We start from the raw sequence: 112,161 nt of genomic DNA on the forward strand, positions 1-112,161 counted from the left end.
CGCTACGACAAACGAGCCCGCCACTACAACGCCCTCGTCACCCTCGCCTGCCTACAACTCTGGCTGCCGAAATGACATTGCGGACACGCCCTAGGTGCCGTCGTACCCGGCGGTGGGCATGGACAGGCGCCGGTGCACCTCGGCCTTCATGGCGGAGGTGTAGCGGGGCTCGTCCAGTCCGGCGGTCTCCAGGCGGACGCCGCGCCGCGCGCACTCGGCGGTGAACTCCTCCACCGAGCACAGGGCGCGGGCCAGGACCCGCCTGCTCGCGGCGACGAACAGATCGACCTGTCCGGCGTCCACGTCGCACCACAGTCCGCAGTGGTCGGCCCGCAGCCCGTAGAAGAGCAGGTGGCGGGTGACCACGTAGCCCCGGGCGGCGGCCCAGCGCGCGCACATGGCGTGCTGGCTGCGGGTGTCCACGGCGAAGGGGTCGGCGTCGAGTTCCTCGAGCGGGGCCAGGCTGGCGATCGCGGCCACGCGCAGCGCTTCCATGGCGCCCGACCCTACTCCGATCCGGGCTCCGGGAGGAGGGGGCGGCGGGGACCGGTTGTCGTCGGAGGCCTCGCGGGCGATCGGCGGGGAAAGGCCCGGGGTCCGTCGTCACCCGCGTGACGCGGGGCAGACGGGAGGGTGACGACAGGCCCTGGGGCGTGTCCGCGAAGGAGTGCCAGGCGGGAGGTTGCGCAGACGCCCTAGGCTCGGTGGGAGCGTGCGCGAGGGAGGGAGTACGGGGTGCCGGTGGAGATCACCTGGTGGGGCCATGCCACCTGTACGGTGCGGGATTCCGGGGTGCGCGTGCTGACGGACCCGCTGTTCGCCCGGCGGTTCGCGCACCTGCGGCGGCGGCGCGGGGCGCTGCCCCCGCCCGAGGCGGCGGAGGCGGACGTGGTGCTGGTGTCGCACCTGCACGCCGACCACCTGCACCTGCCGTCGCTGGCCCGGCTCGCGCCCGGCACCCGGCTCGTGGTGCCCCGGGGGGCGCGGCGGGCGGTGCCGGGGCTGGCCCGGCTGGCGCGGGTGCGGGGGCTGGCGGTGACGGAGCTGGCCGCGGGCGAGGAGGTCGGCGTACGGGAGGGCGTACGGGTACGGGCGGTCGCGGCCCGGCACGACGGGCGGCGGATGCCGTTCGGCCCGCAGCGGGCGCCCGCGCTCGGGTACGTGGTGCGGGGCTCGGAGCGGACGTACTTCGCCGGGGACACCGGCCTGTTCGACGCCATGGCCGAGGAGGTCGGCCCGGTGGACGTGGCGCTGCTGCCGGTCGGCGGCTGGGGCCCCTGCCTGGGGGCGGGCCACCTTGACCCGGAGCGGGCGGCGCGGGCGGCGGCGCTGCTGGGGCCCGCTGCGGCGGTGCCGGTGCACTACGGGACGTACTGGCCGGTGGGCATGGACGCGGTCCGGCCGCACGAGTTCCACGCGCCGGGCGAGGAGTTCGCCCGCTGGGCGCGCAGGCTCGCGCCGGAGGTGGCCGTACGGGTCCCCGCGCACGGGGAGCGGGTGCGGCTGCCGTGACGGGGTGGTGGGAGGCGGCGCAGACCGTGGGCCGGGTGACTCCGGAGACCACCCGGCAGGCGGTGGGGTACCCGGCGCTGTTCGTGCTGGTGGCGCTGGGGGCCCTGATACCGGTGATCCCGACGGGGGCGCTGGTGAGTTCGGCGGCGGTGGTGGCGTTCCATCAGCGGTCGCTGCCCTTCGGCGTGCTGCTGGTGTGCGCGGTGGCGGCCCTGGCGGCCTTCTGCGGGGACGTGGCCCTGTACTGGCTCGGGCGCAGGGGGGTGCACTCGAAGAACGGCTCCCGGTGGCTGGAGTCCCTGCGCGGGCGGGCGACGCCGGAGCGGCTGGAGCGGGCGCAGACGAAGCTGGACGAGCACGGGGTACTGGTGCTGGTGCTGTCGCGGCTGGTCCCGGCGGGGCGGATCCCGGTGATGCTGGCCTGCCTGCTGGGCGGGATGCCGCTGCGGCGGTTCGCGCGCGGGGACGCCCCGGCGTGCCTGGCCTGGGCGGTGACGTACGGGCTGATCGGGATCCTGGGCGGCTCGCTCTTCTCGGAGCCGTGGAAGGGCGTGGCCCTGGCGGTGGGCCTGACCCTCCTGATCAGCGCGGCCCCGGCGGTGTGGCGCCGCCTGCGCCCGGAGCCGCCGGCGCCCCCGGCGACATGAACGGAGCGGCGCCGGGGCGTCAGGCGGCGGGGCCGGGGCGGCGGGGGGCCCAGGGGCGGGCGGCCTCCAGCTGGGCGGCCACCCCGAGGATGGTGGCCTCGTCGTGCTCCCGGCCCACCAGCTGGACGGAGAGCGGCAGTCCGTCCGTACCGAAGCCGGCCGGGACGGAGGCCGCCGGGTTGCCGGTGACGTTCCACAGGGCGGTGTACGCGATCATCGGGCGCGAGCGGAGCATCGCCCCGGCCATGCCCCTGCCGTCGAGGGCCCCCACCCGCCGGGGCCGGCCGGCGAGCGTCGGGGTGAGCAGCAGGTCGACGCGGTCGAAGACCCGGTTGGCGCGCACGGCCATCCGCTCCCCCGCCCGGACGGCCCACTCCACGGCGGCCCCGGGCGCCAGCCGGGCGGCGCGCACGGTCTGCCGGGTCCGCCGCTCCAGCAGTTCCGGGTGCTCGACGCCCAGCGCCTCGTACCGCACGCCCCCGTAGAACTGCGGGAGGAACGCGGCGGTGGTGTCGGGGTGGCGGGGGTCGGTCTCCCGTACGTCGTGGCCCAGTTCGCCGAGGGCCCGGACGGTCTCACGCAGGGCCGCCAGGTGTTCGGGATGGAGGCGTACGCCGGGCACCGCGGGCTTGGCCGACCAGCCGATCCGCAGCCTCCCGGGCGCGGTGGACGCCGCCCGGACGAAGCTCGTCGCGGCGGGCCGGGCCGCCCAGCGGTCGCCGGGGGCCGGGCCGCTGAGGACGTCGTAGAGCAGGGCGCTGTCCAGCACGCCGCGGGTGAGCGGTCCGACGGTGCCGAGGGCGTACCAGAGGTGGGGGTGCGGGGCGGTGGAGACCCGGCCGCGCTGGGGTTTGAGGCCGAACAGGCCGCAGCAGGCGGCGGGGATGCGGATCGAGCCGCCGCCGTCGCCGCCGAGCGCGGCGCCGACGAGTCCGGCCGCGACCGCCGCGGCACTTCCGCCGCTGGAGCCGCCGGTGGTGCGGGAGGTGTCCCAGGGGTTGCGGGCGTATCCATGGGCGGCGGACTCCGTGAACGGCCACTGCCCGAACTCCGGCATCGTGGTCTTGCCGACGATCACCGCGCCGGCCGCCCGCAGCCGGCGCACCGCCTCGCAGTCACGGGCGGCCGGGGTGCGGTTGGCGGCGCCGCCGAAGGTGGTGACCTCCCCGGCCACGTCGAGCTCGTCCTTGACCGCCACGGGGACGCCGAGGAGCGGGAGGGCGGCCCCGGCCGCGCGGGCCGCGTCCCGGGCGTCGGCCTCCGCCAGCGCCCGGGCGCCGAGGACCACCCGGAAGGCGCCCAGCTCCCGGTCGAGCCGCTCGATCCGGCGCAGCGAGGCCTCGGTCAGGGCCCGCGCGGACACCTTCCCGTCGCGCACCAGCGCGGCCTGCCGGGCGGCTCCCAGGAACAGCAGCTCACTGTCGTCCACGTACGCGCCTTCCGCTGCGGGGTGTGTGCCGCACAGGTTATCGACCTCGCCCCCGCAAAGAGCCGGAGACCGCCCGCAGTTGGGTTCCCGGGCTCGGAGGCGTCTAGCCGGGGGGCGTGGCGGCGGCCAGGGTGCGGGAGCCGCCGATGGGGAGGTCCCAGAGGTCCTCGCGGGGCAGCCCGGCGCGGGCCCAGGCGGCGCGCACGCGGTGCAGGGGCTCGGTGACCGGTTCCGCGGAGAGGACGAAGGCGCCCCAGTGCATCGGGGCCATCCGGCGGGCACCGAGGTCGCGGCAGGCCCGGACGGCCTCCTCCGGGTCGGCGTGCACGTCGCGCAGCCACCAGCGCGGTGCGTAAGCCCCGATGGGCAGCAGCGCGAGGTCGATGCGGGGGTGGCGGCGGCCGATCTCCCGGAACCAGTGGCCGTAGCCGGTGTCGCCCGCGAAGTGGACGGTGCGCCCGCTCGCCGCGTCGGTCAGCATCCAGCCGCCCCACAGGGTGCGGCAGGTGTCCAGCAGCGAACGCCGGGACCAGTGGTGCGCCGGGACGAACTCGAAGCGTACGCCGCCCAGTTGCGCGGACTCCCACCAGTCGAGCTCGGTCACCCGGGTGAAGCCCCGGCGGCGGCACCAGCGGGCGAGACCGGCGGGGACGAAGAGGGCGGTGTGCCGGGGCAGCCGCTTGAGGGTGGGGGCGTCGAGGTGGTCGTAGTGGTTGTGGCTGATCACCACCGCGTCGACGGGCGGCAGTTCCTCCCAGCGCACGCCGACGGGCGTCATCCGGGCGGGGGTTCCGAGGATGCGCCGGGACCAGACCGGGTCGGTGAGCACCGTCAGCCCGCCGAGCCGCAGCACCCAGCTGGCGTGTCCGGCCCAGGTGACGCAGACGGCGCCCGGGGCGGCGGCGGGCAGCGGAGCGGGCTCGTACGGCAGGTCGGGGATCCCGCGCAGCCCGTCGGGGCCGGGCCGCAGCGCCCCCTCGCGGGCGAGCCGCGCGAAGGCGCGTACGCCGGGCAGCGGAGTGGTCAGCCGGTCCGCGAACGACCGGGGCCAGGCCCGGACCTCCCCGATCGGCCGCGGCCCGGCGGCCCCCGGGCCGGGCGCGCGGCGGTCCACGGGGCTGTGCGGGGCGGGGGCCGGGGCGGGTGCGGGCGGGGCGGCGGGCGGGGCGGCGGGGGCGTCCGTCTGGTCCCTCATCGGGGAGTCTCCGTTCAGCGGCGGCCGGTTCGGGCGGGGGCGGGGTCAGTCGGCCAGGCCGGCGAGCACCGACCCGAGCCGGTCCAGCGCGTCCCGAACGTGCGGCAGCGCCAGCGGGTCGCGGGAGCCGAGCGCCGCGAGGCGCTCCGCGGGGGTGGCCCCCAGCAGCGGGCCGGTCGACAACCGCACGCGCAGGGCGCCCAGTTCGTCCGCGAACCGCTGCCCGCCGGGCGTGGGCGCACCCAGCCGGGCGCCGAGCCAGTCCTCCAGCTCCATCGCGTCGCCGACGCCGTGCCGGGCCAGGCCGGCGCGCAGCGGGGTCAGGTCCGCGTACAGGTGGCGGCCGGCCTGCGGGGGCCGGGCGAGCGCCCCGACGGCCAGGAGTTCACGGTGTGCGGCCGCGGCGACCGCGCCGTGCAGGGCGGCGGCCGCGTAGGCGCGGCCGGCGACGGCGTCGGACTCGTCGAGGGCGTGCGCGGCGGCTCCCGCGACGGGACCGGCGACCAGGGCCCCGGTGGCGGTGAGGACGTCGAGCGTGCGGGCCCGCAGCCAGGTGCCGCGCGGGGTGCCGGGGAAGCGGACCACGGCGGCGGGCCAGCCGGCCGGCAGCAGCGCGCCGGAGAGGTCGACCAGGACGGCGGCCTGCTCGGGGAGCATCTCGGCGGGGCTGAGCACCAGGGTGTCGTGGGGCCGGTGCACGGTGTCGCGCCAGCTCTCGTCGCTGACCACGAACAGCCCGGCGGACTCCGCCGCCTCACAGGCCTCGCGCAGCATCTCCGGCGGCGGCACGGTCGCGGTGGGGTCATCGGCGACGGACAGCAGCAAGACGCGCGGGTCGCCGCCCTCGGCCCGTACCCGCCGGACGGTCTCCAGGAGGGCGTACGGGTCCGGGATGCCGCCGCACTCCGCCGGAGTGGGGACGTGGTACGCCCGCCGTCCCAGCAGCCGGACCTGCGGGGTCCACCAGGCGGGACAGGGCCGGGGCAGCATGACGTCGCCGCCGTAGGCGCCCAGCAGGGCCAGCAGCAGGGCGGGCGCGCCCGGGCCGGCGGCCACGTTCTCGGGGGCGGTGGCGAGCCCGCGCCGGCCCCAGTAGCGGCAGGCGGCCTCGTGCACGGCCGGGCCGCCGCCGGGCGGCTCGGGGGCTGCCCGGCCGGCCGCTTCGGCGAGGACGGCGGTCAGCTCGGGCAGGACGGGCAGGCCGGGCTCCGGGGCGGGGGGACCGTAGCGGACCGGGCCGCGCCCCTGGGCAGCGGCGCGCCACGCCCCGGCCGCCCCGGCGGAGCCGGACACTCCGGCCAGCCGCCCTTCCGCCATCCCCGACACGTGTCCGCCTCCCGTTGCCGCCGCCACTGCCACACCGACCGACCAGCCGTGACCTTTATACGATTATTTACCCCGCTATGCCCGTCAGCGGCGGCCACGCCCCGCGCCGGCCTCCTCAGCCCCGCCTGCCGACCAGCGCCAGCAGCCGGGTCTGCGCGTTCGCCCCGGCGGGGAAATCCAGCGGCGCGGCGAACATGCCGCTGGCCGCGAGGGTGTCGGCGTAGGGCATGACCTCCTTGAGCGCGAACTCCACGAGTCCGTCGGGCAGCCGCTCGTCCGCGCCGATCGCCCGCGCGAGGTCCCAGGTGTGCACGACGCAGTCGGTGGTCAGCTCCGAGCAGTACGCCGAACCGCGCGTGGGCCCGTACGACAGCGCGACGGTCCGCTCCAGCGCGCCCGGCTCGGCGAAGGCCTCCAGCGCGGCGGCCGCAGCCCGGTCCCAGGCGGCCACCGGGTCCGCGCCCAGCGGGTCGCCCGAGAGCGCGTCGCCGACGTCCGCCACCGTACGGCCCTCGGTGAGCAGCGGCGGGATCCAGAGCTGCTCGCCGGTCACGTGGCCGACCAGGTCCCGCACGGTCCACTCGGCGCAGGGGGTGGGCGCGTCCCAGCGGTCCTCCGCCACCTCCCGTACGCGCTCGCCGAACAGCCGCAGCGCCGCGGCGTGCTGTTCGAGCAGCGTCTCCGGCATGGGTCTCACCGTCCTCCACGCTCTGGCGTCCCCTGCGCCCCACTGTCCTCGCCCGCCTCACGCGTTGCCACCGAATCGGCTGCATGCCTTGGCTCGCAGGCATCGTGTCCACATATCAAAACGCCTATCTCGTATGACGGTCAGAGCCGCTACCGTGATCATCACGCTTCGACGACGAGGAGTCCGCCATGAACGACCCGCACCGGGCACAGGAGAGCGCCGTCTACACGCACGGCCACCACGAGTCGGTCCTGCGCTCGCACCGCTGGCGCACGGCCGCGAACTCGGCGGCCTACCTGGTCCCCGAACTGCGTCCGGGCATGCGGCTGCTGGACGTGGGCTGCGGCCCGGGCACCATCACGGCGGACCTGGCCGAGCTGGTCTCCCCGGGCGGGCGGGTCACGGCGGTCGACGCGGCGGCGGACGTCCTGGAGCAGGCCGCGGCCCACGTCGCGGAGCGCGGGATCGCCGGGGCCGTGGACTTCGCGGTGGCGGACGTCCACGCGCTGGACTTCCCCGACGGCTCCTTCGACGTCGTCCACGCCCACCAGGTGCTCCAGCACGTCGGCGACCCGGTACGGGCACTGCGCGAGATGCGCCGGGTGTGCCGGCCCGGCGGGATCGTGGCGGTGCGGGACGCCGACTACGCGGCGATGACCTGGTACCCGGCCTCGCCGGCCCTGGACGCGTGGCAGGACCTGTACCGGAAGGTCGCCCGCGCCAACGGCGGCGAACCGGACGCCGGACGGCGGCTGCGCGCCTGGGCGCGGGAGGCCGGCTTCACGGACGTGACCTGTTCGGCGACGGCCTGGTGCTACGCCACCCCCGAGGAGACGGCCTGGTGGTCGGCGCTGTGGGCGGACCGCACGACGGCCTCCGTCTACGCGGACATCGCCGTCCGCGGCGGGCACGCGACGGCCGACGGCCTGGCCGCCGTCGCCGGGGCCTGGCACGCCTGGGGCGGGCACCCCGACGCGTGGTTCTCGGTCCTGAACGGCGAGCTGCTCTGCCGGGCCTGACGCGGTGACGCCGTGACGACGCGACGACGTGACGACGTGACGACGCGATGACGCGATGACGCCGTGACGGGATGACCCTGTGGCGCGGCGCCCGCCCCGGCCGCCGGGAACCCGGTGGATCGAGGGCGGCGGCGCGTGGCACCCTGACCGCCATGACCACGAACCCCGTCGACCAGGCGCGACGTCTCACCCGTGACCGCTTCCCCGGCGCGCTGTCCGTCGTCCTCGCCGGCTCCGCGGCGTCCGGGCGGGCCACCGGGCTCAGCGACCTGGACATCCCCGTCCTGGTCGGGGACGGGGGCGAGACCTACCGCGAGACGGTCCGGTTCGAGGGACGGGTCGTGGAGCTGTTCGTCCACACCCCCACCGGGCTCGCGGACCTCTTCGCGGCGGACGTCCGGGCCCGGCGCGGGGTCCTGCAGAGCATGTACGCGACCGGCCTCGTGCTGGCCGACACGGACGGCGCGGCGGGACGGGCCCGCGCCCTCGCCGAGGCCGACCTGTGCGCGGGGCCGCCGCCGCTGGACCCCGCGACCGTCGAGACCAAGCGGTACGGGCTGACGGACGCCCTGGACGACCTCGTCGGCGCGGCCGATCGCGCCGAACGCCTCGCGGTGGCCGGCTCGGTGTTCAACGCCGCGGCCGACCTGCTCCTCGACCACCACCGTGCCTGGACCGGCACCGGGAAGTGGCTGCCGCGGCGCCTGCTCCAGGCGGACCCGCGACGGGGCGCGGCCCTGATCGACGGGCACCTGCGCGTCGGCGCGTCCGGGGAGCCGGCCGGGCTGGCCGAGGCGGCGGCCGAGGTCCTCTCCCTGACCGGCGGGCCCCTGCGCGAGGGGTACCGCCGCACCTGGCAGGGCACCATCGACTCGATCGCCGCCGCCGGCCGCTGACCGCCGACGCCCCCTGCGACGGCGCCGCTATCCGGGCGGCCGCATGCGGAAGTCGTACGCCGCCGGGAGGGGGGCGTCCGTGAGGGCGGCCCAGATCTCGGACAGGGTCTCCTCGCCCTCCCTCAGGTCGGGCAGTTCGAAACCGTCCTCGAACAGCCGGCGGGCCGCGCCCACGTGACCCTCCGCCGCCAGCAGCCGGGCGGCCAGCAGCCGGAAGCGGCCCTGCTCGCGCAGCGCGGGCCGGAGCCGGTCCCAGACCGCGCGGGCCGCCGCCGGCCGGCCGGCGTCGAGCAGCGCGGTCATCGCCTCCCGCCCCAGCGCGCACTCGGCCGCCGCCCACCGTTCGCCGCCCCGGCTCTCCTGCGCGAGGTCGTCGAAGGCCTCCGCGTAGCGGTCGGCGGCCCGTTCCCGGTCCCCGGCGAGCTCGTCGGCCACCGCCAGCGCCCGCAGCAGCGGCCAGCGCGAGGGCGTCAGCGCCAGCCCGCGCTCCCAGCTGCGTACCGCCTGGGCCGTGTCGCCCGCGTGCCACTGGGCCACGCCCAGGTGGTACTCGGTCAGCGGGTCGGCCGGGGCCGTCTCCAGCATGTCCCGCCAGTGCGGGGCGACCAGCGCCTCCCCCGGCGGCACCACCTTGCGCGGGGTGGGGAACACCCCGGTGCGCCACAGGTGCGCCCACGGCTCCTGGGCCTCCCCGAGGGTGGACTCCGGGAAGGGGGTGCCGGGCAGCTCGAAGCCCCCGCACAGCACTTCCAGCGCACCCCAGCCCGAGCCCTCGGCCAGCCGCTCCCCCGGTTCGGTGTCGGCGTGCGCGCGCCAGGCGGCGTGGGCCGCCTCCAGCGCGGCGGCGGGCAGTGCGGCGTCGAGGGCCGCGGAGGCGGCCCCGCGGGCCGCCGCCCAGTCCTCGCCGTGCACCGCCGAGGGATCCGCCGACAGCGGTCCGTACGCCTCCAGCCAGCTGAACTCCGCCCCGGCCTCCAGCCGTACGTGCTCCAGCTGGGTCCGGGCCAGCCCGGCCTGGATCTCGGCGTAACCGCCGGTGCCCGGCTCGGTGAGCCACTCCTGCCAGCGGCGGCCGCCCGCGCCGGCGCCCCACACGAAGAGCTTGCGGCCGCGCAGCAGGCGGGTGGAGGCCTGCACCAGCCCGTGCCCGTCGGCGTCGAGGGCGGCGATCCAGGGCCGGGTCTCGTCCTGGACCTCGTAGAAGAAGTCGGCGGGATGGGCGCTGCCCAGCGGGTACGTGCGGTCGGCGTCCTCCCAGCGCGGGACGGGGACGCGGCGCAGGGTGCGCTCGTACCCGAAGTGCCAGGCCTCTTCGGCGGGGGCCAGCACGCGGCTGCCCGCGGCCTCGGGGACGGCGGTGTTGGACCACCAGTAGACGGGGGCCGGCCGCTCGTGCGGGTTGCGGACGCGGACGCCGACGTAGAGGAAGTCCGAGTCGGCGGGCAGCCACAGGTCGACCTGGAAGGGCAGGTCGCGCAGCCGCTCCCACTCCCACAGCCGCACCATCGTCCCGCCGTCGGGGGCGGGGACGAGGGCCGCGTGCAGCGGGGCGCAGGACAGGGTGGTGTGGCCGGTGGCGCCGATGTTCCATTCGATGCCGCCGGAGAACCAGGCGCCGTTGAGCGCGAAGTTCGCGGGCTGGAACACCGGGTTGCGGTAGAGGAGTTCGCGTCCGCTCGGCAGGTGGACCAGGGAGTGGATGCGGCCGCCCAGTCCCGGCAGCACCGTGGCGCGCAGCCGGCCGTTGTCGATGACGACCGCCTCGAACTCCCGCTCCACGCGCTCGCGTCCGTAGCCGTCGCGCAGGCGCACCGGCAGCAACGAGCGCAGCGGCTCGTGGCCGACCTGGCGGGCCATGTCGCGCGGCAGCGCGTGCCGCGAGCGCTCGTCCAGCTCGTGCAGCGCGTCGGGTGCGCGCAGGGCGGGGAGGGGGTTGTCGGGACCCAACGGGGCGGCCGGGAGGGTCAGCAGGGCACGTCGGACGGTGGTGGCCATGAGGGAATGGAACACTCCGTCCCGGCCGGTGCACAGGGGTTCCGCGCATCACCACCGGTCAGGATTACGCAAAGCCCCCCGTGGCCGGTCCGGCGGGCCGGGCGTCCGCACACATGTCCGCCGTCACGGCCCAGCGTTCGTGGTCCCGCCAGGCTCCGTCCACGAGGAGGAAGTCGGGGGACAGGCCTTCCAGCCGGAATCCGCGTCCGCGGACCAGGCCGATCGAGGCCGCGTTCCCCGGCTGGATGTTGGCCTCCAGCCGGTGCAGTCCGAGGCCGCCGCGCTCGGGCGGGGCGAAGGCGTGGGCGAGGACCAGGTCGAGGGCCTCGCCCAGGAGCCCGCGTCCGGCGGCGTGCGCGAAGGCCCCGTAGCCGAGTGCCCCGCAGCGGAAGGCGCCGTGGACGATGTTGTTGACGTTGACGAATCCGGCGAGGCCGCCGCCGTCGAGCTCGCGCACGAGGAACCCGGCGCGTCCGCCGCCGTCGCCGCCGGCCAGCCGGGCGGCGTAGGGCTCGTACTCCTCGATCGTGGCGGGCGGGAACAGCCAGGGGGCGTGCAGGGCGCGGCCCTCGCGGACGCGAGCGGTGAACTCGGGCCCGTCGGCGCGGCGGTAGGCGGCCAGACCCACCCGCCGGCCCGTCACGATGTACGAGGAAAACTGCATCGCTCCAGGTTAGGGGGTGTGGCAGCATCCCCGGTGTGATCATCACCCCCCGGGATTCCGACGCCCCGGCCCTGCTGCTCGCGGCGGCCCGCAACAACGCGGAGTGGTGCGCGGCCGTCAGCCGCGGCGGCGCGTTCTCCGGCTCCGTGTGGAGCAGCCCGCGGCGGACCCCGCCGCTGTACCCCGACGCGGTCTCCCTCACACCGGAGGCCTCGGCGGCGCAGGTGCTGGGCGGCATCGACACCTCCTCCCCCGGCTGCTCGGTCAAGGACAGCTTCGCCGTGCTCGACCTGGCCCCGGCCGGCTTCGAGGTGCTGTTCGAGGCCCAGTGGATCCACCGCCCGGCGGGGCCCGCCTCGGCGGCGACGGCCGTCGGCCCGGAGTGGTCCGCGGTGCGGACCGCCGAGGAGCTGGACGCCTGGGAGGCCGCCTGGGACGGGGAGGAGAGCACGGGGCTGTTCCACGCGGACCTGCTCGACGGGGACCTCGTCTTCCTGGCGGGCCGTCGCGGGGACCGGCTCGTCGCCGGAGCCGTCGCGAGCGTCGGCGGCGGCGTGGTCGGCGTGTCCAACCTCTTCACCGTGGACGGAGCGGAAGGGGCGGACGGCGCGGAACGGGCGGAAGGAGCTGACGCCGCCGCGGCCTGGGCGGCCGTCCTGGACGCGGTCGCGGCCCGCTGGCCCGGTCTGCCTGTGGTCGGTTACGAGCACGGGGAGGACCTCGACGTCGCGCTCCGCGCCGGGTTCACCCCGATCGGCCCGCTCCGCGTCTGGCTGCACACCGGCTGAGCCGGCCGGCGCCGCCGGGCCGGGCCGGGGGCCGGGCGCGCACACCCCGCCCCGCGGGGCTCAGTCCGTGTGCAGCTCCAGGCGGGGGACGTCGTCGCGCTCGAAGCCGAAGACCTGGGCGTACAGCGACAGTTCGGCCTCCAGGGCGCGCACCATCGTCTCCGCCCGGCGGAAGCCGTGACCCTCGCCCTCGAAGGTGAGGTAGGCGTGCGGTACCGCGCGGCCGCGCAGGGCGGCCAGCAGGCGTTCGGCCTGGGCGGGCGGGCAGACCGGGTCGTCCAGGCCCTGGAGCAGGACGAAGGGGGCGGTGATCCGGTCGGCGAGGGCCACCGGGGAGCGTTCGCGGGAGCGCACGGCCAGCGTCGGCGGGGGTCCGGCCAGGTAGTCCACGTACCGCGATTCGAGGTCGTGGGTCTCGCCGGCGAAGCCCCGCAGGTCGAGGACGGGGTAGATGACCGCGGCGCAGGCGTACACGTCGGTGGCGGCCAGGGAGGCGGCCGCCGTCCAGCCGCCCGCGCTGCCGCCCCGGATGGCGAGCCGGGCCGGGTCGGCGGTGCCCTCGGCGGCCAGGGTGCGGGCGACGGCGGCGCAGTCCTCGACGTCGACCACGCCCCACTGTTCGCGCAGCCGCTCCCGGTAGGCGCGGCCGTAGCCGCTGGAGCCGCCGTAGTTGACCTCGACCACGCCGATGCCCCGTGAGGTGAAGTAGGCGATGTGCAGGTCGAGTACGGGCGGCACGTGGTCGGTGGGGCCGCCGTGCGCCCACACCACGTACGGGGGCAGTTCGTCGGCGGGCGCCCGCCGGGCGGGGTGGTGCGGCGGGTAGACGTGGGCGTGGACCTCCCGCCCGCCGGGGCCGGGGAAGGTCCGGGTCTGGGGCTCCGGGTAGTGGGCGGGGTCGACCGGGTCGGTGGCGGGGGCGCCGACGACCCGGGTGTGGCCGGTGACGGTGTCGAGCTCGACGACCTCGTAGGCGCTGCGGGGGCTGGCGGCGACCCCGTAGACGCGGGTGCCGCTGACGGCCAGCGCGGGCTGCCAGGCCGTCCACGGTCCGGCGGCGTCGACGAGGTCCCCGCTGTCGGGGTCGAGGACGCCGAGGGCGCTCGCGCCCTGGCCGTGCAGGACGGCGAGCAGCCGGTCGGGCAGCGGGGCGAGCCAGCTCAGCCCCGGTTTCCACAGCGGGCCGCCGAACTCCTCGTCCCGGGGGCACAGGTTGACGGCCCCGCCGCCGTCCGGGTCGACCCGGTACGGGTTCCACCAGCCGCTGCGGTCGCTCACCGCGAGCAGGCTCCCGTCGGCCGCCCACGCCACCTGGGCGACGGCCTCCTCGGGGCCGCCGAGCACCGTGCGGGGGGCGCCGAGGGCGCCGTCGGGGGCGATGTCGGCGAGCTGGAGCTCGGTGCCGTCCCAGGGCATCCGGGGGTGGTCCCACACCAGCCAGGCGGCGCGCCGCCCGTCGGGGGAGGGCTTGGGGCCGGTCCGGAAGCGGTGGCGGTCGTCGGTGAGCTCGCGGACGGCGGAGCGGTCCCGAGCGGCGGATCCGTCGAGCGGGACGGCGGCGGCGACGCGGCGCACGTCGGTGGGCGCGGAGCCCGTGAACTCCTCCAGTACGCACCAGACCTCGGAGCCGCGCAGCACCGGATCGGCCCAGCGCAGGCCGCCGCCGACCGCGGAGAGGGGGGTGAGGGGGCGCGGCGGCGGGCTGCCGGGGGCGTCGGGTTCGTACGCGTAGAGCCGCTGGTCGGCGTGGTGGACGAACACCACCAGCGGCCCTCCGGCGGGGCGTTCGGCGCCCGCCCAGGGCAGTCCCCCGTACTCGGTGAGGCGGCTGCGGACGTTCCACGGCGCGGGCAGTACGGAGCGCGCGGCGCGGCCGTCGGCGGGGCGGCGCACCAGGGTGCGGCGGCCGCCCTCCCGGGGGCGCGGCTCGGTCCACCAGACCTCGGCGCCGACGGTGCCCACGTACTCGGGGCGGCCGTCGTGGGAGGCGGCGAGGGCGGCGTCGATCGGCGAGGGCCAGCTGCCGTAGGGGCCGCCCGGGGCGGTGGGGGCCGTCAACGCGGGCCCATCACAGGGCCCGCAGGGCGCGGTCGAGGACGCGGACCCCGAAGTGCAGGGCGTCGACGGGGACGCGCTCGTCGACGCCGTGAAAGAGGGCCCAGTAGTCGAAGCCGGGGGGCAGCTTGAGCGGGGAGTAGCCGTAGCCGGTGATGCCGAGGCGGGAGAACTGCTTGGCGTCGGTGCCGCCGGCCATGCAGAAGGGGATGACGTGCCCGTCGGGGTCGAAGTGCTCGACGGCCTCGCGCAGGACCGCGTACGTCCGCCCGTCCACGGGGGCTTCGAGGGCCACTTCGCGGTGGTGGAACTCCCAGTGGACGTCGGGGCCGGTGAGTTCGTCCAGGGTGGCGGCGAACTCGGCCTCGGCGCCGGGCAGGGTGCGTCCGTCGACGTGGGCGGTGGCGCGTCCGGGGATGACGTTCAGCTTGTAACCCGCTTCCAGCATGGTGGGGTTGGCGCTGTTGCGGACGGTGGCCTCGACCAGGGCGGCGGCCGGACCGAGGGCGGCGAGCACCCGGTCGAGATCGAAGCCGGGGTCCGACGGATCGACCGACAGGCCCTGGAGGGCCGCGAGTTCGGTGATGCAGGCGGTGGTGGTCGCGGTGAGCCGGACCGGCCATTCGTGGGCGCCGATCCGGGCGACGGCGGCGGCGAGCCGGCTGACGGCATTGGCCTTGTTGGGCTTGGAGCCGTGTCCGGTGGTGCCGTGCGCGGTCAGCTTCAGCCAGGCGGTGCCGCGTTCGCCGGCGGCGATCGGGTAGAGGGCCCGGCCCGGTCCGGTGTGCACGGTAAAGGCTCCGGACTCGCCGAGGCCCTCGGTACAGCCCTCGAAGAGGTGGGGGTGGTGGTCGGCGAGGAAGCCGGACCCGTCGATCGCGCTGTCCTCCTCGTCGGCGGTGAAGGCGATCACGATGTCCCGGCGGGGCCGTACGCCGTGGCGCGCCCAGGCCCGTACGACGGCCAGCACCATCGCGTCCATGTTCTTCATGTCGACGGCGCCGCGGCCCCAGACCACCCCGTCCTGGACCTCGCCGGAGAAGGGGTGCACACTCCAGTCGGCGGCCTCGGCGGGGACCACGTCGAGGTGACCGTGGACGAGCAGGGCGGGGGCGTCGCGGTCGGTGCCCTCGATCCGGGCCACCACATTGGTCCGCCCCGGGGTGCGTTCCAGCAGGACGGGGTCCAGTCCGGCGCCGGCGAGGCGCTCGGCGACGTACTCGGCGGCGGGCCGCTCGCGGCAGTCGCCGCCGCCCCGGTTGGCGGTGTCGATGCGGATCAGCTCGGAGGTGAAGGTGACGACCTCCTCGAAGGCCGTCGCGTCGGGGCATCCGCCGGGCGCCACGGCGGGCCCGCCCGCGGGCGCCACGGCGACGGGGGCCGCACCGGCCGCGCCCGCGCCCACACCCGCGGAAGCCGGGCCGCCGTCGCCGTCGCCGTCCGTCCATCGCATGTCAGCCATACTGCTCCTCCACGGCCGCCGAGACGACCGTCGTGACGGCTTTGAAGGTCCGGATCCCCTCGAACATGGTGCCACTGGTGTACGCGATCCGGCGCTCGGCGCAGCGTTCGACGCCGGGAACCACGGTGGCCGCCATGGAGAGGTGTTCGGCGTCGAACTCCACCTCGACCGCGAACGGGCCGCCCCGCACCGGCTCGTACCGGACGGCGAGGGCCACGGCCTCGGCGGCGGCGGCGCGGATGTCGGCGGCGGTGCGGGCCGGGGTGCGGCAGACGGCGGCATAGCGCGAGACGTGGTCCTTGACGGCGACGGTGCGCGCCTGCGGGGCGTAGCCGGCGGCGTCGGCACAGGTCAGGTCGTCCCCGGTGACGAGGACGACGGGGACCCCGTACTCGGCGACGACGTGCGCGTTGAGCAGTCCCTCGCTGGCGCGCAGGCCGTTGAGCCAGACCCCGGTGATGGAGTTGGCGAGGTAGGTGTGGGCGAGGACGCCCTCGGCTCCGGCGCCGGTGTGGTAGCCGACGAAGGCGATCCCGTCGACGTCCCCGTGCTGGACGCCCTCGACCATGGAGAGGGTCTTGTGCCGGCCGGTGAGCATCTCGGCGCGGGCGTCGAGCTTCTCCAGCAGCAGGTTGCGCATGGTCCAGTGGGCCTCGTTGATGACGACCCGGTCGGCGCCGCCGTCGTAGAAGCCGAGGACGGCGGCGTTCACGTCGGAGGTGAACAGGGCCCGGCAGCGTTCCCACTCGGCGGTCCCGGGCAGCACGTCGGCGGGCCAGGTGACGCCGGTGGCGCCTTCCATGTCGGCGGAGACGAGGATCTTCATCGGGCCCCCGGTGGGTCGGGTCGCGGAGCCCCACCCTAGCCGCCCGGCCCCCTCCGGTCCCGGGGCCACGCCCGGGTCCGCCGGGGTGCGCGCGCCGGCTCACCGGGGCGGGGAAATCCACCCGATCCGGTGAGCCGGCCGCCGGGGCGCGGGGCCAACGGCCTTGGTCAGGACTCGACTTCCCGCGCCAGGTTCGCGAGGACGGTGTCGTAGATGCGGCCGAGGCCCTTGGGCGCGAAGGTGCGCTCGAAGAAGCCGCCGATGCCGCCCGCGCCGTTCCAGACGGTGCTGACCACGGCCTTGGACTTGCCCTCGCCCGCGGGGGTCACGGTCCAGGTGGTGACCATGGAGGAGTTGCGGTCCTTCTCCACGAGCTGGCCGTCCGTGGGCTCGGTGACCTCCAGCAGGCAGTCACGGACGCGCTTGCTGGTGGCCTGGAGCTTCCAGTGGACCAGGGTGCCCTCGCCGTCGCCGCCCTCGCGCACCTCGTACTCGCTGAAGTGCTCGGGGAGCAGCTTGGCCCGGCTGCCGCTGTAGTCGGCGAGCGTGTCGAACACGGTCTCCGCGTCGGCCCCGATGATGCGCTCCGTGGTGGCCTCGACCTGCGTCATACCTGTTCCTCCAGCAGTCGTTCTCGCTCGTCGGCGGCAAGCCAACCACCTCCGGGGCGGGCGCCCAAATCCGGGGTGCCGGGGAACTCTCCGCACGATCATGGGAACGTTTGTTCTATTCTCGGGCGGAGGGCTAGCGAAAGGCGGCGCCATGCGCTGGAACCATCTGACCGAGGACCCGAAGGCCGCCGACGGCGGGCGGTCCGGCGGCCCGTCCGCGCTCTTCGGCGCGGACTCCGTCGTCACCCGTACGTTCGACACTCCCGAGTTCCGCGGGATCACCTTCCACGAGGTCCGGGCGCGGTCGATCGTCAACCGGGTCCCCGGCGCCTCGCGGATGCCGTTCGAATGGACCGTCAACCCCTACCGGGGATGCAGCCACGCCTGCGTCTACTGCTTCGCCCGCAAAACGCACTCCTACCTGGACCTCGACACCGGGGCCGGCTTCGACTCCCAGATCGTGGTCAAGGTCAACGCCCCCGAACTGCTGCGCCGCGAGCTGGGCGCGGCCCGCTGGGGCGGCGCCCACATCGCGATGGGCACCAACGTCGACTGCTACCAGCGCGCCGAGGGCCGCTACCGGCTGATGCCCGGGATCATCGAGGCGCTGACCGAGCGCGCCAACCCCTTCTCCATCCTGACCAAGGGCACCCTGATCCTGCGCGACCTGCCCCTGCTGCGCCGGGCCGCCGCCGTCACCGACGTGGGCATATCCGTCTCGGCCGGGTTCACCGACACCGCCCTGTGGCGCACGGTCGAGCCCGGCACCCCCTCCCCCGCCGCCCGGCTGGCCGCCGTACGGACCCTGACCGACGCGGGCATCGAGTGCGGGGTGCTGATGGCTCCGGTGATCCCCTTCCTCGGGGACGCGCCCGAGCAGCTGCGCGAGACCGTCCGCGCCGTCGCCGCCTCCGGGGCCACCTCCGTGACACCCCTGGTACTCCATCTGCGGCCCGGGGCTCGGGAGTGGTTCACGGCCTGGCTGGAACGCCATCACCCCCACCTGGTCGAACGCTACGCACGCATGTACGCGGGCGGCTCGTACGCCCCGACCTGGTACCAGCGCCGGATCACCCGCCAAGTCCACGAACTCGCCGCCGAATTCGGCATCGGCCCGGCGGGGCCCCGGGCGGCGCGCGCGGTCGTGCTGCCGGAGCGGCCGCAGGGGCCGGCGCCCGCCGGGCCGACCCAGCTCACGCTGCTGTGATCACCCCCTCGGCCGGACACGCCGTCCGAGGGGTCATCACATCGGGCCAATGGGGAGCCCAATCCCGTCTTCCCGCCACGGTTTCCGGGACGATTCCGCCCAGAACCCTCGGCTGGGAGGCCCCATGCTGCACCCCGTACCGCACCCCCTGAAGAAGCGCGCCGCCGTCCTGCTGTCGCTGTCCACCGTGGCCGCCGCCCTCGCGAGCCCCGTCACGGCGGCCCCGGTGCCCGCCCCGGGCGCCCCGGCTGCCGCACCGGCCTCACCCGCCGCCCGGGCCGTCGCCTGGACCGGCTGTGCGACGCCCCGCTACCCGACGCTTCAGTGCGCCTCCCTGAAGGTCCCGCTCGACCACGACCACCCCGCCGGGCGGCAGATCTCGCTCGCCCTGACCCGGGTCCCGCACACCTCCGCCACCTTCCAGGGCCCGCTGCTCGTCAATCCCGGCGGCCCGGGCGGCAGCGGGCGCAGCCTGGCCGGGTTCGTCGCCGCCACCCTGCCCAAGGACGTGGCCGGCCAGTACGACGTGATCGGCTTCGACCCCCGGGGCGTGGGCAAGAGCGAGCCCGCCCTGGACTGCGGGGCCGGCCACTTCGCGCCGGTGCGGCCCGATTCCGTACCCCTCGACACGGCGACCGAGCAGGCGAACCTGGAGCGGGTGCGGTCCTTCGCCGAGTCCTGCCAGAGCAAGCACGCCGACGTCCTCCCGTACGTGGGGACCGTCTCCGCCGCCCGCGACCTGGAGGTGCTGCGCGCCTCGCTCGGCGCCGAACGCCTCAGCTACTTCGGCTACTCCTACGGGACCTACCTGGGCGCGGTGTACGCCCGGCTGTACCCGCGGCGGGTGCACCGCCTGGTGCTGGACTCCGTGGTCGACCCGGGCGGGGTCTGGTACGAGGACAACCTCTCCCAGGACCAGGCCTTCGACGCCCGCCACAAGGCCTTCCTGGCCTGGGTGGCCCGGTACGACTCCACCTACCACCTGGGCACCGACCCGGCCCGCGTCGAGGCGGGCTGGTACGCGATGCGCGAGGCGCTGCGCTCGGCCCCGGCGGGCGGCAAGGTGGGCCCGGCGGAGCTGGAGGACACCTACATGCCGGGCGGCTACTACGACGGCTACTGGCCGGCCCTCGCCGAGGCCTTCTCGGCGTACGCGGTGCGCCGGGATCCGAAGCCGCTGGTGGCCGCGTACGAGCGGTTCGGGGCGGTGGAACCCTCGGCGGGCAACAGCTACAGCGTGTACACGGCGGTGCAGTGCCGGGACTCGGCGTGGCCCCGGGACTGGAACCGGTGGCGGGCCGACATGTGGCGCACGCACGCCAAGGCGCCCTTCATGACCTGGAACAACGCCTGGTACAACGCCCCGTGCGCGTTCTGGAAGACGGAGCCGCTGGCGGCCCCGGACGTGACGAACACCGAACTGCCCCCGGCGCTGCTGTTCCAGGCGACCGAGGACGCGGCCACCCCGTACGAGGGCGCGGTGAGCATGCGGCGCAGGCTGGCCGGCTCGGCGCTGGTGCGGGAGGAGGGCGGCGGCAACCACGGCGTCGCCCTGAGCGGCAACAAGTGCCTGGACGAGAAGCTCGCCGCGTACCTGAGGACGGGTGTGGCGGCCGACGCCTCCTGCCCCGCCCAGCCCGCGCCGAAGCCGGCCACCGCGACGCGTGCGGTGCCGCCCTCGGCCGGGGGCGCCGCCCTGCACGGACTGCTGGGGTTCCGCGGCTGACCCACCCCGGGGCAAGATCATGTCCATGACCACTTTTGAGCAGCAGGACAATGGCCTCACCCGGATCGCGGCGCCCGAGGGCGTCGCGCCCGGCCGCGGCTACTCCCACGTCGCCTGGAGGTCGAGGCCTTCGTCGTCGTCCCCGCGACGGAGGGCTGAGCGGGACCGGTCGGGGCGGCCTACGCGTCCGGGTGCCCCGCCAGCAGCCGGCCCAGGGCGTCGGTCGCGGCCACCGCCAGCCGGGGGTGGGACTGCGCCCGGACCAGGACGTCGCGGGCGCTCGGGTCGGCCAGCGCCCCGAGCCCCTCGACGCAGGCGAGGGCCACCCGCCAGTACGGGTCGTGCGGCGCGAGCAGCCGGGACAGGGTGGCGATCAGGGCGGGGGCCGACTCGGGGGCCCGCAGCGCGGTCAGCAGCCGCACCGGGTGCAGGGCGTAGGCGGTGCGCAGGCCGTTCGTCGCCAGGGCCGCCGCCGCGCGGGCGGTGCGCGGGTCCCCGAGGACGGCCAGGGCCTGCGCGGCGGCCTCGCAGCGGCGCGGGTCCCGGTGGTTGAGCAGCAGCACCAGCGGCTCGAAGGCGCGCCGGTCCCCCGCCATCCCGAGCCGGTACGCGGCCAGTTCGCGGGCCCACAGGGGCCGGCCGGCCGAGGTCAGCGACGCGGCGAGGGCGTCGGGGCCCGCCACCAGCAGGTCCGGGTACAGGTCCGCGTACTCCGGCGTTCCGTCAGCCTCGGCCCGTAGCCGCTCCAGCACGTCGTTCACGGGCCCACCCTAGGCCGTGCGCGGGACGCGGGGGCGGCGTACGTCACATCTCCCCTGCTCTGGCCAAGCAGTTACCGAGGAGTTAGTCTGCCTTTACACGTACGGGACCGGCCTGGTGACGCAGCCGCCCCGTGCCGTTCGGTCCGGTACCCCAGGTACCGCGGCAGCTCGCGCTGCCTCTCCCACGGTGTGGCCCCGGGACAGGGTCCGCCGTTCTCCGCGCCTCTCCGGGCATGCCATGCGCTCGAACCGCATGCCGCTTCCGGCCGCGCCCCGTGCACCGCGCGCGCCGTGCCCCAGCCGTCACCCTCTTCCACTGGAGTCCCGCGATGGACCTTCCGTCCACGTCCGGTCAGTCCGCCCCGTCCAGCAGTCTCCGCACCATCGCCGTCGTCGGCCTCGGCACGATGGGCTCCGGCATCGCCGAGGTCCTCGCCCGGGCCGGCCGCGAGGTCATCGGCATCGACGTCAGCGAGGCCGCCGCCCGCCGGGCGACCGCGGCCCTGGCCACCGCCACGGCCCGCTCCGTCGCCCGGGGCCGGCTCACCGAGCAGGAGCGCGAGGCCGCCCTGTCCCGCTTCCGCACCTTCACCGAGCTCGGTGCCGCCGCCGACGCGGACCTCGTCATCGAGGTGGTCCCGGAGGACTACGACCTCAAGCACCGCCTCTTCGACGAGCTCGACGCGATCGTGCGCCCCGACACCGTCCTGGCCACCGGCACCAACGCCCTGTCCGTGACCCGCCTCGCCGCCGAATCGCTGCACCCCGAGCGGGTGCTGGGCCTGCACTTCTTCAACCCGGCCCCGGCGATGAAGCTCGTCGAGATCGTCTCCTGCGTGCTCACCGCCCCGCCGGCCGTCGAGGCGGTCACCGCGCTGGCCCACGAGCTGGGCAAGCAGCCCGTCGCGGTCGGCGACCGGCCGGGCTTCGTCGCCGACGGCCTGCTCTTCGGATACCTCAACCAGGCCGCCGCGATGTACGAGGCCAAGTACGCCTCCCGCGAGGACATCGACGCGGCGATGCGGCTGGGCTGCGGCCTGCCGATGGGCCCGCTCGCGCTGCTGGACCTGATCGGCGTGGACACCGCGCGCACGGTGCTGGAGGCCATGTACGCCTCCTCCGGCGACCGGCTGCACGCCCCCGCGCCGATCCTCGGCCACCTCGCGGAGGCCGGGCTGACCGGGCAGAAGTCGGGCCGCGGCTTCTACACGTACGAGGCGCCGGGCAGCTCCGTGGTCGTCCGCGACCTGCAGACCCCGCTGGACGGTTCCCTGCTGGGCTCGGGCCGCCCGGTCTCCTCGGTCGGCGTGGCCGGTTCGGGGACCATGGCGAGCGGTATCGCCCAGGTCTTCGCGCAGGCCGGCTACGCGGTGGTGCTGGCCGCCCGCAGCCAGGAGAAGGCCGAGGCCGCGAAGGCCGCGATCGGGAAGTCCTTGGGCCGTGCGGTGTCCAAGGGCCGCCTGACCGAGGAGGCCGCCGCGCTGACCCTCGGCCGGATCACCCCGGCCGGTTCGCTGGAGGCCTTCGCCGAGGTGGACCTGGCCGTGGAGGCCGTCGCCGAGGACCTGGCCGTCAAGCAGGAGCTGTTCGCGGGGCTGGACAAGGTCTGCAAGCCGGGCGCGGTGCTGGCCACCACCACCTCCTCGCTGCCGGTGATCGCCGTCGCGCGGGCCACGGCCCGTCCCGAGGACGTGATCGGCATGCACTTCTTCAACCCGGCGCCCGCCATGAAGCTGGTCGAGGTGGTCCGGACCGTCCTGACGGCGGACGACGTGCACGCCACCGTCCGCGAGGTCTGCGCGAAGGTCCGCAAGCACCCGGTGGACTGCGGGGACCGGGCCGGGTTCATCGTGAACGCGCTGCTGTTCCCGTACCTGAACAACGCCATCAAGATGGTGGAGCAGCACTACGCGACGCTCGACGACATCGACGCCGCGATGAAGCTGGGCGGCGGGTACCCGATGGGGCCCTTCGAGCTCCTGGACGTCGTCGGCCTGGACGTGTCCCTCGCCATCGAGAAGGTCCTCCACCGCGAGTTCCGCGATCCGGGCCTGGCTCCGTCCCCGCTGCTGGAGCACCTGGTGGCGGCGGGCTGCCTGGGCCGGAAGACCGGCCGCGGATTCCGTGAGTACGCCCGCCGGTAAGGGGACTCCCCCCGATCCCGCGGTCCACGAGCAGGATGCGTGGGGAGGGCTGCTCGGGTCCGCCGGACCCTCACGGCGGACGAACCCTCCCGGGCCCAGTGCGGGCCCTCCCCCGCATCCGACCCCCCGCGACCCCCCGCAGGCGCGCTCCCCTGCGCGAATGAAGTACTTTCGCTCTATGTCCCAGCCCGCCAAGACCTCGCCCCGCGCCTCGTCCGCCACCGATGCCCCGGAGAGCGCGGCCGGCACGCGGGCGGCCGCCCAGCGGCTCAAGATGCGCCGGGAGCTGGCCGCGGCGGCCATGGAGCTCTTCGCGACCAAGGGGTACGAGGCGACGACGGTCGACGAGATCGCGGCGACCGCCGGAGTGGCGCGCCGGACCTTCTTCCGTCACTTCCGCTCCAAGGAAGAGGCGATCTTCCCGGACCACGACGACACCCTGACCCGCGCCGAGGCGGTCCTGGACGTGGCACCGGCGCACGAGCACCCGCTGGACACGGTGTGCCGGGGGATCAAGGAAGTCATGAAGATGTACGCCGCCTCCCCGGCGGTGTCGGTGGAGCGCTACCGGCTGACCCGCGAGGTGCCGGCGCTGCGGGAGCGGGAGATCGCCTCGGTGGCCCGCTACGAGCGGCTGTTCACGCGCTATCTGCTGGCCCACTTCGACGAGCAGGACCACCACGACGGCAACGACGACCCGCTGCTGGCCGAGGTGGCCGCCTCCGCGGTGGTGACGGCCCACAACCACGTGCTGCGGCGCTGGCTGCGGGCGGGCGGCCAGGGGGACGTGGAGGCGCAGCTGGACCACGCCTTCTCGATCGTCCGCCAGACCTTCGGCTCCGGGATCGGGGCGGGGCGTACGCAGGGCGCCGGCGCCGCGGCGCCGGCGCAGCCGCCGCGGGCGGCCGTGCGGACCGAGGGCGAGGTGCTGGTCGCCGTGGCGCGGACCGACGCCCCGCTGGACGAGGTCATGCGCACCATCGAAGAGGCCCTGAAGAAGCACTGACGAAGCACTGACGAAGCACTGAGGATCGAGCAGTAGCGACGCCGCGCCCGCCGCGGCAGTCGCGCTCGTCACAGCGGCCGCTCCCGTTCCGGGGGCGGCCGTTTCGTTTGTCCGGGTTGCCCCTACTCGCCGGTAACTCTGATCGATCATCGCTCATCTGCGCAGGTCAATAGGCAAATGAGAGAAACTTTTGGCACGGGGTGCCTTGTCGAGTGACACGGGGTGCCATACGTTGAATCTCGTCCGGATGTCCCCGCGGCCCACGCCCACCCGGCACGGAACGCGCCCCGGATGCCTGCGTCACCAGGCCCCCGCACCCCACCACGGGTGCGCCGCAGCACCACAGCAGCACAGCGCCACAGCCCCGCCGGACCGACGGCACCGCAGCACCCCACATCAGCCCACGCACGCAGACGCGTATCCCTCAGCGCACCCTCACAGCGCATCGCCGGAGGCAATACCGTGAAGGACATCCTGGACGCGATCCAGTCGCAGGCGGCCACCGCCGACGACTTCGCCGCCCTGCCGCTCCCCGACTCGTACCGCGCGATCACCGTGCACAAGGACGAGACGGAGATGTTCGCCGGGCTCAGCACCCGCGAGAAGGACCCGCGCAAGTCCCTGCACCTCGACCAGGTCCCGGTCCCCGAACTCGGCCCGGGCGAGGCCCTGGTGGCCGTCATGGCCTCCTCGGTCAACTACAACTCGGTGTGGACGTCGATCTTCGAGCCGGTGTCGACTTTCAGCTTCCTGGAGCGCTACGGCAAGCTCAGCGACCTCACCAAGCGCCACGACCTCCCGTACCACGTCATCGGCTCCGACCTCGCGGGCGTCGTGCTGCGCACCGGCCCGGGCGTCAACGCCTGGAAGCCGGGCGACGAGGTCGTCGCGCACTGCCTCTCGGTCGAGCTGGAGTCCTCCGACGGCCACAACGACACGATGCTCGACCCCGAGCAGCGCATCTGGGGCTTCGAGACCAACTTCGGCGGACTGGCGGAGATCGCGCTCGTCAAGTCCAACCAGCTGATGCCGAAGCCGGACCACCTCAGCTGGGAGGAGGCCGCCTCCCCCGGCCTGGTCAACTCCACCGCCTACCGCCAGCTGGTCTCCCGCAACGGCGCCGGCATGAAGCAGGGCGACAACGTCCTGATCTGGGGCGCCAGCGGCGGCCTCGGCTCCTACGCCACCCAGTTCGCCCTGGCCGGCGGCGCCAACCCCATCTGCGTCGTCTCCAGCCCCGAGAAGGCCGACATCTGCCGGGCCATGGGCGCGACCGCGGTCATCGACCGCAACGCCGAGGGCTACAAGTTCTGGAAGGACGAGCACACCCAGGACCCCAAGGAGTGGAAGCGCTTCGGCAAGCGCATCCGCGAGCTGACCGGCGGCGAGGACATCGACATCGTCTTCGAGCACCCCGGCCGCGAGACCTTCGGCGCCTCGGTCTACGTCACCCGCAAGGGCGGCACCATCACCACCTGCGCCTCGACCTCGGGCTACATGCACGAGTACGACAACCGCTACCTGTGGATGTCGCTCAAGCGCATCATCGGCTCGCACTTCGCGAACTACCGCGAGGCGTGGGAGGCCAACCGCCTGATCTCGAAGGGCAAGATCCACCCCACCCTCTCGAAGGTCTACTCCCTGGAGGAGACCGGCCAGGCCGCCTACGACGTCCACCGCAACCTCCACCAGGGCAAGGTCGGCGTCCTCGCGCTCGCCCCCGAGGAGGGCCTGGGCGTCCGCGACCACGAGATGCGCGCGACGCACCTCGACGCCATCAACCGGTTCCGCAACATCTGAAGTCCGCAGAGGATCGCCTGAGATGACAGAGCGCCAGAAGGACAGGCCGTGGCTCATGCGGACGTACGCCGGCCACTCCACGGCCGAGGCGTCCAACGAGCTGTACCGCCGCAACCTCGCCAAGGGCCAGACCGGCCTGTCCGTCGCCTTCGACCTCCCGACGCAGACGGGCTACGACCCCGACCACATCCTCGCCCGCGGCGAGGTCGGCCGGGTCGGGGTGCCGGTCTCCCACCTGGGTGACATGCGGAGGCTGTTCCAGGACATCCCCCTGGAACAGATGAACACCTCGATGACGATCAACGCCACCGCCATGTGGCTGCTGGCGCTCTACCAGGTGGCCGCCGAGGAGCAGGGGGCGGACGTCTCCCAACTCCAGGGCACCACGCAGAACGACATCGTCAAGGAGTACCTCTCGCGCGGGACGCACGTCTTCCCGCCCGGGCCCTCGCTCCGCCTGACGACGGACATGATCGCGTACACGGTCAGCCACATGCCCAAGTGGAACCCGATCAACATCTGCTCGTACCACCTCCAGGAGGCCGGGGCCACCCCGGTCCAGGAGATCTCGTACGCGATGTCCACCGCGATCGCCGTCCTGGACTCGGTGCGCGACTCGGGCCAGGTGCCCGAGGAGCGCTTCGGCGAGGTCGTCGCCCGCATCTCCTTCTTCGTGAACGCGGGCGTCCGCTTCGTCGAGGAGATGTGCAAGATGCGCGCCTTCGGCCGCATCTGGGACCGGGTCACCCGCGAGCGCTACGGCATCGAGAACGACAAGCAGCGCCGCTTCCGCTACGGCGTCCAGGTCAACTCCCTGGGCCTGACCGAGGCGCAGCCGGAGAACAACGTCCAGCGGATCGTGCTGGAGATGCTGGCCGTCACCCTCTCCAAGGACGCCCGCGCCCGCGCGGTGCAGCTGCCCGCCTGGAACGAGGCCCTGGGCCTGCCCCGGCCGTGGGACCAGCAGTGGTCGCTGCGCATCCAGCAGGTCCTGGCGCACGAGAGCGACCTGCTGGAGTACGAGGACATCTTCGCGGGCTCGCACGTCATCGAGGCCAAGGTCGAGTCCCTGGTCCAGGAGTGCATGGCGGAGATCGGCCGGATCCAGGAGATGGGCGGCGCGATGGCCGCCGTCGAGTCCGGCTACCTGAAGTCCCAGCTGGTCTCCTCGCACGCCGAGCGGCGCGCCCGGATCGAGGCCGGCGAGGACAAGATCGTCGGGGTGAACTGCTTCCAGCAGACCGAGGAGAACCCGCTCACCGCCGACCTGGACGGCGCCATCATGACGGTCGACGCGGCCGTCGAGGCGCTGACCGTGGAGCGGATCGGGCGGTGGCGCGCCGAGCGTCAGGAGTCCTCGGACCGGCAGGGGGGCGGCGACCCGTTCGTCTTCCCGACCGTCGGGCAGGCCCTGGACCGGCTCAAGGACGCCGCCGCGGGCACCGAGAACCTGATGGAGGCCACCCTGGAGTGCGCCAGGGCCGGTGTCACCACCGGCGAGTGGTCGAACGCGCTGCGGGAGGTGTTCGGCGAGTTCCGCGCCCCGACCGGGGTCTCCTCGGCCCCCGTCGCGGTCACCGCCGAGGAGGGCACCCCCATGGCCCTCGTCCGCGCCAAGGTCTCCCGTACGGCCGACGAGCTCGGCTCGGGCCGGCTGCGCCTGCTGGTCGGCAAGCCGGGTCTGGACGGCCACTCCAACGGCGCCGAGCAGATAGCCGTCCGCGCCCGCGACGCCGGCTTCGAGGTGGTCTACCAGGGCATCCGGCTGACGCCCGAGGAGATCTCCTCGGCCGCGCTGGCCGAGGACGTGCACTGCGTGGGACTGTCCATCCTGTCCGGTTCGCACAGCGCACTCGTCCCGGACGTGCTGGAACGCCTGCGCACCGCGGGGGCGGGTGACATCCCGGTCATCGTCGGGGGCATCATTCCGAACGCCGACGCCGTGACGCTGAAGGCGGCCGGCGTGGCCGCCGTCTTCACCCCCAAGGACTTCGGCATCACGGAGATCATCGGACGTATCGTCGATGAGATCCGCAAGGCCAACAAGCTCGAACCACTCGCAATCCCGGAAAGCACGGAGGTCCCCGCATGACCACGCCCTCTTCCCCGGTCAACCGGCTGCGCCCGCGCCGCTCCTGCCTCGCGGTGCCGGGTTCCAACCCCCGGTTCCTGGAGAAGGCCCAGGGGCTGCCGGCCGACCAGGTCTTCCTCGACCTGGAGGACGCCTGCGCCCCGCTCGCCAAGGAAGGCGCCCGCCACACGATCGTGGACGCGCTGAACAACGGCGACTGGACGGGCAAGACCCGAGTGGTCCGCGTCAACGACTGGACGACCCACTGGACGTACCGCGACGTCATCACGGTCGTCGAGGGCGCGGGCCAGAACCTCGACTGCATCATGCTGCCGAAGGTCCAGGACGCCCAGCAGGTCGTGGCCCTGGACCTGCTGCTGACCCAGATCGAGAAGACCATGGGCTTCGAGGTCGGCAAGATCGGCATCGAGGCGCAGATCGAGAACGCCAAGGGCCTGGTGAACGTCGACGAGATCGCCGCCGCCTCGCCCCGGCTGGAGACCATCATCTTCGGGCCGGCCGACTTCATGGCCTCCATCAACATGAAGTCCCTGGTCGTGGGCATGCAGCCGCCCGGCTACGGCGCGGACGCGTACCACTACATCCTGATGCGCATCCTGATGGCCGCGCGCACGCACAACCTCCAGGCGATCGACGGCCCCTTCCTCCAGATCAAGAACGTCGACGGCTACCGCGAGGTCGCCGGCCGCGCCGCCGCCCTCGGCTTCGACGGCAAGTGGGTCCTGCACCCCGGCCAGGTCGACGCCGCGAACGAGGTCTTCTCCCCCTCGCAGGAGGACTACGACCACTCCGAGCTGATCCTCGACGCCTACGACTGGTGCACCTCCGAGGCGGGCGGCAAGAAGGGCTCGGCGATGCTCGGCGACGAGATGATCGACGAGGCCAGCCGCAAGATGGCCCTGGTCATCGCGGGCAAGGGCCGGGCCGCCGGCATGCAGCGCACCAGCAAGTTCGAGATCCCCGCCAACTAGAAGGGCCCCGAGCACCATGCAGTTCGGACGCACGTACGAAGAGTTCGAGGTCGGGGCCGTCTACAAGCACTGGCCCGGGAAGACGGTCACCGAGTACGACGACCACCTCTTCTGTCTGCTGACCATGAACCACCACCCGCTCCACATGGACAGCAACTACGCGGAGAACACCACCGACTTCGGCAAGAACGTCGTGGTGGGCAACTACATCTACTCGCTGCTCCTGGGCATGTCCGTCCCGGACGTCTCGGGGAAGGCCATCGCCAACCTGGAGATCGAGTCCCTGCGGCACGTGGCGCCGACCTTCCACGGCGACACCCTCTACGGCGAGACCACGGTCCTCGACAAGACCCCGTCGAAGTCGAAGGACGACCGCGGGATCGTCTACGTGGAGACCAAGGGCTACAAGCAGGACGGCACCCTCGTCTGCGTCTTCCGGCGCAAGGTGATGGTCCCGACGCAGACGTACATCAAGGAGCGCGGCGGCGAGCAGCCCGGCCGCCCGCAGCTGAAGGAACAGGGGAAGTAGCCATGGCCCGACTCGCCCAGACCGCCGGGCTCACGGACGTCCAGCGGGAGATCCTGAAGACCGTCCGCGAGTTCGTGGACAAGGAGATCATCCCGGTCGCGACCGAGCTGGAGCACCGCGACGAGTACCCGCAGCAGATCGTCGACGGCCTCAAGGAGCTCGGCCTCTTCGGCCTGATGATCCCCGAGGAGTACGGCGGCCTGGGTGAGTCGCTGCTCACCTACGCGCTGTGCGTCGAGGAGATAGCGCGGGGCTGGATGTCCGTCTCGGGCATCATCAACACGCACTTCATCGTGGCGTACATGCTCAAGCAGCACGGCACGCAGGAGCAGAAGGACCACTTCCTGCCGCGGATGGCGCTGGGCGAGGTCCGGGGCGCGTTCTCGATGTCCGAGCCGGGGCTGGGCTCGGACGTGTCGGCCATCACGTCCAAGGCGGTGAAGGACGGGGACGAGTACGTCCTGAACGGCCAGAAGATGTGGCTCACGAACGGCGGCACGTCCACCCTGGTGGCCGTGCTGGTCCGAAGTGACGAAGGACACCCCGAGGGCACGGCGCCCCACAAGTCGATGACCACCTTCCTCGTGGAGAAGGAACCCGGCTTCGGAGAGGTCCGTCCGGGCCTGACGATCCCGGGCAAGATCGACAAGATGGGCTACAAGGGCGTCGACACGACCGAGCTCATCATGGACGGACTGCGCATTCCGGCCAATCGCGTCCTCGGCGGCCAGACGGGCCGAGGGTTTTACCAAATGATGGACGGGGTCGAGGTCGGCCGGGTGAACGTGGCGGCGCGTGGCTGCGGCGTCGCTCAGCGTGCGTTCGAGCTGGGTGTCTCTTATGCCCAGCAACGTCACACTTTCGGCAAGGCCATCGCCGAACACCAGGCCATCCAGTTCAAGCTGGCCGAGATGGCTACCAAGGTCGAAGCCGCCCATGCGATGATGGTCAACGCAGCACGCAAAAAGGACTCCGGGGAACGAAACGACCTCGAAGCGGGGATGGCGAAGTACCTCGCATCCGAATACTGCAAGGAGGTCGTCGAGGACGCGTTCCGTATCCACGGTGGCTACGGCTTCTCGAAGGAGTACGAGATCGAGCGGCTCTACCGGGAGGCGCCGATGCTGCTGATCGGTGAAGGTACCGCCGAGATCCAGAAAATGATCATTGGGCGACGCCTGCTCGAGGAGTACCGGGTCCAGGGCTAAAAGTCCCTTTTGCGGCGAATCATCCAATGGTTTTCCGCCGCGGGGTCACTGCCAGTCACGGGTTACGGGCCATCGACTCGGCTTCTGGCTTGCCCAGTTGTTGCGCGCAACCGATAGCATTCCAGTAAAGCCGCCGTCCCGTCCCCCCGTTTACGGCGCGGCAATCACCCGCTACGAAGGTCATCCATGCCCCACAGCCAAACCTCTGCACCTCGCGTCGGCATCCTCGGTGGACGTCTCGCACGCGGAGCATCGCCGTGGCTCCTGCCGACCGTCGCCACCGCGGCGCTCAGCCTCACCCGGGCCCGCAAGTCCGGACGCTGGGCCGCCGCGGCCATGCCCGCCACCGCGCTCGCGGCGGGCATGCTGTGGTTCTTCCGCGACCCCGAGCGTGAGATCACCCAGGGCCGCGTCATCTCGCCCGCCGACGGTGTGGTGCAGAGCATCATGCCGTGGAAGGACGGACGTACCCGCGTCGCGATCTTCATGAGCCCGCTGAACGTCCACGTCAACCGCGCGCCCCTGGCGGGCACGGTGACGTCCGTGGAGCACATCCCCGGCGGGTTCGTCCCGGCGTTCAACAAGGAGAGCGAGAACAACGAGCGCGTCGTCTGGCACTTCGACACCGAGCTCGGCGACATCGAGATGGTGCAGATCGCCGGCGCCGTCGCGCGTCGCATCGTCCCGTACCTGCCGGCCGGCACCAAGGTGGAGCAGGGCGAACGCATCGGTCTGATCCGTTTCGGCTCGCGCGTCGACATCTACCTCCCCGAGGGCGTCGAGGTCGCGGTCGAGGTCGGTCAGGCCACCACCGCGGGGGTGACCCGAATTGACCGTGACTGACCCTGAGACCCCTGCCACCGGCTGGGTGCCCGAATCGGCCGGGGAGGAGTCCCCCGACGACGACATGCCGCTCTCGCTGCGGCTGTCGATAGCGGACACCCTCACCCTCGGCAACGCCACGTGCGGATTCATGGCGGTGTACTTCACCACCACCGGGATCCTCATCCCGCACCTCACCGGCAGCGGCGAGTCGGGCATGGCCCGGCACAGCGCGGCCACCGCGGTGATACTGATGCTGCTCGCGGCGGTCTTCGACCTCTTCGACGGCATCGTCGCCCGGAAGCTGCGCAGCTCGCCGATGGGCGCGGAGCTGGACAACCTGTCCGACCTGATCAGCTTCGGCCTGGCGCCGGCGTACTTCGTCCTCGTCTACGGCATGGTCGCCGACGACGCGCACCAGAAGATGTCGGCGCTGGCGGCGATCGTGGTGCTGCTGGCCGTGGTCCTGCGGCTGGCGAGATTCAGCTGCGTGACCATGAAGGACGGCATGTTCCAGGGCATGCCGAGCCCCTTCGGAGCCCTGACGGTCGTCTCCATCGTCCTGCTGGAGCTGCCGTTCATCCCGACCCTGCTGGCGATCGTCGGCGTGGCCTGGCTGATGGTGAGCCGGGTCGAGTACCCCAAGCCGCGGGGTGTCCTCGCGGCGGCGATGCTCAGCTGGATCGTCGGGGCGATGGGACTGCTGGCGGCCTGGGCGTTCGAAGCGCCGGGCGGGCAGCTGCTCCTCCAGACGGGCTGCGCGCTCCAGATCGCCCTCGCGGCGACCATCCCGCTGTTCGCGACGACCCGTCGCGCGAACACGTTCCGCCACAACCGGCGGGAGGCGCGGGCGGCGCAGCTGCCGTAACGCTGCCGCCCAGCCACCCGGGAAGGCCCCGGACGCCCTTGGCGTCCGGGGCCTTCGCGCATCGCGGGAGCGGCGCCGGACCGGCCCGGCGGTAGGCTTGATGTCGGAAAACCGCCAGCCCGGGGGTGGGTCGGGACGGGAAGCTGGACGCATGTACACCGACACCGATCGCTGCGTCAGGGCCGTGCAGTCGAAGGACGCCCGTTTCGACGGGTGGTTCTTCACCGCGGTCCGGACGACCGGGATCTACTGCCGCCCCAGCTGTCCGGCCGTGCCCCCCAAGGTCGAGAACATGAGCTTCCTGCCCAGTGCCGCCGCCTGCCAGCAGGCCGGGTACCGGGCCTGCAAGCGGTGCCGGCCGGACACCAGCCCCGGGTCCCCCGAGTGGAACGCGCGCGCCGACGCCGTCGCCCGCGCGATGCGGCTCATCCAGGACGGGGTCGTCGACCGCGAGGGCGTGCCGGGGCTGGCCGCCCGCCTCGGGTACTCGGCGCGGCAGGTCGAGCGGCAGCTCGGCGCGGAGCTGGGCGCCGGACCGCTGGCCCTGGCCCGGGCCCAGCGCGCGCAGACCGCCCGGCTGCTCATCGAGACCTCCGAGCTGCCGATGGGCGACGTCGCCTTCGCCGCCGGGTTCTCCTCCATCCGCAGCTTCAACGAGACCGTGCGCGAGGTCTTCGCGCTGACCCCCGGCGAGCTGCGCGTCCGGGCGGCGAGGGCCGGGCGGCGCGAGCCCCGGGTGCCCGGGGTGATCAGCCTGCGGCTGCCCTTCCGGGCCCCGCTCAACCCCGACAACCTCTTCGGCCACCTGGCCGCGACCGCCGTGCCCGGGGTCGAGGAGTGGCGGGACGGGGCCTACCGGCGGACGCTGCGGCTCCCGTACGGCACCGGCGTGGTCTCGCTCACGCCGGGCCCCGAGCACATCGGCTGCCGGCTGGCCCTGACCGACCTGCGGGACCTGACCATCGCCATCAGCCGCTGCCGGTGGATGCTCGACCTGGACGCCGACCCGGAGGCCGTGGACGACCAGCTGCGCACCGATCCGCTGCTGGCCCCGCTCGTGGCCAAGGCCCCCGGGCGCCGGGTGCCCCGTACCGTCGACGCGGCGGAGTTCGCCGTCCGGGCGGTGCTGGGGCAGCAGGTGTCCACCGCGGCCGCGCGCACGCACGCGGCCCGTCTGGTGACCGCGTACGGGGAGCCCGTGGAGGATCCCCACGGCGGTCTGACCCACCTCTTCCCGAGCCCCGCCGCCCTGGCCGCCCTCGACCCCGCGGCGCTGTCGATGCCGCGCAGCCGCCGCACGACGCTGACGACCCTGGTCTCGGCGCTGGCGGACGGTTCCCTGCCGCTGGGCATCGACAGCGACTGGGAGGAGGCCCGCGCCCGGCTCGACGCGCTGCCCGGCTTCGGGCCGTGGACCACCGGGATCATCGCGATGCGGGCGCTGGGCGACCCCGATGCCTTCCTGCCGTCCGACCTGGGGGTCCGGCGGGCCGCCCGGGGGCTGGGGCTGCCGTCCACGCCGGCCGCCCTGACCGCCCGCGCGGCCGGCTGGCGGCCCTGGCGGGCGTACGCCGTCCAGTACCTGTGGGCCACCGAGGACCACGCCATCAACCACCTCCCCGTCCGAGGAGCGAATCAATGAACAGCAAGACCCACACCGTCGTCGACAGCCCGCTGGGGCCGCTGACGCTCGTGGCCACCGACGGGGTGCTCAGCGCCCTGTACATGAGCGAGCACCGGCACAAGCCGGGTGAGGAGACCTTCGGGGAGCGCGTACCGGCGGGCGAGGAGCCCTTCGCCGAGGTCGTCCGGGAGCTGACCGCGTACTTCGGCGGCGAGCTGACGCACTTCACGGTCCCGGTCCGCCTGGAGGGCACGCCCTTCCAGCGCGGCGTCTGGGCGCAGCTCCAGCGCATCCCGTACGGCGAGACCTGGTCCTACGGGAGGCTCGCGGCGGAGCTGGGCAATCCGAACGCCTCGCGGGCGGTGGGTCTGGCCAACGGGAAGAACCCGGTCAGCATCATCGTGCCGTGCCACCGCGTCATCGGCGCCTCGGGCGCGATGACGGGCTACGGCGGCGGCCTCGACCGCAAGGTGCGGCTGCTGGAGCTGGAGCGCGAACAGGGTCGGGGCGGGTCCCCCGCCGGTCAGATCACGGCGAGGGGGACCAGGAGCGCGAAGCCGGCTCCGGCTTCCACCGCGTAGGCGTAGAGCGACGGGTGCTGGACGGGCGCGGCGAGCAGGACCACGCTCTGCTGGGCGGCTGCGGCGCTCACCCAGTCCCCGTCGGCGCCGAGACGGCCCTGGTACCAGCCTTCGCAGGCGCCGGGGCCGGTGACGGCGAGGAGGTCGTCCTCGCGGCGGTAGAAGGCCTGCCAGCCTTCGGCGGGGGCGGACCAGCCCTCGAAGTCCTCGAAGGGGGACCAGCCCCCCTCACGTATCGCGGTGTCGAACAGCCAGACCGGGGTGCCCTCTTCGGTGACCTCGCCCCCGGACTGCTGCTCGGTGGTGAAGTGGACCATGGGGAGGGCGTCGGGACCGTCGGCCGTGCTGGGCCAGGCGTACATCGTGATCATCTGCTGATTCTGTCCTGCTCGCAGTGGGCGACGTGCTGAACCCCCCGGCCCTGCCGGGGTCCTACGCGGAGTCGGGCCGGCGGCCGTTCTCCAGTTCCACGGTGCCCTCGCCCGATTCCAGGACGCGCCAGGCCTCCTGGGTGCGCAGGCCGAGCGAGCCGGGGAGGTACTCGGGGAGCCGCGCGGGCTCGACGAGCCGCCAGGAGAGGAGTTCCTCCTCCTGGAGCACGATCGAGTCGAGCTGGGCGGCGTCGAGGACGCCGCCGTCGTAGAGGTAGGCCACCAGCGGCGGGCGGCCGGCGCCCAGGCTCCAGTCGACGGCGAGGAGCCGGCCGAGGGGGAGGTCGAGGCCGATCTCCTCGGCGCTCTCGCGGCGGGCCGCGGTGCGCGGTGACTCGTCCCGGTCGGACTCGACGGTGCCGCCCGGCAGGGCCCAGCCCTCGCGGTAGTTGGGCTCGACCAGCAGGACACGGCCCCGCGCGTCGCGGAAGAGGGCGGCCGCGCCGGCCAGCACCCGAGGCAGGCTCGCGATGTAGTCGGCGTAGTCATCGGTGGTGGTCACGCGGCCACCCTAACCGGCCGCCCGGGCCGGGGCACCGGGCGGCCCCGCGATCACCCCTCCGGGGGGTGGCCGCCGTCCTCGCGGTCGCGTCCCCTGGACTCGGCGACGCGCCGCAGCCGGGGGTGGCGGTCCGTGCCGTGTTCGGTGATGGCGTCGCCGACCATGGCCTTCACGGCGTCGCGCATCCCGTGGAGCGCGTGGTGGCGGGCGGGTCCGGCGCCCGGGTCCTCGCGCAGTTCCGTCACCAGGGCCCAGCACAGCACGAGCATGACGATGACGAAGGGCAGCGCGACCAGGATGGTGGCGGTCTGGAGGGACTTCAGGCCGCCCGCGACGAGCAGGACCGCGGCCACGGCGGCCATCAGGACGCCCCAGGTGACGACGAGCCAGGTCGGCGGGTTCAGCGAGCCCCGGCTGGTGAGCGAGCCCATGACCAGGGAGGCGGAGTCGGCGCTGGTGACGAAGTACGTCATGACCAGGACCATCGCCACCCAGGAGGTGACGGTGCCGAGCGGGAGCGCGTCGAGCATCGCGAAGAGCGAGGCCTCGGTGCCTTCCTTGATCTTGACGGCGAGGTCGGCGGCGCCCGTGGACTCCAGGCGGATGGCGGTGCCGCCCATGACGCAGAACCAGACGACGGTGGCGCCGCTGGGCACCAGCAGGACGCCGATGAGGAACTCGCGGATGGTGCGGCCGCGGGAGATCCGGGCGATGAAGGTGCCGACGAAGGGGGCCCAGGAGAGCCACCACGCCCAGTAGAAGATGGTCCAGGCGCCGAGCCAGGCGCTGTCGGTGAACGCGCCGGTACGGCTGGCCAGGGGCAGCAGTTCGTGCAGGTAGCCGCCGACGCTGGAGGGGATCACGTCCAGGATGTAGACGGTGGGGCCGAGCACGAAGACGAAGAGCATCAGGACGGCGGCGAGGACGATGTTGATGGTGCTCAGCCATTTGACGCCCTTGTGCAGGCCGGAGAAGGCGGAGAGCACGAAGGCGGCGGACAGCGAGCCGATGATGATCAGCTCGACGGTGGTGGAGTCCTGGACGCCGGTGGTGATGTCGAGGCCCTTGGAGACCTGGAGGGCGCCGAGGCCGAGGCTGGTGGCGGTGCCGAAGACGGTGGCGAAGACGGCGAGCAGGTCGATGGCCTTGCCGGCCCAGCCGTCGGCCCGTTCCTGCCCCATCAGCGGGACGAAGGCGGAGCTGAGGCGGTTGCCGCGGCCCTTGCGGAAGGTCGCGTAGGCGAGGGCGAGCCCGGCGATGCCGTAGATGGCCCAGGGGGTGAGCGTCCAGTGGAAGAACGAGTACTCCATGGCCGCGAGGGCGGCCCCGCCGGTGCCCGGGGCGGTGCCCGAGGCGGGGGGCGGGTTCAGGAAGTGGGTCAGCGGTTCGCCCACGCCGTAGAACATCAGGCCGATGCCCATGCCCGCGCTGAACATCATCGCGATCCACGCGAGGTTGGTGAACTCGGGTTCGGAGTCGTCGGCGCCCAGCCGGATCCGGCCGAAGCGGCTGACGGCGAGGACCACGCACATGACGAGGAACACGTCGGCGGCGATCACGAACAGCCAGGCGAAGTTGTTCAGCACCCAGGCCAGCGCCGTGCCGGAAGCGGTGTCGAAGGAGTCCTTGCCCAGGGCCGCCCAGGCGACGGCGGCCAGCACGGCGATCACCCCGATGATGACGACGGCGTGGTCGGGCGTGCCGTCCACCTGCCCGTCGGGCCCCTCTCCCGGGGGATGTGGAGGTGCCTGTTCCAGTGAATCCGTGCTCATGTGGCCCCACTATGCAGACGTATATCCCCCTTTAGGGGCATGGCACGCCGGGTGTGTCCCAGGCCACCCATGGGCATAGGAGGATCCTCCGGATAGGCTCATGGGGGCGCGACTGCACTGTTCGATAGCAAGGGATTAGCAAGGTGACGGACGGAGCAGTAACTGAGACCGCGCGCGTGCTCATCGCCGCGGACAAATTCAAGGGCTCGCTCACGGCCGTTCAGGTCGCGGAGCGGGTGACGGCCGGGCTCCGCAAGGCCGTACCCGGCGTGGAGATCGAGACCCTCCCCGTCGCGGACGGCGGCGACGGCACGGTCGCGGCCGCCGTCGCCGCCGGTTTCGAGCGCCGGGAGGTACGGGTCACCGGACCGCTCGGCGAGCAGGTCACGGCCGCTTTCGCGCTGCGCGACGGCACCGCCGTGGTCGAGATGGCGGAGGCCTCCGGGCTCCAGCTGCTGCCGGCGGGCACCTTCGCCGCGCTGACGGCGACCACGTACGGCTCCGGCGAGCTGCTCAAGGCCGCGCTGGACGCGGGCGCGCGATCGATCGTCTTCGGCGTGGGCGGCAGCGCCACCACCGACGGCGGCGCGGGCATGCTGGCGGCGCTGGGCGCGGTCTTCCTGGACGCGGACGGCGAACCCGTCGGCCCGGGCGGCGGCGCGCTGGCCGGCCTGGCCTCGGCGGACCTGACCGGGATCGACCCCCGCTTCGCGGAGGTGGAGTTCGTCCTGGCCAGCGATGTGGACAACCCGCTGACGGGCCCCAAGGGCGCGCCCGCCATCTACGGCCCGCAGAAGGGCGCCTCGCCCGAGGACGTGGCGACGCTCGACGCGGCGCTGGCGCACTTCGCGGTGGTGCTGGAGAAGTCGATCGGCCCGAAGGCCGCCGAGTGCGCGGTCCTGCCGGGCGCGGGCGGCGCGGGCGGCATCGGCTACGGGGCGCTGCTGCTCGGGGCCACCTTCCGGCCCGGCATCGAGCTGATGCTGGAGGTGCTGGGCTTCGCCCCGGCGCTGGAGCGCGCCACGCTGGTGATCACGGGTGAGGGTTCGCTGGACGAGCAGACCCTGCACGGCAAGGCCCCGGCGGGCGTGGCGGCCGCCGCGCGGGCGGCGGGCAAGCCGGTCGTGGCGGTCTGCGGCCGCCTGCTGCTGGACCAGGAGGCCCTGGAGGCCGCCGGCATCCGCAAGGCGTACCCGCTGACGGACCTGGAGCCCGACCCGGCCAAGTCCATTCCGAACGCGGGACCCCTGCTGGAGCGGGTCGCGCAGAACATCGCCGCCGACGTGCTCTGAGTTCCCCGCGGAGCACGCAGCCGGCGACCCGGTACGGCCGAGGCCCGGCGCCCCCACGACGGGGGCGCCGGGCCTCGCCCGTTTCCGGACCGCTACGCGGACGCCGGGGCGCGGTGGGCGGCGAGCAGTGCGGCCGTGGTCACCACCCGGGCGAAGCCGCCGCCCTGGAGGTTGACGGCGGTGGCGGTGGCCAGCTCGTCGGCGGTCAGCGACAGCCCCGCCGGTCCCGCGAGGTCGAAGGTGTGGGTGGCGTCGAGCGGGACGAGGACGTCGTAGCCGAGGTTCCCGGCCATCCGGGCGGTCGTCTCGACGCACATGTTGGTCTGGATGCCGACGACGACCAGCTGGCCGATGCCGCGGGCGGTCAGCCAGCCGGCCAGGTCGGGGGTCCCGTAGAAGGCCGAGTTGACGGTCTTGGTGATGACCGGGGCGTCGTGGCGGCGCTCCTCCACGAACTCCTTGAAGGCGTGGCCGGGCCGGTCCGGGGCGAGGACGGAGCCGGGGCGCGAGGAGGCGTGCCGGACGAGGACGACGGGGCGGCCCGACGCGTGCCAGGCGTCCATCAGCGCGGCGATGTTCTCCTCGGCGGCCGGGTTGTTGCGCGGGCCCCAGAAGGAGGCGTCGTCGAAGCCCTTCTGGACGTCGATGACGATCAGGGCACTGTCGGGGGCGATCTCGATCGCGTTCTCGTTCATGGCTCCATCGTGGCCGCCGGGCCGGGTGCGCCCCAGGGGCTCCGGAGACCCGGATCGATGGGATCCTGCCAGGCTGGCAGCCGGGCGGGATGTGGTTCTGGCAGAGTTGCGGCATGCACCGCGTCGCGATCGTCGCCCAGCCGGGGATCCGGAGTTTCGACCTCGCCGTGATCACCGAGGTCTGGGGCCCGGACCGCAGCCGCAGCGCCGTGCCCCCCTTCGAACTGCGCCGCTGCGCCCTGGACCGCGGACCGATCGCCCTGCCCGGCGGCCTGACCCTGGCCCCCGACCGGGACCTCGACTGGCTCAGCGTCGCCGACCTGGTCGTCGTACCGGCCCTGGCCGATCCCGCCGATCCGACTCCCGAGCCGGTCCTGGCCGCGCTGCGGGCGGCGCACGCCCGCGGGGTGCCGGTGGCCGCCCTGTGCGCGGGGGCCTTCGTCCTCGCGGAGGCCGGGCTGCTGGACGGGCGCCGCGCGGTCACCCACTGGTGGCTCGCTCCGCAACTCGCCGCCCGCTACCCGGCGGTGCTGGTCGAGGAGGCCCCGCTCTACGTGGAGGACGACGGGCTGTGGACCTCCGCCGGGGTGGCCTCCGGGATCGACCTATGCCTGCACCTGGTGCGCGAGGCCCACGGCGCGGAGGCGGCCGCCGCCATCGCCCGCTCGATGGTCACCGGCCCCTTCCGCACCGGGAACCACGCCCAGTACCTGGACCGGCCCACCCCGGCGGCCGACCGGACCGCCGAGGCGCTGGCCGCCGTACGGGAACAGGCGCTGCGCCGGCTGCACGAGCCGCTGGACGTGCCCACGATGGCCCGGTGGGCGGGCATGTCCCCGCGCTCCTTCGCCCGGCACTTCGCGGCGGCCACCGGCACCACCCCGCACAAATGGCTGCTCGGCCACCGGCTGGACGCGGCCCGCAGACTGCTGGAGCGCACCGATCATCCGGTGCCCGAAGTGGCCCGGCGGGCCGGGTTCGCCAGCGAGGTCACCTTCCGCCAGCACTTCGGCGCGCACGTCGGGATGAGCCCGCGCGCGTACCGCGCGGCGGGGGCCGCCGCATCCGCCACCGCACCCGCGGGCGGCGACAGTGTTAGAAAGGGCTCATGACCGGACGTTCGGGTCGAAGCGGGGAAGCGCGGCCGGTGAGCCTGCTCGCGCGCCTTTCGCTGGCCCGGCGCAGCCTCTCCGGGCAGGTCTTCGCGCTCGAAGCGGTCATCGTGCTGGTGCTGATCACGGCCGCCACCCTGGCCCTGGTCTTCCAGGCCCGCTACGACAGCCAGCAGGACGCCCGCCACCGCTCGCTGGCCGCCGCCGAGGCCTTCGCCCACGCCCCCGGCCTGCCCGCCGCCCTGGCCTCCCCGAACCCGACCGCCGCCCTGCAGACCCGGGCCGAAGGCGCCCGCCGGGCCTCGGGCGTCGACTTCATCGCCGTCCTGTCCAAGGACGGCGTCCGCTACACCGACTCCCGGCCCGAGCTGATCGGCCGGCGCGCCGCCGGCGACCTGGCCCGCGCGGCGGCCGGTCAGCCGTTCACGGAGGTGTACACGGGCAAGCCCAGTGACGCCGTGCGCGCCGTGGTCCCCGTACGCGACGACCGGGGGACGGTCGTCGGGCTGGTCTCCACCGGCATCGAGGTGCAGAACGTCGGCCAGGTGCTGCGCGGGCAGCTCCCGCTGCTGCTCGGCTCCGCGGCCGGGGCCCTGCTCCTGGGCACGGGCGGCGTAGCCCTGGTCAGCCGCCGGCTGCGGCGCCAGACCCGGGGGCTGGGGGCCACCGAGATGGCCCGGATGAACGAACACCACGAGGCGGTGCTGCACGCGGTCCGCGAGGGCGTGCTCATCGTCGACGCCGACCACCGGCTGCTGCTCGCCAACGACGAGGCCCGGCGGCTGCTGGACCTTCCGCCCGACGCCGAGCAGCGCCACGTGGGCGATCTCGGTCTGGATCCGGGCATGACGGAGCTGCTGCTCTCCGGACGGGTCGCCACCGACGAGGTCCACCTCGCGGGCGACCGGCTGCTGGCGGTCAACGTACGGCCCACCAAGGCCTTCGGCGGCCGCCCCTCGGGCAGCGTCATGACCCTGCGCGACACCACCGAGCTGGCGGCGCTGTCCGGCCGCGCCGAGGTGGCCCGGGAGCGGCTCCAGCTGCTCTACGACGCCGGGGTGCGGATCGGGACCACCCTGGACGTGGTGCGCACCGCCGAGGAGCTGTCGGAGGTGGCGGTGCCCCGGTTCGCGGACTTCGTCACCGTCGAGCTGCTGGAGCCCGTGCTGCGCGGGGACGAGCCCACTCCGGCCCCGGGGATGCACACCGAGATGCGCCGGGCGGCGATGAGCGGGGTGCGCTCCGACCAGCCGCTCCAGCCGGTCGGGGACGTGATCCGGTTCGTGGTGCCGACGGCTCCGATGGCGGCGGCCCTGGACGCCGGGCGCGGGGTGCTCGCCCCCGATCTGAACGCCGCCATGGGGTGGCGGGCCCAGGACTCCGACGGGACCCGGGTGGCGCTGGACTACGGGCTGCACTCGCTGATCTCCGTACCGCTCCAGGCGCGCGGCGTGGTCCTCGGCATGGCCAACTTCTGGCGGGCCGCCGACACCCCCGAGGCCTTCGACGAGGAGGACCTGTCCTTCGCCGAGGAGCTGGGGGCCCGCGCGGCCGTCTCGATCGACAACGCCCGCCGCTACACCCGGGAGCACGCCACCGCGGTGACGCTCCAGCGCAGCCTGCTGCCCCGGGTGCTGCCGGACGTCAGCGCGGTGGACGTCGCCTTCCGGTACCTGCCCGCGAAGGCCGGGGTGGGCGGCGACTGGTTCGACGTGATCCCGCTGCCGGGGGCGCGGGTGGCGCTGGTGGTGGGCGACGTGGTCGGGCACGGGGTGCACGCGGCGGCCACCATGGGCCGGCTGCGCACCGCCGTGCACAACTTCTCGACGCTGGACATGCCGCCCGACGAGCTGCTGGGGCACCTGGACGAGCTGATCGACCGGATCGACCAGATGGAGAGCGCCGACCCTGGCCCCGGGGACCCCGAGGGCCAGGAGGTGGAGGAGACGGCCGGGATCACCGGCGCCACCTGCCTGTACGCCGTCTACGACCCGGTGTCCGGCCTGTGCACCCTGGCCAGCGCCGGGCACCCAGGGCCCGCCCTGGTGCACGCCGACGGGCGGGTGGAGTTCCCCGAGCTGCCGACGGGGCTCCCCCTCGGGGTGGGCGGCATGCCCTTCGAGACGTCCGCGCTGCGGCTGTCCGAGGGGAGCCGGCTGGTGCTGTTCACCGACGGGCTGCTGGAGGACCGCGACCGGGACTTCGACACCGGTCTGACGCTGCTCGGCGAGACCCTGTCGCGGCCGGGCCGCAGCCCCGACCAGGCCTGCTCGGACGTGCTGGCGGCGCTGCTGTTCCCGTCGCCGAGCGACGACATCGCGCTGCTGGTCGCCGACACCCGGCGGCTGGAGCCGTCGCGGATCGCCGAATGGGAGGTGCCCGGCGACCCGGTGGCCGTCTCCCGGGTGCGCCGGGAGGCGGCGGCGCAGCTGGTCGCGTGGGGGCTGGAGGAGGTCTCCTTCTCCGCCGAGCTGGTGCTCAGCGAGCTGACCACCAATGCCATCCGGTACGGGAACGCGCCCATCCGGGTCCGGCTGCTGCACGACCGGAACCTGATCTGCGAGGTGTCGGACGGCAGCAGCACCTCCCCGCACCTGCGGTACGCGGCCACGACGGACGAGGGCGGCCGCGGGCTGTTCCTCGTCGCGCAGTACGCCGAACGGTGGGGGACGCGCTACACGGAGCGCGGCAAGGTCATCTGGGCGGAGCTGTCCCCGGCCGGGGGCGGTGAGCCGCCGTCGGCGCCGCTGGACCTGGACGCGCTGGAGGACCTGGCCTGGTGAGACCGGCCGGCCGCCGGCCGCCGGCGGGCGCGGGTCAGAGCGGGCGGGTGCGGGCCAGCAGGACCGCCACGTCGTCCTGGGGGGCGGCGGGGAGCAGACCGGCCAGGATCCCCTCACAGAGCTCCTCCAGGGGCTGTGCGCCCTGTCCCAGCGCCCGCGCGAGGCGGCCCATGCCCTCGTCGAGGTCCCGGTCACGGGTTTCGATGAGGCCGTCGGTGTAGAGGGCGAGCAGGCTGCCCGGCGGCAGGGGGACCTCTTCGGTGCGGAAGTCCCGGCCGCCGGTGCCCAGCGGGGTCCCGGGCGGGCCGTGCAGGAAGGTGACGGTGCCGTCGGGGCCGGCCACGGCGGGCGGCGGGTGTCCGGCGCGGGCGATGAGGCAGCCGCCGGCGGCCGGGTCGTGGACGGCGTAGACGCAGGTGGCCATCTCGTCCTCGCCGAGGTCGGCGACGACGGCGTCCAGGGAGCCGAGCATGCGGTCGGGCGGTACCTCGTGGCGGGCGAGGGTGCGCACGGCGGTGCGCAGCTGTCCCATGACGGCGGCCGCGTGGATGCCGTGGCCCATCACGTCGCCGATGACCAGGCCGGTGCGGCCGCCGGGCAGCTGGATGACGTCGAACCAGTCGCCGCCGACGTCGTGGTCGCTGGCGGGCAGGTAGCGGCCGGTGAGTTCGAGGCCGGGGACCTCGGGCAGGGCGCTGTTGGAGAGGCTGCGCTGGAGGGTGAGGGCGGCCCGGCGCTGGGTGGTGTACATCCGGGCGTTGTCGATGTTGAGGGCGGCGCGGTTGACGAGTTCGTCGATGAGGACGCAGTCCTGGTCGTCGAAGGCCTCGCGGCCGCGCAGCCGGGTCACGGCGACGGCGCCGAGGACCTTGCCGCGGGCGACCAGCGGCACCATGCGGGCGCAGCCGAGGGTGGCGAGGTAGGCGCGCAGGTCGCCGGCCCGGGGGTCGGTGACCAGGGCGGGGATGTCGGCGCGGAACAGGTTCATCGGGAGGCCGTCGGCGATGACCCGTTCGTAGGCCGTCCCGGCCGGGATCCGCAGGGTCTGTCCGACCTTGAGCCGGGAGGTGGGGGCGAAGGGGTCGGGGAAGGCGGCGGCGAGGCGGCGCAGCAGCCCGTGCCCGGAGACGCCCGCCTCGTCCGGGTCGAGGACCGTTTCGAGGAGCTGTACGTCGGCCGAGTCCGCGAGCTGCGGCACCAGGACGTCGACGATCTCCTGGGCGGTCTGGCGCAGGTCCAGGGTGGTGCCGATGCGGGTGCCCGCCTCGGCGAGGGCGGCGAAGCGGGCGCGGGCGCGTTCGGCCTCCAGCAGGGCCCGCTGGCCCTCGGTGATGTCGATCAGGGAGGCGATCAGGCCCAGGGGGCGGCCGCTGCCGTCGAGGAGCGGGGCGTAGGAACAGGACCAGGTGTGGTCGTGGTCGGGGTCGGCGGGGGTGCGGCCGGTGCGGCGGATGTCGACGACGGCCTTCCCGCACTCCAGCACCCGGCGCATGGTGGCCTCCAGCGCGTCGGCGTTTACGCCGGGGACCACCTCGGTGAGGCGTTTGCCGAGGTGGTCGGCGGCGGGGACGCCGTTCATCCGGGCGAGGGCGTCGTTGACCCGCAGGAAGCGCAGGTCGGGGCCGAGGGTGGCGAGGCCGATCGGGGACTGGGTGAACAGGCTCTGGAGGGCGGCGAGGGAGTCCCGCATGTGCAGGACCTCGGAGGTCTCGACGGCGATGAGCATGGCGCCCGTACGGCCCTTCGGGTCGGCGGCGGGCACGATCCACATCTCCATGACCACCTGGTGGCCGTCGCGGTGGCGCACGGGCAGGGTCCCGACGACGGTCTCCCCCGCCTGGACGCGGCGGGTCAGGTCCTGGGCGAGTTCGCGGTTGGCATCGGGGACGAGCACGGCGGCGCCGGGCCGTCCGAGGATGTCCTCGGGGCGGTGGCCGAGCAGGTCCTGGGCGGCGAGCGACCATTCGACGACGCGGCCGTCCGCGTCCTCCCGCCACAGGGCGATGGGCAGCAGCTCGCGCAGCACGCCCGCGTACCCGACGGCCGCCACCGGCGGATCGGGCACCTCGCTCGTCGACTGGTACGTGTCCAATGCACCGACCTCACCCCGGGGGGTCCGATTCCTACCGATTCACCCTATCCGAGGGCTCGGCGCGGGGCGCTGCGTCGGGGGGCGCGGGGCCGGGGCCGGGCCCATGCCCCGGCCCCGGCCCCGCCGTCGTCCCGGCAGGCTCAGAAGTCGACCTGCGCGCGCACGTCGGCCCGGCCGACCGACTCCAGCTCCCAGGTCTTGCAGTACAGGGCGCGGATGTACTCGATGTCGGCGTTGTGGGCGCGGGCCTCGCGCACCGGGTACAGCACGGTGAGCTCGTACGATCTCTCGCGGTTGATGTCACCGTCCTTGTCGCGCCACTGGCCGCGGGCCTCCTGGAGGGTGAGCCCGGAGGGGAAGCGGGGGGTGATCACGTCGGCCACGAACTTCATGAACTGCTCCTCCGTGATCGGCGGGTTGCCGTTGTGCCGCCCGGTGCCGAAGTAGAGGTGCGTCGAGATGTACGGACTGCCCTCCTCGGCGACGTTCTGCTCGCTCGCGGCCGTGGCGGTGCGCGTGCCGAAGGCGGCTTCCGACGCCGGTCCGCCGAGCGCGAAGAGCAGGGCCGCGGCGGCCAGGAGGGCGGCCGCGGGCGTCGAGATCCGGATGGGTCGCATGTCGTGGTCCTGTCTGTGGGGTCCGGGGTGTGGGCCGTGGTGCGGGCTGTCGTGGGGGCGTATCGGTCGTGGGGGTCATGGGCGCGGCCGGGCGGGGCGGCACGGGGGCGTCCGGGGCCCTTCGGTCCGGGCGGGGCGCGGGGGTCAGGCGGGCAGTGACTCCAGCAGGAAGGCCGCCGCGTCCCGGACCCCGCCCGGGACTCCCGGCCTGCGGCGCAGGTCCGCCGCCGTCCGGGCGAGGCGCTCGGTGGTCCGGACGGAGCCGATGCCCGCCGCGCGGGGCGCCAGCCGCCCGATGAGGTCCTCCGCCTCCCGCCAGGCCCCGGCACCGGCCAGCGCGGCCAGCAGCTCCGCGGTGAACAGGTGCCGGTAGGCGGGGCCGGGCGCGGTGGCCGCCTCGTACAGCAGCGGGACGGCCCGGTCCCAGCGGCGCAGCCGGGCCTGCACCCAGCCGTGGTGGCCGAGGAGCTCGGCCTCGTCGATCCACCACGCCCAGTGCGGATCCCGGCGGGAGAGGCCGTCCAGGAAGCGGCTGCGGGCCCGGGCCATCAGGTCCAGGGGCTCCCGGCGCGCGCCGAGCAGGGCGGTCGCGTGCGCCCGCCGCACCAGGACCAGGCTGGCGACCCGCGCGGGCAGCGGGCGCGGCCCGGCGACCCGCTCGGCGCTGCGCAGGGCCGCGCGCGGGCGGCCCGTGTGAGCGGTGAGCATGCTGTGGTTGAGCAGGACCAGCCGGGCGGTCCAGCGGTCCCCGCACAGCCGGGCGAGGGCCAGGGCCCGGGCGTTCATCCGGTGGGCGGGGCGGTAGCGGCCGGCGTCGAAGAGGATCCAGCCGATGACCTCGCACAGTTCGGCGAGGGCGGCGAGCCGGTCGGCGTCCTGGCCGCGCAGGGCCGCCGGGTCGCCCGACAGTTCCGGGATCCGCCGCGCGGCCTCCCGTACGGCGGGCACGGCGGCGGTGGCGCCGTGCCCGGCGTCGAGGTCCACCAGGCGCCCGACCTCGGCCAGGGCCTCGGCCGCGGACACGGGCGGGAACGCGGGCGGGAACGCGGGCGTCATGACAGCAGGCCGGCGCCGACCGGCCCGGGACGGCTCTGGCCGAGGGCCTCGAAGGACTCCGCGACCTGGGTCAGCCACTCCACCTCGTCGCGGAAGTCCTCGTAGGGCGGCCGCGCCGGGATGTCGGACTCGGCGTCGGCGCGCTCGGCCCGCTCGGCGCGCTCCTCGGCGGGCCGGCTCAGCACGGCGCGCACCTGGAGCGCCTCGCCGAGGGGGGTGGTGGGGTCCTGGGGGAGGTCCAGGGAGCGGGCGACGCGCGAGAACTCCGCCATCGAGAGCGCGGTGCGCAGGATCAGCTGGCCGTCGCGTATCTCGATCACGCGCCGGTAGAGGCTGTACTGGGGGTCCCGGGGCGGGACCAGATCGCCGAGCCAGGACCGGGGCGGGTCCAGGGCGATGTCGGGCGACGCCTGGTAGAGCGCCCACCACAGGGGCCGCAGCCGCAGGTAGGAGCGGTAGCTGCGGATCCAGCCGCGGGCACGGGTGAGGTGGATGCCCCAGGACGGGATCGTCCAGCCGGCGATCTGCAGCAGGGCGCCGACGCTGCCGCTCGTCCACTGGACCGGGTCGAGGGCGTCGGCGGAGAAGTGCAGCCGGGTGCCGGCGATCTGGATGCCCCGGGTGACGCAGTAGACGAGGATCAGGGCGGCGCCGACGGTGACCGTGCGCATGCCGACCTGGAGCCACTGCCGGTTGGCCATCGAGGTGAAGCGCAGCGACAGCCGTACCGTCTCGAACTGCCCCACGGCGCAGACCAGCAGGTAGAAGGACATGTAGAGGGCGTACGAGCCGTGCTGGATGCTGAGCAGGATCGTGGAGGTGGCCGTCTCCGAATGCGCCACGGGGCCGACGTAGAAGGAGGACACCACCAGGACGGCGAGGGCGGCGCCGAAGCCGAGCACGCGGCGGCGGGCCATGCGCGGGGCCTCGGCGGGCGGCGCCGACCAGTAGACGAGGACGACCTGCTGGGCGGCGGTGAGCACGACCACCGCGGCCTGGGTGATGAGCGAGGTGATGTTCGCCAGCCCGAAGAAGGCGGAGATGTGCAGCCGCAGCTGGTCCAGGTCGACGAGGAAGCTGATGCCGGAGCAGAGGAAGTAGGTGCACAGCGCCCACAGGGCGATGTCGTGGCGGCGGCGCAACAGGTCGGGGAGGCGGTAGCCGAAGGCGGCGAGGCCCACGAAGGCGCAGACCCACGCGAGGATCGTGTAGATCACACGGGCCCCTGGTCGGGCCGGCCGAGTCCGCGTTCGATGCGGGCCACGATCTCCGCGGCCTCTTCCGGGACGCCCCAGGCCGGTTCGGTCCAGCGCTTCGCGGCGCGCGCCAGGATGAGGGAGGCCATCGTCTCGGCCTCCTGCTCCTCGTCGTCGCTGTAGCGGGAGCGCATGAGGATGCTCCGTACGGCTTCCGGTTCCACGTCGGGGAGCAGCCGGCCCGGGGCCGCCGGACCGGTCTGGTCCAGGCGTACGGAGCCGCTGTGGTCGAAGGCTATGTGCGCGAGTTCGTGCGCGATGATGTGCTGTTTGTGGGAGGGCGTCGCCGCCTGCTCGAACACGATGACGTCGAAGTCGTCCATCTTCAGCCAGATCCCGAACAGGTGGCGTTCGGGGAAGGGCGTCGCCATCACGTGGATGGGCCGGTCGCGCCGTTCGCTGAGGCGGCGCAGGAGTTCGTCTATGCCACAGCCGTGTTCCATGCCCCACTCTTCGAGCAGGGCCTCACAGGTCTGACGGACCTTCTTGAGGCGGCGGCGCAGCCGCCTGTCCTGCGACGCCGGTAACGCGGAGCCAGGTAACTTCATCCCTCAGTCCTCCGGCGAACCCAGCGGTCGGACAACGCCGCCATGATGCCACACCCCCAACTGGCGTCCGCCCGACGCACGTTCTATCCGGCCATTCCCCCCGCCGCGCCACGGCGGGGGCTGCGGGGGGCGGCGGGGCGGCCGGGACGTTCAGCGCGAGCCGAGGACCGCCGCTATGCCCCGGGCGAGACAGGGGACCCGGTCGGCGGGCAGGCCGGCGATGTTGATGCGGCCGGAGGTGGTGCCGTAGATCGCGTGTTCCCGGCGCAGCCGCAGCATTTCCCGCGAACTGAGCGGAAGCATCGAGAACATCCCGCGCTGGCGGGCGAGGGCGCGGGCCGCCGTCCCGTGGCCGAGGGCGTCCAGACGGGCGGTCAGCTCCCCGCGGTTGGCTTCGATCCGGCCGCGCATGACCTCCAGTTCCGCCCGCCAGAGCGTCCGCAGGTCCTCGTCCTCCAGGATCGCCGTCACGACGGCGGCGCCGTGCTCGGGCGGCATCGAGTACAGGGTGCGGGCGGCGTTCTGCAGCGCCGTCTCGGCGTGCCGCACCGAACGCTCCGACGCGCCGAGGACGACGGCGCAGCCGGTGCGGTCGCTGTAGAGGCCGAAATTCTTCGAGCAGCTCACCGCGACCAGCATCTCCGGCACCCGGGCGGCCAGCAGGCGCGTGGGGGCCAGATCGGCCTCCAGCCCGTCGCCGAGACCGTGGTAGGCGAGGTCGACGAAGGGCACCCAGCCGTCGCGGACGGCGAGTTCGGCCAGCGCCGCCCAGTCCTCGGCGGACGGGTCGGCCCCGGTGGGGTTGTGGCAGCAGCCCTGGAGCAGGACGACGTCGTCGCGCCGCGCCCGCCCCAGCTCGCGCAGGACGCCGGCGGAGTCGAAGCCGCCGTCGGGATCGCACCAGCCGTAGGTCCGTACGCGCAGCCCGGCGGCCTCCAGGATGGGCCGGTGGTTGACGTACGCCGGGTCGCTGATCCACACCGTGGTGCCCGGGCGGGTCCGGCAGATCAGGTCGGCCAGCAGGCGCAGCGCGCCGGAGCCCGCGACGGTCTGGACGGCCGCCGCCCGCTCCGACCCTCCCCCGGGGCCGAGCACCATGGTGAGCAGCGCCCGGTTGAAGGCGGCGTTGCCGGACAGGCCCCGGTACTCCTTGGACTCCGAACGTTCCGCGAGCCGGATCTCGGCCTGCCGTACGGCGGCCATGACCGGGGTCCGGCCGGTCTGGTCGCGGTAGACGCCGAGGACCAGGTTGAGCCGCTCGGCGCGCTCGTCACAGCCGTACTCGTACGTCAGGTCCCACAGCGGGTCGGTGGGCGGCGGGGGGAGGAGCTCAAGCATCTGCGGGGACCTCGGGGCGTGGGAGCGGACGGGCGGCGGCAGCGGGACGGCGGTTGGCGAGGACCACGCCGACGGTGATGAGGGGGACGCCGATCAGCACGGCGGCGGTCGGGGACTCGCCGAGCACCGGGACGGCGAGGAGGACGACGGCGACGGGGCTGAGGCTGCCGACGACGGAGCTGCGCTCGGCGCCCAGCCTGCGGATGGCGAAGGCGTACAGCAGACCGGCGCAGAGCCCGACGCCGAGCCCCTGGACCACGAGGAACAGCGCGATGTCGGCGCCCGCCGCGTGGGCGAGGCCGGTCGGGAGCGCGCCGGTCAGCACCAGCAGGCCGATCACGGCGAAGGAGGGCAGGCAGAGCAGGCCGATCGAGCCGACGGGGTCGAGCCCGGCGTCGCGCAGGCCCACCGTGTACAGGGCCCACAGTCCGCTGGCCACCAGCAGGGTGCCGGCGCCCTCCAGTACGGCGGCGTCGACGGGGACGACGTAGCGCCAGACGAGGGCGGCCACCCCGACGGCGATCAGGACGAGCCCGCCGGCCTGGGTGCCCCGGGGCATGCCGCGGCCCCGGGCGGTCATCAGCGCGGCGACGAACAGGGGGACCATGCCGGGGACGATCGATCCGACGAAGGCGGCCGAGGTGAGGGCGCCGCCGTGCATGGCGGCGAGGAAGAACGGCACCCCCGCACCGCAGACGATCTTGGCGGCGGGTCCCGGCCGGACGGCGGCGATGGCCCGCCTGCGCTTCCACAGCGCGGGGAGCAGGACGGCCAGGGGCACCCCGAAGCGCAGCAGGGCGGCGTCGGCGGGCAGCAGGGTGGAGGAGCTCAGGGCGCGGGCGCTGAGGGCGAAGGCGGCCCAGATGGCCACCGTCACGAACAGCGCGGCCATGCCCTCGGCCTGGGGGGAGAGGCGGGGGGTCCACCGGCGCGGCGGCCGGGGGGAGGGCCCGCGCCCGCCGGGGTCACCGGCTCGCGGGCCCGCCGCGTCGGGGGGCGCGGCCGCTCGGGTGGTGTTCGTCGCGACCAAGGAAAGTCTCCAGCCTCCGGGGCCCGGACCGGTCCGGTCCGTGCTCCCGCAACGCTAGGGCTTCGGGCGGGGCAGCCGATTGCCAGTTCTGCCTCTCGGACGTACGTTTGGGGCAGAATCTGCCACGGAAGACCGGGGCGGGAGCCGGGAACGGCCGAGGAGCTCCGGAGGGTGGCCATGGACGCGGTCGATCTGCAGATCATCCGGGAGTTGCAGGCCGATGGCCGGCTCTCCAACCAGGACCTCGCCGACCGGGTGCGGCTTTCCCCCTCCCCCTGTCTGCGCCGGGTCCGGCGGCTGGAGGAGGCGGGCCTGATCCGCGGCTACACGGCGATGGTCGACCAGGTCGCCTTCGGGCTGCCGGTCACCGTGTTCGTCCGCATCCGCCTGGAGCGGCACACGGCGGAGGCGGTCGCCGCGTTCGAGCAGCACGTGGCGGTGATCGAGCACATCCAGGACTGCTATCTGATGGCGGGCAGCAGCGACTACCTGCTGCGCGTGGTCATCGAGGACCTGGAGGCCTACGAGTCCCTCGTGCGCCACCGCGTCCACGCCATTCCGGGCATCGCCTCGATCGAGTCCAGCTTCGCGTTCGGCAGCGTGAAGCAGTCCCGGACCTACCCGCGGCCCAGCCCGGGCGCCGCCTCCCGGCGGCCCTGAGGCGGCGTGGGCCCCACACGGCGACTCACGTGCCGGCCGCGGCCGCGAAGGCCGCGTACGCCCGCTCGTCGAAGAGCACGAAGCGGACCTCCTCGACGGCGGTGTGCGCCGCCCGGACCGTCTCGACGGCGATCCGGGCCCCGTCGTCCATGGGCCAGCCGTAGACGCCGGTCGAGATGGCGGGGAAGGCCACGGTCCGGGCGCCCAGCTCGTCGGCGACCCGCAGCGACTCGCTGTAGCAGGAGGCGAGCAGGGCCGAGCGGTCCTCCTCCCGCGACCAGACCGGGCCCACCGTGTGGATGACGTGCCCGGCGGGCAGCCGGCCGGCCGTGGTGGCGACCGCGCGGCCGGTGGGCAGGCCCTTGCCGTAGTGGGAGCGCCGCAGGTCCTCGCAGGCGGCGAGGATCTCCGGGCCGCCGCGCCGGTGGATGGCGCCGTCCACGCCGCCGCCGCCGAGCAGCGAGGAGTTCGCCGCGTTGACGATCGCGTCGGCCGCCTCGGTGGTGATGTCGCCCCGGACGAGGGTGATGCGGACCATCAGGAAGCCTTTCGCAGGTGGCGCCAGACCGCCTTGGCGGCGTTGTGCCCGGACATCCCGTGGACGCCCGGGCCCGGCGGGGTGGCCGAGGAGCAGAGGAAGACGGCCGGGTGGGCCGTGCTGTACGGGAACAGGGTGATCTTCGGGCGCAGCAGCAGCTGGAGGCCGGAGGCGGCGCCGCAGGCGATGTCCCCGCCGACGTAGTTGGGGTTGCGGGCCGCGAGCTGCGGCGGACCGGCGGTGGCGCGCGCCAGCACCAGGTCGCGGAAGCCGGGGGCGAAGCGCTCCAGCTGCCGCTCGACGGCGTCGGTGAGGTCGCCGTCCCAGCCCGCCGGGACGTGCCCGTACGCCCAGAAGACGTGCTTGCCGCGGGGGGCCCGGCCGGGGTCGACCAGGCTGGGCTGGGCCGTGATGAGGAAGGGGGTGCGGGGCGCGCGGCCGCCCGAGGCCAGCTGGAGGGCGGCGTCGATGTCACGGGTGGCGGGCCCGATCTGTACGGTTCCGGCCCGGCGCGGGGCCTCGGCGGTCCACGGAACCGGCCCGTCCAGCGCGTAGTCGAGCTTGAAGACGGAAGCCCCGTACCGGTAGCCGTCGTAGGCGCGGCCGAGGCGGGCGATCCGTGCCAGGGCGGTCGGGGAGGTGTCGAAGACGTACGCGCGGGCGGGCGGCAGGTCGTCGAGGCGCTTGACCTCGAACCCGGTGTGCACGCTGCCGCCGAGGTCCGCCAGGTACCCGGCGAGCGCGTCGGAGACCGACTGCGAGCCGCCGCGCGGCAGCGGCCAGCCGCCGGCGTGCGCGGCCAGGGCGAAGACCAGGCCGACGGCGCCGGTGCCGATCCCGCCCAGCGGGGCGTTGACGTGCGCCACGAGACCGGCGAACAGGGCGCGCGCCCGGTCGTCGCGGAAGCGGCGCAGCAGCCAGGTGGACGGCGGCAGGCCGGCCATGCCGAAGCGGGCCAGGGTGAGCGGGTCCCGGGGCAGGGCGGTGGCCGGCAGGGACATGAAGTCCCGGGCGAGGGTGTCCCACTTGCCGAGGTACGGCTGGACGAGGCGGCGGTAGGCGCCCGCGTCCCGGGGCCCGAAGGAGGCCGCGGTCTCGGCGACGGAGCGGGCGAGGACCGCGGCCGTGCCGTCGTCGAAGGGGTGTGCCATGGGCAGGGGGGCGTGCAGCCACTCCAGCCCGTAGCGCTTGAGGGGCATGGTCGCGAACACCGGGGAGCCGGCGCCCAGCGGGTGCACCGCCGAGCAGGGGTCGTGGCGGAAGCCGGGGAGGGTCAGCTCCTCGGTGCGGGCCCCGCCCCCGATGCCGTCCGCCGCCTCGAACACGGCAACGGAGCAGCCCCGCCGGGCCAGTTCGACGGCGGCCGTCAGGCCGTTGGGCCCCGCCCCCACCACGACTGCGTCGAGAATCGACGACACTGACAGCTCCTTCGTCCGGCGGCGGCCTCGGCCCCCAGGATATGGCGCCCCACCGCGAGCGGCTCCCTGCGCTCACGCGCCCCGCAGCAGCTCGCGGACCCGCAGCATGGTGGGCTCGTCCCGGCCCACGGCGAAGGGAAGGGCGTTGTCGCGGTCCACCCGGAAGGGGACCCCGTCGACGGTGGACTGCGCGCCGCCCGCCTCGGCGACCAGCAGCAGTCCGGCCGCGTGGTCCCAGGCCGACGGCCACGTGAAGGCCAGGGCGTCCATCTCGCCGCGGGCCACCTTGAGGTACTCCAGCCCCGCCGAACCGCACGGCCGGGCGGTGACGCCGGGCACGTCGAGCCGCTCCAGGATCCGCTTGTCCCCGTCGGAGGTGTAGAGGTGATGGGCAATCGCCACCCGCAGTGCGGCGCCGGGCTGCGGCGAACCGGCGAGGATCCGCTCGCCGTTGACGTACGCGCCCTGTCCGCGCACCGCGGTCGCCAGCTCGTCCAGCGCCGGGGCGAAGGTCCAGGAGGCGAGGATCTCCCCGCGCAGGGCCAGCGCCACCAGGGTGCAGAAGCCGGGGTCGCCGTTCACGAACTGGCGGGTGCCGTCGACGGGGTCGACGATCCAGACGGGGGCGTCGGCGCGCAGCGCGGCGTACACCTGGGGGTCGGCGTGGACGGCCTCCTCGCCGACCACCGCGGAACCCGGCAGCAGCCGGGTCAGCTCGGCCGTCAGGTGCTCCTCGGCCCGCCGGTCGGCGATGGTCACCAGGTCGTGGGGGCCGCTCTTCTGGTCGACCTCGTGCGCGGCGAGCTGCCGGAATCTCGGCATGATCTCGACCGCCGCCGCCTTGCGGACGGCCTCTTCCACAGCGGACAGGTCACTGGCCAGAAATTCTTCGATCATGCCCCCATCACATCACGCCCCGCTGACAAACCCCACCGGTAATTCCGTCGCCGTCCCGCACACCGCGTGTACTCCCGGTGAACCGGGCCGGGGCCGGGACGAGGGGCGGCGGAGCCCCGCTGGAGCGGGTGCTCGGCACCCCGCTTCCTGGGTAGGGCCCGGGGATGAGTGACGTACGCCCCGGCAAGGGGTACACCCGCGACAGCCGCTACATCACCACCCGGATCACCGCCGACGGGCGCGACGGCTTCCCGGTGGAGCCCGGCCGTTACCGCCTCGTGGTCAGCCGGGCCTGCCCCTGGGCGCACCGCGCGGTGATCGTCCGGCGGCTCCTCGGACTGGAGGAGGCGCTGCCCATGGCCGTCGCCGGACCGACGCACGACAAGCGCAGCTGGACCTTCGACCTCGACCCGGACGGCCGCGACCCGGTGCTGGGGATAGAGCGGCTCCAGGAGGCCTACTTCGCCCGCGACCCCGGCTACGACCGGGGCATCACCGTGCCCGCGATCGTGGACGTGCCGAGCGGTGAGGTGGTCACCAACGACTACGCGCAGATCACCGTCGACCTGTCGCTGGAGTGGACCGCGCACCACCGCGCCGGGGCGCCGGAGCTGTACCCGGCCGCGCTGCGGCCGGAGATCGACGCGGTCAACGAGGGGATCTACGCGGACGTGAACAACGGTGTGTACCGCACCGGGTTCGCCACCTCGCAGGAGGCGTACGAGGAGGCGTACGCGCGTCTCTTCGCCCGCCTCGACCTGCTCTCCGAGCGGCTGGAGCGCTCCCGCTACCTCGTCGGCGAGACGATCACCGAGGCGGACATATGGCTGTTCACCTCGCTCGTGCGCTTCGACGCCGTCTACCACGGCCACTTCAAGTGCAACCGGCACAAGCTGAGCGAGATGCCGGTGCTCTGGGCGTACGCCCGGGACCTGTTCCAGACGCCCGGCTTCGGGGACACGGTCGACTTCGGCCACATCAAGGAGCACTTCTACGTCGTCCACAGCCACATCAACCCGTCCGGCATCGTGCCCGCCGGTCCCGACCCGTCGGGCTGGCTCGCACCGCACGGCCGGGCGGCGCTGGGCGGGCGCCCGTTCGGGAACGGCACCCCGCCCGGGCCGCCCTCCCCCGCCGAGACCGTCCCGCCGCAACGGCGCTGACCAGGCACCCGCCCCGGGGTGGGCGGGCGCCCGCCCGCCCCCGGCGCGCCCGGGGCGGGACCCGGTGGGGTCAGCCGTTGACCGCCGGGATGACGTGCTGCCCGTAGGCGTCGATCACCGCCTCCTTCGCGTCGTGCATGTCGTAGACCGCGAACTGGTCGACGCCCAGGCCGCGCAGGGTGCGCAGCTTCTCGATGTGCGCCTCGACCGGGCCCAGCAGGCAGAAACGGTCGACGATCTCGTCGGGGACGAAGTCGGCGGAGGGGTTCCCGGTGCGGCCGTGGTGGCTGTAGTCGTAGCCCTGCCGGGCCTTGATGTACTCGGTGAGGGCGTCCGGGACCATGCCGGAGTGTTCGCCGTAGCGGGAGACCAGGTCGGCGACGTGGTTGCCGACCATGCCGCCGAACCAGCGGCACTGGTCGCGGGCGTGCGCGAGGTCGTCGCCGACATAGGCCGGGGCCGCCACACAGATGGTGATGGCGTCCGGGTCCCGGCCGGCCGCCGTCGCCGCGTCGCGGACCGACTTGACCATCCACTCGGTGAGGTAGGGGTCGGCGAGCTGGAGGATGAAGCCGTCCGCCTTCTGCCCGGCCAGGGCGAGGGCCTTCGGCCCGTACGCGGCCATCCAGACGGGCAGCTTCCCGTCCCGGATCCAGGGGATCCGGAGCGGGTTGCCGTCGACCTCGGCCTCGCGGCCCTCGGCGAGGTCCCGGATCACGTCGATGGCCTCGCCGAGCCGGGCCAGGGTGTTGGGGGCGCGGCCGGCGACCCGCATCGCCGAGTCCCCGCGGCCGATCCCGCAGACCGTGCGGTTGCCGTACATGTCGTTGAGGGTGGCGAAGGTGGAGGCGGTGACCTCCCAGGTGCGGGTGCCCGGGTTGGTGACCATCGGGCCGATGTGCATCCGCTGGGTGTTGGCCAGGATCTGGCTGTAGATGACGAACGGCTCCTGCCACAGCACGGCGGAGTCGAAGGTCCAGCCGTAGCGGAAGCCGTTGCGCTCGGCGCGCTTCATGAGGCTGACGACCGCCGAGGCGGGCGGGTCGGTCTGCAGGACGAGGCCGAAGTCCATGCGTCGCTCCTTGCTGGGGAGTGCGGGTGCCGGGGCGTGCGGGCCCCGGCACCCTCTAGAGGTACTGGCAGGTGGAGCGGTGGACGAAGGCGCCGTGACCCGCGTGGCCGGTGTACTCGCGCCGGTCGATGACGAGTTCGCCGCGCGAGAGGACCGTGTCGACGCGTCCGGTGATCCGCCTGCCCTCGTACGCCGAGTAGTCCACGTTCATGTGGTGCGTCTCGGCGGAGATGACCTGCTCGGCGTGCGGATCGTAGAGGACGACGTCGGCGTCGGCACCCGGCGCGATGGTGCCCTTGCGGGGGTAGAGGCCGAACATCCGGGCCGGGGTCGCGCAGGCGATCTCGATCCAGCGGCGGCGGCTGATGTGCCCGTCCAGGACGGCCTGGTGGAGGAGGTCCATACGGTTCTCCACCCCCGGCAGCCCGTTGGGGATCTTGGAGAAGTCGCCCCGGCCCAGCTCCTTCTGGCCCCGGAAACAGAACGGACAGTGGTCGGTCGAGACCACCTGGAGGTCGTTCGTCCGCAGGCCCCGCCACAGCGCCGCCTGGTGCTCGCGGGGGCGCAGCGGGGTGGAACAGACGTATTTGGCGCCCTGGAAGTCGGGCTCCTCCAGATTGTCGGTGGACAGGAACAGGTACTGCGGGCAGGTCTCCCCGAAGACGGGCAGCCCCTTGTCGCGGGCGGCGGCCAGCTCGGCGACGGCCTCGTCGGCCGAGACGTGCACGACGTACAGCGGAGCGCCGGCGACCCGGGCGAGCTGGATCGCGCGGTGGGTGGCCTCGGCTTCGAGGAGCACCTTGCGGACCTCGCCGTGGTGGCGGGGGTCGGTCTCCCCGCGCGCCAGGGCCTGCTCGATGAGCACGTCGATGGCGATCCCGTTCTCCGCGTGCATCATGATCAGTCCGCCGTTGCCGGAGGCCCGCTGCATGGCGCGCAGGATCTGCCCGTCGTCCGAGTAGAAGACCCCCGGGTACGCCATGAACAGCTTGAACGAGCTGATGCCCTCCTCGACGAGCCCGTCCATCTCCTTGAGCGTGCGCTCGTTGACGTCCGACACGATCATGTGGAAGCCGTAGTCGATCGCGCAGTTGCCGTCGGCCTTGGCGTACCAGGTGTCGAGCCCCTCGCGCAGGGAGCGGCCCACGCCCTGCACGGCGAAGTCGACGATGGTGGTGGTGCCGCCCCAGGCGGCGGCGCGGGTGCCGGTCTCGAAGGTGTCCGAGGCGGCGGTGCCGCCGAAGGGGAGCTCCATGTGGGTGTGCGCGTCGACCCCGCCCGGGATCACGTACTTCCCGCTCGCGTCGATGGTGCGTTCTGCGGTCCAGACGTCGGCGGCGGCCGAGCCGTGTGCGGCGAGGGCCGCGATCCGGCCGTCCTCGATGAGGACGTCCGCGTGGAGCTCGTCGGCGGCGGTGATGACCAGGCCGCCGCGGATCAGCGTGCGCGTGCTCATGGAACTCCCCTACGGCTGGGCTACTGGATGCTGCGGAGGGCCTCTTCGAGGATCTCGGCGCCCTCTTCCGCCTCGGCGACGGTGAGGGAGAGCGGCGGCGCGATGCGCAGCACGCTGGTGTTGTGGCCGCCGCCCTTGCCGAGCAGCAGGCCGCCGGCGCGGGCGGCCTCCAGGACGGCGGCGGCCGCCTGCGGGTCGGCCTCGTCGGTACCGGGCTTCGTCAGCTCCAGTCCGGCCATCAGGCCCCGGCCGCGGACCTCCCGTACGGCGGGCACGGCCGCGGTGACGGCGCGCAGCCGCTCCAGCAGCAGGCCGCCGACCCGGCGGGCGTTGCCCTGGAGGTCGTGTTCGAGGAGGTACGTGAGGTTGGCGAGGCCGGCCGCCATGGTGACCGGGGAACCGCCGAAGGTGGAGATGGAGTTGGAGTCCAGGCAGTTCATCACCTCGGCGCGGGCCACGACACCGCCGATGGACATGCCGTTGCCGATGCCCTTGGCGAAGGTGAGGATGTCCGGCGGGCCGCTGCGGGCGTGGGCCTGCCAGCCCCAGAAGTGCTCCCCGGTGCGGCCCCAGCCGGTCTGGACCTCGTCGCTGATCCAGAGGATGCCGTGCCGGTCGAGGACCTCGCGGAAGGCTCCGTAGAGCCCGTCGGGCGGAGAGGTGAACCCGCCGACGCCCTGGATGGGTTCGGCGATGAGCGCGGCCACTCCCCCGCGCGCCTGGCCCAGTACGTCTTCCAGGTCGGCGACGGCCGCGGCGGTGAAGGCGGTGTCGTCGAGGTGGGCGAAGGGCCCGCGGGTGCGGACGGCGCCGTGCACGTAGTACGTCTGGAGCGGGGACAGGCTCGTCGGGGACCAGCCCTTGTTGCCGGTGATCGAGACGGTGGAGAAGGACCGGCCGTGGTAGCTGTTGCGCATCGCCAGGATCTGGTTGGAGCGCCGGTACGTCGTCGCGAGCAGCAGGGCGGTGTCGTTGGCCTCGGTGCCCGAGGTGGTGAAGAAGACCCGGGCGTCGGGGATGCCGGACAGGGCGGCGACCCGTTCGGCCAGCTCGATCATCGGCCGGTTCAGGTACAGGGTGGAGGAGTGGATGATCCGCCCGGCCTGTTCGGAGACGGCCTTGGTGACCTCGGGGAGGGCGTGGGCGGTCATCGTGGTGAGGATGCCGCCGAAGAAGTCGAGGTAGCGGTTGCCGTCGGCGTCCCAGACGTGGCGCCCCTCGCCGTGGGTGAGCTCGATCGGGCGGTCGTAGTAGAGCGCGAGCCAGTCGGGCAGGACGGCGGCGTGGCGGCTGTGCAGGGGAATGGGGTTGGTCACGGCTGTACGAGTCCTCCGTAGGCGTCGGGGCGGCGGTCGCGGTAGAAGGCCCACTGGTCGCGGACCTCCTTGATCAGGTCGAAGTCGAGGTCGCGGACGAGGAGTTCCTCCTCCTTGTCGCTGGCGACCTCCCCGACGAACTGGCCGCGCGGGTCGACGAAGTAGCTGGTGCCGTAGAAGTCGTTGTCGCCGTACTCCTCCTGGCCGACGCGGTTGATGGCGGCGACGAAGTACTCGTTGGCGACGGCGGAGGCGGGCTGCTCCAGCTGCCACAGGTACGCGGACAGGCCCCGGGAGGTGGCGGACGGGTTGTAGACCAGCTGGGCGCCGGCCAGGCCGAGCGCGCGCCAGCCCTCCGGGAAGTGGCGGTCGTAGCAGATGTAGACGCCGATCTTGCCGACGGCGGTGTCGAAGACGGGCCAGCCGAGGTTGCCCGGGCGGAAGTAGTACTTCTCCCAGAAGCCCTTGACCTGGGGGATGTGGTGCTTGCGGTACTTGCCGAGGTAGCTGCCGTCGGCGTCGATGACGGCGGCGGTGTTGTAGTAGAAGCCCTCGGACTCCAGCTCGAAGACCGGTACGACGATCACCATGCCGGTCTCGCGGGCCAGTTCCCGCATCCGGCGGACGGTGGGGCCGTCGGGGACGGCCTCGGCCCAGCGGTAGTGCTCGGGCTCCTGGACCTGGCAGAAGTACGGGGCGTTGAAGACCTCCTGGAAGCCGATCACCTTCGCGCCCTGGGCGGCCGCCCGGCGGGCGTGCTCCTCGTGCTTGGCGATCATCGACTCGGTGTCTCCGGTCCAGGTTGCCTGGACGAGTGCGGCGCGGACGACTTGGGCCATGAGCTGCTCCTCGCGACGGTTACGCCGACTTCTACGCACGTAGACGGTGTGCGTAGGGAGTCGAAGGTAGGCCTCGTCACAGCGCGGGGCAAGACCACCCTGCACGGTTGGAGTAGTCGATCAAGTTACGTCGCCACGCGGTCGTTTGCGGTCAGCAGACGGGCGCGCTTCAGCTCGCCGGGACCCCCGCCACGCGCAGGGCGTGCGCCAGGTCGCGGTGCCGGGTGCCGGGCACGGCACGGGCCTGTGCCAGCAGCCGGGGCGCGAACCAGTGCGGGTCGCGCCGGGCCAGGGCGGCGGCCTCCTCGGCGGTGCGCAGCCGGACGAAGGCCCCGAGCAGGGCGTCGACCTCCCGATCCCGGCCGGCCGCGGCGAGGGCGAGGGCGGCTTCGGCGACCTCGACGGCGGGGCGGGCCACGCCCTGGCGCAGCAGCCCGTCGCGGTCGGCGTCCCGGCCGGCCGCGCCGAGGGCGGCGGCCGCGGCGGCGAGCCGCTCGGGCGGGAGCGAGGCCGCCTCCCAGAGCAGGGTGGCCCAGTCGGCGGCCAGCCCGGCGCGGGCGAGGCCGTCGGCGAGGGCGGGCAGGTGCGCGGCGGGCCAGGCGGCGGCCTCGCACAGCAGCGCGTGCGCCTCGCCGGTCCGCCCCCGCTCCCGCAGGGCCACCAGCTCGGCGATGAAACCCGGCCGGGGCCCGGCGCCCGTGGGGCCGGGGACCCCGTCCGGCCGGGCGGGGGCCCCGGCCGGCCCGGCGGCGGCCTCGCGCCGCGGGGCGTCCGGAGCGGGCGCGGACGCGCCCGCCCGGCCGGCGAAGCGGGCGCCCCGGGGCGGGGGAAGCGGGGCCTCGGGGACCGGAGCCGGCCCGGGCCGGTCCGCCCCGGGCTGGGGCCGGCCCGCGTACCGGGCACCGCCCGACCGGCGCGCCCCGCGCAGCCACCGCCCCTCGGCCCGCCCGACCGGGGTCCGCTCGGCAGCCGCCGGCCCCGGGCCGGCCGGGCCCGCTGAGGCCGGCACACCCCCGGCCCCCGCGCCGGGCTCACGGCCACCCGGCCCCGGCCCCCCACCGGCACCCGGAAGCGGATCACCGATACCGGGCTCACCGGAGCCGCTGAACAGGTCCCCGACCCCGGACCGGACCGGCTGGGCCCACGCCCCGTCGGCAGCCGGGAGGGGGGTTTGCGATGTGGGCTCGGCGGGCGGCGGCTGGTCATGGGGGCGGCGCTGGGACGGGACGGCGGGGAGGGGGTGGGGCAGGGCGCGCAGGCGGGCGGTCAGGTCCGCCTGCCGGGCGGCGGCGCGGGCGGCGTCGTCGCGGGTCCAGGCGAGCTCCCGGGACAGGGCTGCCGCCTCCTCGGGGTCCGCGGCGGCGTCGAGGCGCCGCGTCAGCCCGCGCAGCGCCGCCTCCGCGGCGGCCCGCTCCCCGGCGGCCGCGTCGAGGAGGGTGCGCAGCTCGCGGTCCCCGCCCGGCACCGCGTCCCACGCGGCGACCGCGGCCGCTCTCAGCCCGGCGGCGTAGACGGCCTCCCGGGCCGTGTCCCCGGGATCCCCCGGCAGGTCCCCGAGCAGCGACTCCAGTACGTCCCACGGCGGCATCGCCACCCCGTCGAGGCAGGCGCGCATGCCCTCCGGGTCCCGCCGCAGGAACTCCCCGTACCAGCCCGCCGCGGGATCCAGTCTCCGCGTCAACTCCCGCATATATGCCGCGAGTTGCCCGATCACCAGCGCAGTCGGCGTCTCCATCCCCGCATTGCATCCCATCCGTGTTACGGGCGGACTACGGGAGTCTCAAAGTCAGACGGCGATCCGGCGCCGCCCACCGCCCACCGCCGCCCGCTCCCGCCCCACCGGCATCCGCCGCCGGGGCGGGCCGGGACGCGCGGGCCGCCCGCGTCCACCCCGGACGAGCCGCCCGTCGGCGGGCCCGGAGAGCCCGGTCTCGGCGGTGCGGCGCGCATCGTCCGCGAGGGGCAGCGCGCCCAGGACCGCCCGCCAGGACCGCACGTCAGGCCCGCCCGGCCGGCCGCGGCCGGGCGGCCTTGCCCGCGCCCACGCCGTCGCTGCGCGCCCGCCCGTCGGGGGCGGCGCAGGCCGCAAGCAGCAGGGCCGCCGCGAGCAGGGCGCCGAGGAGTCCGAGACCGATCCGCTGGACTGCGTTCATGGTTGACACGCCCTGACCTCTGCCCCGCGCCGCACCGCTCCCCACGCCGTTTGGGCCGATCGGCCGCCGGACACGCCCCGGACCGGCGCCGCCCCGTCAGACGGGGACCAGCGCGCAGCGGCGGACGACCTCGTCGAGCGAGAGGCCGAGGGCCGCGGCGAGGGCGGTGACGGTGAAGAAGGCGGGGGTGGGGGCCCGGCCGGTCTCGATCTTGCGCAGGGTTTCGGCGGAGAGCCCGGCGGCGGCAGCGACCTCGACCATGCTGCGGCCCGCGCGGGCCTCGCGGAGCAGGGCGCCCAGACGCTCGCCGCGCTCGCGCTCTTCGGGTGTCAACGGGGTGCGGACCATGTATCCATCCTACCCACCCGGCCCCAATTACTATCCCGGTAAAGTTATACCGGTATAGTAATTGGCATGGTGAAGCTGAAGACGGACGAAGCGATCGAACAGATGCGAGCCCCGGGCCGGGTGGTCGCGCAGGCCCTGGCCGCCGTACGGGAGGCCGCGGAGGTCGGGGTCGGCCTGCGGGAACTCGACGCGGTGGCCCATGCGGTCCTGCGCGCGGCCGGAGCCTCCTCCCCCTTCCTGGGCTACCGGCCGTCGTTCGCGCCGGTGCCCTTCCCCGCGGTGCTGTGCGTGTCCGTCAACGACGCGATCGTGCACGGCGTCCCCGACGACTACCGGCTGCGCGACGGCGACCTGGTCAGCGCCGACTTCGGGGCGGAGCTCGGCGGCTGGTGCGGCGACTCCGCCGTCAGCTTCACCGTCGGCCGGGCCCGCCCCGCCGATCTGCGGCTGATCGCGACGGCCGAGGCCGCCCTCGCGGCCGGCATCGCCGCGGCCGTGCCAGGCAACCGCGTCGGCGACATCGCCCACGCCGTCGGCACCGTCTGCCGTTCCGCCGGCTACGGCATCCCGGACGGCTTCGGCGGCCACGGCATCGGCCGCGCCATGCACGAGGACCCGGGCGTCCCCAACGAGGGCCCGCCGGGGCGCGGTACGAAGCTGCGCCCCGGCATGGTCCTCGCGATCGAACCGATGGTGATCGCGGGCGGCACGGACGACTACACCTGCGATCCGGACGGCTGGACCCTGCGCACCGTCGACGGCAGCCGCGCCGCCCACGCGGAGCACACGGTCGCGATCACCTCCGACGGTCCGAGGATCCTCACCGCCCTGTGAGCCCTACGGCCTCCCGGACGGACGGACGACCATCGCCGCCCCGCCGCCCCGCCGGGCGGGTTCGGCTGCGGCCAGCCAGCGGCCGTCCGGCAGCCGCTGGACGCCGGTGGCGGCGCCGATCTCGGGATTCTGCCGGAAGCCCTGGCCCAGGGCCTCCAGTTCGGTGCGCAGCGGGCTGTTCCAGAGCCCCGGTTCCAGTTCGGTGGTGGTCTGATTGCGCTGGCTGGCGCGGGGCGCGGCGATGGCGTCGACCAGCGGCAGGCCCCGGTCCAGATGGCCGAGCAGGGTCTGCAGGACGGTGGTGATGATGGTGGCGCCGCCCGGGGAGCCGACGGCCAGGACCGGGCGGCCGTCCTTCAGGACGATCGTCGGGGACATCGAGGAGCGCGGGCGCTTGCCCGGGCCGGGCAGGTTCGGGTCCGGGACGCCGGGGGCGGCCGGGGCGAAGGAGAAGTCCGTCAGCTCGTTGTTGAGCAGGAAGCCGCGTCCGGGGACGGTGATGGCGCTGCCCCCGGTGGACTCGATGGTCAGGGTGTAGGAGACGACGTTGCCCCAGCGGTCGGCGACCGTCAGGTGCGTGGTGTTCTCCCCCTCGTAGGTGGTCGGGGCAGCCGCGCCCGTGGTGGCGCAGGGGGCCGGGTGGCGGGGGTCGCCGGGGGCCAGCGGGCTGGTCAGGGCCCGGTCGGGGCGGATCAGGCAAGCGCGCGTGTCGGCGAACTTCTGGGAGAGCAGCTCGCGCGTCGGGACGTCCTCGGCGGCCGGGTCGCCGACCCAGCGGCCGCGGTCGGCGAAGGCGATCCTGGAGGCCTCGATGTAGCGGTGCAGGTACTGAGACTCGGACAGCTTCGAGAGGTCCGTGCGCTCCAGGATGTTCAGCGCCTCGCCGACCGTGGTGCCGCCGGAGGAGGAGGGCGCCATGCTGTACACGTCCAGGCCCCGGTACCCGACCTGGGTGGGCGCCTGCCGTTTGGTGCTGTAGGCGCGCAGGTCGTCGGTGGTCAGGTCGCCGGGGCGCACCACGCGGGTGGCGGCCGGGTCGACGGGGGGCCTGCGGACGGCCCGGACGATGTCCTCGGCGAGCGGGCCCCGGTAGAGCGCGCCGACGCCCTTGCGGGCGAGTTCGGCGTAGGTGGCGGCCAGGTCGGGGTTCTTGAAGGTGGAGCCGACCACCGGCAGCCGGCCGCCCGGCAGGAACAGCTCGCGGGTGGCGGGGAAGTCCTTGAAGCGGCCCTGGTTCAGCTCGGTCTGGGCCCGGAAGGTGGCGTCCACGGTGAAGCCGTCGCGGGCCAGTTTCTCGGCGGGGCGCAGCAACTGGCCGAGCGGCCGGGTGCCCCACGCGTCCAGGGCGCTCTTCCAGGTGGCGGGGGTGCCGGGCACGCCGACGGAACGCCCGCTGGTCTGGCCCTCCTCGAAGGGGATCGGGACGCCGTTGTCCTGGAACAGGCTGGCGGTGGCGCTCGCGGGCGCGGTCTCGCGGCCGTCGATGGTGTGGACGCGGCGGGCGGCGGCGTCGTAGTAGACGAAGTAGCCGCCCCCGCCGATCCCCGCCGAGTAGGGCTCGGTGACGCCCAGCGCGGCGGCCGCGGCCACGGCGGCGTCCACGGCGTTGCCGCCCGCCTTCAGCACCGCGATCCCGGCGGCGGAGGCGTCGGCGTCGACCGTGGCGACGGCCCCGCCGTAGCCGGCCGCCACCGGGACCTTGGGCGGGGCGGCGGCGTCCGACGGCGGGGCGGCGGCCCCGGTCGAGACGAGCGCCCCGGCGAGGGCGACGAGCGCGAACTTTCGTGCGGCGGGACGGCGCATCCGGTTCCTCCAGTCGACGGGCTGTCAGACCTGCGAGCCGCAGCGTAACTTCAGGCAACCGCCCGCGTCAGGACGACGGTGCGGCGGTTACCATCCGCCGCATGAACGACGACGTGCGCAACATCGTGCTCGGGGTGGTGGCCACCGCCGTCAGCGGCGGGTTCGGCTGGTTCGCCCGGACCTATCTGTGGCGCCGCGACCTGCGCCGCAAGCAGGCGTTCTTCGGCCTGCCGACGGGCTCCGACTGCGTGTTCGTGGCCAACCGCCAGATGGGCGGCAAGGAATCCTCCCTGCACCGCAACGACGCCTTCGCACTGCTGGAGATATCCGCACTGATCAAGGACTGCGGGGCGACGGTGCAGGTCATCACCCACGACGGCGCCCGCCAGGGCTTCGGCGAGCGCGCCGAGTTCTGCGTCGGCGGGCCCGCCTCCAACCTCCGTACGACCGCCCATCTGACCTCCCTGCTCCCCGGGGTCCGGGTCGGGACGGGGACCGAACCGGGTCCCGACCGGGGGGCGATCAGCGTCGGCGGGCAGACGTACCGGTGGGAGGCGGGGATGGTCGAACACGTGCTGCTGGCCCGGCTGACGACGGAGCGCGGCGCCCGGCCGGTGTTCCTGCTGTCGGGGCAGACGGCCACCAGCAATCAGGCCGCCGCGCGTTACCTGGCCCGGCACCACCGCCAACTGGCCCGTACGTACGGGCGGGACTCCTTCTGCCTGCTGCTGAAGGTGGTCAACTCCGACGCCTACGGGCCGGACGTGACGGAGCTCGTCGCCGATGTCACGCGGGCGGCCCGGACACCCGTAGCGGAAGCCTCGTGATCCCGTTGATGAAGTTGGACACCAGCCGGCGCGGCTGACCGGCGAGTTCGGGCGCGGGCAGGGCGCGGCGCCACTCCTCGTGCATGACGCGCAGCTGGAGGCGGGCGAAGTGGGCGCCGAGGCAGACGTGGGGGCCCTCGCCGAAGGAGACGTGCGGGTTCGGGGAGCGGCCGGGTTCGAGCCGGTGCGGGTCCTCGAAGACGCGTTCGTCGTGGTTGGCGGAGGCGTGGAAGACGACGACCTTGTCCCCGGCGCGGACCGGCCGGCCGCCGAGTTCGGTGTCGCGGACGGCGGTGCGGCGGAAGCTGAGCACGGGCGGGTGGACGCGCAGGAGTTCCTCGACGGCCCGGTCCGGCGGGACGTCGCCGTCGGCGATCCGGCGATAGGCGTCCGGGTCGCCCGCGAGGGCGAGTAGCCCGCCGGGGGCGGCGCTGCGGACGGTGTCGTTCCCGGCGACGGTCAGCAGGAAGAAGAACATCTCCAGTTCGGCGGGGTCGAGCGCGGCCTGCGCGAGGGCGGTCATCACGTCGTCGGCCGGGTGCGTCCGCTTGTGGGCCGCCAGTTCGCGGGCGTACGCGAACATCTCCCCGAGCAGGGCCGGGGAGCGCGGGTTCAGGGGAATGCCATCGGGGCCCAGGAGCGGCGCCGGGGCGTCCTCGGGGTCCTGGTAGCCGATGATCCGTACGGTCCACTCCAGCAGCAGGGCCCGGTCGGCGGGCGGGACGCCCAGCAGGTCGGTGAGGTTCAGCAGGGCGTACTCGTCGGTGACGGCCCCGACCACGTCGACGGCCCCGTCCTCGGCGCGGTCCCGGGCGGCGGCCAGCAGGATGCGGGCGCGCTCGCGGACCCGGCCCGCGAAGGCGTCGACGCGGGCCGGGGTGAAGGCGCGGGAGACCAGGCGGCGGAGCCTGCCGTGCGCGGGCGGGTCCTGGTTGAGCATGGTGCTCCGCAGGAACGGCAGGTCGGCGGGGTCGGGGTCGCGGATCTGGGTGGCGCCGGCCCAGGAGGAGTACGTGGTGTGGTCGCGCAGGACGCGGACGACGTCGACGTGCCGGGTGACGGCCCAGAAGCCGGGCCCGGCCGGCCATCCCCCGACCTCCGGCTCGGCCTGCCAGGAGACGGGGCAGTGGTCGCGCAGCAGCCGGTAGCGGGCGTGCGGGACGCCTTCGGCGTAGAGGCGGGGATCGAACACGTCGGGGGTGCCGGGGGTGGCCGGGGCGCGGTCCATGGGCACACGGTGGCGCCGGACGGGCCGCCCCGCAAGGGGGCCCCGCCCCGCCCCGCCCCGCCCCCGCACACGCCTGCGCCCTGATGGCCCCCGGCGGCCCCCGGCAGCCCGGCGGCGGTCCGGGCCGTCCCCGGTCCGCCGGACCGGTCGTCAGTGCCCGGCGTCGCAGCGGGACGGTGCCAGCGTGGTGTCCGGCCCGTGCACCACCGCCTCGGCGGAGGGCCCCACCGTGGACAGGGCCGTGCACACGAGCTGCCGCAGGCCGAGCGGGTCGAGGGCGGCCACCGGGAAGGGGACCCGGACCTCCAGGCGGTCCTTGGCGGTGTAGAAGGCCCTGGCGCTCCCGCCCAGCACCCCCTCCACCGGCGGCAGCCGGGTGCCGAGGCCGGCCTCCCGCTCCACCGCTCCGGGCCCGCGCAGCAGCAGTTGCAGACTGCCCTGCGGGCTGTTGTCGGCGTAGTCGGGGTCGGGCGCGGGCACCAGGCGGCCCTCACCCGAGACGAAGTAGGCCATCGGGGTCCGGGAGGGTGCGGCGACCAGGACCCGGGCCGCGGCGCCGCTCTCCACGACATCGGTGGGTTTGATGCCGCAGCCGGCGACCAGCGGCGCCGCCAGCAGGGCGGCGGTCACCGCCACGGCGGCGCGGCGGCCCGGCCGGCCGGCCCGGCGGAAGAGGAGGAGGAGCCGGGTCACGCGGTGGCCTCCAGCGGCATGTCGAGGGTGAACACGGCTCCCCCGCCCGGGCCGTTGGCGGCGCTCAGCGTGCCCCCGTGCAGCCGGACGTTCTCCAGGGTGATGGCGAGGCCCAGTCCGCTGCCCGCGGAACGGGTGCGGGCGGCGTCGGCCTTGAAGAACCGGTCGAAGATGTGCGGGAGCACCTCCTCGGCGATTCCGGGACCGCTGTCGGCGACCTCGATGAGCAGCCGTTCCCCGTCGGTGCCGGGTCCGGTGCGCACGGTGACCCGTACGGGCGCGCCGCCGTGCCGCAGGGCGTTGCCGACGAGGTTGGCGAGGACCACGTCGAAGCGGCGCGGGTCGAGCCGGGCGCGGACCTCGTCCGGGAGGTCGGCGCGGACCCGGTCGTCGTCCCAGTGGCGGCGCTCCAGCGTCTTGCGGACGGCCTCGGCCACGTCCACGTCGTCGAGGTTGAGTTCGGCGGCGCGCGCGTCGAAGCGGGAGATCTCCATCAGGTCCTCGACGAGCACGGCCAGCTTCCCCGTCTCGGCGCTGATCAGCCGCAGCGCCTTCGCGGTGTCGGGGTCGAGCCGTTCGGCGTCCTCGTCGAGGACCTCGGTGACGGCGAGCATCCCGGCGAGCGGGGTGCGCAGTTCGTGGGAGACGTCGGAGGCGAAGCGGCGGGCCCGGCTCTCGGCCTCGCGCAGCTCGGCCACGGACTGTTCCAGGGCCCCGGCGGTCTCGTTGAAGGTGCGGGCCAGGCCCGCCAGTTCGTCGGCGCCGCGGACTTCGATGCGGGTGTCGAGGCGGCCGCGCCCCATGTTCTGGGCGGCGCGCCGCAGGTTGCGCACGGGCCGCAGGACACTGCGCGCGGCGAGCAGGGCGGGGACGACGGCGATGGCGAGGCCGGGTATGGCGCCCTGGCGGGCGGCCTGGACCATGGCGTCGACGGTCTGCTGCTCGGTGAGCAGGGGCATGACCGCGTAGAGGACGACACCGGTGGGTTCGCGCATGCCGTTGTGGGAGAAGACGGCGGGCATGGCGATGGTCAGGTACGGCTCGCCCCGCTCGTCCTCGACGCGCTGGAAGGCCCCGTGCGGCTGGTCGGCGACCTGGGCGCGCAGGGCGTCGGTGAGCACCGTGCTGGTGGTGGGGGCGACGTTGGAGGAGACCCGCAGGGCGCCGTATTCGGCGTAGACGGTCCAGGGGTGGGGTTTGCCGCGCTTGCCGATCTCGCTGACGACCCGCTGGAGCTGGGCCCGGTCCATCGGCAGGGTCAGCGCCTGGGCCTCCAGCTGGTCGCGCAGGGTGCTGACGGCGGTGTCCTGGCTCTGGGTGAGGACGGCGCTGCGGGCCTGCCGGTAGGTGAGGGCGGCCGTGCTGACCGCGCAGATCGCGGCGACCAGCAGGAAGGCGGCGATGAGCCGGGTGCGCAGCCCGAGCGGCGCGAGGTTTCGCACGACCGCCGGCCTAGAGCGGTCCGAAGCGGTAGCCGAAGCCCCGCACGGTCTGTATGTAGCGGGGGCTGCCCGCGGGGTCCTCGATCTTGTTGCGCAGCCGGCGCACGCAGGCGTCCACGAGCCGGGCGTCGGCGTGGTAGCTGTGCTCCCACACGTACTCCAGGAGCTGTTGGCGGGAGAAGACCTGCTCGGGCGAGGCCGACAGGTGGAGCAGCAGTTTGATCTCGCTGGGGGCCAGCGGGACGCGTTCGCCGTTCTTGGCGACGGTCAGCCCGGCACGGTCGACGGTGAGTTCCGCGTGCTGCTCCACCCCGGGGCGGCCGGCCGGATCGCTGAGGCGGCGCAGCACGGCCCTGATGCGGGCTTCGATGATCTCGGTCCGGGCGGGCTTGACGATGTAGTCGTCGGCTCCGGCCTCCAGGCCGACGACGATGTCGAAGTCGTCGCCGCGTGCGGTGAGCATGATGATCGGGACCTCGCTGGTCTCCCGGATGCGGCGGCAGACCTGGACGCCGTTGATGCCGGGCAGCATGAGGTCGAGCAGGACGAGTTCGGGGTGGAAGCCGCCCATCAGGGCGAGGCCCGCCTCGCCGGTGTCGGCGGCCCTGACCTCGTGTCCGCGGCGGCGCAGCCCGAGTCCCACTCCTTCCCGGATGGAAGGGTCGTCCTCGATCAGCAGTACGCGTGGCATCCGTTCAGTATCCCAGGGAGTTTCGTACGTCTCCTCCCGCTATCGGCCGGTCTTCCGGCGCAGGGAGTCGAGCAGGTCGGTGATCTCCGCCAGGCGCAGCGGCCCGGCGAGGAGTACGACGACCAGCGCGAGCACGATGGTTCCCGCCCCGGCCGCCGCGTAGGAACCGAGGCCGTCGGCGGCGCGGGCGGCCGCGTACCCGGCGGCGCCCGCGGGCAGGCAGGCGGCGAGCAGGCGCAGGTGGGTCCGCAGGGCGGAGGCGGCAGGGGTCCCCCTGCGCGGTCCGAGCCGCCGGGCGAGGGTGTACGCGGTCACGGCGGCGCCCGCCGCGAAGGCGAGGGTGGTGGCGGCGGCCATGCCGGTCACGGCCCAGCGCAGCGGCAGGAGGAGGTACGCCGCGTAGGAGAGCCCGGCGTTCACGGCGACGATGACCAGGTTGAGGAAGAAGGGGGTCCGGGTGTCGGAGAGGGCGTAGAAGCCGCGGGCGAGCACGTACTGGGCGGAGTAGGCGATCAGGCCGGGCGCGAAGGCGATCAGCATGCCCGCCATCGCCTCGACGGAGGCGGGGTCGTTGTTGCCGTATCCGGCGACGCAGTCCATGACCCAGGGGGCGAGCGCGGCGAAGAGCACGGCGGCCGGCACGACGAGGGCGGCGCTGGAGCGCAGGGCGTAGGAGACGTCCGCGCGGAGCGCCGGCAGGTCGCCGTCGGAGGCGGCCGCGCTCATCCGGGGCATCAGCGCGGTCACGAGGGAGACGGTGACGATGCCCTGCGGTACGACCCACAGCTGGTAGGCGTTGGTGTAGGCGGCGTACCCTGCGTTGCCGAGGTCGTGGCCGACGCCGGTGGAGAGCCGGGTCACCACCCAGTAGGCGATCTGGTTGGCGAGCACGAGCAGCACCAGCCAGCCCGCGTTGCGCAGGGGGCGGGCGAGGCCGCTGCCGCGCCAGTCGAAGCGGGGGCGCCAGCGGAAGCCGGCGGCGCGCAGCGCGGGGACCAGGGCGAGGGCCTGGACCGCGATCCCGGCGGTGGTGCCGATGCCGAGCAGGCGGGTCCCGTCGGCGGTGAGGCCTTCGGCGGGCCCGTGGGACACGTAGAGGAACAGCCCGAAAACACCTATGACGACCAGGCTGTTGAGGACGGGGGTCCACATCATGGCGCCGAACCGGCCCCGGGCGTTCAGGACCTGCCCGAGCAGGGTGAAGAGCCCGTAGAAGAGGATCTGCGGGAGGCAGTACCGGGCCAGGGCGACGGTGGTGTCCTTCTGCGCGCCGCTGTAGGAGGGGGCGTACGTCCCGACGATCAGCGGGGCCGCGAGGACGGCGACGGCGGTGAGGGCGAGGAGCGCCACCGTGCAGGCGGTCAGCAGCCGGTCGGTGTAGGCGGCGCCGCCGTCGCGGTGTTCCCTGGCGGCGCGCACCAGTTCGGGGACGAAGACGGCGTTGAGGGCGCCGCCGATGAGCAGCATGTAGAGGATGTTCGGGACGGTGTTGGCGACGGTGTAGCCGTCGCCGAGGACGCCGGTGCCGATCGCGGCGACGACCACGGCGGAGCGGACGAAGCCGATGGCCCGGGAGACGACGGAGCCGGCCGCCATCAGCGCCCCGCTGCGCAGGACGGAGCTTCCGCGCGCGGCTGTTCGGCTTCCGCGCGCGTCCGGCGGCGCGGCCGCCGCCCCGGGCTCCGTACGGGTGGCGCTGTCCATGGGGGCGTATTCCCTTCACCTGGTCGAAGGTGGAGGGTACCCCGGTGACTGCGGGGGGCGATGTGGCGGTACGGGTAGTGCCGTTCGGCCCGGTCGCCGGGACGAAGGTCCCTTTCCGGAATGGGCTCTGCCATGTGACCGAATGGCAACTGTTCCGCTGCGGTGTACGTCACAAGGCGCCGGCGGACATTTTCCGGCGGAAACGCAACCTAAAGTCGTTCCGTTCGCTCCTTGTTTACGGACGATCATTACTTGGAGGGGTTTTCGTTGAGCCGCACACGCCGTACCGCACTGCCGCGTCTTGGGAGCCGCCACGCCGTACTGGCGGGCACCGCACTTCTGGCCGCCGCGCTGACCGCCTGCGGAAGCGGTTCGGACAAGGGCAGCGGCGGTTCCGGCGCGGCCGACGCGAAGAACAAGCCGGCCATGGCGGTCTCGGTGAACCTCACGGGTGATCAGGTCAAGGCGGGGGAGCCCGTGAAGGTGACCATCGCCGACGGCAAGCTGGCGCAGGTGAAGGTGACGGACGGCAAGGGCGGGGAGCTGGCGGGCCGGATAGCCCCCGACGGGAAGACCTGGACCTCGGAGCGCAACGCCTCCCCCGGCACCGAGTACAAGGTCGAGGCGCAGAACTCCGAGAGCCAGAGCGCCACGGCCCAGTTCAAGACCTCGCCCGCCGACAAGGTGAACAAGGTCTCGATCAACATCTCCAAGGGCAGCACGGTCGGCGTCGCGATGCCGGTCTCACTGGTCTTCGACAACCCGGTGAAGAACAAGGCCGAGGTGGAGAAGCAGCTGAAGGTCACCACCTCGAACGGCACCGAGGGTTCGTGGGGCTGGTTCAAGGACTATTCCGGCAACGACCGGGTGGACTGGCGGCCGAAGGACTACTGGAAGTCCGGCACCGACGTGAAGGTCGAGATGAACCTGAACGGGGTGGACTCGGGCGCCGGCGGCGGGCTCTTCGCCCGCGATTACAACACCGAATTCAAAATAGGCAAGGACCGCCGGATGGAGGTCAGCCTCGACACCAAGAAGATGTCGGTCACCGAGGACGGCCAGGTGGTGAAGACGATTCCGATTTCGGCCGGCACTCCGGGCGGGCAGAAGGCTTCCTGGTCCGGGAAGATGGTGCTGATGGCGAAGGAGGGCACCATCCGGATGGATTCCCAGACGGTGGGCCTGGGCGACTCCTACGACAAGATGGTCGACTATTCGATGCGGCTGACGTGGTCGGGCATGTACGCGCACGCCGCGCCCTGGAACAACGCCAACTTCGGCAGCGCCAACACCAGTTCCGGCTGCGTGGGGATGAGCGACGCCAACGCGAAGTCCTTCTACGACATGGTCCAGGCCGGTGACGCCTTCGAGGTGGTCGGCAAGGGCTCCAAGGGGAACGCCGAGCTCGGCAACGGCTACGGCGAGTGGAACCTCTCGTGGGACGCGTGGAAGGCCAAGAGCGCGCTCGCCGGCGGCGCACCCCAGAACGGCTGACTCCTGCGACGCCCCTGAGCGGCCGCCCCCGGGCGGCCGCGCCCACCGGGAGACTGACTCTCGTTCAATTGTTACCTCTACGTAACTTACTGGCGGGTTACCTCCGGTAAGCCCCTCCCGTTACCGTCGGGTCACTTCGGACACCGGCGCACGCGAGGAGCGATCGATGAGAGTCCGCCCCACCACCGCAACGGCCCTGGCGGCCGTGCTCGCGGCGGCCGCCCTGGGCCTGTCCCCCCATCAGGCCCAGGCGGCCCCCGCCGCCGCACCCGCCGCCCCGGCCGCCGCCCCGGAACTGCGCTTCCACGACATCCCGGGCTCCGGCGGCATCACCCTCAAGGGCAACGTCTTCACCCCCGCCGGAGCCGGAGCCGGCCGCACGTACCCGCTGATCGTGCTCCCCACCAGCTGGGGCATGCCGCAGATCGAGTACGTGGCCCAGGCCCGCAAGCTCGCCGACTCCGGCTACGTGGTGGTCAGTTACACCTCGCGCGGCTTCTGGCTCTCCGGCGGCCAGATCGAGACGGCGGGCCCCGCCGACATCGCGGACGTCTCCGCCGTCATCGACTGGGCCCTCGCGACCACACCCGCCGACCCCGCCCGGATCGGCCTCGGCGGGGTCTCGTACGGCGCGGGCATCAGCCTGCTGGCCTCCGCGCACGACCCCCGCGTCAAGGCCGTGGTCGCCCTCAGCGGCTGGGCGAACCTCATCGACTCCATCTACTCCGGCCGTACGCAACACCTCCAGGCCGCCGGACTGCTCGGCGCCGCCGGCTACCTCACCGGCCGCCCCGGCCCCGAACTCCAGCAGATCCTCGGTGACTTCCTCGGCTCGAAGCTGGAGAACGAGCAGGCGATGATCGACTGGGGCCGCAAGCGCTCCGCCTCCGAGCAGCTGGACCGGATCAACGCCAACGGCGCCGCGATCATGCTCGGGAACGCCTGGGGCGACACGATCTTCCCGCCCAACCAGTACGCCGCCTTCTACGAGAAGCTCACCGGCCCCAAACGGCTGGAGTTCCGCCCCGGCGACCACGCCACCGCCGAGGGCACCGGCCTGCTCGGCCTGCCCAACGACACCTGGACCAACGCCCACCGCTGGTTCGACCGCTACCTCAAGGGCGACCGCAACGGCGTCGACACCGAGGCCCCCGTCCAGATCAAGTCCCGCAGCGACGCGGGCTACGAGGGATACGCCGACTGGAAGGCGGTCGGCTCCGGCGGCGCCGAGAAGATCGCCCTGCCCGACAGCGAGCACGTCTTCGCCAATGTCGACTCCGGGGCCGACGGCGGCGTGGTGCTGCTCTCCAGCGTCCTGGACCAGTTCGCCAAGGCCCCGCCGGTCGCCTCCATCCCCCTGCTCCCCCGCGCCTTCGCCGCCGTCTGGCAGTCGGAGCGCTACGCGCAGGAACGCCGCGTCCGCGGCACCGTACGCCTGCACACCACCGTCACCCCCACCAAGGGCGACGGCACCTTCGTCGCCTACCTCTACGACGTCGGCCCCCTCGGCCTCGGCAAGCTGGTCAGCAACGCCCCGTACACCTTCCACGGGAAGACCCCCGGGGAGTCCTTCGGCGTGGACCTGGACCTGTTCTCCACCGCCTACGACGTGCCCGCCGGCCACCGGCTCGCCCTGGTCGTGGACACGGTCGACCCGCTCTACATCGAGCACAACCCCGCCGGGGCGCAGCTGACCTTCTCCTCGCCGCGCACCGATCCCTCGTACGTCTCGGTACCTCTGCGCGAGCAGTGATCCACGGCTGCCGCCGGGGCGGGGCGCCGGCTCAGCGTCCCGGCAGCACGGTCTCCTGGAGTGCGGGCGCGACCTCGACCGCGGAGGTCTTGGGGTTGCGCCGCTCCCGCCGGGCCACCCAGGTGGCGAACCAGGACAGCAGCATGCACATGCCGATGTAGACCGGGGAGATGATCATCACGACGGGGATGAAGGGGAGGTCGTAGTCCAGGTTCGAGGCGATGAGCTTGCCCGCGTGCAGGAACTCCTCGTAGGTGATCAGGTAGCCGAGCGAGGTGTCCTTCAGAGCCACCACCAGCTGGCTGATGATGGCGGGCAGCATCGCGCGGACCGCCTGCGGGGCCAGCACGTGGGTCATGACCTGCGTTTTGCGCATGCCGAGCGCGTACGCCGCCTCGCGCTGGCCCCGGTCCACCGAGTTGATGCCCGTACGGAAGACCTCGGCCAGCACCGACCCGTTGTAGAGGGTCAGCCCCGCGACCAGCGCGGGCAGCGGCTGCACCTTCAGGGCGACGAAGATGAAGAAGATCATCACCAGCACCGGCATGGCCCGGAAGAACTCCACGCACAGCGTCGCCAGCCAGCGCAGCGGCCGGTGCACCGACAGCCGCCCGGTGGCGAGGACCGCGCCGAGCAGGAGCGAGAGCGCCGAGGCGTAGGCGAAGGCCTTGAGGGTGTTCCCCAGGCCCCTGAGCAGCAGCTCCTGGATGCCCTTGTAGGCGAAGGGGCCCCACTTGGCGGCGGTGAACTGGTCCGTGTCGAAGAGCAGGTAGAGGATCCAGGCCAGCAGACCCAGGATCACCACGGTCGAGACGATCCCGTAGAGGAAGTGGCGGCGCCGGGTGAGGGGGCCGGGCAGGTCGTAGAGGGCGGTGGACTGCGTGTCCCCGTGCAGCGCGTGCGCGGTCATCGGGCGACTCCGTAGCGCTTCTCCAGCACGTTGAAGAGCGCGCTGATGGAGAGGGTGATGATCAGGTACCCGACGGCGATCCAGACGAAGGTCCAGATGATGCTGTAGCCCAGCTCGTTGAGGGTCTTGTAGGTGCCCAGCAGCTCGTTGACGCTGAAGGCGCCCGCGATCGCCGAGTTCTTGGCGAGGGCGATCAGGGTGGAGCCGATGGGCGGGATCACGGAGCGGAAGGCCTGCGGGAGGACCACCGTGCCCAGCGTCTGCCCGAAGGACATGCCCAGGCTCCGGGCCGCCTCGCCCTGTCCCTTGGGCACGGTGTTGATGCCCGAGCGCAGCGCCTCGCAGATGAAGGCCGAGGTGTAGCAGCCCAGCGCGAGGACGGCGAAGAGCTGGAAGGGCAGCACCAGCCCGAAGCGGGGCAGGCCGAGCAGCACGGCGAAGAAGAGCAGGGTCAGCGGGGTGTTGCGCAGCACGGTCACCCAGACCGTGCCGAAGACGCGGAAGGAGCCGACGGGCGCGACGCGGAAGGAGGCCATCAGGAAGCCCAGGGCCAGGGCGAGGAGCGAGGCGTAGACGGTCAGTTGGACGGTGCCCAGGAAGCCCTTGCCGTAGAGCGCGAAATTGTCGGTGAGTACGTTCATGGCGGTGCGTTCTCCCCTCAGCTCGCCGGGTAGCGGTCGATGGGCGGGGGCGTGGGGGCGGGCACGCCGGAGAGGCCGAGGGTGGCCTCGTAGGCCTTCTTCCAGTTGCCGTTCTTCTCGTTCTCGGCGAGGGCGTCGTCGAGGGCGAAGCGCAGGGCGTTGTCGGAGCGCGGGACACCGATGCCATAGGGCTCCTGGGAGAAGGGTTTGCCGGCCAGCTTGAGCTCGTCGGGGACCTTGGCGGCGTAGCCGAGGAGGATGGAGTCGTCGGTGGTGACGGCGTCGACCTGGTAGGTCAGCAGGTTGTCCACGCAGGCCGAGTAGGTGTCGTAGGCGACGAGCACCGCCCTCGGGTACTCCTTCTGGATCCGCTGGTAGGGGGTGGAGCCGGCGGCCGAGCAGACCTTCCTGCCGGCCAGGTCCTCGGGGCCGTTGATGTCCTTCTCGTCCTTGCGGACGAGCAGGGACTGGCCGGCCATGAAATAGGGGCCCGCGAAGCCGACCTGCTTCTTGCGGTTGTCGTTGATCGTGTAGGTGCCCACGTAGTAGTCGATCTGGCCGTTCTGGAGGGCGGTCTCGCGGTTGGCGGAGGCGATCGTCTTGAACTCCGTCGTCTTGGGGTCGAAACCGAGCGAGGCGGACATCATCTTGGCGATCTCGATGTCGAAACCGGAGTAGGTGCCGCTCGCGGGGTCCTTCTCCCCCATGTACGGCTGGTCCTCCTTGGCCCCGACGACGAGGTGGCCGCGCTTCTTGGCCCGCTGCCAGGTCGGGGACTGCGGCAGCTGGAAATCGGTGGCGACGTGGTAGACGGGCAGGTCCTCGGGCTGCGGTCCCTTGACCGGCGGGCTGCCGGGCTTGCCGCAGGCGGCCGCCGCGAGGAGGGCGAGGGTCAGGGCGAGGGCGCGCGCGGTGCGTTTCATCGGGCCGCCCCTCAGTGCTTGAGGATCTTGGAGAGGAAGTCCCGGGCGCGCTCGCTCTCGGGAGCGGTGAAGAACGCCTCCGGGGTGCGGTCCTCGACGATCTTCCCGTCGGCCATGAAGACGACCCGGTTGGCGGCGGAGCGGGCGAAGCCCATCTCGTGGGTGACCACGACCATGGTCATGCCCTCGGCGGCGAGCTGCTGCATGACCTCCAGCACCTCGTTGATCATCTCCGGGTCGAGGGCCGAGGTCGGCTCGTCGAAGAGGAGGGCCTTGGGGCTCATGGCCAGGGCGCGGGCGATGGCCACGCGCTGCTGCTGGCCGCCGGAGAGCTGGGCGGGGTACTTGTCGGCCTGGTCGGCGAGGCCGACCCGGTCCAGGAGCTCGCGGGAGCGCTTGTCGGCCTCGTCCTTCTTGCGCTTCCTGACCTTGACCTGCGCGAGGGAGACGTTGGCCAGGACGGTCTTGTGAGCGAAGAGGTTGAAGGACTGGAAGACCATGCCGACCTCGGCGCGCAGCCGGGCCAGGTCCTTGCCCTCGGCCGGCAGGGGCCGGCCGTCGAGGGTGATCGTGCCGGACTCGATGACCTCCAGCCGGTTGATGGTCCGGCAGAGGGTGGATTTCCCGGAGCCGGAGGGGCCGATGATCACCACCACCTCCCCGCGGCCGACGGTGAGGTCGATGTCCCGCAGGACGTGCAGTTTCCCGAAGTGTTTGTTGACGTCCCGCAGCTCGATCAACGGATCGACGGCCATACGCTGCCCTGCCCACTTGTCGGTGTGTCGAGGTCAGCGCAAACTATCCAGCCGCCGGAGGGGCTTCACCTCGACACGCCTGAACGGGACATAAAGCGCATTGGGTCTTCAGTCCTACGGGAAGGCCCGGGCGGGGATCAGCCCTCGGAGGCCTCCGCGTAGGCCTGGCTGAGCTCGGGGGAACCGGTCATCGCCCAGGAGACCCCGGACTCGACCACGTTCAGTTCGCGGCCGGACTCCAGCCGGATCACGGGCTGGCCGTTGGGCCACACCTGCCAGGAGGAGCCGGGGATGGTGCGGATGATCACGGTGCCGAGGTAGAAGCCCGCGTCGTTGCCGAGCCAGGGAACGGCCTCGGGATCCCTGCGCCAGCGGGGCATCAGCTGGTCCAGGGACTCCAAGGAGGCCGGGGTCTGGTCGAGTTCCAGCCCGGCCGCCCTCGCCTGCGCACGCAGCATCTCGCACTCGGAGAACAGCTCGGCGACGCCTTCGGGATCATCCGCGAGGGCGACGACGAGCCCCGCACCCTGTTCCGTTTCGTGCCGGTTCAGCCAGTTGGCCAGGAAAGGGATGTTCATATCGCCCAGCCTGGCACCAGGACCCCCGGCTGGCCACAGGGCGCGCCTTGATCACCGCACCCCGTTCGGGGCGGGCCGGGGCGGGGCGGGCGCTAGATCTCCAGGTCGACGACGACCGGGGCGTGGTCGGAGGCGCCCTTGCCCTTGCGCTCCTCGCGGTCGACGTACGCGTCCTTGACCGCCTTGGTGAAGGGCTCGTTCCCGTAGACGAGGTCGATGCGCATGCCCCTGTTCTTGGGGAAGGCGAGCATCCGGTAGTCCCAGAAGGTGTACGGGCGGTCGTACTTGAGGGCGCGCGGGAACACATCGGACAGGCCCGCGGTGCGCAGGGCCTCCAGGGCGGCCCGCTCGGCCGGGGTGACGTGCGTCAGGCCCGCGAAGACCGCCGGGTCGTAGACGTCCTCGTCGGTGGGCGCGACGTTGAAGTCGCCGAGGACGGCGAACGGGCGCGGACCGGCGGCGTCTTCGGCGACGGCCCCGGCCAGGGCCCGGAACCACTCCAGCTTGTAGCCGTAGTGGTCGTGCTCGACCTCGCGGCCGTTGGGGACGTACACCGACCAGAGGCGGACCCCGCCGCAGGTGGCGGAGATGGCGCGGGGTTCCTCCACGCCCTCGTAGAGCGGACCGCCGGGCAGCCCCGTCACGACGTCGTCGAGCCCGACCCGGGAGAGCAGGGCGACGCCGTTCCACCGGCCGGTGGCGTTGACGGCCGACTCGTAGCCCAGCTCGCGCAGCTCGGCGGCGGGGAACTGCTCCGCCGAACACTTGGTCTCCTGGACGCAGAGCACGTCCGTGCCGGAGGTCTCCAGCCAGGCCAGCAGGCGCGGCAGCCGGGCGGTGATCGAGTTGACGTTGTACGTGGCGATACGCATGCCGTCAAACCTACCGCCCGGCACCGACAGTCAGAGCGCGGCGCTCTCGCCCGCCCCGAGGCGGCGGTGCGGGGCCCCGCCGAGGCCCTCCAGGGCCTTGTCGTAGATGGGCCGGGCGATGTCCGCGAGGTAGGCGTCGTGGATGTCGATCGCCTGGCGCGGCTTGACCTCGCGGACGTAGTCGATCACTTCGGCGATCTTGTTCCACGGGGCGTGCAGCGGCAGCATCAGCGTGTCGACGGGGACCTCCGGCACGGTCAGCGCGTCCCCGGGGTGGAAGAGGGAATCCTCGACGAGGAAGCCGACATTGGTGATCCGCGGCAGGTCGGGGTGGATCACGGCGTGCAGCTCGCCGTGGACGCTGACCGAGAAGCCGGCGGCCTCGAAGGCGTCGCCGTCGCCCACGGTGTGCACCCGGCCCGGATAGGCGGCGGACAGCTTCCGCGCGACATCGCGCAGGGTCCACAGCTCGGCCCCGGGACGCGCGTCGAGGGCCGCGCGGATCCGGCCCTCCTCGAAGTGGTCCGGGTGTTCGTGGGTGACCAGGAGGACGTCCGCGCCGAGACCGGCGTCCGGTTCGCTGAAGGCGCCCGGGTCGATGACGAGCGTGCGCCCGTCCTTCTCCAACTGGACGCAGGAGTGCAGCCGTTTGGTGAGCTTCATGCGCTCACCCTAGGGCGAACCGGCCGGGGAACGGTCCGACGGTCCGGGGGGTGTCCGGCCCCGGTCCGCCGGACACCCCTCAGGGGACGGTGGTGGAGACGACGTAGACCCGGGGGTTCTTCGGGTTGGTCAGGTCCACGGTGATGTCCCGGGTCGGCCGGGGGTCCTTCGCGTCCAGGGTGATCCCGGCCCACTTGTGCTTCTTGCTCCAGCTCCAGCCCGCGATCTCGGCGTCGTGCTCGGAGATCGACACCCCGGGGGTCAGCGCCGCACGGCTGGTGCCGACGTCGGCCAGGAAGGTGTCGAGTTCGGCGGGCGTGAGCCCGAACTGCATGTAGAGCCGGCTGGTGTGCCAGTTGTTGGTCTCGAGGTACCCGACCAGCGAGGCCATCATCGGCAGCGGGATCTCGTAGATGCTGCGCTGCACCTTCGACGGCCAGCCGCCGCGGACCTTGACGGCGCCCACCTTGGCCGCCTTGTCCCGGCCGCTCTCGCGGCTCTGCTGGGCGGAGACGGCGAGGTAGCCCGCCGGGACGCCGACGAGCAGCAGGATGATGATCGCGGTGATCCAGCGGCGCCGGACGGTGCTGCGGCGGTCCTGGCGGGCCCGGCCGTCCTCCGCCGTGGGCGGGCGGTCGCCGCCGGCCTCGGGGGAGGACGCCTGTCTGGGCACGGAGGGGGGCGGTGTCACTGGTCGTCCTGGTCCTTGGGGGCCTGGGTGTCCTTCGGCCGCGCCGGGCCGGCGGCCGGGCGCAGGCCGAGCTGCGCGTAGCGCTCGTGCCGCTCGACACGACGCCGCGTGGCGCGGCGGAAGCGGCGGGCGACGAGCCGGGAGAGGTCGGCGGCGCCGACCATGCCGGCCTCGGGGCCGAGCTGGGCCTTGGCGATGCGCGCCTCGGGGCGGTAGCCACGGCCGGTGAGGTGCCGGCGGAAGGCTTCGCGGGCGGGCCCGATCAGCAGGTCGTCGGCGGCGCTGACGCCGCCGCCGATGACGAAGCAGGACGGGTCGAGGGCGGCGGCGAGGTTGGCGATGCCGACGCCGAGCCACTGGCCGATGTCCTGGAACAGCTCGACGCACATGGCGTCGCCCTCCCGGGCCAGCTCGGTGATCAGCGGCCCGGTGATCTCGTGGACGTTCCCGCCGACCTTGGCGATGATGTTGTACGCGACCGGGGAGTCGGCGGCGGCCAGCTCGCGGGCCTCGCGGACGAGGGCGTTGCCGGAGCTGTACTGCTCCCAGCAGCCCCGGTTGCCGCAGGGGCAGCGGTGGCCGCCCGGGACGACCTGCATGTGGCCGAACTCGCCGGCCACCCCGTAGCGGCCGCGCTTGACCTGGCCGCCCTCCAGGATGGCCCCGCCGATGCCGGTGCCCAGGGTGATCATGACCAGGTGGTCCTCGCCGCGGCCCGCGCCGAAGCGCCACTCCGCCCAGGCGGCGGTGTTGGCATCGTTGTCCACCATGACCGGGACCGCGAGCCGGGACTGGAGCGCGTCGCGCAGCGGCTCGTCGCGCCAGGCCAGGTGGGGGGCGAAGAGCACGCGGGAGCGGTCGGCGTCGACCCAGCCGGCGGCGCCGATGCCGACGGCGTGCACGTCGTGCCGGTCGGAGAGGTCCAGCACCAGCTCGACGATGGTGTCCTCGACGACCTTGGCGCTCTTGGACTTGTCCGGGGTCTCGGCGCGGATCTTCTCCAGAATGACCCCGTCGGCGTCGACGACGCCGGCCATCACCTTGGTGCCGCCGATGTCGATGCCGACCGTCGGGACGCGCGGGGCGGTCAGCAGCGACCGGCGCTCACGGGTGCCGACGGTCCGCAGGACGGTGCCGCGCGCCGCGCCCCGGTGGGAGAGCGCGAAGTCCCGGTACGTGCTCATCGAGTCGTGTCGTCCCTGTCGGAGGCGGATGCGGGGTCGGAGGGGCCGCCGGGAACGGGCCCGGCGGGGGTGCCCGCACCTGATTCTGCCACCCGCTCCAGCTCGTGGCTCAGCTCGTCCAGTTCCGAGCCGCCCGCCATCTGCCGGGTGAGCTCGTCCAGGGTGATCGAGTCGCGGGTGTGGCTGCCCGCCATGGTGCCGCGCTTGAGCAGCACGAAACGGTCCCCGACCAGGTACGCGTGGTGCGGGTTGTGCGTGATCAGGACCACGCCGAGGCCCGCGTCGCGGGCGGCCGCGACGTACTTCAGGACCACGCCGGACTGCTTCACGCCGAGGGCGGCGGTGGGCTCGTCCAGGACGAGGACCTTCGCGCCGAAGTACACGGCCCGGGCGATGGCCACGCACTGGCGCTCGCCGCCGGACAGGGTGCCGATGGGCTGGTCCACGTCGCGCAGGTCGATGCCCATGCGCAGCAGTTCGGCGCGGGTGGTCTCGCGCATCAGCTCCACGTCGAGGCGGCGCAGGGGGCCGCGGCCGCGGGTGGGCTCGGAGCCGAGGAAGAAATTGCGCCAGACCGGCATGAGGGGGACGACGGCGAGGTCCTGGTAGACGGTGGCGATGCCGTGGTCCAGGGCCGCGCGCGGGTTGGCGAGGACGGTCTGCACCCCCTCGATCTCGAAGCTGCCGGCGTCGTGCCGGTGCAGCCCCGCGATGATCTTGATGAGGGTGGACTTGCCGGCCCCGTTGTCGCCGAGCACACAGGTGATCTCGCCGGGCGAGACCTCCAGGGAGACCCCCTGAAGGGCGCGGATGTTGCCGTAGTACTTGCTGACCTCGGTCAGCCGCACCAGGGCGCTCCCGGTGTCCGCGCCGGACGCGGTCTTCGTGGTCACTTGCTCGCCTCCGCCCGCTTGCGGACCCATGCGTTGAGCAGCGTCGCCAGCAGGAGCATGGCGCCGAGGAAGAATTTGAACCAGTCCGGGTTCCACTGGGCGTACACGATGCCGTTGCTGGTCATGCCGAAGATGAAGGCGCCGACCGCCGAGCCGATGGCGGAGCCGTAGCCGCCCGTCATCAGACAGCCGCCGATCACCGCCGCGATGATGTAGAGGAACTCGTTGCCGACGCCCTCCCCCGACTGGACCACGTCGAAGGAGAACAGGATGTGCTGGCCGGAGATCCAGGCGCACAGCGCGACGCCCATGTAGAGGCCGATGCGCGTCTTGACGACGGGGACGCCGGTGGCCCGGGCCGCGTCGGCCCCGCCGCCCACCGCGAAGATCCAGTTCCCGGCGCGGGTGCGCAGCAGGATCCAGGTGGCGACTGCGACCAGGGCGAACCACCACAGGATGGTGACCTTGAGGGTGACGGAGCCGACGTTCCACTGCGAGGCGAACAGGGCCCGGGCCGAGGAGAAGCCCTCCATGTCGGCGATCGTCTTGGTGGAGACGGAGCCGCTGATCAGCTTGGTGAAGCCGAGGTTCAGGCCGGTCAGCATCAGGAACGTGCCGAGCGTGATGATGAAGCTCGGCAGTTTGGTACGGGTCAGCATGAAGCCGTTGAAGAAGCCGATGGCCAGGGTGACCAGCAGCGACACCAGCACGCCCACCCACACGTTGGCGGTCATCTGGTAGCTGAACATCGAGCTGAACAGCGCCGACGTGGTGACCATGACACCGGCGGAGAGGTCGAACTCGCCGCCGATCATCAGCAGGGCGACCGGGACCGCCATGATCCCGATCGTGGAGGCCGAGTAGAGGATCGTGCTCAGGCTGGAGGCCCGCAGGAAGCTGTCGGCGGCGAAGGAGAAGAAGACGAAGACGGCGGCGGCCCCGACGACCGCGCCCAGCTCGGGGCGGCCCAGGAGCCTGCGGACGTACGAGGTCGGCGCGAGCCGTTCGTCCGCGGCGGTGGCGCTGCTGCTCATCGGCTGCCCCGCTTGATGTAGTCCTCCAGCGCGGCGGCCTGCGCGCCGGTGACGATCTGCGGCCCGGTCAGCACCGGGCGGCCGCCGCCGAGGACGTCCGCGTTGTAGCGGTAGAGCCACAGCAGGTCGATGGCCTCGTAGCCCTGGAGGTAGGGCTGCTGGTCCACGGCGAAGCCGAGGGCGCCGGACTTCAGGTCGCGGGCGACGGACTCGTTGAGGTCGAAGGTGTCCACCTCGGCCTTGCTGCCCGCCGCGTCCTTGGCCTTGACGGCGGTGGGGGCGAAGGGGGCGCCGAGGGTGACGATCGCGTCGACGGAGGGGTCCGCCTGGAGCTTGGCCTGGATGGCGGCCTGGACGGAGGGCATGTTCGTGCCCTCGACGTACAGGTTCTCCATGCTGCCGCCGAAGGTCTTCTTCGCCCCGGCGCAGCGCTGCTCGTGACCGACGTTGCCCTGTTCGTGCAGGACGCAGACGGCCTTCTTGCGGCCCCGGCGGCTCAGCTCGGTGCCGACCGCCTCGCCCGCGATCTGCTCGTCCTGGCCGATGTGGGTCAGGGCCCCGTACTCGGCCGACTGGGCGGACCCGGAGTTGACCGTGATCACCGGGATGCCCGCCTTGACGGCCTTGCCGATGACGTCCTTGAGCGCCTCGGGCTTGGCGAGGCTGACGACGATGCCGTCGACCTTCTGGTCGATCGCGTTCTGCACGAACTGGGCCTGCTGCTGCGCCTGGTCGTCGTGCGAGTACACGAAGTTGATGTTGTCCTTCGCGGCGGCCTCCTTGGCGCCCTTCTGGACGATGTCCCAGAAGGTGTCGCCGTCGCCCGCGTGGGTCACCATCGCGAAGGTCCAGCGCGGCGTGGACACGGCGGGCCGGCCCGCGCGGTCGGCCTTCGCCCGCTCCTCGGCGCGCTTGCCGCCCGTGCTGCTGCAGCCCGCGAGGGAGGCTCCCAGTACCACCGCGAGCACGGCGCCCACGACGCGTACCCCTGTCCGAACCCTAGCCACGTCGCCGTGCCCTTCCCTCGTCGTACCCGCCACTGAACTCAAAGTGGTCATTCCGGTTCCAGCCGCCCAGTATCCGCCACAGTGGACCTTGGGAGCCCATCGGGGCCTTCGCCACCATCGTGGCCTTCCGTGGCCGGGGCCGGGCAGATTGACAGCTCCCCCGGACGGGGTCACGTTGAGTGCATGCGCATCGGGCTCATCGGAACGGGCCGGATCGGCTCCTTCCACGCGGCCTCCCTGGCCCGCCGGGCGGACGCCGGTTCGCTGCTCCTCGCCGACGCCGACCCGGGGCGGGCCGCGCGCCTCGCGGACCGGCTCGGCGCCACCGCCGCGCCCTCCGTCGAGCAGGTCTTCACCTGGGGCGTGGACGCCCTGGTGGTGACCTGCGCCACCGAGGCGCACGCCGCACTGGTCGTCCGCGCGGTGCGCGGCGGGCTGCCGGTGTTCTGCGAGAAGCCGCTGGCCCCGGACCTGGAGCGCACCCTGGCGGTGCTGCGCGCGGTCGAGTCGGCCGGCGGGACCCTCCAGCTGGGCTTCATGCGCCGCTTCGACGCGGGCTGCCGCACGGCGCGGGACCTGGTCCGTTCGGGTGCCCTGGGCCGGCTGCACACCGTACGGACGATGACGGCCGATGCGGCCGCGCCGCCCGCCGCCTACCTCGCGGGCTCCGGCGGGCTCTACCGGGACTGCATGGTGCACGACTTCGACGTGGTCCGCTGGGTCACCGGCCGCGAGCCCGTCGAGGTGTACGCGGCCGGTTCGGACGCGGGCGACGCCCGGTTCCGGGAGGCCGGGGACGTCGACACCGCGGCGGCCCTGCTCACCCTGGACGACGGGACGCTGGTCAGCAGCACCGCCACCCGGTGCAACGGCGCCGGGTACGACGTGCGGATGGAGCTGGCCGGGGAACGGGACCAGGTCTCCTCCGGGCTGGACGACCGGACGCCGATCGCCTCGACGGAGCCGGACGGGCCGCCCCCGGCGGGCAAGCCCTGGTCCGGCTTCCTGGAACGGTTCGGTCCCGCCTACGAGGCCGAGATGGGCGCCTTCGTCCGGCTGGTGCGCGGCGAGGGGCCCAATCCGTGCGACGGCCGGGAGGCGCTGGCCGCGTTCCGGGTCGCGGAGGCGTGCGAGCGGTCCCGACATGAGCGCCGCCCCGTGCGCATGGACGAGCTCCCGGATCTCTAGGGCGGACATGCGGGCCACAGTAGGTCCGGTGATCAAGCCCGCAGGAGGCGTTTCCCGGCCATCGTTCAGCCCGCGGCGCGCCGCCCCCAGGCCGTGCCGGCCAGGACCATGAGCACGCCCGCGAGGCCGAGGGGGCCCAGGTGCTCGCCGCCGATGGCGATGCCCGCCCCGGCCGCCCACAGCGGTTCGGTGCCGAGCAGCAGGCTGACCCGGGAGGGCGAGGTCCTGCGTACGGCCCACATCTGCACGAAGAAGGCGAAGAGGGTGCAGAAGACGGCCAGGAAGACGAGCCCGGCCCAGGCTGCGGGCCCGAACCCGGCCGCGGCCGCCCAGGGGGTGGAGCCGGTGCCCGGCACGGCGGCGAGGGCGGCGAACAGCAGCACGGCGCCGCCGAGCTGCACGGTGGTCAGCGAGAGCGGGTCGGCGTCCTGGACGGCCCTGATCCGGGCCATCAGCAGCACGTGCAGGGTGCGGGCCAGGGCCGCGCCGAGGATCAGCAGGTCACCGGCGCCGGGGGCGGTGAACCCGGCGCCCTGGGTCAGCAGCAGCACTCCGGTGACGGAGACGGCGGCGGCGCCGAGGAAGGCCGCCGAGGGGGCGGTGCGCCGTACGGCGGACTCGGCGAGCGGGGTGAAGATCATGGTCAGGCTGATGATCAGCCCGGCGTTGGTGGCGGAGGTGTGCACCACCCCGTAGGTCTCCAGCAGGAAGATCCCGCCGAGGACGAGGCCCAGCAGGCCGGCGCCGCGCAGCTGGGCAGCGGTCAGCGCGCGCAGCCGCCGCCACCCGGCGAGGACCAGGACGGGCACGACCAGCGCGAAGCGCAGCACCAGCACCGCGATCACGGTGTGCGGGGTCGTGATGCCCTTGGCCGCGAGGTAGCTGCCGCCCCAGACGACGGCGACGAGCAGGACGGGCAGGTCCGCGACCCAGGCCCGGCGGGGGGCGAGCGCGGGGGCGGGGGCGGCGAGGGTGGACACCGGGCGGCTCCGACGGGGGGGATGGGTGTGGAGACGGCGGCGGCTCGCACGGATGCGCGCTCACCGTAGTCGGAGCGATCTTCCCGGGGCGACCGGATTCCGGGGGCCGGACGGCCCGCCCCAGCGGCCGGCGGGCGGCGGTCGGGCGGGCGGCGGGCAGTGGTCGGGCGGGCGGTGGTCGGGCGGGCGGTGGTCGGGCGGGCGGGCGGCGGGCGGCGTCAGTCGGCGAACGTGCCGAAGGCGGCCCGGCCCGTCGGGCGGTAGGTGCCGAGGGCGATGCCCGAGGGGGTGGTGCGCGAGTCCGCCAGCGCGAAGGCCGTCGGCAGCCCGCCGGTCGGGAACAGTTTGCGGCCGGTGCCGAGGTAGACGGGGAAGACCAGCAGGCGCAGCTCGTCCACGAGGTCCCGGGCCAGCAGCCACTGCGCCAGCTGCCCGCTGCCGTGGACCTGGACCTCCCCCTCGGTGGCGTCCTTGGCGCGGACCACCTCCGCCTGGAGGTGTTCGCCGTCGATCACGGTGGTGGCCGCCCACTCGGGATCCTTGAGGGTGGTCGAGGCGACGTACTTCGGCAGCCGGTTCAGACGGCTCGCCACCGGGGAGGCCGGGTCGTCGTGGGCGGGCCAGTACGAGGCGAAGATCTCGTAGGTCCGGCGCCCGAGGAGGAACGCCCCGGCGCGTGCGACGTGCTCGTCCACGAACGCCCCCATGGCCTCGTCGGCGAACGGGACCGCCCAGCCGCCGTACGCGAATCCGTCGCGGGTGTCCTCGTCCGGGCCGCCGGGGCCCTGCATGACGCCGTCGAGGCTGAGGAAGGTGGTGAGGGTCAGCTGGCCCATGGCACTGCGCTCCTTGGGGTCGGGGGTCGGGATCGGCGCTCGGTCCGCCGCCGTGCACCGTTCAGACTCCCGCCCGGCGCGGGACTCGTCGGTGCGGCGCGCGCGGACCCGGGCGCCGGATCCCGCCGCCGGTCTCCCGCGGCCCGCCCGGGGCCGCGTGTGCGCCGCGCCCCGGACACGCCCGTGGGGCGCACCGCGTGTGCGGTGCGCCCCACGGGAGGGTGCTCGCGCCCCGGGGGTGTCGGCCCCCGGGGCGGTCGGGTGGGACGGGGTGGCGTCAGCCGCCCAGCTCCTGGTGACGGGCGGCGTGCGAGGCGGCGCCGTCCTGCGTCAGGGAGCCGAACAGGCGCAGCCGGGAGAAGCCGCCGTCCGGGAAGATGTCGATGCGCACGTGCGTGCCGACGGCCGGGGCGTCCAGCACGAAGCGGTGGTTGGTGTCGGGCTGCAGGCGGGTGCGCGGCAGGAACTCCGTCCACTCGCCCTCCTCGCCCGTCTTGACCGAGAGCGAGGCCCAGCCCGCCGAGTTGCCCTTGAGGTAGGCGGTGTCGATCTCGACGGCGCGGATCTCGGACTCGGCGACCAGCTGGTAGCGGATCCAGTCGTTGCCGTTGTCGCGGCGGCGGGCGGTCTCCCAGCCGTCGTCCATCTTGCGGGAGCGGCCCGGGTTGATGGTGTTGGTCGGCGGGGAGTAGAAGCGGTTGGACGCGTCCTCGACGGAGCCGCCGTTCTCCAGGGCGACGACGTCGAAGGTGGCGAGCGCGGCGAGCCACTTCGGGTCGGGGCGGACCTCGCCGTAGACGCGGAGGCGGGCGACGCCGCCGTCCGGGTGCTGGTTCAGGCGCACGTGCGTGAAGCGCTGCTCGACGCCGACCTCGAAGCCGTTGGCGGCGTGGCCGCCGACCGTGGTGCGCTCGACGAGGGTCGTCCACTTGACGTCCTCGGACAGCAGCTCCTCGGCGGTCGGGGAGCCCGGGACCGAGGCGGCCTGTACGGAGACGGCCTGCGGCATGTTGCCGCGGAAGTGGGCCGTGTCGACGACGATGCCGCGGATGACGCCGGGGGCGCCGAGGCGGATCAGCGCGTAGTCGTGGTCCTCGGCGGTCGGCCAGGGCTGGTCGGCGGACACACCGCGGCGGCGGCGGGTCTCCCAGCCGTCCATGACCTTGCCCTTGTGGCCGAAGTGCTCGGGGTCGAAGTGCGGGGCCTCGGCGATGAGCAGGTTCTCGCGCTCGGCGAAGAACTCGTCGTTGGCGGCGATGACACCGGCGCCCAGCTCGCGGGCGGCGAGGTTCGCGTACTGGGTGAAGGGGAAGTCCGCGGTGCGGTAGTCCGCGTACGGGTCGCCGCCTCCGTACGGGTTCGCGTTACCGGTGAAAGAGGGAATCGCCACTGTCAGTTCTGCCTTTCGAGGAGGAGGCCCGTGGGCTCGGTCGGGGTGCCGTGGTCGGCGATCTGCGTACCGCGCAGCCAGGTGGACTTCACGACCCCGTGCAGGGTCTTGCCCGCGTACGCCGTGACCTGGTTGCGGTGGTGCAGGTGGGCCGGGTCCACGGTGAAGGTCTCGTCGGGGTCCAGGACCGCGAAGTCGGCGTCGCGGCCGGCCTCGATGCCGCCCTTGGCGGCGAGTCCGGCGAGCGCGGCCGGGGCGGCGGACATCCAGCGCACCACGTCCTCCAGGGTGTGGCCGCGCTTGCGCGCCTCGGTCCAGATGGCCGGCAGGCCCAGCTGGAGGGAGGAGATGCCGCCCCAGGCGGTGGCGAAGTCGCCGGTCTTCAGGTCCGCGGTGGAGGGCGAGTGGTCCGAGACGATGCAGTCGATGGTGCCGTCGGCGAGCGCGTCCCACAGCAGGTCCTGGTTCGCGGACTCGCGGATGGGCGGGCAGCACTTGAACTCGCTGGCGCCGTCCGGCACTTCCTCGGCGGTCAGGGTGAGGTAGTGCGGGCAGGACTCGACGGTGATCTTGACGCCCTCGGCCTTGGCGGCGGCGATCAGCGGCAGCGCGTCGGAGGAGGACAGGTGCAGCACGTGGACGCGGGCGTTAAGCCGCTTCGCCTGGGCGATCAGGTTCCCGATCGCGGTGTTCTCGGCGTCGCGCGGACGGGAGGCCAGGAAGTCCGCGTACTTGGGGCCCGGGGTCTGCGGGGCCGCTTCCAGGTGGTGGGGGTCCTCGGCGTGCACGATCATCAGGCCGCCGAAGCCGGTGATCTCCGCGAGGGAGGCGGCCAGCTGCTCCTGGTCGAGCTCGGGGAACTCGTCCACGCCCGAGGGCGACAGGAAGCACTTGAAGCCGTAGACGCCGGCGTCGTGCAGGGGGCGCAGGTCCTTGACGTTGTCCGGCAGGGCGCCGCCCCAGAAGCCGACGTCCACGTGCGCCTTGGCGCGGGCGACCTCCTGCTTGACGCGCAGGTTGTCGACCGTGGTGGTCGGCGGGAGGGAGTTGAGCGGCATGTCGAGGATGGTCGTGATGCCGCCGGCCGCGGCGGCGCGGGTGGCGGTCCAGAAGCCCTCCCACTCGGTGCGGCCGGGGTCGTTGACGTGCACGTGGGTGTCCACGAGGCCGGGCAGCAGGACGTCGTCGCCGAAGTCCTCCAGCCGGGCTCCGGCCGGTACCTCGGCGTCGTGGTCCAGCACGGCCGTGATCTTCCCGCCGGCGACGGCCACCGAGGCGGCGCGCGTCCCCTCGGGGGTGATGACGCGCGTCGAGCGCACTACCAGTTCCACAGCCACGTCGGCCACCGGAACCTCCCCATCTACTTCCACAGAGCGAAATTCAACGTTCTGTTGACGGAGTCTTCCCCGCGATCGGGGGCCAGTCAAGAGCCGCCGGACGGACCGCCCAGCCACTGACACGGCAATTGGATGTTTCCACAGGATGGAATTAAGATTTCACTATCCAGAATGTAGCTACCACCACCGGGGGCCGGAGGGGTAACTTCCCCAGCATGTCCGCCACCCGGACAAACCCCCTCTGACCGGCGGGGACGGCGAAGGCCCGGCTCTAGGGCGGACGCCGAGCGACGGGTAGGCTGCTTCCTTGCCTGCCAGCACCGAAAGGACCGCGCCGTGCCGACGTCCAGCGCCAGCACCACCGACGCTTCCGCCAAGCCCACCGCCGCCAGCGGTGGCGTCCAGTCCCTTGAGCGCGCCTTCGATCTGCTCGAACGCATGGCCGACGCCGGGGGCGAAGTCGGCCTCAGCGAGCTCTCCGCCGCCAGCGGACTCCCGCTGCCGACCATCCACCGCCTGATGCGTACCCTCGTCGCCTGCGGCTACGTACGCCAGCAGCCCAACCGGCGGTACTCCCTCGGGCCCCGGCTGATCCGCCTCGGCGAGTCCGCCTCGCGCCTGCTGGGCACCTGGGCCCGCCCCTACCTGGCCCGGCTCGTCGAGGAGACCGGCGAGACCGCCAACATGGCCCTGCTCGACGGGGACGAGATCGTCTACGTCGCCCAGGTGCCGTCCAAGCACTCCATGCGCATGTTCACCGAGGTCGGCCGCCGCGTGCTGCCGCACTCCACCGGCGTGGGCAAGGCGCTGCTCGCCCACACCCCCGCCGACGAGGTGCGCGCCCTGCTCTCCCGCACCGGGATGCCGGCCGCGACCGAGAAGACCATCACCACGCCCGAGGGCTTCCTCGACGCCCTGGAGAAGGTCCGCAAGTCGGGCTACGCGGTCGATGACAACGAGCAGGAAATAGGAGTCCGCTGCCTCGCCGTGTCGGTGCCGAACTCGCCGACCGCCGCCGCGATCTCCATCTCGGGGCCGGCCGGCCGCGTCACCGAGGCCGTGGCCAAATCCTTCGTACCGATCCTCCAGGGCGTGGCCGCCGAACTCTCGGTGGCCCTCCAGAGCCAGAACCCGGCCTGACCGGCACACCCCGCCGGCAGGCGGACCTCCGCGGGCCCCGGTGCCCCCTCCTTCGCGAGGGGGCACCGGGGCCTTCGTGAAGTGAGTACGGTCTGCTCATGCACAGCATCGCGGTGGAGCAGCAGCGGGGGCACGTACTCCTCATAGCGGGCGAGGCGGCCGTGCGCCGCCGCACCGTCCAGGTCGCGCCGAGCGCCAATCTGGCCGCGCTGGGGGTGGTGCCCGTACCGGCGCTCCTGAACAGCGGGATCCCCAGCGACACCACCTACCTCGACGGGGCCCGCGACCCGAACACCGTGCTGATGCGGCTGCGGACCGCGGCCGCGACGCCGGGTCCGCTGCTGGTCTACCTCTCGGGGCGGCTGACCGTCGACCGGCGGGCCCGGCGGCTGCACCTGTGCCTCGCCGGGACGACTGCGGCCTCCGTGCGCTACACCGGGCTGCCGTGGGAGTGGCTGGGCGCCGAGCTGCGCGACCGGCCGGCCGGGCTGACCACCGTGCTCCTCGACCTCGCCGCGGACAAGGCCGCCTGGCCGCTCCTCCAGGAGTACGGCACCCTGCCCGCCTCTCCCTCCGCCGAGGTGTACGGGGTGGTCGTGCCGCCGGGCTTCCCGGGCGGGGGCAACCGGGTCAGCGGCTACACCCGGCACTGGATCGAGCAGCTCCGCAGCAGCCCGGCCCGGCCGGACAACCTCCGGGTGCACGCCCTCGCGGTGGGGGCCGCGGCCCTCCCCCCGGGCACCCTCGTCCTCCCCACCGCCCACGAACTCGCCGCCCGCCCGGCCGGGGAACCCCCGCACGGGACGGCGCGGGGACCGGCCCCGGAGGCGGCGTACGGGGTGGCGCGCGGGGGCGTGCCGGGGCCGGGGTGGGAGGGGGATGCGGACCCCGGCGGGCGTGAACACGTACAGGAGCACGTACGGGAGCACGTACGGGGACGCGTACCGGACAGCGCCGACGAGCCCGTCCGGGAGCGGCCCGGTGAGGCCTCGGGGGCGGACGGCGCCGCTCCCGATCCGCGCCCGCACATCCACGCGCTCGCCACCTCCGGGCGGCACGGCGAGGCGGCCGCGCTGGCCCAGGTGTGGGAGGAGCACGTCCTGCGGACCCACGGCCACGACTCGCCGGAGGCGGTCCACTGGGCGGAGATCCGCGCCGACCTGGCCCGCATGGCGGGCGACTTCCACCTGGCCACCCGGCTGTGGACCGGAGTCGGACGGACCCGCCTGGCCCGCCAGTCCCCGGACGCCCCCGAGGTGAAGGGCGCGGCCGCGGGCGCTCTGTACTGCTGGACCCAGCTCAAGGACCGCGGCGCGGCGGCCGAGACGGGCCCGGAGCTCATCCGCCTGCTGCGGGCCCTGCCGTCCCTCGATCCCCGCCACCTGGAGCTGGCCCGGCAGCGCCTCGGCCTCCTGTCGCAGACGCCGATCGGGCGGTAGGGGCGCGGGCGGGCGGCCTACGCGACGGCCACCTGGTCCGGGCTCTGGGTGAGGCGGCCGTCCGCCATGGTCGCGGTGCGGTCCATCCGCTCCAGGTGCGCGTGGTCGTGCGTGACCAGCACCGTGGCGGTGGACCGCTCGCGCGTCAGGGCGACCAGCAGGTCGAGTATCGCCGCGCCCCGCTCGTGGTCCAGCGCGCTCGTCGGCTCGTCGACCAGCAGCACGGCGGGCTCGTTCATCAGGGCGCGGGCGATGTTGACGCGCTGGCGCTGGCCGCCGGACAGCTGGTGCGGCCGCTTGTCGGCCTTGTCGGCCAGACCCACCGCGTCCAGCAGTTCCACCGCGCGGCGGCGCAGCTGCCGGGAGGGCCGCCCGGAGAGGTGCGCCATGACCTGGAGCTGTTCGGCGGCGGTGAGCGAGGCCAGCAGGTTCGGCTGCTGGAAGACGATGCCGATCTCCTCGCGGCGCAGCGCCGACTTCTCGGCGGCGCTCAGCCGGGTGGTGTCCCGGCCGGCCAGGACGACCCGGCCGGAGTCCGGGGTGACCAGGGTGGCCGCGACGGCCAGCAGGCTGGACTTGCCGGAGCCGGACGGGCCCACGATCGCGGTCAGGGTCCCGGCGGGCACCTCCAGGGACACCGCGTCCAGGGCGGTGAGGCGGCCGTCGCCGTCGGGGTAGGTGAGCGTGACGTCGTGGACGAGGAGGGTCATCGGGCGCTCCCGAGGGCGGTCAGCGGGTCGACGGCGGTGATCCGCCGGATGGACAGGGCCGCGCCCAGCACCCCGAGCGCGATCATGATCACGGCGGGCACCAGGACGGTGGCGGGGTCGAGGACGAAGGGCACGTCGCCCCCGCTGATCAGCGCGCCGGAGCCGACGGCCAGCGCGGTACCGGCCCCGGTGCCGACGGCCAGCATCACCACCGCCTGGCCCAGGGCGTCCTTCAGCAGGTACGGGGTGGAGGCACCCAGTGCCTTGAGCACGGCGATGTCGCCGCTGCGCTGGATCGTCCACACCGTGAAGAAGGCCCCTATGACCAGTGCGGAGATGGCGAAGAGGAATGCGCGCATCAGCTGGAGGGAGCCGTTCTCGGCCTGGTACGAGCCGATGGCGCCCAGCGCCTCGTCGATGCCCTGGGACTTCGTCGCGGTGGCCCGGTCACCGGCGGCCCAGTCGACGGCGCCGGATCCGTCGAGGGCGATGACGGTGGCGGTGGCGGTGGCCGTGGGGTCGGGGGAGGCGCCGGGGTTGCCCACCCGTTGCCAGTCGTCGAGGTCCATCCAGACGACCGGGGTGTGGCTGAAGGCCGCGGTGCCCGAGACGGCCGCGACGGTGAGCTCCAGCGGGCCGATCTTCAGCCGGCCGCCCGTGGTCAGGCCGCCCAGCTCCTTGGCGGCCTTCTCGGTGAGGACGACCCGGCCCTGGGCGGGCCGGACCCCGGCGGGCGCGAGCCGCCCGGCCGGCTCCACGCCGAAGACGGAGACGGCGGCGGTGCGCTCACCGGAGAGGGCGTTGGTGGTGCGGATGCCGAGGGGTTCGGCGGCGCTCACCCCGGGCCGGGAGCGCCAGGCCAGCCAGGCCTTCTCGGCGACCTGGGAGTTGGTGAAGGAGACCTTCTGGTCCCCGGGGGGTGCGGCGAAGGCGAGCCGCGAGGCGGGCAGGCCGGTGACGGCCGAGACGTTCTCCCGGGCCAGGCCGGAGGTGAGCCCGGACAGCAGGCCGACCAGCAGCGTGATCAGCAGTACGACCGAGCCCATGAGGGCGAAGCGGCCCTTGGCGAACCGGAGATCTCTCCATGCGACGAACATGTTCCCCACCTTGGTCTTCCGCAGGGGCACAGGGCATCGCGCCACGGGAGGGATCCTCGTATCGAAGGGTGGGCCCGGACATCGAACTTTTGGTTGACCGGGGGCCCGGGGCGGCGACTTACGCTGGTCGGGCCATGTCTGCCGCTCCCTGCTCCCGTGCCCGCGCCGCCTCCCGGCCCGCCGCCGCTTCCGCCGCCGCCGGTTCCGGCCCCGGCTCCCCCGCCGGTTCCGCCGCCGGTTCCGGCTCCCGGTCCGCCGCCGCTTCCGCCTCCCGGTCCGCCTCCCGCCGCGCCCCGGGCCGGCCGCCGACCCCCGTCTCGCGGGTCCTGCGGCTGTGTCTGCACGCGCTGCTCCTCGGGCTGCTCGCGCTGGCCGCCGGGCGGGCCGTCACCGGCTCCGCGCCCGGCGCCGGGTGGACCGTCGCCGTCTGCGCCCTGCTGGCCGGCGTGTACGCGGCCGGGGTGGCGACCCCCGCCGTGGGCCGCTCGGCGCGCGCCGCGGCGGTGTGGCTGGCCGCGCTCGGGGCGGTGTGGGCCGCCCTGCTGGCCCTGTCGCCCGAGGGGCTGTGGATCGCCTTCCCGCTCTACTTCCTGGAGCTGCACCTGCTGCGGCTGCGCTGGGGCCTCGCCGCCGTCGTGGCCACGGCGGGCGCGGCGATCGGGGGCTTCCTGGCGCACAGCGGGGCGGTGACGCCGGGGGCCTTCCTCGGGCCGCTGCTGGGCGGGGCGGTGGCCGTCGCGACCGTACTGGGCTACCAGGCGCTGTACCGGGAGAGCGAGCGCCGCCGCGAGCTGATCGAGGAGCTCATCGCCACCCGGGCCGAGCTGGCCGCCGCCGAGCGGGGCGCCGGGATCCTGGCCGAACGTGAGCGGCTCGCCCGGGAGATCCACGACACCCTGGCCCAGGGCCTGTCGTCCATCCAGTTGCTGCTGCGGGCCGCCGAGCGGACGCTCCCCGAGGACGCCCCCGCCGCGGAGCACATCGCCCGCGCCCGGGAGGCCGCGCAGGACAACCTCGCCGAGGCGCGTCGCTTCGTACGGGCCCTGACCCCGCCGGACCTGGAGCACGGCTCGCTGGCCGGGGCGCTGGAGCGGCTGTGCTCGGGGGTGCCGGGGCCGCGCGTGCGGTTCTCCGTGAGCGGCACGCCCCGGGAGCTGCCCACCCCGTACGAGGTGGCGCTGCTGCGGATCGCCCAGTCGGCGCTGGCCAACGTGGTGCGGCACGCCCGGGCCGGTCGCGCCGAGATCACCCTGACCTTCATGGACGCCTCGGTGACCCTGGACGTCGTCGACGACGGCCGGGGTTTCGACCCCGCCGCCGCGGCCCCCTCGGGCGAGGGCGGTTTCGGCCTGCCGGCGATGCGGGCGCGGGCCGAGACGCTGGGCGGCCTGTTCACCGTGGAGTCCGACCCCGGCCAGGGCACCGCCGTGGCCGTCACCCTGCCGTTGCCCGTGGAGGCACCGTGACCATCCGTCTCCTGCTCGCCGACGACCACCCGGTGGTGCGGGCCGGGCTGCGCGCCGTACTGGACACCGAGCCGGACTTCGAGGTGGTCGCGGAGGCCGCCACGGCGGAGCGGGCGGTGGAGCTGGCCGCGTCCGAGACGGTGGACGTGGTGCTGATGGACCTCCAGTTCGGGGCCGGGATGCACGGTTCGGCGGCCACGGCGGCGATCACGGCGCGGCCGGGCGGACCCCGCGTGCTGGTCCTGACCACCTACGACACGGACGCGGACATCCTGGCCGCCGTCGAGGCGGGCGCCTCCGGCTACCTGCTCAAGGACGCCCCGCCGGAGGAGCTCGCGGCGGCGGTCCGTACGGCGGCCGCCGGCCAGTCGGCGCTGGCCCCGGCGGTGGCACTGCGGCTGATGGACCGCATGCGCACCCCGGCGGAGGCGCTGACCAAGCGGGAGCTGGAGGTGCTCCAGCTGGTCGCGGACGGACTGTCGAACCAGCAGATCTCCAAGAAACTCTTCCTCAGCCAGGCCACCGTCAAGTCCCACCTGGTGCACGTGTACGCCAAGCTCGGCGTGGACTCCCGCACCTCCGCCGTCGCCGCGGCCGCCACCCGCCGCCTGATCCGCACCCCGTAGGCGCGCTCAGGCGACCCAGTACGGCCGCTCCACGCCCGGGGCCAGCGGCACGCCGTCGTGGAAGGCCCGCGCGAGGCGGCGTACGCCCTCGTCCAGGCGGCCCGGGGAGAGGGTGTACGGGATGCGCAGGCGGTGCTCGAAGGTGCCCGGGTCCACGCCGAAGCGGGCACCGCGGCCGATGTGCACCCCCGCGGCGTGGGCCCGTTCCGCGAGGGCGGAGCTGACGGGCTCGCCGAGGTCCACCCAGAGCGAGAGGCCACCGGGCGGCAGCCGCCAGGACCATTCGGGGGTGTGCCGCTGGAGGGAGCCGACCAGGGCGGCGCGCTGGGCGCGGAGCTGGGCGAGCCGGGCCGGCAGGCTCCGGTCCAGGCCCGCGAGGAGGGGCAGGGAGACCACCTGGTCGAGGACGGAGCCGGTCATGTCGGCGCACACCCGTACGGCGGCCAGCTCGGTCACCAGCTTGGCGGTGGCCCGGATCCAGCCCACGCGCAGGCCGCCCCAGTGCGTCTTGCTCAGCGAGCCGATGGTGATCACGTGGTCGGCGCCGGGGCGGGCGGCCAGGGAGGCCAGGGGCGGGGGCGCGGGCACGTCGAGGGCGATGTCGGCGATGGTCTCGTCGACCACCAGCCAGGTCCCGCAGGCCCGGGTCGCGGCCAGCAGCCGCAGCCGCTGCTCCTCGGGCATGAGGGAGCCGGTCGGGTTGTGGAAGTCGGGGATCACGTAGGCCAGCCGCGGCACGGTCTGGTGGAGCGTGGACTCGGCGATCTCCATCTCCCAGCCCGCGTCCGAGACGGGCACGGAGGCGGTGCGCAGCCGGGCGTGGCGCAGGGCGTCGAGGGCGTTGGCGTAGGTGGGGTTCTCGGTGACCACCCGGTCCCCGGGGCGGCACAGCAGGCTGACGACGAGGGCGAAGGCCTGTTGCGCCCCGGCCGTGACCAGGATCTGCTCGGGGCGGGTGGGCAGGCCGCGCCGGGTGAAGCGGTCCGCGACGGCGGTGCGCAGGTCGGGCAGGCCGAAGGGGTGGTACCCGGGATCGCGGGCGAGGGCGGGCAGCCGGGGCGCGGCCCAGGCGAGGGCTTCGGCGAGGCTGCCGTCGGGGGCGCCCATGGCGGCGATGGCGAGGTCGATGCCGGGTTCGCCGTCGGCCCGGAAGCCGCCCGCGCCGACGAGCGCGTGGGCGCCGACGGGGCGGTGGCCGTCGGGCAGCTCCGTCCAGGTGCCGGAGCCGCGGCGGCTGCGGACGTAGCCGCTCTCGCGGAGCAGGTCGTAGGCGGCGGTGACGGTGGCGCGGCTGGCGCCGAGGGCCTCGGCGAGTTCGCGTTCGGCGGGCAGCCGTACGTGCAGCGCGATCCGGCCGTCGAGGATCAGGGTGCGGACGGCGTCGGCGAGGGAGCGGTAGCCGGGGCGGGCCAGCACCTCTGCGGGGAGCATCGCGGTGAGCGGGCGGCTGCCGATCGTCCTGTCCGCCGTCTGGACCACTCGCCCGTATGCCATGCCAACCTCCCCCGATTGGCTCTGCCTGCCAGGCCAATCCAGGTCCAGACTCGCCGTATTGGCCCCCGATTGGCAAGGAGAACCCCCATGCCGTACGACGCCCTCACCGACCGTGACGAACGGGAACTGCTGCGGCGCGCCGAGAACCGGATCTCCCGGCCGCTGCCGGTCGGGGCCGTGCTGGGCGCCGTACGGGCGCTGCTCGCCCGGCGGCCGCGCGGGGTGCCGGAGGGGCGAGAATCGCTGTCATGTCAGCCGAAGCAGAGCACCCGCCCGCACCCGTCCCCCGGCCCGAGCGGTCCGCTCCCCCGTTGACCGGCCCCGGGGCGGGCGAGGGGCCGCCCCCGGTGGTCGCCGGGCTGCTCCTGGCCGCGGGCGGCGGCCGCCGGCTCGGGGGGCGGCCGAAGGCGCTGCTGGCGTACCGGGGGCGGCCGCTGGTGGAGAACGCCGTACGGGTGCTGCGGGAGGCGGGCTGCGGGCCGGTGCACGTGGTGCTGGGGGCGTCCGCGGCCGAGGTGCGCGAGCGCGCCGACCTGACGGGGTGCGTGGTCGTGGACAACCCGGACTGGGCCGAGGGCATGGGTTCCTCGCTCCGCGTCGGCCTGGCCTCCCTGGCCGGTACGGGGGCGGAGGCGGCCCTGGTCTCGCTGGTGGACCAGCCGGGCATCGGCGCGGCGGCGGTGGCCCGCGTACGGGCGGCGTACCGCTCCCGGGCGAGTCTGGCGGCGGCCGCGTACGACGGGGAGCGCGGGCACCCCGTGCTGTTCGGGGCGGACCGCTGGCCGGACATCGTGGCGACGGCGACCGGGGACCGCGGTGCGCGTGTCCACCTGAAGAAGCACGCGGACGAGGTCATGCTGGTGGAGTGCGGGGACGTCGCGGCCGATTTCGACATCGACACCCCGCCCGACCTGGCACGTCTGGTGTGAGGACGGCCCGGGCGGCTCCGGAGCGGGGCGCGATGGGGGCCGTAACCGGGGCGTAACCGGGGTGGCACTGAGGGCCACGGGCAACCGGACTCTGTCGACTCAGAGAATCTCGACATCAACAAACCATTGAACTTCCACCATGAGGAAATTACTATCCACTGGTCAGAAGCGCCCTGAACCCCCAGACGGCGCCCGCGACCGTTACCCGGAACTCTCCACACCCGACGGCACTCGGTGCCGTCTCGCGCGAGCATTCCCCGCGGCCGCCAGGCACCGCCGCTGAAGGAGTGACAGTTATGTCCGCACCAGCGCCGTCCCCGCTGGCCATCGTCGACGCCGAGCCCCTGCCCCGGCAGGACGAAGTCCTCACCGAAGCGGCCCTCGCCTTCGTGGCCGAGCTCCACCGGCGGTTCGCCCCCCGCCGCGCGGAGCTCCTCGCCCGACGCGGTGAGCGGCGCGCCGAGATCGCCCGTACCTCCACGCTCGACTTCCTCCCGGACACCGCACAGGTCCGCGAGGGAGACTGGAAGGTCGCGCCGGCCCCGGCCGCGCTGAACGACCGCCGCGTGGAGATCACGGGCCCGACGGACCGCAAGATGACCATCAACGCCCTGAACTCGGGCGCCAAGGTCTGGCTCGCCGACTTCGAAGACGCCTCGGCTCCCACCTGGGAGAACGTCGTCCTCGGCCAGCTCAACCTGATCGACGCCTACGAGCGCCGCATCGACTTCACCGACCCCCGCACGGGCAAGGCGTACGCGCTGAAGCCCGCGGACCAGCTCGCCACCGTCGTCATGCGGCCGCGCGGCTGGCACCTGGCGGAGCGCCACCTCAGCTTCGAGGGCGGCCCCGCCTCCGGTTCGCTGGTGGACTTCGGCCTGTACTTCTTCCACAACGCCCAGCGTCTGATCGGCCTCGGCAAGGGCCCGTACTTCTACCTGCCGAAGACGGAGTCGCACCTGGAGGCCCGCCTCTGGAACGACATCTTCGTCTTCGCCCAGGACTACGTGGGGATCCCGCAGGGCACCGTCCGCGCGACCGTCCTCATCGAGACCATCACCGCGGCCTACGAGATGGAAGAGATCCTCTTCGAGCTCAAGGACCACGCGGCCGGCCTCAACGCGGGCCGCTGGGACTACCTGTTCTCGATCGTGAAGAACTTCCGCGACGGCGGCGAGAAGTTCGTCCTGCCGGACCGCAACGCGGTCACGATGACGGCCCCCTTCATGCGCGCCTACACCGAACTGCTCGTCCGCACCTGCCACAAGCGCGGCGCGCACGCCATCGGCGGCATGGCGGCCTTCATCCCGTCCCGCAAGGACGCCGAGGTCAACAAGGTCGCGTTCGAGAAGGTCAAGGCCGACAAGGACCGCGAGGCGAACGACGGCTTCGACGGCTCCTGGGTCGCCCACCCCGACCTGGTCCCGATCGCGATGGCCTCCTTCGACGCGGTCCTGGGCGAGAAGCCCAACCAGAAGGACCGCCTGCGCGAGGACGTCCACGTCGCGCCCGGCGAGCTGATCGCCATCGACTCCCTGGACGCGAAGCCCACCTACGACGGCCTGCGCAACGCCGTCCAGGTCGGCACCCGCTACATCGAGGCCTGGCTGCGCGGCCTCGGCGCCGTCGGCATCTTCGGCCTCATGGAGGACGCGGCCACCGCCGAGATCTCCCGCTCGCAGATCTGGCAGTGGATCAACGCCGGAGTCGTGTTCGAGAACGGCCAGCGGGCCACCGCCGAACTGACCCGGAAGATCGCCGCCGAGGAACTGGCCGCGATCCGCGCCGAGATCGGCGACGAGGCCTTCGCGGCCGGCAAGTGGCAGCAGGCCCACGACCTCCTCCTCCAGGTCTCCCTGGACGCCGACTACGCGGACTTCCTCACCCTCCCCGCGTACGACCAGCTGACCGGCTGACCGCCACCCCCCGCTTCGGCTGATACGCACAGCAGCCGAACACCCCCGCCCGCCCCCGCCGCCCTCCAGGCGCCGGGGGCGGACGTGTGTGGACACACCCGGTTCCACCGTCGAGCCGCTGCTCTCACGCGGGGGCCTTGAGCTACCATGTTCGGGCGCTTGCCCCCTTCTCGCGAAGGGGCGGTACAAGACGTGGCTCTTCGGATCGCCTGGCACCCCGGTTGGGGAACTCCCGGCCACATCCGACTCCTTGGGGAGATGCACGGCATGGAGCCTGTCAAGTACGAGTCCGCCCGTTCCACCTGGTTGCGTGACCTCGCTCTCGGCCTGGCCGGGGGCTTGGCCACGGAACTGGTCCTGTGGATCGGCCGGATGGCGGCGTCCCTCACCGGTCTCCGGTGAGACAGGCGGCGGGTCCGTGCGGCCCGCCGCCCCACCCGCTTTCAGAACCCGAAGAGGTCCGGCTGCGCCACGCTGCCGGGTCGACTGGCACGTCGTGTCCGAGTGGCGTGAGCCCGGATGGAACGCCGCAGTCTCTCTTCCGGGGAGAGCGATGCCCACGAGGGACGCAGCCCCTGATCCTCTACGGGCGCCACGATTTCCTTCAAATACTTCTGAGTGGGCCCGTCGGTCGAGTAGAGGACCGTGGCCCGGCTCGCCCGTGTCAGAAGCACGTGGTAGGCGTTCCGAACACACCGGGCGAACTCGTCGGAGTCCGAGGGCAGTCCCGGATCCATCGATCCCCGCCCCACAGCGTGACGCTCCCCGGTCTTCGTGTCGGCACCCGAGGCGCGACCGCGCTGGAACACCCAGGCGCCGTTGCGCCACACCATGTCGTCCCCCATCACCACGCCGCACCAGTCCCACTCCAGGCCTTGTGCGGTGTAGACGCAGCCGACCTGGCCGATCCCTTCCTTCTTGACGCCCCAGAGCCTGGCCGGCGGCTCACCACCGGCGTGCCGAGCGAAATTGCCCTTCGCGTTCCACGGTCGGTGCCAACTGCCGATCCTGACGTCGGAGTGGAGGGCGCGGGTCTTCGGATGAGGTTCGCTCCAAGGCCAGCAGAAGCCCGCCACCATGCGTGCGGTCGCGCCGTCTTGCTCCTCCATGAGGACGATCTCCTCGAGGCGCTCGACGCTGTCCGCGACTTCGAGGTGCATCAGACCGTCAGGCGCCCATTCCTCAGGCTCCGCTCCGGAAATCCCGAGGAAATCCAGCACCCAGGAGCGGTAGGTGTCGCTGCCTCCACACCGGAACTCCGTGTGCAGATCGTAGATCTGCGCCGTGCTGCCGTGCCGGGCAGCCGCCTCCAAGACCAAGTCGCTGGACCCCACCTCGCCCCGGCGCAGTGACTGATTGTCGTCCAGCAGGAAAACGGTCACGCGGGCTGCCTGGATGAGCTCGTCGACCTGCGGCTGCTGCCCCCGGTCCTCGGCAGCCCAGAACTGCAGCGAGGATCGTTCGCGCAGACGGTGTGCTTCGTCGCAGATCAACAGGTCGAGGGGCGGCACCGGCGGCTCGACGAAGTTCATGAAGTAAGCGAGCTGCTCTTTCACCAGAAGATGGTCCCGGGCGATGAACTCCCTGAGCGAGGCGTCGAAGGCGCGCGATCCGGTGGCGTACCTGGTCCGCAGACCGAGATGCGTGAAGTGCCTTAGCAGCTGCAGTCCAATGGCGCTCTTCCCCGTTCCGGCGCCGCCCCTGACCAGGAACACGGCACGCCCGGCACCATCGGACCGGCCGTTGCGGCAACGGTCGACGGCACGCTTCACGTCCCTCCACACCGTCCTTTGCTCACCGCGGAGCGTGAAGGCGGTGTCGACGCCCTCCGACAGCGCCACGGCCTGCAGGAGGGGGGCGTTGCGGAGCCCCAGCCTCTCGAGGAGGCGCTCGGCAGCGGGCGCACCGCTCTCCGGCCGGAATCGGTCGTGCAGTTCCTCGAGCAGGTCCTGGCGCGTGTCCATCGTGAAATAGAGAGCGTGCGCGCCCTTTGCAGCCCCGGGTCCCAGCAGCGGGGCAATCGACTCCTGCGTCGCGTTGTGGAGGTAGCTGAGCCCGGCATAGGAGATCCTCAGCCCGCTCCCCCGACCGTCCTCGCTGAAATAGTCCATGACGCGCCGGACCTGCGCGCTGGGATGCGGCTTCGGCTTGCTGAATCCGGGCACCGCCACTTTCTCCGGGTTCACCGACGGGTCGACGGAGCGCCACCGCTTCAGTTCGACGAAGAGCAGCGAGTCCTCGGCGGTTTCCGGATGCACACCCACCAGGATCACGTCGGCTGAGGCCTCGACCCCGTCGGGTTGGCACTCGACGAACATGTGGATGCCGCCGTGCCCGGCTTCAACCAGTTCCTGGGCGAGCCTGACCAGACTTTCCTTCCATGCCGCCTTCTCTCCGCGCGACGCCTCCTTCCCCCTGAACTCCACCCACCGCGCCTCCATATGGGGCAGCAGCCTGCCCCGGCGGTGAAGGTCGAGGAGATGGCGCGCCGAGAGCTGCAGCAAGAGCACGATGAACCCCCAGGGCACGAGAAATCCCGTGCGGTGGGGGCATGTCCGGTCCGGAAGCCCGTCGGTCCGCGTTGATTCGGCGATCATAGATCGTCCTGTGGATCACGGTGCCCCCACCCGCCACGCGGGTGATCACACGCCGCGATACCCTTGCACCTGACATCCACGCGGCCCGCCGGGCTTCCGCTCCGGCCCTCGGAGCACCGAAGGACACGCCCCCACCCGCACGACTGCTTCGTGCTGCCTGGGGGCTTCCTTGCTGTTCCGCGACTCTGCCGCCGCGGTCGCCGCCGAGATTCTCGCCAGTTCTCTCTTCTTCCGGCTGACCGAACAGTTCGTGCACGCACACGGCCACCGGCCCGGCCCCGGCGAGACGCGCTCGTGGGAGCGGAGCATCCCTGTTCTTGCCAACGCGCTCAACGACGCCGGCCTGGGCCAGGTCGAGATGATGATCGAGTACGACCTCCCCCTGACGAGCAAGCGGGCCGATGTCGTTCTGGCCGGACAGGATCCGGCCACAGGGGCCCCGTCCTACGTGGTCGTGGAGCTGAAGCAGTGGAGCGACGCGACCCCGGACGAAGACGATCCCCTGCTGTGCCGCATCGACGCCTACCCGCGCGCCGTCCTGAACCCGATCGAGCAGGTCCGGCGGTACTGCCAGTACCTGGTCGACTTCAACGGAGCCCTGAGCGCCGCCCCCGAACGGGTCCACGGAGTCGCGTACTTGCACAACGCCAGCGAATTCGGCGTCGCCGGCCTCACCGAAGTTCCCCAGGACCAGCAGGGCCGCCTCTTCACGGGGGAGCGACGCGGGGACTTCCTGGCCTACCTCCGTTCGCGGCTCGCACCGGCCTCCGGCGCTGAGGCGGCCGACCAATTGCTGTCGGGCCGCACGCAGCCGTCGAAGCAACTGATGGCGGTCGCCGCGGACGAGGTGCGCGAGCGGGAACAGTTCGTCCTTCTCGACGAGCAGCAGATCGCCTACCGGACCGTGCTCAACGCCGTGCAGCGGGCGAAGCGTTCGGACCACAAGGAGGTCGTGGTGGTGACGGGGGGCCCCGGCAGCGGGAAGAGCGTCATCGCGCTGTCCCTGCTCGGCGAGCTGTTCCGTCGGGGCGTACCCACGCTCCACGCCACGGGATCGCAGTCCTTCACCAAGACGATGCGCAAGGTCGCGGGTGCCAGGCGCCGGGAGGTCCAGAACCTCTTCAAGTACTTCAACAGCTTCATGGCCGCCGAGCCCAACAGCATCGACGTGCTCATCTGCGACGAGGCGCACCGGATCCGCGAGACCTCCGCCAATCGGTACACCCGGGCGGAACACCGCACGGGCCGGCCCCAGGTGGACGAGCTGATCGACGTGGCACGGGTGCCGGTCTTCCTGCTCGACGACCACCAGGTGGTGAGGCCGGGTGAAATGGGCGACCTGCGCCGGATCGAAAAGGCGGCGCGGGACAGGGGCCTTCGCTGCCACCTGGTGGAACTGGACAGCCAGTTCCGGTGCGGGGGGAGCGACGCCTACTTGGACTGGGTGGTGAACCTGCTCGGGCTGGAAGGCGGACGGCCCGTGCGGTGGGAACCCGACGGCAAGATGCTGCTGCGTGTCGCGGACAGCCCGCAGGAGATGGAGGCCTTCCTCTCGGAACGGCGTGCGGAGAAGTTTGGTGCGCGAATCTCCGCGGGCTATTGCTGGAAGTGGACGACGAACCCCAAGCCGGGTCAGCCCCTTCCCGCCGACGTGGTCATCGGGGACTGGTCGCGGCCGTGGAACGTGTACGGCGACCGCTCCGTGGACGGCGCTCCTCCCGCGGCGCTGTGGGCCACGGACCCGAACGGTTTCGGGCAGGTCGGTTGCGTCTACACGGCCCAGGGGTTCGAGTACGACTGGAGCGGTGTCATCCTCGGGCCGGACCTCGTCTGGCGCGGCGATCGATGGCGCGTGGACCGGACCGCCTCGAAGGATCCGGTATTCACCAAGGCAACCCCCGAGGAGCAGGTCGACCGGCTCATCCGCAACACCTACAAGGTGCTCCTCACCCGCGGGATGGTGGGAACGATCGTGTACTCGACCGATCCCGAGACCCGGGACAAGCTCAGGGAGCTGATCAGCCCCGCTCTGGTGTCCGTCCGGGCATAGGCGGCTCGGCTCCACCCCACGGGCGCTCCGCCCCCGTCACGGTCGCCGTGGCGGGGGCGGAGGCATGTTCGGATTTGCTCGGGGACATGTTCACGGAGCCGTCGCCCGAGCCGACCGAATGGTCGGGCGTTACTTCATCGTAACCTTTCTGTACCTAGCGGTAACAAGTGGGGGCGTGGCACCTTTCCGATGCCACCGGCGCCGGCGGTACCCCCACTTTCCAAGCCACGCACCGCAGTTGCCGCCCAGCGTTGGCGGTCGACGCGGCGTGGCCGACCGCAGGAGTTCCGCAGTGATCGGATTCCGCAAGGCCGGCAAGGACAGGGCCGCCCGCAGTCGTGTGCGACGGCTGACGGGCGCGGCGATGGCGGTGCCGCTCGTCGCCGGCGCGCTGCTCGGCGCCGGCGCCGGGACGTCGGCGGCCAGCCCGGGCGCCGGGCCCACCGCCGTGGTGTCCATGGGCGACAGCTACATCTCCGGTGAGGCCGGACGCTGGAAGGGCAACAGCCTGACCAACAGCGGCTCCAGGAACGGCACCGACCGGGCCTGGGTCAGCGGCAGTACCTACGACCCGGCCAGGGTGTACGGCACGACGGCGGCCTCGGGGTGCGACCGCTCCGACTCGGCCGAGGTGCTGAGCGCGGGCGCCGTCGCCGATGTGGCCGTCAACCTCGCCTGTTCCGGCGCCACTTCCCAGAACGTCTTCCGCGCTTCCGGCGGCGGCGTCGCGTTCAAGGGAGAGGCCCCGCAGGCCGACCAGCTCGCGGCCGTGGCCGCCGCCAAGAACGTGAAGGTCATCGCCCTGTCCATCGGCGGCAACGACCTCGGCTTCGCCGACATCATCAAGGAGTGCGCCCTCGACTTCGTGCTGTGGGGCTCCTACTGCTATGACGACCAGCAGGCGGTCGTCGACGGCAGGATCGACGGGGTCGTCGCGGGCATCGGCAAGTCCGTCGACGAGATCCGGGCCGTCATGCGCGACGCCGGGTACGCCGACACCTCGTACCGGATCGTGCTGCAGTCGTACCCCTCGCCCATCCCCCGGGGCGCGGAGAACCGGTACACGCAGAGCGACTGGAGCCGCCTCAACACCGGCGGCTGTCCCTTCTGGAACCGGGACTCGGACTGGGCCCGGGACTCGCTCGTGCCGCAGCTCGCGAACCGCATCAAGGGGGTCGCGACGGCCAAGGGCGTCCAGTTCCTGGACCTGCGGGACATGCTCCAGGGGCGCGAGGTCTGCGCGAAGTCCAGCAAGCTGGTGAGCTCCTCCGTCCCGGCCTCGGCGAAGACGAGCGAGTGGGCGCGCTGGATCGACAACAACGAGACGCAGGGCCCCGTCCAGGAGTCCATGCACCCGAACCACTACGGCCAGCTGGCCGCCGGCCGCTGCCTGGCCCTGGCGCTGGCCCAGCCCGCGAACTCCGGGGCGAGCTGCAAGAACACCGCCGGCGGCGACCACACCGGCATGTACCTGACCGCGGCTCCGTAAGCCGGGAGCGGGACCCGGTACGGGCTGTCGTCCCACCCGGTGACGGCCCGTACCGCACCCCGCCGATCGCCGGCTAGGCCGCCCGGTACGGGTCCTGCGGGAGCGCGGCCAGGGCCGTGGTGAAGGCGTCGCGGCAGCGCAGCCAGTCCGGGTCCGGGGAGGGCGCGTGCAGGGCGAGGAGCTTGGGGAGCAGGTCCGCCGAGAAGGCGCGGGCCGCCTCCGCCGGGAGCAGCGAGGGCAGGTTGTCGATCGCGATCACGTCCAGCGGCGGGCTCCCTTCGCGCAGCCGCAGGGCGGGGACCGTCCAGTCGGTGAGGCGGTCGTAGACCGGGAGCAGGTGCAGCGGGGAGCCGGTGTCGCAGGTGATGTCGGCGATCACCGAGAGCCGGCGGCGCCCGGCGGCGGCGTCCAGGTCGGCCGGGGTGAGGAAGGGCGGCACCGGGCGGGTGGTGAGCACCGCGTTGACCAGGATGTCGTGGCCGAGGAGCGCGGCCCGGTCCAGGCGGCGGGTGGCGGTGCGGTCCCAGCCGGTGACCTCGATCCCGGCGGTGGTCAGCGCGTCGCGGGCGCCGCGTCCGCTGCGGCCGCCCACCCCGATGACCAGGGCCCGTAACGGCCGGTCCCCGGGTAAGGCGCGCAGCCGGGCGTCGAGTTCCGCGCGGGGCAGCGCGGCGAGGGGGGCCGTGAGCCGGCCGCGCGCCCGCAGGGCGGCCAGGGCGGCGCCCACGTACCCCGCCCAGTAGCCGAAGGCGGCCAGCCTGCGGCCCTGCGCGTCGGCGAGGTACTCCAGGTCGAGCAGGGTCCCGCCGCCCGCGGCGAACCTCCGCAGCAGTTCGGGGGCCTGCGCCTGGCCCTTGTAGGCGTGCCCGAAGTACACGTGCCGGTGGTGCAGGCGCTCGGGCACCGGCGGGAGTTCCTTCAGTCCGAGGACGTACGCCGATCCGGGCGCGGAGCCCGCCCAGGATCCGGCGGGGGCCAGGTCGCAGCCGGCGGCCGCGTAGGCGTCGAGCGGGAAGACCCGGTGGCCGGACTCCTCCACGGTGATCCGTACGCCCCGCCGCACGAGCCGGGCGGCGTCCTCGGGGGTGAGCGGCGCACGGCGTTCGGTGGGGCGGGTCTCGCTGCGCATCCAGAGCTGGGAGTGCTGCGGCATGGCTGTACCACCTGTCCGTCCAGAGGGGTGGGTTCGCTCATGCGATGTCTTTCCGCCTCGTATACGGCGTACGCCGGATCGGCCCGGCAACTCCGGTCCCCGGCGCCCCGTACGCCCCCTCCGGCCTCCCCCGGCTCAGGGCTGCGCCAGCAGCTCCCGCAGCGGGGTCCGGGCGCCCTCGGCGTGGGCGGCCCGGAAGGCCCCGGGATCCATCCGCAGGCGCAGGATCCGCTCCGCGCGCGGTGCGGCGGCGCCGCCCGGGCGGCTGCGGGAGGCCGCGCCGAGCAGCCGCGCGGACTCCTCGTACCGGCCCGTGTCGGCCTCCAGTTCGGCGAGCAGTTCCACCGAGAGGGCCAGTCCGAGCCGGTCGCCCAGCGCGAGCTGGATCTCCAGGGCCCGCTTCAGCTCGGTCCGGGCCAGCGCGGGGCGGCCCTCGCGGCGCTGGACCGCGGCATGGGCGTAACCGGTACGAGAACGGGCCCACAGGTCCACGGGACCGTCCGGGGGGCCTTCCTCGACGGGTACGGACGCCGGGTCGGTGTGCGCGAGCGCCATCGTCAGCGCCGCCCGCAGCGCGTCGGGGCCGGGGCCGAACCCCGGCTCCCCCGGCAGCTGTTCGAGCGCCTCGCGGAACTCGGCCGCCGCCTCCCAGGGGCGGTCCTTCCAGAGGGCGACGATGCCCCGGGTGTGTGCGAGGTAGGCCAGGCAGGCGTCCTCGCCCTCCTGTACGGCCGCGCTCCACGCCTCCGCCAGCAGCGGATCGGCGGCCTCCGGCTCCCCTGAGCTCGCCACCAGCCAGGCCGCCAGCCACAGCGCCCGGGCGGGCCGGGGCGCCGGGTGCAGGGCCAGCGCCCGCTCCAAGTGCCGGCGCCCCTCCGCCAGCAGGCCGCACGGGGCCCAGAGGAACCACAGCGACACGGCGATCTCCAGCGCGCCTCCCGGACCGGCCGCCGCCAGCGGGTCCATCGCCAGGCGAAGCTCCGGCAGTTCACGTACGGCCAGGGCGCGGGCTTCCCGCTGCGCCCCGGCCCGCCACAGCCCCGCGGCGCGCTCGGCGGTCACCCGGCACCGGGCGCGGTGGCGGCGGGCGGCGGTCTCCCCGTCGCCGCCGGGATCGCGGGCGAGGCTGCGGGCCGCGTGGACGCGTACGGACAGCGGCAGCCGGTAGCGGACCGGGGCCCCGCCCTCCGTCAGCAGGGCCGGGGCGAGGCTGCGCAGGGCCTCGCCGGCGGCGCCCGGTCCGAGCGCGCCGAAACCGCACACCTCGGCCACGGCGGCCCGGTCGAAGGACCCGGCGAAGACGGAGAGCCGCTCCCACAGCAGCCGTTCCTCGGGCGTGGACAGCCGGTGGGAGCGCAGGGCGTCGGCCCCGCCGGCCCGGCCCGCGCCGCCTTCGAGGAAGCCCAGCGGGTCGGCGGTCAGCCGGCGCAGCGCCTCGGCGGGGGCGTAGCGGTGGGCGCGCCCGGCGGCCAGCTCCAGGGCGCCGGGGATCCCGTCGAGGGCCCGGCACAGGGCGGCGACGGCCCCCGCGTTGCGGTCGGTGAGCACGAAGGAGGGGTCGGCCCCGCGCGCCCGTTCCTCGTAGAGGCGTACGGACTCGTACCCGGCGACCTCGGGCACCGGGTGCCGCCGGGCGGGATCGGGCGCGGCGGCGGGCACGGACAGCGGCGGTACGGGGATCCGCTTCTCCCCCTCGGTGCCGAGCCGGCGCTGCGAGGTGGCCAGAATCCGCACCCCGGGACATCGCGCCAGCAGCCGGGCGGCGAAGGGGCCCGCCCGCCCGCCGAGCGACTCGCAGCCGTCGAGCACCAGCAGGGCCGCCCTGCCGCCGAGCCGCCGGAGCAGTTCCGCTTCCAGCGGGCCGCCGCCGCCGCGCGGGAGCCCGGCCAGATCCACCCAGACGATGTCGCACCCCCGGCTCCGGACGAGGGCCGAGGCGATGCGCCCGGCCAGCCGGGTCTTGCCGATTCCGGCCGGTCCGGTGAGCATGACCAGGCGTTCCGTGGCGAGCAGGGCGGTGGCGCGGGTGAGCTCGCGCTCCCGGCCGATGAAGCTGGACAGCTCGGCCGGCACCGCCTGGCGCACGTTCGTGCCGGGGTCCCCCACACGTCCTCCCGCTGCGTTCACGAAGGTGTGCACAACCGGCCGATTCCACAGGTGAGCACACAAAGAGAGATGATCAGTCGAAAGTCCGGTTGCCCGGACAGCGACCGGGAGAACCGCCAGGGGAGGGTATGAACTCGGCCATTTCCGCCATCGACGACACCGACCGGGCGCTGGTCCACGCACTGCAACTCGCACCCCGGGCCAGCTGGGAGCGGCTGGCACCGGTGCTCGGCACGCGCCCGGAGACCCTCGCGCGGCGCTGGGAGCGGCTGACCTCGGCCGGAGAGGCCTGGATCACGGGTCTGGGGCTGCGGACGGGAGCGCTCGCTCCGTGCATGGCGTGGGTGGAGGTGATGTGCGAGCCGGGCGCCTCCCCCGCCGTCGGCGCCGCCCTGGTCGAGGACGCGCACACCATGGGCGTGGAGCACACCACCGGGGGCCGTGAGCTGCTGGTCTTCGTCGCGGTGCCGGATCTGCACACGCTGTACCGCTACCTGTACTTCCGGGTCCAGCGGATCCCCGGCGTGACCGGAACCCGCTCCTCGATGGTGACGGCGGTGCACATCGCCCCCGACCGGTGGCGCCTCGACCAGCTGACCCCGGCCCAGAGCGACCTGCTGACCGGGCGCACCCGGCGGGCGGCCGGACCGGTCGTGCCGACGCCGGGGGTGGTGGCGGCCATGCCGCGGGAGGACCGGCTCCTGGTCCTGGCGCTGGCCGGCGACGCGCGCCGCACGGTGGCCTCCCTGGCCCGGGAGTCGG

Annotated in this window: 100 protein-coding genes (1 of these 100 only partly in view); 39 read left to right on the forward strand and 61 right to left on the reverse strand. The window is 73.6% G+C overall.

All coding sequences use genetic code 11. The annotated features are described in order from the left end of the window. Nucleotides 1-90: 90 nt before the first annotated feature. Nucleotides 91-495, reverse strand: a complete 405-nt coding sequence (locus ACFYYT_RS25375) for a hypothetical protein (RefSeq protein ID WP_351819227.1) — start codon at nt 493-495, stop codon at nt 91-93. Between the two features lie 240 nt (nt 496-735). On the opposite strand from ACFYYT_RS25375, the gene ACFYYT_RS25380 reads away from it, so the two are divergent. Continuing rightward, nucleotides 736-1,512 (forward strand): MBL fold metallo-hydrolase, encoded by a 777-nt coding sequence (locus tag ACFYYT_RS25380; protein ID WP_351819230.1) that lies wholly within the window; start codon nt 736-738, stop codon nt 1,510-1,512. Nucleotides 1,513-1,538: 26 nt separating this feature from the next. Next, a complete protein-coding gene (locus tag ACFYYT_RS25385) occupies nt 1,539-2,159 on the forward strand; it encodes a VTT domain-containing protein (RefSeq protein ID WP_351819441.1) in 621 nt (206 codons plus the stop codon). Between the two features lie 19 nt (nt 2,160-2,178). Here the strand turns inward: ACFYYT_RS25385 and ACFYYT_RS25390 are convergent, their stop codons facing one another. The 4 genes from ACFYYT_RS25390 to ACFYYT_RS25405 all read right to left on the reverse strand — a co-directional run bounded on the left by ACFYYT_RS25390 (nt 2,179) and on the right by ACFYYT_RS25405 (nt 6,797). Next, nucleotides 2,179-3,588 (reverse strand): amidase, encoded by a 1,410-nt coding sequence (locus tag ACFYYT_RS25390; RefSeq protein ID WP_351819232.1) that lies wholly within the window; start codon nt 3,586-3,588, stop codon nt 2,179-2,181. 103 nt (nt 3,589-3,691) lie between these two features. Beyond that, nucleotides 3,692-4,783: an MBL fold metallo-hydrolase gene (locus ACFYYT_RS25395; RefSeq protein WP_351819235.1), complete on the reverse strand. Its 1,092-nt coding sequence runs from the start codon at nt 4,781-4,783 to the stop codon at nt 3,692-3,694. Nucleotides 4,784-4,828: 45 nt separating this feature from the next. After that, nucleotides 4,829-6,100, reverse strand: a complete 1,272-nt coding sequence (locus tag ACFYYT_RS25400) for an aminotransferase class I/II-fold pyridoxal phosphate-dependent enzyme (RefSeq protein WP_351819444.1) — start codon at nt 6,098-6,100, stop codon at nt 4,829-4,831. A 124-nt stretch (nt 6,101-6,224) separates the two neighbouring features. Further along, on the reverse strand, nt 6,225-6,797 hold the full coding sequence (locus ACFYYT_RS25405; RefSeq protein WP_351819238.1) for a TIGR03086 family metal-binding protein: 573 nt from the start codon (nt 6,795-6,797) through the stop codon (nt 6,225-6,227). Nucleotides 6,798-6,985: 188 nt separating this feature from the next. Here ACFYYT_RS25405 and ACFYYT_RS25410 point away from each other — a divergent pair, with 188 nt between their 5' ends. Beyond that, entirely contained in the window at nt 6,986-7,816 is an 831-nt protein-coding gene (locus tag ACFYYT_RS25410) for a methyltransferase domain-containing protein (protein WP_351819241.1), read from the forward strand. 152 nt (nt 7,817-7,968) lie between these two features. After that, nucleotides 7,969-8,712, forward strand: coding sequence for a nucleotidyltransferase domain-containing protein (locus tag ACFYYT_RS25415; RefSeq protein WP_351819244.1), 744 nt, complete (start codon nt 7,969-7,971; stop codon nt 8,710-8,712). 27 nt (nt 8,713-8,739) lie between these two features. On the opposite strand, the gene ACFYYT_RS25420 is transcribed toward ACFYYT_RS25415, so the two are convergent. Then, on the reverse strand, nt 8,740-10,707 hold the full coding sequence (locus tag ACFYYT_RS25420) for a DUF5107 domain-containing protein (RefSeq protein ID WP_351819247.1): 1,968 nt from the start codon (nt 10,705-10,707) through the stop codon (nt 8,740-8,742). 64 nt (nt 10,708-10,771) lie between these two features. After that, nucleotides 10,772-11,371, reverse strand: coding sequence for a GNAT family protein (locus ACFYYT_RS25425; RefSeq protein WP_351819250.1), 600 nt, complete (start codon nt 11,369-11,371; stop codon nt 10,772-10,774). Between the two features lie 35 nt (nt 11,372-11,406). Here ACFYYT_RS25425 and ACFYYT_RS25430 point away from each other — a divergent pair, with 35 nt between their 5' ends. After that, complete coding sequence (locus ACFYYT_RS25430) at nt 11,407-12,159, forward strand: hypothetical protein (RefSeq protein ID WP_351819252.1); 753 nt, start codon at nt 11,407-11,409, stop codon at nt 12,157-12,159. Between the two features lie 60 nt (nt 12,160-12,219). Here the strand turns inward: ACFYYT_RS25430 and ACFYYT_RS25435 are convergent, their stop codons facing one another. The 4 genes from ACFYYT_RS25435 to ACFYYT_RS25450 form a co-directional block, all read right to left on the reverse strand. Then, nucleotides 12,220-14,217, reverse strand: a complete 1,998-nt coding sequence (locus ACFYYT_RS25435; protein WP_351819255.1) for a prolyl oligopeptidase family serine peptidase — start codon at nt 14,215-14,217, stop codon at nt 12,220-12,222. Between the two features lie 10 nt (nt 14,218-14,227). Next, nucleotides 14,228-15,676 carry a M20/M25/M40 family metallo-hydrolase gene (locus ACFYYT_RS25440; RefSeq protein WP_351819258.1) on the reverse strand — a complete coding sequence of 483 codons (1,449 nt, stop codon included), beginning with the start codon at nt 15,674-15,676 and terminating at the stop codon, nt 14,228-14,230. Then, nucleotides 15,669-16,502, reverse strand: coding sequence for a M55 family metallopeptidase (locus tag ACFYYT_RS25445; RefSeq protein ID WP_351819260.1), 834 nt, complete (start codon nt 16,500-16,502; stop codon nt 15,669-15,671). The genes ACFYYT_RS25440 and ACFYYT_RS25445 overlap by 8 nt, the downstream gene beginning before the upstream one ends. A 167-nt stretch (nt 16,503-16,669) precedes the next feature. Beyond that, the gene (locus ACFYYT_RS25450; protein ID WP_351819262.1) at nt 16,670-17,113 is read right to left on the reverse strand and encodes an SRPBCC family protein; all 444 of its coding nucleotides are present in this window, start codon (nt 17,111-17,113) and stop codon (nt 16,670-16,672) included. Between the two features lie 151 nt (nt 17,114-17,264). Between ACFYYT_RS25450 and ACFYYT_RS25455 the strand changes: the two genes are divergently transcribed. Together ACFYYT_RS25455 and ACFYYT_RS25460 are read left to right on the forward strand one after the other, a co-directional pair. Next, a complete protein-coding gene (locus tag ACFYYT_RS25455) occupies nt 17,265-18,320 on the forward strand; it encodes an Rv2578c family radical SAM protein (protein WP_351819265.1) in 1,056 nt (351 codons plus the stop codon). A 124-nt stretch (nt 18,321-18,444) separates the two neighbouring features. Continuing rightward, nucleotides 18,445-20,046 carry an alpha/beta hydrolase gene (locus ACFYYT_RS25460; RefSeq protein ID WP_351819268.1) on the forward strand — a complete coding sequence of 534 codons (1,602 nt, stop codon included), beginning with the start codon at nt 18,445-18,447 and terminating at the stop codon, nt 20,044-20,046. 179 nt (nt 20,047-20,225) lie between these two features. Here the strand turns inward: ACFYYT_RS25460 and ACFYYT_RS25465 are convergent, their stop codons facing one another. Next, complete coding sequence (locus ACFYYT_RS25465) at nt 20,226-20,807, reverse strand: adenylosuccinate lyase (protein WP_351819271.1); 582 nt, start codon at nt 20,805-20,807, stop codon at nt 20,226-20,228. A 329-nt stretch (nt 20,808-21,136) separates the two neighbouring features. Here ACFYYT_RS25465 and ACFYYT_RS25470 point away from each other — a divergent pair, with 329 nt between their 5' ends. The 11 genes from ACFYYT_RS25470 to ACFYYT_RS25520 all read left to right on the forward strand — a co-directional run bounded on the left by ACFYYT_RS25470 (nt 21,137) and on the right by ACFYYT_RS25520 (nt 34,452). Beyond that, nucleotides 21,137-22,951, forward strand: a complete 1,815-nt coding sequence (locus tag ACFYYT_RS25470) for a 3-hydroxybutyryl-CoA dehydrogenase (RefSeq protein ID WP_351819274.1) — start codon at nt 21,137-21,139, stop codon at nt 22,949-22,951. A gap of 178 nt (nt 22,952-23,129) precedes the next feature. Next, nucleotides 23,130-23,957 (forward strand): TetR family transcriptional regulator, encoded by an 828-nt coding sequence (locus tag ACFYYT_RS25475; protein WP_351819277.1) that lies wholly within the window; start codon nt 23,130-23,132, stop codon nt 23,955-23,957. Nucleotides 23,958-24,419: 462 nt separating this feature from the next. Next, complete coding sequence (gene ccrA, locus ACFYYT_RS25480) at nt 24,420-25,757, forward strand: crotonyl-CoA carboxylase/reductase (RefSeq protein ID WP_351819280.1); 1,338 nt, start codon at nt 24,420-24,422, stop codon at nt 25,755-25,757. Between the two features lie 22 nt (nt 25,758-25,779). Beyond that, nucleotides 25,780-27,849: a protein meaA gene (locus ACFYYT_RS25485; RefSeq protein WP_351819282.1), complete on the forward strand. Its 2,070-nt coding sequence runs from the start codon at nt 25,780-25,782 to the stop codon at nt 27,847-27,849. Next, a complete protein-coding gene (locus tag ACFYYT_RS25490) occupies nt 27,846-28,820 on the forward strand; it encodes a CoA ester lyase (RefSeq protein ID WP_351819284.1) in 975 nt (324 codons plus the stop codon). The genes ACFYYT_RS25485 and ACFYYT_RS25490 overlap by 4 nt, the downstream gene beginning before the upstream one ends. Nucleotides 28,821-28,836: 16 nt before the next feature. After that, the gene (locus ACFYYT_RS25495; protein WP_351819287.1) at nt 28,837-29,349 is read left to right on the forward strand and encodes a MaoC family dehydratase; all 513 of its coding nucleotides are present in this window, start codon (nt 28,837-28,839) and stop codon (nt 29,347-29,349) included. Nucleotides 29,350-29,351: 2 nt separating this feature from the next. Continuing rightward, nucleotides 29,352-30,557: an acyl-CoA dehydrogenase family protein gene (locus ACFYYT_RS25500; RefSeq protein WP_266573015.1), complete on the forward strand. Its 1,206-nt coding sequence runs from the start codon at nt 29,352-29,354 to the stop codon at nt 30,555-30,557. A gap of 186 nt (nt 30,558-30,743) precedes the next feature. Continuing rightward, nucleotides 30,744-31,400 (forward strand): phosphatidylserine decarboxylase, encoded by a 657-nt coding sequence (locus tag ACFYYT_RS25505; protein WP_351819291.1) that lies wholly within the window; start codon nt 30,744-30,746, stop codon nt 31,398-31,400. Beyond that, on the forward strand, nt 31,387-32,247 hold the full coding sequence (gene pssA, locus ACFYYT_RS25510) for a CDP-diacylglycerol--serine O-phosphatidyltransferase (protein WP_351819294.1): 861 nt from the start codon (nt 31,387-31,389) through the stop codon (nt 32,245-32,247). Before ACFYYT_RS25505 ends, pssA begins: the two co-directional genes overlap by 14 nt. A gap of 151 nt (nt 32,248-32,398) precedes the next feature. Next, on the forward strand, nt 32,399-33,889 hold the full coding sequence (locus ACFYYT_RS25515) for an AlkA N-terminal domain-containing protein (RefSeq protein WP_351819297.1): 1,491 nt from the start codon (nt 32,399-32,401) through the stop codon (nt 33,887-33,889). Then, nucleotides 33,886-34,452 carry a methylated-DNA--[protein]-cysteine S-methyltransferase gene (locus ACFYYT_RS25520; RefSeq protein WP_351819300.1) on the forward strand — a complete coding sequence of 189 codons (567 nt, stop codon included), beginning with the start codon at nt 33,886-33,888 and terminating at the stop codon, nt 34,450-34,452. Before ACFYYT_RS25515 ends, ACFYYT_RS25520 begins: the two co-directional genes overlap by 4 nt. Here ACFYYT_RS25520 and ACFYYT_RS25525 read toward each other — a convergent pair. From ACFYYT_RS25525 to ACFYYT_RS25535, 3 genes are all read right to left on the reverse strand, one after another. Next, nucleotides 34,395-34,823 (reverse strand): hypothetical protein, encoded by a 429-nt coding sequence (locus tag ACFYYT_RS25525; RefSeq protein WP_351819303.1) that lies wholly within the window; start codon nt 34,821-34,823, stop codon nt 34,395-34,397. The genes ACFYYT_RS25520 and ACFYYT_RS25525 overlap by 58 nt on opposite strands. 61 nt (nt 34,824-34,884) lie before the next feature. After that, complete coding sequence (locus tag ACFYYT_RS25530; protein WP_351819306.1) at nt 34,885-35,385, reverse strand: NUDIX hydrolase; 501 nt, start codon at nt 35,383-35,385, stop codon at nt 34,885-34,887. 50 nt (nt 35,386-35,435) lie between these two features. After that, entirely contained in the window at nt 35,436-37,157 is a 1,722-nt protein-coding gene (locus ACFYYT_RS25535) for a BCCT family transporter (RefSeq protein ID WP_351819309.1), read from the reverse strand. Between the two features lie 143 nt (nt 37,158-37,300). Between ACFYYT_RS25535 and ACFYYT_RS25540 the strand changes: the two genes are divergently transcribed. After that, nucleotides 37,301-38,449, forward strand: a complete 1,149-nt coding sequence (locus ACFYYT_RS25540) for a glycerate kinase (protein WP_351819312.1) — start codon at nt 37,301-37,303, stop codon at nt 38,447-38,449. Nucleotides 38,450-38,541: 92 nt separating this feature from the next. Here ACFYYT_RS25540 and ACFYYT_RS25545 read toward each other — a convergent pair whose 3' ends face one another. Beyond that, entirely contained in the window at nt 38,542-39,144 is a 603-nt protein-coding gene (locus ACFYYT_RS25545) for a cysteine hydrolase family protein (RefSeq protein WP_351819313.1), read from the reverse strand. Nucleotides 39,145-39,257: 113 nt separating this feature from the next. Between ACFYYT_RS25545 and ACFYYT_RS25550 the strand changes: the two genes are divergently transcribed. Both ACFYYT_RS25550 and ACFYYT_RS25555 read left to right on the forward strand, forming a co-directional pair. Next, nucleotides 39,258-40,256, forward strand: coding sequence for a helix-turn-helix domain-containing protein (locus tag ACFYYT_RS25550; RefSeq protein WP_351819316.1), 999 nt, complete (start codon nt 39,258-39,260; stop codon nt 40,254-40,256). Further along, nucleotides 40,253-43,039: a SpoIIE family protein phosphatase gene (locus tag ACFYYT_RS25555; RefSeq protein ID WP_351819319.1), complete on the forward strand. Its 2,787-nt coding sequence runs from the start codon at nt 40,253-40,255 to the stop codon at nt 43,037-43,039. The genes ACFYYT_RS25550 and ACFYYT_RS25555 overlap by 4 nt, the downstream gene beginning before the upstream one ends. 34 nt (nt 43,040-43,073) lie before the next feature. Here the strand turns inward: ACFYYT_RS25555 and ACFYYT_RS25560 are convergent, their stop codons facing one another. From ACFYYT_RS25560 to ACFYYT_RS25590, 7 genes are all read right to left on the reverse strand, one after another. Next, nucleotides 43,074-45,131, reverse strand: coding sequence for a SpoIIE family protein phosphatase (locus ACFYYT_RS25560; RefSeq protein ID WP_351819322.1), 2,058 nt, complete (start codon nt 45,129-45,131; stop codon nt 43,074-43,076). A gap of 140 nt (nt 45,132-45,271) precedes the next feature. Further along, complete coding sequence (locus ACFYYT_RS25565; RefSeq protein ID WP_351819324.1) at nt 45,272-45,748, reverse strand: DUF3574 domain-containing protein; 477 nt, start codon at nt 45,746-45,748, stop codon at nt 45,272-45,274. Nucleotides 45,749-45,892: 144 nt separating this feature from the next. Beyond that, nucleotides 45,893-46,804: a DNA-binding protein gene (locus ACFYYT_RS25570; RefSeq protein ID WP_351819327.1), complete on the reverse strand. Its 912-nt coding sequence runs from the start codon at nt 46,802-46,804 to the stop codon at nt 45,893-45,895. Then, the gene (locus ACFYYT_RS25575; RefSeq protein WP_351819330.1) at nt 46,801-48,021 is read right to left on the reverse strand and encodes an MAB_1171c family putative transporter; all 1,221 of its coding nucleotides are present in this window, start codon (nt 48,019-48,021) and stop codon (nt 46,801-46,803) included. The genes ACFYYT_RS25570 and ACFYYT_RS25575 overlap by 4 nt, the downstream gene beginning before the upstream one ends. After that, the gene (locus ACFYYT_RS25580) at nt 48,018-48,608 is read right to left on the reverse strand and encodes a hypothetical protein (protein WP_351819332.1); all 591 of its coding nucleotides are present in this window, start codon (nt 48,606-48,608) and stop codon (nt 48,018-48,020) included. Before ACFYYT_RS25580 ends, ACFYYT_RS25575 begins: the two co-directional genes overlap by 4 nt. A gap of 150 nt (nt 48,609-48,758) precedes the next feature. Beyond that, nucleotides 48,759-49,946: an aromatic amino acid transaminase gene (locus tag ACFYYT_RS25585; RefSeq protein WP_351819335.1), complete on the reverse strand. Its 1,188-nt coding sequence runs from the start codon at nt 49,944-49,946 to the stop codon at nt 48,759-48,761. Beyond that, a complete protein-coding gene (locus tag ACFYYT_RS25590; protein WP_351819338.1) occupies nt 49,939-50,838 on the reverse strand; it encodes a DMT family transporter in 900 nt (299 codons plus the stop codon). Before ACFYYT_RS25590 ends, ACFYYT_RS25585 begins: the two co-directional genes overlap by 8 nt. 315 nt (nt 50,839-51,153) lie before the next feature. Here ACFYYT_RS25590 and ACFYYT_RS25595 point away from each other — a divergent pair, with 315 nt between their 5' ends. Then, nucleotides 51,154-51,636 (forward strand): Lrp/AsnC family transcriptional regulator, encoded by a 483-nt coding sequence (locus tag ACFYYT_RS25595; protein ID WP_351819341.1) that lies wholly within the window; start codon nt 51,154-51,156, stop codon nt 51,634-51,636. A gap of 25 nt (nt 51,637-51,661) precedes the next feature. Here ACFYYT_RS25595 and ACFYYT_RS25600 read toward each other — a convergent pair whose 3' ends face one another. The 3 genes from ACFYYT_RS25600 to ACFYYT_RS25610 form a co-directional block, all read right to left on the reverse strand. Further along, the gene (locus tag ACFYYT_RS25600; protein WP_351819344.1) at nt 51,662-52,174 is read right to left on the reverse strand and encodes an O-acetyl-ADP-ribose deacetylase; all 513 of its coding nucleotides are present in this window, start codon (nt 52,172-52,174) and stop codon (nt 51,662-51,664) included. Next, nucleotides 52,174-53,592, reverse strand: a complete 1,419-nt coding sequence (locus ACFYYT_RS25605; protein ID WP_351819347.1) for an NAD(P)/FAD-dependent oxidoreductase — start codon at nt 53,590-53,592, stop codon at nt 52,174-52,176. Before ACFYYT_RS25605 ends, ACFYYT_RS25600 begins: the two co-directional genes overlap by 1 nt. A gap of 72 nt (nt 53,593-53,664) precedes the next feature. Continuing rightward, the gene (locus tag ACFYYT_RS25610; protein WP_351819349.1) at nt 53,665-54,489 is read right to left on the reverse strand and encodes an inositol monophosphatase; all 825 of its coding nucleotides are present in this window, start codon (nt 54,487-54,489) and stop codon (nt 53,665-53,667) included. A gap of 164 nt (nt 54,490-54,653) precedes the next feature. Between ACFYYT_RS25610 and ACFYYT_RS25615 the strand changes: the two genes are divergently transcribed. Then, on the forward strand, nt 54,654-55,652 hold the full coding sequence (locus ACFYYT_RS25615) for a glutathione S-transferase C-terminal domain-containing protein (RefSeq protein ID WP_351819352.1): 999 nt from the start codon (nt 54,654-54,656) through the stop codon (nt 55,650-55,652). Between the two features lie 70 nt (nt 55,653-55,722). Here ACFYYT_RS25615 and ACFYYT_RS25620 read toward each other — a convergent pair whose 3' ends face one another. From ACFYYT_RS25620 to ACFYYT_RS25650, 7 genes are all read right to left on the reverse strand, one after another. Further along, nucleotides 55,723-56,724, reverse strand: a complete 1,002-nt coding sequence (locus ACFYYT_RS25620) for a TIGR03842 family LLM class F420-dependent oxidoreductase (RefSeq protein ID WP_351819354.1) — start codon at nt 56,722-56,724, stop codon at nt 55,723-55,725. A 55-nt stretch (nt 56,725-56,779) separates the two neighbouring features. Continuing rightward, nucleotides 56,780-58,180: a dihydropyrimidinase gene (gene hydA, locus ACFYYT_RS25625; protein WP_351819357.1), complete on the reverse strand. Its 1,401-nt coding sequence runs from the start codon at nt 58,178-58,180 to the stop codon at nt 56,780-56,782. Between the two features lie 20 nt (nt 58,181-58,200). Beyond that, complete coding sequence (locus ACFYYT_RS25630) at nt 58,201-59,496, reverse strand: aspartate aminotransferase family protein (RefSeq protein ID WP_351819359.1); 1,296 nt, start codon at nt 59,494-59,496, stop codon at nt 58,201-58,203. Next, the gene (locus ACFYYT_RS25635; protein ID WP_351819362.1) at nt 59,493-60,335 is read right to left on the reverse strand and encodes a nitrilase-related carbon-nitrogen hydrolase; all 843 of its coding nucleotides are present in this window, start codon (nt 60,333-60,335) and stop codon (nt 59,493-59,495) included. Before ACFYYT_RS25635 ends, ACFYYT_RS25630 begins: the two co-directional genes overlap by 4 nt. Before the next feature lie 169 nt (nt 60,336-60,504). Next, nucleotides 60,505-62,070 carry a hypothetical protein gene (locus tag ACFYYT_RS25640; RefSeq protein WP_351819365.1) on the reverse strand — a complete coding sequence of 522 codons (1,566 nt, stop codon included), beginning with the start codon at nt 62,068-62,070 and terminating at the stop codon, nt 60,505-60,507. 262 nt (nt 62,071-62,332) lie between these two features. Further along, nucleotides 62,333-62,488 carry a hypothetical protein gene (locus ACFYYT_RS25645; protein ID WP_351819367.1) on the reverse strand — a complete coding sequence of 52 codons (156 nt, stop codon included), beginning with the start codon at nt 62,486-62,488 and terminating at the stop codon, nt 62,333-62,335. 96 nt (nt 62,489-62,584) lie between these two features. Next, on the reverse strand, nt 62,585-62,836 hold the full coding sequence (locus ACFYYT_RS25650; protein ID WP_351819369.1) for a helix-turn-helix transcriptional regulator: 252 nt from the start codon (nt 62,834-62,836) through the stop codon (nt 62,585-62,587). 66 nt (nt 62,837-62,902) lie between these two features. Here ACFYYT_RS25650 and map point away from each other — a divergent pair, with 66 nt between their 5' ends. After that, nucleotides 62,903-63,670: a type I methionyl aminopeptidase gene (gene map / locus ACFYYT_RS25655; protein ID WP_351819372.1), complete on the forward strand. Its 768-nt coding sequence runs from the start codon at nt 62,903-62,905 to the stop codon at nt 63,668-63,670. A gap of 3 nt (nt 63,671-63,673) precedes the next feature. On the opposite strand, the gene ggt is transcribed toward map, so the two are convergent. After that, nucleotides 63,674-65,473 carry a gamma-glutamyltransferase gene (gene ggt / locus ACFYYT_RS25660; RefSeq protein WP_351819374.1) on the reverse strand — a complete coding sequence of 600 codons (1,800 nt, stop codon included), beginning with the start codon at nt 65,471-65,473 and terminating at the stop codon, nt 63,674-63,676. Nucleotides 65,474-65,574: 101 nt separating this feature from the next. Here ggt and ACFYYT_RS25665 point away from each other — a divergent pair, with 101 nt between their 5' ends. Next, nucleotides 65,575-66,300, forward strand: coding sequence for a hypothetical protein (locus tag ACFYYT_RS25665; RefSeq protein WP_351819377.1), 726 nt, complete (start codon nt 65,575-65,577; stop codon nt 66,298-66,300). Here the strand turns inward: ACFYYT_RS25665 and ACFYYT_RS25670 are convergent. The 5 genes from ACFYYT_RS25670 to murJ all read right to left on the reverse strand — a co-directional run bounded on the left by ACFYYT_RS25670 (nt 66,260) and on the right by murJ (nt 72,058). Further along, nucleotides 66,260-67,528, reverse strand: coding sequence for a cytochrome P450 (locus ACFYYT_RS25670; RefSeq protein ID WP_351819379.1), 1,269 nt, complete (start codon nt 67,526-67,528; stop codon nt 66,260-66,262). The genes ACFYYT_RS25665 and ACFYYT_RS25670 overlap by 41 nt on opposite strands. A gap of 150 nt (nt 67,529-67,678) precedes the next feature. Next, complete coding sequence (locus ACFYYT_RS25675; RefSeq protein WP_351819382.1) at nt 67,679-68,221, reverse strand: hypothetical protein; 543 nt, start codon at nt 68,219-68,221, stop codon at nt 67,679-67,681. Beyond that, entirely contained in the window at nt 68,218-69,663 is a 1,446-nt protein-coding gene (locus ACFYYT_RS25680) for a HAMP domain-containing sensor histidine kinase (RefSeq protein WP_351819385.1), read from the reverse strand. Before ACFYYT_RS25680 ends, ACFYYT_RS25675 begins: the two co-directional genes overlap by 4 nt. 10 nt (nt 69,664-69,673) lie before the next feature. Then, entirely contained in the window at nt 69,674-70,354 is a 681-nt protein-coding gene (locus ACFYYT_RS25685; protein ID WP_351819388.1) for a response regulator transcription factor, read from the reverse strand. A gap of 39 nt (nt 70,355-70,393) precedes the next feature. Further along, the gene (gene murJ, locus ACFYYT_RS25690; RefSeq protein ID WP_351819391.1) at nt 70,394-72,058 is read right to left on the reverse strand and encodes a murein biosynthesis integral membrane protein MurJ; all 1,665 of its coding nucleotides are present in this window, start codon (nt 72,056-72,058) and stop codon (nt 70,394-70,396) included. 267 nt (nt 72,059-72,325) lie between these two features. On the opposite strand from murJ, the gene ACFYYT_RS25695 reads away from it, so the two are divergent. Beyond that, nucleotides 72,326-73,552 (forward strand): Ig-like domain-containing protein, encoded by a 1,227-nt coding sequence (locus ACFYYT_RS25695; protein WP_351819394.1) that lies wholly within the window; start codon nt 72,326-72,328, stop codon nt 73,550-73,552. A 166-nt stretch (nt 73,553-73,718) separates the two neighbouring features. Further along, nucleotides 73,719-75,305 (forward strand): CocE/NonD family hydrolase, encoded by a 1,587-nt coding sequence (locus ACFYYT_RS25700; protein WP_351819396.1) that lies wholly within the window; start codon nt 73,719-73,721, stop codon nt 75,303-75,305. 31 nt (nt 75,306-75,336) lie between these two features. Here ACFYYT_RS25700 and ACFYYT_RS25705 read toward each other — a convergent pair whose 3' ends face one another. The 12 genes from ACFYYT_RS25705 to ACFYYT_RS25760 all read right to left on the reverse strand — a co-directional run bounded on the left by ACFYYT_RS25705 (nt 75,337) and on the right by ACFYYT_RS25760 (nt 85,426). Beyond that, entirely contained in the window at nt 75,337-76,215 is an 879-nt protein-coding gene (locus ACFYYT_RS25705; protein WP_351819399.1) for an amino acid ABC transporter permease, read from the reverse strand. Beyond that, nucleotides 76,212-76,856 (reverse strand): amino acid ABC transporter permease, encoded by a 645-nt coding sequence (locus ACFYYT_RS25710; protein WP_351819402.1) that lies wholly within the window; start codon nt 76,854-76,856, stop codon nt 76,212-76,214. Before ACFYYT_RS25710 ends, ACFYYT_RS25705 begins: the two co-directional genes overlap by 4 nt. Nucleotides 76,857-76,873: 17 nt before the next feature. Continuing rightward, nucleotides 76,874-77,779 (reverse strand): glutamate ABC transporter substrate-binding protein, encoded by a 906-nt coding sequence (locus tag ACFYYT_RS25715; RefSeq protein ID WP_351819405.1) that lies wholly within the window; start codon nt 77,777-77,779, stop codon nt 76,874-76,876. An 11-nt stretch (nt 77,780-77,790) separates the two neighbouring features. Then, a complete protein-coding gene (locus ACFYYT_RS25720) occupies nt 77,791-78,534 on the reverse strand; it encodes an amino acid ABC transporter ATP-binding protein (protein WP_351819408.1) in 744 nt (247 codons plus the stop codon). A 137-nt stretch (nt 78,535-78,671) separates the two neighbouring features. Continuing rightward, a complete protein-coding gene (locus ACFYYT_RS25725) occupies nt 78,672-79,112 on the reverse strand; it encodes a DUF6278 family protein (protein WP_351819410.1) in 441 nt (146 codons plus the stop codon). A 92-nt stretch (nt 79,113-79,204) separates the two neighbouring features. Then, complete coding sequence (locus ACFYYT_RS25730; RefSeq protein WP_351819412.1) at nt 79,205-79,984, reverse strand: exodeoxyribonuclease III; 780 nt, start codon at nt 79,982-79,984, stop codon at nt 79,205-79,207. A gap of 30 nt (nt 79,985-80,014) precedes the next feature. Continuing rightward, complete coding sequence (locus ACFYYT_RS25735) at nt 80,015-80,647, reverse strand: MBL fold metallo-hydrolase (RefSeq protein WP_351819414.1); 633 nt, start codon at nt 80,645-80,647, stop codon at nt 80,015-80,017. A gap of 79 nt (nt 80,648-80,726) precedes the next feature. Then, nucleotides 80,727-81,320, reverse strand: a complete 594-nt coding sequence (locus tag ACFYYT_RS25740; protein ID WP_351819417.1) for a hypothetical protein — start codon at nt 81,318-81,320, stop codon at nt 80,727-80,729. Nucleotides 81,321-81,334: 14 nt separating this feature from the next. Next, nucleotides 81,335-82,522, reverse strand: coding sequence for an ROK family glucokinase (locus ACFYYT_RS25745; protein ID WP_351819420.1), 1,188 nt, complete (start codon nt 82,520-82,522; stop codon nt 81,335-81,337). Beyond that, complete coding sequence (locus ACFYYT_RS25750) at nt 82,519-83,445, reverse strand: ATP-binding cassette domain-containing protein (protein WP_351819423.1); 927 nt, start codon at nt 83,443-83,445, stop codon at nt 82,519-82,521. Before ACFYYT_RS25750 ends, ACFYYT_RS25745 begins: the two co-directional genes overlap by 4 nt. Beyond that, on the reverse strand, nt 83,412-84,449 hold the full coding sequence (locus ACFYYT_RS25755; protein ID WP_351819426.1) for an ABC transporter permease: 1,038 nt from the start codon (nt 84,447-84,449) through the stop codon (nt 83,412-83,414). Before ACFYYT_RS25755 ends, ACFYYT_RS25750 begins: the two co-directional genes overlap by 34 nt. Beyond that, complete coding sequence (locus tag ACFYYT_RS25760; RefSeq protein ID WP_351819429.1) at nt 84,446-85,426, reverse strand: sugar ABC transporter substrate-binding protein; 981 nt, start codon at nt 85,424-85,426, stop codon at nt 84,446-84,448. Before ACFYYT_RS25760 ends, ACFYYT_RS25755 begins: the two co-directional genes overlap by 4 nt. 213 nt (nt 85,427-85,639) lie before the next feature. Here ACFYYT_RS25760 and ACFYYT_RS25765 point away from each other — a divergent pair, with 213 nt between their 5' ends. Further along, a complete protein-coding gene (locus tag ACFYYT_RS25765) occupies nt 85,640-86,644 on the forward strand; it encodes a Gfo/Idh/MocA family oxidoreductase (RefSeq protein WP_351819432.1) in 1,005 nt (334 codons plus the stop codon). 65 nt (nt 86,645-86,709) lie between these two features. Here ACFYYT_RS25765 and ACFYYT_RS25770 read toward each other — a convergent pair whose 3' ends face one another. The 4 genes from ACFYYT_RS25770 to allB all read right to left on the reverse strand — a co-directional run bounded on the left by ACFYYT_RS25770 (nt 86,710) and on the right by allB (nt 91,187). Continuing rightward, nucleotides 86,710-87,624 carry a DMT family transporter gene (locus ACFYYT_RS25770; protein WP_351819435.1) on the reverse strand — a complete coding sequence of 305 codons (915 nt, stop codon included), beginning with the start codon at nt 87,622-87,624 and terminating at the stop codon, nt 86,710-86,712. Nucleotides 87,625-87,842: 218 nt separating this feature from the next. Beyond that, a complete protein-coding gene (locus tag ACFYYT_RS25775) occupies nt 87,843-88,460 on the reverse strand; it encodes a dihydrofolate reductase family protein (protein ID WP_351819438.1) in 618 nt (205 codons plus the stop codon). 277 nt (nt 88,461-88,737) lie between these two features. Next, entirely contained in the window at nt 88,738-89,850 is a 1,113-nt protein-coding gene (alc, locus tag ACFYYT_RS25780) for an allantoicase (protein WP_351816137.1), read from the reverse strand. Between the two features lie 2 nt (nt 89,851-89,852). Then, entirely contained in the window at nt 89,853-91,187 is a 1,335-nt protein-coding gene (gene allB, locus ACFYYT_RS25785) for an allantoinase AllB (protein ID WP_385324018.1), read from the reverse strand. Between the two features lie 336 nt (nt 91,188-91,523). Between allB and ACFYYT_RS25790 the strand changes: the two genes are divergently transcribed. Next, nucleotides 91,524-92,327, forward strand: a complete 804-nt coding sequence (locus ACFYYT_RS25790; protein WP_351816131.1) for an IclR family transcriptional regulator — start codon at nt 91,524-91,526, stop codon at nt 92,325-92,327. Nucleotides 92,328-92,425: 98 nt separating this feature from the next. Beyond that, nucleotides 92,426-93,766, forward strand: a complete 1,341-nt coding sequence (locus ACFYYT_RS25795; RefSeq protein WP_351816128.1) for a hypothetical protein — start codon at nt 92,426-92,428, stop codon at nt 93,764-93,766. A gap of 17 nt (nt 93,767-93,783) precedes the next feature. Here ACFYYT_RS25795 and ACFYYT_RS25800 read toward each other — a convergent pair whose 3' ends face one another. Next, nucleotides 93,784-94,476 carry an ABC transporter ATP-binding protein gene (locus ACFYYT_RS25800; RefSeq protein WP_351816125.1) on the reverse strand — a complete coding sequence of 231 codons (693 nt, stop codon included), beginning with the start codon at nt 94,474-94,476 and terminating at the stop codon, nt 93,784-93,786. Next, nucleotides 94,473-95,573, reverse strand: coding sequence for an ABC transporter permease (locus ACFYYT_RS25805; RefSeq protein ID WP_351816122.1), 1,101 nt, complete (start codon nt 95,571-95,573; stop codon nt 94,473-94,475). The genes ACFYYT_RS25800 and ACFYYT_RS25805 overlap by 4 nt, the downstream gene beginning before the upstream one ends. 134 nt (nt 95,574-95,707) lie before the next feature. Between ACFYYT_RS25805 and ACFYYT_RS25810 the strand changes: the two genes are divergently transcribed. Both ACFYYT_RS25810 and ACFYYT_RS25815 read left to right on the forward strand, forming a co-directional pair. Beyond that, nucleotides 95,708-97,039 carry a sensor histidine kinase gene (locus tag ACFYYT_RS25810; protein ID WP_351816119.1) on the forward strand — a complete coding sequence of 444 codons (1,332 nt, stop codon included), beginning with the start codon at nt 95,708-95,710 and terminating at the stop codon, nt 97,037-97,039. Then, nucleotides 97,036-97,665: a response regulator transcription factor gene (locus ACFYYT_RS25815; RefSeq protein WP_351816116.1), complete on the forward strand. Its 630-nt coding sequence runs from the start codon at nt 97,036-97,038 to the stop codon at nt 97,663-97,665. The genes ACFYYT_RS25810 and ACFYYT_RS25815 overlap by 4 nt, the downstream gene beginning before the upstream one ends. Nucleotides 97,666-97,671: 6 nt before the next feature. On the opposite strand, the gene ACFYYT_RS25820 is transcribed toward ACFYYT_RS25815, so the two are convergent. Beyond that, complete coding sequence (locus tag ACFYYT_RS25820) at nt 97,672-99,159, reverse strand: PLP-dependent aminotransferase family protein (RefSeq protein WP_351816114.1); 1,488 nt, start codon at nt 99,157-99,159, stop codon at nt 97,672-97,674. 87 nt (nt 99,160-99,246) lie between these two features. Between ACFYYT_RS25820 and ACFYYT_RS25825 the strand changes: the two genes are divergently transcribed. From ACFYYT_RS25825 to ACFYYT_RS25840, 4 genes are all read left to right on the forward strand, one after another. Beyond that, nucleotides 99,247-99,474, forward strand: coding sequence for a hypothetical protein (locus tag ACFYYT_RS25825; protein WP_351816111.1), 228 nt, complete (start codon nt 99,247-99,249; stop codon nt 99,472-99,474). Continuing rightward, nucleotides 99,408-100,088 carry an NTP transferase domain-containing protein gene (locus ACFYYT_RS25830; protein WP_388609385.1) on the forward strand — a complete coding sequence of 227 codons (681 nt, stop codon included), beginning with the start codon at nt 99,408-99,410 and terminating at the stop codon, nt 100,086-100,088. Before ACFYYT_RS25825 ends, ACFYYT_RS25830 begins: the two co-directional genes overlap by 67 nt. A 296-nt stretch (nt 100,089-100,384) precedes the next feature. Continuing rightward, the gene (gene aceB / locus ACFYYT_RS25835) at nt 100,385-102,004 is read left to right on the forward strand and encodes a malate synthase A (protein WP_351816109.1); all 1,620 of its coding nucleotides are present in this window, start codon (nt 100,385-100,387) and stop codon (nt 102,002-102,004) included. A 267-nt stretch (nt 102,005-102,271) separates the two neighbouring features. Continuing rightward, nucleotides 102,272-102,406 carry a DUF6408 family protein gene (locus ACFYYT_RS25840; RefSeq protein ID WP_351816106.1) on the forward strand — a complete coding sequence of 45 codons (135 nt, stop codon included), beginning with the start codon at nt 102,272-102,274 and terminating at the stop codon, nt 102,404-102,406. Nucleotides 102,407-102,447: 41 nt separating this feature from the next. Here the strand turns inward: ACFYYT_RS25840 and ACFYYT_RS25845 are convergent, their stop codons facing one another. Beyond that, nucleotides 102,448-104,601: a DUF2075 domain-containing protein gene (locus ACFYYT_RS25845; protein ID WP_351816103.1), complete on the reverse strand. Its 2,154-nt coding sequence runs from the start codon at nt 104,599-104,601 to the stop codon at nt 102,448-102,450. A 169-nt stretch (nt 104,602-104,770) separates the two neighbouring features. On the opposite strand from ACFYYT_RS25845, the gene ACFYYT_RS25850 reads away from it, so the two are divergent. Together ACFYYT_RS25850 and ACFYYT_RS25855 are read left to right on the forward strand one after the other, a co-directional pair. Then, nucleotides 104,771-106,651 carry a DUF2075 domain-containing protein gene (locus ACFYYT_RS25850; RefSeq protein WP_351816100.1) on the forward strand — a complete coding sequence of 627 codons (1,881 nt, stop codon included), beginning with the start codon at nt 104,771-104,773 and terminating at the stop codon, nt 106,649-106,651. Between the two features lie 292 nt (nt 106,652-106,943). After that, nucleotides 106,944-108,140, forward strand: a complete 1,197-nt coding sequence (locus tag ACFYYT_RS25855) for a GDSL-type esterase/lipase family protein (protein WP_351816097.1) — start codon at nt 106,944-106,946, stop codon at nt 108,138-108,140. A 73-nt stretch (nt 108,141-108,213) separates the two neighbouring features. On the opposite strand, the gene ACFYYT_RS25860 is transcribed toward ACFYYT_RS25855, so the two are convergent. Together ACFYYT_RS25860 and ACFYYT_RS25865 are read right to left on the reverse strand one after the other, a co-directional pair. Beyond that, the gene (locus tag ACFYYT_RS25860) at nt 108,214-109,293 is read right to left on the reverse strand and encodes a saccharopine dehydrogenase (protein WP_351816094.1); all 1,080 of its coding nucleotides are present in this window, start codon (nt 109,291-109,293) and stop codon (nt 108,214-108,216) included. Between the two features lie 135 nt (nt 109,294-109,428). After that, nucleotides 109,429-111,399, reverse strand: a complete 1,971-nt coding sequence (locus ACFYYT_RS25865) for an AAA family ATPase (protein WP_351816091.1) — start codon at nt 111,397-111,399, stop codon at nt 109,429-109,431. A 128-nt stretch (nt 111,400-111,527) separates the two neighbouring features. Between ACFYYT_RS25865 and ACFYYT_RS25870 the strand changes: the two genes are divergently transcribed. After that, nucleotides 111,528-112,161 carry the 5' portion of an Lrp/AsnC family transcriptional regulator gene (locus ACFYYT_RS25870; RefSeq protein WP_351816088.1) on the forward strand. It continues 422 nt past the right edge of the window, so 634 of the gene's 1,056 nt are visible here — the first part of the coding sequence; the start codon lies at nt 111,528-111,530; the stop codon falls past the right edge of the window.

Origin of the sequence: Streptomyces sp. NPDC002032, assembly GCF_042890765.1 — a bacterium.
In the GTDB taxonomy this organism is placed as follows: domain Bacteria; phylum Actinomycetota; class Actinomycetes; order Streptomycetales; family Streptomycetaceae; genus Streptomyces.

Coding starts and splice junctions, on each gene's coding strand:
- ACFYYT_RS25405 (WP_351819238.1), bottom strand. CDS start 6,797: ATGCCGGAGACGCTGCTCGAACAGCACGCCGCGGCGCTGCGGCTGTTC.
- ACFYYT_RS25550 (WP_351819316.1), top strand. CDS start 39,258: ATGCACCGCGTCGCGATCGTCGCCCAGCCGGGGATCCGGAGTTTCGAC.
- ACFYYT_RS25710 (WP_351819402.1), bottom strand. CDS start 76,856: ATGAACGTACTCACCGACAATTTCGCGCTCTACGGCAAGGGCTTCCTG.
- ACFYYT_RS25580 (WP_351819332.1), bottom strand. CDS start 48,608: ATGAAGTTACCTGGCTCCGCGTTACCGGCGTCGCAGGACAGGCGGCTG.
- ACFYYT_RS25750 (WP_351819423.1), bottom strand. CDS start 83,445: ATGGGTCCGCAAGCGGGCGGAGGCGAGCAAGTGACCACGAAGACCGCG.
- ACFYYT_RS25795 (WP_351816128.1), top strand. CDS start 92,426: ATGCACAGCATCGCGGTGGAGCAGCAGCGGGGGCACGTACTCCTCATA.
- ACFYYT_RS25685 (WP_351819388.1), bottom strand. CDS start 70,354: ATGCCACGCGTACTGCTGATCGAGGACGACCCTTCCATCCGGGAAGGA.
- ACFYYT_RS25555 (WP_351819319.1), top strand. CDS start 40,253: ATGACCGGACGTTCGGGTCGAAGCGGGGAAGCGCGGCCGGTGAGCCTG.
- ACFYYT_RS25545 (WP_351819313.1), bottom strand. CDS start 39,144: ATGAACGAGAACGCGATCGAGATCGCCCCCGACAGTGCCCTGATCGTC.
- ACFYYT_RS25830 (WP_388609385.1), top strand. CDS start 99,408: ATGTCAGCCGAAGCAGAGCACCCGCCCGCACCCGTCCCCCGGCCCGAG.
- ACFYYT_RS25640 (WP_351819365.1), bottom strand. CDS start 62,070: ATGGAGACGCCGACTGCGCTGGTGATCGGGCAACTCGCGGCATATATG.
- ACFYYT_RS25615 (WP_351819352.1), top strand. CDS start 54,654: ATGAGTGACGTACGCCCCGGCAAGGGGTACACCCGCGACAGCCGCTAC.
- ACFYYT_RS25665 (WP_351819377.1), top strand. CDS start 65,575: ATGAACGACGACGTGCGCAACATCGTGCTCGGGGTGGTGGCCACCGCC.
- ACFYYT_RS25395 (WP_351819235.1), bottom strand. CDS start 4,783: ATGAGGGACCAGACGGACGCCCCCGCCGCCCCGCCCGCCGCCCCGCCC.
- ACFYYT_RS25610 (WP_351819349.1), bottom strand. CDS start 54,489: ATGATCGAAGAATTTCTGGCCAGTGACCTGTCCGCTGTGGAAGAGGCC.
- ACFYYT_RS25485 (WP_351819282.1), top strand. CDS start 25,780: ATGACAGAGCGCCAGAAGGACAGGCCGTGGCTCATGCGGACGTACGCC.
- hydA (WP_351819357.1), bottom strand. CDS start 58,180: ATGAGCACGCGCACGCTGATCCGCGGCGGCCTGGTCATCACCGCCGCC.
- ACFYYT_RS25410 (WP_351819241.1), top strand. CDS start 6,986: ATGAACGACCCGCACCGGGCACAGGAGAGCGCCGTCTACACGCACGGC.
- ACFYYT_RS25515 (WP_351819297.1), top strand. CDS start 32,399: ATGTACACCGACACCGATCGCTGCGTCAGGGCCGTGCAGTCGAAGGAC.
- ACFYYT_RS25475 (WP_351819277.1), top strand. CDS start 23,130: ATGTCCCAGCCCGCCAAGACCTCGCCCCGCGCCTCGTCCGCCACCGAT.
- murJ (WP_351819391.1), bottom strand. CDS start 72,058: ATGGACAGCGCCACCCGTACGGAGCCCGGGGCGGCGGCCGCGCCGCCG.
- ACFYYT_RS25495 (WP_351819287.1), top strand. CDS start 28,837: ATGCAGTTCGGACGCACGTACGAAGAGTTCGAGGTCGGGGCCGTCTAC.
- ACFYYT_RS25735 (WP_351819414.1), bottom strand. CDS start 80,647: ATGAAGCTCACCAAACGGCTGCACTCCTGCGTCCAGTTGGAGAAGGAC.
- ACFYYT_RS25375 (WP_351819227.1), bottom strand. CDS start 495: ATGGAAGCGCTGCGCGTGGCCGCGATCGCCAGCCTGGCCCCGCTCGAG.
- ACFYYT_RS25635 (WP_351819362.1), bottom strand. CDS start 60,335: ATGGCCCAAGTCGTCCGCGCCGCACTCGTCCAGGCAACCTGGACCGGA.
- ACFYYT_RS25825 (WP_351816111.1), top strand. CDS start 99,247: ATGCCGTACGACGCCCTCACCGACCGTGACGAACGGGAACTGCTGCGG.
- ACFYYT_RS25775 (WP_351819438.1), bottom strand. CDS start 88,460: ATGGGCCAGCTGACCCTCACCACCTTCCTCAGCCTCGACGGCGTCATG.
- ACFYYT_RS25725 (WP_351819410.1), bottom strand. CDS start 79,112: ATGAACATCCCTTTCCTGGCCAACTGGCTGAACCGGCACGAAACGGAA.
- ACFYYT_RS25620 (WP_351819354.1), bottom strand. CDS start 56,724: ATGGACTTCGGCCTCGTCCTGCAGACCGACCCGCCCGCCTCGGCGGTC.
- ACFYYT_RS25730 (WP_351819412.1), bottom strand. CDS start 79,984: ATGCGTATCGCCACGTACAACGTCAACTCGATCACCGCCCGGCTGCCG.
- ACFYYT_RS25505 (WP_351819291.1), top strand. CDS start 30,744: ATGCCCCACAGCCAAACCTCTGCACCTCGCGTCGGCATCCTCGGTGGA.
- ACFYYT_RS25520 (WP_351819300.1), top strand. CDS start 33,886: ATGAACAGCAAGACCCACACCGTCGTCGACAGCCCGCTGGGGCCGCTG.
- map (WP_351819372.1), top strand. CDS start 62,903: ATGGTGAAGCTGAAGACGGACGAAGCGATCGAACAGATGCGAGCCCCG.
- ACFYYT_RS25705 (WP_351819399.1), bottom strand. CDS start 76,215: ATGACCGCGCACGCGCTGCACGGGGACACGCAGTCCACCGCCCTCTAC.
- ACFYYT_RS25860 (WP_351816094.1), bottom strand. CDS start 109,293: ATGCCGCAGCACTCCCAGCTCTGGATGCGCAGCGAGACCCGCCCCACC.
- ACFYYT_RS25525 (WP_351819303.1), bottom strand. CDS start 34,823: ATGATCACGATGTACGCCTGGCCCAGCACGGCCGACGGTCCCGACGCC.
- ACFYYT_RS25450 (WP_351819262.1), bottom strand. CDS start 17,113: ATGACGCAGGTCGAGGCCACCACGGAGCGCATCATCGGGGCCGACGCG.
- ACFYYT_RS25500 (WP_266573015.1), top strand. CDS start 29,352: ATGGCCCGACTCGCCCAGACCGCCGGGCTCACGGACGTCCAGCGGGAG.
- ACFYYT_RS25565 (WP_351819324.1), bottom strand. CDS start 45,748: ATGCGACCCATCCGGATCTCGACGCCCGCGGCCGCCCTCCTGGCCGCC.
- ACFYYT_RS25820 (WP_351816114.1), bottom strand. CDS start 99,159: ATGGCATACGGGCGAGTGGTCCAGACGGCGGACAGGACGATCGGCAGC.
- ACFYYT_RS25490 (WP_351819284.1), top strand. CDS start 27,846: ATGACCACGCCCTCTTCCCCGGTCAACCGGCTGCGCCCGCGCCGCTCC.
- ACFYYT_RS25755 (WP_351819426.1), bottom strand. CDS start 84,449: ATGAGCAGCAGCGCCACCGCCGCGGACGAACGGCTCGCGCCGACCTCG.
- ACFYYT_RS25570 (WP_351819327.1), bottom strand. CDS start 46,804: ATGACGCCCGCGTTCCCGCCCGCGTTCCCGCCCGTGTCCGCGGCCGAG.
- ACFYYT_RS25765 (WP_351819432.1), top strand. CDS start 85,640: ATGCGCATCGGGCTCATCGGAACGGGCCGGATCGGCTCCTTCCACGCG.
- ACFYYT_RS25420 (WP_351819247.1), bottom strand. CDS start 10,707: ATGGCCACCACCGTCCGACGTGCCCTGCTGACCCTCCCGGCCGCCCCG.
- ACFYYT_RS25590 (WP_351819338.1), bottom strand. CDS start 50,838: ATGGCCGCGCTGTTCGTGACGGTGGCCATCTGGGCCGCCTTCGCCCTC.
- ACFYYT_RS25670 (WP_351819379.1), bottom strand. CDS start 67,528: ATGGACCGCGCCCCGGCCACCCCCGGCACCCCCGACGTGTTCGATCCC.
- ACFYYT_RS25805 (WP_351816122.1), bottom strand. CDS start 95,573: ATGTTCGTCGCATGGAGAGATCTCCGGTTCGCCAAGGGCCGCTTCGCC.
- ACFYYT_RS25455 (WP_351819265.1), top strand. CDS start 17,265: ATGCGCTGGAACCATCTGACCGAGGACCCGAAGGCCGCCGACGGCGGG.
- ACFYYT_RS25645 (WP_351819367.1), bottom strand. CDS start 62,488: ATGAACGCAGTCCAGCGGATCGGTCTCGGACTCCTCGGCGCCCTGCTC.
- ggt (WP_351819374.1), bottom strand. CDS start 65,473: ATGCGCCGTCCCGCCGCACGAAAGTTCGCGCTCGTCGCCCTCGCCGGG.
- ACFYYT_RS25650 (WP_351819369.1), bottom strand. CDS start 62,836: ATGGTCCGCACCCCGTTGACACCCGAAGAGCGCGAGCGCGGCGAGCGT.
- ACFYYT_RS25800 (WP_351816125.1), bottom strand. CDS start 94,476: ATGACCCTCCTCGTCCACGACGTCACGCTCACCTACCCCGACGGCGAC.
- ACFYYT_RS25845 (WP_351816103.1), bottom strand. CDS start 104,601: ATGATCGCCGAATCAACGCGGACCGACGGGCTTCCGGACCGGACATGC.
- aceB (WP_351816109.1), top strand. CDS start 100,385: ATGTCCGCACCAGCGCCGTCCCCGCTGGCCATCGTCGACGCCGAGCCC.
- ACFYYT_RS25425 (WP_351819250.1), bottom strand. CDS start 11,371: ATGCAGTTTTCCTCGTACATCGTGACGGGCCGGCGGGTGGGTCTGGCC.
- ACFYYT_RS25715 (WP_351819405.1), bottom strand. CDS start 77,779: ATGAAACGCACCGCGCGCGCCCTCGCCCTGACCCTCGCCCTCCTCGCG.
- ACFYYT_RS25460 (WP_351819268.1), top strand. CDS start 18,445: ATGCTGCACCCCGTACCGCACCCCCTGAAGAAGCGCGCCGCCGTCCTG.
- ACFYYT_RS25810 (WP_351816119.1), top strand. CDS start 95,708: ATGTCTGCCGCTCCCTGCTCCCGTGCCCGCGCCGCCTCCCGGCCCGCC.
- ACFYYT_RS25400 (WP_351819444.1), bottom strand. CDS start 6,100: ATGGCGGAAGGGCGGCTGGCCGGAGTGTCCGGCTCCGCCGGGGCGGCC.
- ACFYYT_RS25440 (WP_351819258.1), bottom strand. CDS start 15,676: ATGGCTGACATGCGATGGACGGACGGCGACGGCGACGGCGGCCCGGCT.
- ACFYYT_RS25470 (WP_351819274.1), top strand. CDS start 21,137: ATGGACCTTCCGTCCACGTCCGGTCAGTCCGCCCCGTCCAGCAGTCTC.
- ACFYYT_RS25415 (WP_351819244.1), top strand. CDS start 7,969: ATGACCACGAACCCCGTCGACCAGGCGCGACGTCTCACCCGTGACCGC.
- ACFYYT_RS25745 (WP_351819420.1), bottom strand. CDS start 82,522: ATGAGCACGTACCGGGACTTCGCGCTCTCCCACCGGGGCGCGGCGCGC.
- ACFYYT_RS25535 (WP_351819309.1), bottom strand. CDS start 37,157: ATGAGCACGGATTCACTGGAACAGGCACCTCCACATCCCCCGGGAGAG.
- ACFYYT_RS25720 (WP_351819408.1), bottom strand. CDS start 78,534: ATGGCCGTCGATCCGTTGATCGAGCTGCGGGACGTCAACAAACACTTC.
- ACFYYT_RS25585 (WP_351819335.1), bottom strand. CDS start 49,946: ATGCTTGAGCTCCTCCCCCCGCCGCCCACCGACCCGCTGTGGGACCTG.
- ACFYYT_RS25600 (WP_351819344.1), bottom strand. CDS start 52,174: ATGGTCCGCATCACCCTCGTCCGGGGCGACATCACCACCGAGGCGGCC.
- ACFYYT_RS25840 (WP_351816106.1), top strand. CDS start 102,272: ATGGAGCCTGTCAAGTACGAGTCCGCCCGTTCCACCTGGTTGCGTGAC.
- ACFYYT_RS25595 (WP_351819341.1), top strand. CDS start 51,154: ATGGACGCGGTCGATCTGCAGATCATCCGGGAGTTGCAGGCCGATGGC.
- ACFYYT_RS25445 (WP_351819260.1), bottom strand. CDS start 16,502: ATGAAGATCCTCGTCTCCGCCGACATGGAAGGCGCCACCGGCGTCACC.
- ACFYYT_RS25700 (WP_351819396.1), top strand. CDS start 73,719: ATGAGAGTCCGCCCCACCACCGCAACGGCCCTGGCGGCCGTGCTCGCG.